95 protein-coding genes and 3 pseudogenes (2 of these 98 cut by a window edge) are annotated in these 114,952 nt (G+C 70.3%); 54 read left to right on the forward strand and 44 right to left on the reverse strand.

The features are described 5' to 3' along the window. Positions 1-226 carry the final stretch of a helix-turn-helix transcriptional regulator gene (locus tag ACFYP5_RS07355; protein WP_389031779.1) on the forward strand. The gene continues 677 nt to the left of window position 1, outside the view, so 226 of the gene's 903 nt are visible here — the last part of the coding sequence; its start codon lies beyond the left edge, outside the window; its stop codon occupies positions 224-226. 681 nt (positions 227-907) lie between these two features. Here ACFYP5_RS07355 and ACFYP5_RS07360 read toward each other — a convergent pair. Continuing rightward, positions 908-1,288 carry a hypothetical protein gene (locus ACFYP5_RS07360; protein ID WP_389031782.1) on the reverse strand — a complete coding sequence of 127 codons (381 nt, stop codon included), beginning with the start codon at positions 1,286-1,288 and terminating at the stop codon, positions 908-910. A 256-nt stretch (positions 1,289-1,544) separates the two neighbouring features. Here ACFYP5_RS07360 and ACFYP5_RS07365 point away from each other — a divergent pair, with 256 nt between their 5' ends. The 5 genes from ACFYP5_RS07365 to ACFYP5_RS07385 all read left to right on the forward strand — a co-directional run bounded on the left by ACFYP5_RS07365 (position 1,545) and on the right by ACFYP5_RS07385 (position 7,968). Further along, entirely contained in the window at positions 1,545-2,147 is a 603-nt protein-coding gene (locus ACFYP5_RS07365) for a TetR/AcrR family transcriptional regulator (RefSeq protein ID WP_389031785.1), read from the forward strand. A gap of 116 nt (positions 2,148-2,263) precedes the next feature. Beyond that, complete coding sequence (locus tag ACFYP5_RS07370) at positions 2,264-3,187, forward strand: TauD/TfdA dioxygenase family protein (RefSeq protein ID WP_389031788.1); 924 nt, start codon at positions 2,264-2,266, stop codon at positions 3,185-3,187. Between the two features lie 125 nt (positions 3,188-3,312). Further along, positions 3,313-4,614, forward strand: coding sequence for an MFS transporter (locus ACFYP5_RS07375; RefSeq protein ID WP_389031790.1), 1,302 nt, complete (start codon positions 3,313-3,315; stop codon positions 4,612-4,614). 49 nt (positions 4,615-4,663) lie between these two features. Further along, positions 4,664-6,373, forward strand: coding sequence for an aldehyde dehydrogenase family protein (locus ACFYP5_RS07380; RefSeq protein WP_389031793.1), 1,710 nt, complete (start codon positions 4,664-4,666; stop codon positions 6,371-6,373). A 116-nt stretch (positions 6,374-6,489) separates the two neighbouring features. After that, complete coding sequence (locus ACFYP5_RS07385; RefSeq protein WP_389031796.1) at positions 6,490-7,968, forward strand: long-chain fatty acid--CoA ligase; 1,479 nt, start codon at positions 6,490-6,492, stop codon at positions 7,966-7,968. A gap of 102 nt (positions 7,969-8,070) precedes the next feature. Here ACFYP5_RS07385 and ACFYP5_RS07390 read toward each other — a convergent pair whose 3' ends face one another. Both ACFYP5_RS07390 and ACFYP5_RS07395 read right to left on the reverse strand, forming a co-directional pair. Then, positions 8,071-8,532, reverse strand: coding sequence for a hypothetical protein (locus tag ACFYP5_RS07390; protein WP_389031798.1), 462 nt, complete (start codon positions 8,530-8,532; stop codon positions 8,071-8,073). 177 nt (positions 8,533-8,709) lie between these two features. Beyond that, positions 8,710-8,979: a hypothetical protein gene (locus ACFYP5_RS07395; RefSeq protein ID WP_389031801.1), complete on the reverse strand. Its 270-nt coding sequence runs from the start codon at positions 8,977-8,979 to the stop codon at positions 8,710-8,712. A 120-nt stretch (positions 8,980-9,099) separates the two neighbouring features. Between ACFYP5_RS07395 and ACFYP5_RS07400 the strand changes: the two genes are divergently transcribed. After that, positions 9,100-9,459: an ArsC/Spx/MgsR family protein gene (locus tag ACFYP5_RS07400; RefSeq protein WP_389031803.1), complete on the forward strand. Its 360-nt coding sequence runs from the start codon at positions 9,100-9,102 to the stop codon at positions 9,457-9,459. Between the two features lie 6 nt (positions 9,460-9,465). Here ACFYP5_RS07400 and ACFYP5_RS07405 read toward each other — a convergent pair whose 3' ends face one another. Continuing rightward, a complete protein-coding gene (locus ACFYP5_RS07405) occupies positions 9,466-10,350 on the reverse strand; it encodes an alpha/beta fold hydrolase (protein WP_389031806.1) in 885 nt (294 codons plus the stop codon). 69 nt (positions 10,351-10,419) lie between these two features. Between ACFYP5_RS07405 and ACFYP5_RS07410 the strand changes: the two genes are divergently transcribed. Both ACFYP5_RS07410 and ACFYP5_RS07415 read left to right on the forward strand, forming a co-directional pair. After that, on the forward strand, positions 10,420-10,869 hold the full coding sequence (locus tag ACFYP5_RS07410) for a MarR family transcriptional regulator (RefSeq protein ID WP_389031808.1): 450 nt from the start codon (positions 10,420-10,422) through the stop codon (positions 10,867-10,869). Between the two features lie 135 nt (positions 10,870-11,004). After that, positions 11,005-11,667, forward strand: a complete 663-nt coding sequence (locus tag ACFYP5_RS07415) for a hypothetical protein (RefSeq protein WP_389031811.1) — start codon at positions 11,005-11,007, stop codon at positions 11,665-11,667. Between the two features lie 63 nt (positions 11,668-11,730). Here the strand turns inward: ACFYP5_RS07415 and ACFYP5_RS07420 are convergent, their stop codons facing one another. Beyond that, complete coding sequence (locus tag ACFYP5_RS07420; RefSeq protein WP_389031814.1) at positions 11,731-12,642, reverse strand: Gfo/Idh/MocA family protein; 912 nt, start codon at positions 12,640-12,642, stop codon at positions 11,731-11,733. Positions 12,643-13,038: 396 nt separating this feature from the next. On the opposite strand from ACFYP5_RS07420, the gene glnII reads away from it, so the two are divergent. Continuing rightward, positions 13,039-14,073 (forward strand): glutamine synthetase, encoded by a 1,035-nt coding sequence (gene glnII, locus ACFYP5_RS07425; protein WP_389031817.1) that lies wholly within the window; start codon positions 13,039-13,041, stop codon positions 14,071-14,073. A gap of 417 nt (positions 14,074-14,490) precedes the next feature. Next, on the forward strand, positions 14,491-15,114 hold the full coding sequence (locus ACFYP5_RS07430; protein WP_389031820.1) for a winged helix-turn-helix domain-containing protein: 624 nt from the start codon (positions 14,491-14,493) through the stop codon (positions 15,112-15,114). Positions 15,115-15,184: 70 nt separating this feature from the next. Here the strand turns inward: ACFYP5_RS07430 and ACFYP5_RS07435 are convergent, their stop codons facing one another. Continuing rightward, positions 15,185-17,332: an MMPL family transporter gene (locus tag ACFYP5_RS07435; RefSeq protein WP_389032941.1), complete on the reverse strand. Its 2,148-nt coding sequence runs from the start codon at positions 17,330-17,332 to the stop codon at positions 15,185-15,187. Between the two features lie 239 nt (positions 17,333-17,571). Here ACFYP5_RS07435 and ACFYP5_RS07440 point away from each other — a divergent pair, with 239 nt between their 5' ends. Together ACFYP5_RS07440 and ACFYP5_RS07445 are read left to right on the forward strand one after the other, a co-directional pair. Further along, on the forward strand, positions 17,572-18,840 hold the full coding sequence (locus tag ACFYP5_RS07440; protein ID WP_389031823.1) for a sensor histidine kinase: 1,269 nt from the start codon (positions 17,572-17,574) through the stop codon (positions 18,838-18,840). After that, positions 18,825-19,472 (forward strand): LuxR C-terminal-related transcriptional regulator, encoded by a 648-nt coding sequence (locus ACFYP5_RS07445; protein ID WP_389031826.1) that lies wholly within the window; start codon positions 18,825-18,827, stop codon positions 19,470-19,472. The genes ACFYP5_RS07440 and ACFYP5_RS07445 overlap by 16 nt, the downstream gene beginning before the upstream one ends. A gap of 22 nt (positions 19,473-19,494) precedes the next feature. Here the strand turns inward: ACFYP5_RS07445 and ACFYP5_RS07450 are convergent, their stop codons facing one another. Next, complete coding sequence (locus ACFYP5_RS07450; RefSeq protein ID WP_389031829.1) at positions 19,495-21,186, reverse strand: alpha-L-fucosidase; 1,692 nt, start codon at positions 21,184-21,186, stop codon at positions 19,495-19,497. A 135-nt stretch (positions 21,187-21,321) separates the two neighbouring features. Next, complete coding sequence (locus tag ACFYP5_RS07455; RefSeq protein ID WP_389031832.1) at positions 21,322-21,825, reverse strand: MarR family winged helix-turn-helix transcriptional regulator; 504 nt, start codon at positions 21,823-21,825, stop codon at positions 21,322-21,324. A gap of 69 nt (positions 21,826-21,894) precedes the next feature. On the opposite strand from ACFYP5_RS07455, the gene ACFYP5_RS07460 reads away from it, so the two are divergent. Continuing rightward, positions 21,895-22,458 carry a carboxymuconolactone decarboxylase family protein gene (locus ACFYP5_RS07460; RefSeq protein WP_389031835.1) on the forward strand — a complete coding sequence of 188 codons (564 nt, stop codon included), beginning with the start codon at positions 21,895-21,897 and terminating at the stop codon, positions 22,456-22,458. 107 nt (positions 22,459-22,565) lie between these two features. Beyond that, positions 22,566-24,137 (forward strand): DUF1996 domain-containing protein, encoded by a 1,572-nt coding sequence (locus ACFYP5_RS07465; protein ID WP_389032944.1) that lies wholly within the window; start codon positions 22,566-22,568, stop codon positions 24,135-24,137. A 41-nt stretch (positions 24,138-24,178) separates the two neighbouring features. Here ACFYP5_RS07465 and ACFYP5_RS07470 read toward each other — a convergent pair whose 3' ends face one another. Next, positions 24,179-24,583, reverse strand: a complete 405-nt coding sequence (locus tag ACFYP5_RS07470; protein WP_389032947.1) for a hypothetical protein — start codon at positions 24,581-24,583, stop codon at positions 24,179-24,181. Positions 24,584-24,808: 225 nt separating this feature from the next. On the opposite strand from ACFYP5_RS07470, the gene ACFYP5_RS07475 reads away from it, so the two are divergent. The 5 genes from ACFYP5_RS07475 (at position 24,809) to ACFYP5_RS07495 (ending at position 30,501) form a co-directional block, all read left to right on the forward strand. After that, positions 24,809-26,779, forward strand: a complete 1,971-nt coding sequence (locus ACFYP5_RS07475) for a hypothetical protein (protein WP_389031838.1) — start codon at positions 24,809-24,811, stop codon at positions 26,777-26,779. 366 nt (positions 26,780-27,145) lie between these two features. Then, positions 27,146-27,478 (forward strand): hypothetical protein, encoded by a 333-nt coding sequence (locus ACFYP5_RS07480; protein ID WP_389031841.1) that lies wholly within the window; start codon positions 27,146-27,148, stop codon positions 27,476-27,478. Positions 27,479-27,720: 242 nt separating this feature from the next. Beyond that, positions 27,721-28,626, forward strand: a complete 906-nt coding sequence (locus tag ACFYP5_RS07485) for a metal-dependent hydrolase (protein ID WP_389031844.1) — start codon at positions 27,721-27,723, stop codon at positions 28,624-28,626. 3 nt (positions 28,627-28,629) lie between these two features. Next, entirely contained in the window at positions 28,630-29,709 is a 1,080-nt protein-coding gene (locus ACFYP5_RS07490; protein WP_389031846.1) for a PDR/VanB family oxidoreductase, read from the forward strand. Positions 29,710-29,778: 69 nt separating this feature from the next. Continuing rightward, positions 29,779-30,501, forward strand: coding sequence for a TetR/AcrR family transcriptional regulator (locus ACFYP5_RS07495; RefSeq protein ID WP_389031849.1), 723 nt, complete (start codon positions 29,779-29,781; stop codon positions 30,499-30,501). Between the two features lie 12 nt (positions 30,502-30,513). Here ACFYP5_RS07495 and ACFYP5_RS07500 read toward each other — a convergent pair whose 3' ends face one another. Continuing rightward, a complete protein-coding gene (locus tag ACFYP5_RS07500; protein WP_389032950.1) occupies positions 30,514-30,864 on the reverse strand; it encodes a 5-carboxymethyl-2-hydroxymuconate Delta-isomerase in 351 nt (116 codons plus the stop codon). A 58-nt stretch (positions 30,865-30,922) separates the two neighbouring features. Here ACFYP5_RS07500 and ACFYP5_RS07505 point away from each other — a divergent pair, with 58 nt between their 5' ends. Continuing rightward, on the forward strand, positions 30,923-31,768 hold the full coding sequence (locus ACFYP5_RS07505) for a DUF4253 domain-containing protein (RefSeq protein ID WP_389031851.1): 846 nt from the start codon (positions 30,923-30,925) through the stop codon (positions 31,766-31,768). Between the two features lie 78 nt (positions 31,769-31,846). On the opposite strand, the pseudogene ACFYP5_RS07510 reads toward ACFYP5_RS07505, so the two are convergent. The 8 genes and pseudogenes from ACFYP5_RS07510 to ACFYP5_RS07545 form a co-directional block, all read right to left on the reverse strand. Then, positions 31,847-32,842: pseudogene (locus ACFYP5_RS07510) on the reverse strand (ATP-binding protein); the annotation flags it as partial. A 264-nt stretch (positions 32,843-33,106) separates the two neighbouring features. Then, the gene (pulA, locus tag ACFYP5_RS07515) at positions 33,107-38,419 is read right to left on the reverse strand and encodes a pullulanase-type alpha-1,6-glucosidase (RefSeq protein WP_389031854.1); all 5,313 of its coding nucleotides are present in this window, start codon (positions 38,417-38,419) and stop codon (positions 33,107-33,109) included. A gap of 405 nt (positions 38,420-38,824) precedes the next feature. Further along, entirely contained in the window at positions 38,825-40,531 is a 1,707-nt protein-coding gene (locus ACFYP5_RS07520; protein ID WP_389031857.1) for a carbohydrate-binding module family 20 domain-containing protein, read from the reverse strand. A 419-nt stretch (positions 40,532-40,950) separates the two neighbouring features. Then, on the reverse strand, positions 40,951-42,009 hold the full coding sequence (locus ACFYP5_RS07525) for a LacI family DNA-binding transcriptional regulator (RefSeq protein ID WP_389031860.1): 1,059 nt from the start codon (positions 42,007-42,009) through the stop codon (positions 40,951-40,953). Then, positions 41,994-43,670 carry a glycoside hydrolase family 13 protein gene (locus ACFYP5_RS07530; protein ID WP_389031862.1) on the reverse strand — a complete coding sequence of 559 codons (1,677 nt, stop codon included), beginning with the start codon at positions 43,668-43,670 and terminating at the stop codon, positions 41,994-41,996. The genes ACFYP5_RS07525 and ACFYP5_RS07530 overlap by 16 nt, the downstream gene beginning before the upstream one ends. A gap of 99 nt (positions 43,671-43,769) precedes the next feature. After that, positions 43,770-44,669 carry a sugar ABC transporter permease gene (locus ACFYP5_RS07535; RefSeq protein WP_030926205.1) on the reverse strand — a complete coding sequence of 300 codons (900 nt, stop codon included), beginning with the start codon at positions 44,667-44,669 and terminating at the stop codon, positions 43,770-43,772. Further along, a complete protein-coding gene (locus tag ACFYP5_RS07540) occupies positions 44,666-45,679 on the reverse strand; it encodes a carbohydrate ABC transporter permease (RefSeq protein ID WP_093774773.1) in 1,014 nt (337 codons plus the stop codon). The genes ACFYP5_RS07535 and ACFYP5_RS07540 overlap by 4 nt, the downstream gene beginning before the upstream one ends. 22 nt (positions 45,680-45,701) lie before the next feature. Continuing rightward, the gene (locus ACFYP5_RS07545) at positions 45,702-46,976 is read right to left on the reverse strand and encodes an extracellular solute-binding protein (RefSeq protein ID WP_389031866.1); all 1,275 of its coding nucleotides are present in this window, start codon (positions 46,974-46,976) and stop codon (positions 45,702-45,704) included. A 404-nt stretch (positions 46,977-47,380) separates the two neighbouring features. Between ACFYP5_RS07545 and ACFYP5_RS07550 the strand changes: the two genes are divergently transcribed. Beyond that, a complete protein-coding gene (locus tag ACFYP5_RS07550; protein ID WP_389031869.1) occupies positions 47,381-48,448 on the forward strand; it encodes a LacI family DNA-binding transcriptional regulator in 1,068 nt (355 codons plus the stop codon). A 72-nt stretch (positions 48,449-48,520) separates the two neighbouring features. Next, positions 48,521-49,453 carry a phosphatase PAP2 family protein gene (locus ACFYP5_RS07555; protein ID WP_389031872.1) on the forward strand — a complete coding sequence of 311 codons (933 nt, stop codon included), beginning with the start codon at positions 48,521-48,523 and terminating at the stop codon, positions 49,451-49,453. An 81-nt stretch (positions 49,454-49,534) separates the two neighbouring features. On the opposite strand, the gene ACFYP5_RS07560 is transcribed toward ACFYP5_RS07555, so the two are convergent. Next, positions 49,535-52,525: a bifunctional [glutamine synthetase] adenylyltransferase/[glutamine synthetase]-adenylyl-L-tyrosine phosphorylase gene (locus ACFYP5_RS07560; RefSeq protein WP_389031874.1), complete on the reverse strand. Its 2,991-nt coding sequence runs from the start codon at positions 52,523-52,525 to the stop codon at positions 49,535-49,537. 137 nt (positions 52,526-52,662) lie between these two features. Here ACFYP5_RS07560 and ACFYP5_RS07565 point away from each other — a divergent pair, with 137 nt between their 5' ends. Next, the gene (locus tag ACFYP5_RS07565; RefSeq protein WP_389031877.1) at positions 52,663-53,178 is read left to right on the forward strand and encodes a pyridoxamine 5'-phosphate oxidase family protein; all 516 of its coding nucleotides are present in this window, start codon (positions 52,663-52,665) and stop codon (positions 53,176-53,178) included. Positions 53,179-53,292: 114 nt separating this feature from the next. Here ACFYP5_RS07565 and ACFYP5_RS07570 read toward each other — a convergent pair whose 3' ends face one another. The 3 genes from ACFYP5_RS07570 to glnA all read right to left on the reverse strand — a co-directional run bounded on the left by ACFYP5_RS07570 (position 53,293) and on the right by glnA (position 56,062). Next, positions 53,293-54,105, reverse strand: a complete 813-nt coding sequence (locus ACFYP5_RS07570; RefSeq protein WP_389031879.1) for a putative protein N(5)-glutamine methyltransferase — start codon at positions 54,103-54,105, stop codon at positions 53,293-53,295. A 201-nt stretch (positions 54,106-54,306) separates the two neighbouring features. Further along, positions 54,307-54,522: a hypothetical protein gene (locus ACFYP5_RS07575; protein ID WP_389031881.1), complete on the reverse strand. Its 216-nt coding sequence runs from the start codon at positions 54,520-54,522 to the stop codon at positions 54,307-54,309. Positions 54,523-54,700: 178 nt separating this feature from the next. Continuing rightward, complete coding sequence (gene glnA / locus ACFYP5_RS07580; protein WP_326603319.1) at positions 54,701-56,062, reverse strand: type I glutamate--ammonia ligase; 1,362 nt, start codon at positions 56,060-56,062, stop codon at positions 54,701-54,703. Between the two features lie 240 nt (positions 56,063-56,302). Here glnA and ACFYP5_RS07585 point away from each other — a divergent pair, with 240 nt between their 5' ends. The 6 genes from ACFYP5_RS07585 (at position 56,303) to ACFYP5_RS07610 (ending at position 62,344) form a co-directional block, all read left to right on the forward strand. Then, on the forward strand, positions 56,303-56,980 hold the full coding sequence (locus tag ACFYP5_RS07585) for a DUF3105 domain-containing protein (protein ID WP_389031884.1): 678 nt from the start codon (positions 56,303-56,305) through the stop codon (positions 56,978-56,980). After that, entirely contained in the window at positions 56,977-57,747 is a 771-nt protein-coding gene (locus ACFYP5_RS07590; RefSeq protein ID WP_389031886.1) for a DUF305 domain-containing protein, read from the forward strand. Before ACFYP5_RS07585 ends, ACFYP5_RS07590 begins: the two co-directional genes overlap by 4 nt. Before the next feature lie 140 nt (positions 57,748-57,887). Beyond that, positions 57,888-58,313 carry a CBS domain-containing protein gene (locus ACFYP5_RS07595; RefSeq protein ID WP_030926181.1) on the forward strand — a complete coding sequence of 142 codons (426 nt, stop codon included), beginning with the start codon at positions 57,888-57,890 and terminating at the stop codon, positions 58,311-58,313. An 85-nt stretch (positions 58,314-58,398) separates the two neighbouring features. Continuing rightward, positions 58,399-58,812: a hypothetical protein gene (locus ACFYP5_RS07600; RefSeq protein ID WP_389031889.1), complete on the forward strand. Its 414-nt coding sequence runs from the start codon at positions 58,399-58,401 to the stop codon at positions 58,810-58,812. Positions 58,813-58,874: 62 nt separating this feature from the next. Further along, entirely contained in the window at positions 58,875-60,512 is a 1,638-nt protein-coding gene (locus ACFYP5_RS07605; protein ID WP_389031892.1) for a multicopper oxidase family protein, read from the forward strand. Between the two features lie 77 nt (positions 60,513-60,589). Continuing rightward, a complete protein-coding gene (locus ACFYP5_RS07610) occupies positions 60,590-62,344 on the forward strand; it encodes an NAD+ synthase (RefSeq protein WP_389031894.1) in 1,755 nt (584 codons plus the stop codon). Between the two features lie 123 nt (positions 62,345-62,467). Here ACFYP5_RS07610 and ACFYP5_RS07615 read toward each other — a convergent pair whose 3' ends face one another. The 4 genes from ACFYP5_RS07615 to ACFYP5_RS07630 all read right to left on the reverse strand — a co-directional run bounded on the left by ACFYP5_RS07615 (position 62,468) and on the right by ACFYP5_RS07630 (position 67,446). Then, the gene (locus ACFYP5_RS07615; protein WP_389031896.1) at positions 62,468-63,685 is read right to left on the reverse strand and encodes an MFS transporter; all 1,218 of its coding nucleotides are present in this window, start codon (positions 63,683-63,685) and stop codon (positions 62,468-62,470) included. 120 nt (positions 63,686-63,805) lie between these two features. After that, entirely contained in the window at positions 63,806-64,723 is a 918-nt protein-coding gene (locus tag ACFYP5_RS07620; protein WP_389032953.1) for an endonuclease/exonuclease/phosphatase family protein, read from the reverse strand. A gap of 295 nt (positions 64,724-65,018) precedes the next feature. Further along, a complete protein-coding gene (locus ACFYP5_RS07625; protein ID WP_389032955.1) occupies positions 65,019-65,681 on the reverse strand; it encodes a TetR/AcrR family transcriptional regulator in 663 nt (220 codons plus the stop codon). 127 nt (positions 65,682-65,808) lie between these two features. After that, positions 65,809-67,446, reverse strand: a complete 1,638-nt coding sequence (locus tag ACFYP5_RS07630; protein ID WP_389031899.1) for an MFS transporter — start codon at positions 67,444-67,446, stop codon at positions 65,809-65,811. 156 nt (positions 67,447-67,602) lie between these two features. Here ACFYP5_RS07630 and panB point away from each other — a divergent pair, with 156 nt between their 5' ends. From panB to ACFYP5_RS07645, 3 genes are all read left to right on the forward strand, one after another. Continuing rightward, a complete protein-coding gene (gene panB, locus ACFYP5_RS07635; protein ID WP_389031902.1) occupies positions 67,603-68,487 on the forward strand; it encodes a 3-methyl-2-oxobutanoate hydroxymethyltransferase in 885 nt (294 codons plus the stop codon). A 157-nt stretch (positions 68,488-68,644) separates the two neighbouring features. Beyond that, a complete protein-coding gene (locus ACFYP5_RS07640; protein WP_389031905.1) occupies positions 68,645-69,667 on the forward strand; it encodes an ATP-binding cassette domain-containing protein in 1,023 nt (340 codons plus the stop codon). After that, entirely contained in the window at positions 69,664-70,521 is an 858-nt protein-coding gene (locus tag ACFYP5_RS07645) for an ABC transporter permease (protein ID WP_389031908.1), read from the forward strand. Before ACFYP5_RS07640 ends, ACFYP5_RS07645 begins: the two co-directional genes overlap by 4 nt. A gap of 13 nt (positions 70,522-70,534) precedes the next feature. Here the strand turns inward: ACFYP5_RS07645 and ACFYP5_RS07650 are convergent, their stop codons facing one another. Beyond that, positions 70,535-74,041, reverse strand: a complete 3,507-nt coding sequence (locus ACFYP5_RS07650; RefSeq protein WP_389031911.1) for a BTAD domain-containing putative transcriptional regulator — start codon at positions 74,039-74,041, stop codon at positions 70,535-70,537. 233 nt (positions 74,042-74,274) lie between these two features. Between ACFYP5_RS07650 and ACFYP5_RS07655 the strand changes: the two genes are divergently transcribed. After that, positions 74,275-75,063 (forward strand): site-2 protease family protein, encoded by a 789-nt coding sequence (locus ACFYP5_RS07655; protein ID WP_389031914.1) that lies wholly within the window; start codon positions 74,275-74,277, stop codon positions 75,061-75,063. A 16-nt stretch (positions 75,064-75,079) separates the two neighbouring features. Here ACFYP5_RS07655 and ACFYP5_RS07660 read toward each other — a convergent pair whose 3' ends face one another. Next, entirely contained in the window at positions 75,080-75,256 is a 177-nt protein-coding gene (locus tag ACFYP5_RS07660; protein ID WP_389031916.1) for a hypothetical protein, read from the reverse strand. 98 nt (positions 75,257-75,354) lie between these two features. Beyond that, positions 75,355-76,065, reverse strand: coding sequence for an NADPH-dependent F420 reductase (npdG, locus tag ACFYP5_RS07665; RefSeq protein ID WP_389031919.1), 711 nt, complete (start codon positions 76,063-76,065; stop codon positions 75,355-75,357). Positions 76,066-76,204: 139 nt separating this feature from the next. On the opposite strand from npdG, the gene ACFYP5_RS07670 reads away from it, so the two are divergent. Both ACFYP5_RS07670 and ACFYP5_RS07675 read left to right on the forward strand, forming a co-directional pair. Then, positions 76,205-76,807, forward strand: a complete 603-nt coding sequence (locus tag ACFYP5_RS07670) for a hypothetical protein (RefSeq protein ID WP_389031921.1) — start codon at positions 76,205-76,207, stop codon at positions 76,805-76,807. A gap of 74 nt (positions 76,808-76,881) precedes the next feature. After that, the gene (locus ACFYP5_RS07675; protein ID WP_389031923.1) at positions 76,882-78,174 is read left to right on the forward strand and encodes an MFS transporter; all 1,293 of its coding nucleotides are present in this window, start codon (positions 76,882-76,884) and stop codon (positions 78,172-78,174) included. 53 nt (positions 78,175-78,227) lie between these two features. On the opposite strand, the gene ACFYP5_RS07680 is transcribed toward ACFYP5_RS07675, so the two are convergent. Continuing rightward, positions 78,228-78,458, reverse strand: a complete 231-nt coding sequence (locus ACFYP5_RS07680) for a hypothetical protein (protein ID WP_389032958.1) — start codon at positions 78,456-78,458, stop codon at positions 78,228-78,230. Positions 78,459-78,516: 58 nt separating this feature from the next. Between ACFYP5_RS07680 and map the strand changes: the two genes are divergently transcribed. Next, positions 78,517-79,374, forward strand: a complete 858-nt coding sequence (gene map / locus ACFYP5_RS07685; protein WP_389031926.1) for a type I methionyl aminopeptidase — start codon at positions 78,517-78,519, stop codon at positions 79,372-79,374. Positions 79,375-79,576: 202 nt separating this feature from the next. Next, the gene (locus tag ACFYP5_RS07690) at positions 79,577-80,242 is read left to right on the forward strand and encodes a heme oxygenase (biliverdin-producing) (protein WP_389031929.1); all 666 of its coding nucleotides are present in this window, start codon (positions 79,577-79,579) and stop codon (positions 80,240-80,242) included. Between the two features lie 121 nt (positions 80,243-80,363). Here the strand turns inward: ACFYP5_RS07690 and ACFYP5_RS07695 are convergent, their stop codons facing one another. After that, entirely contained in the window at positions 80,364-81,050 is a 687-nt protein-coding gene (locus ACFYP5_RS07695) for a PhzF family phenazine biosynthesis protein (RefSeq protein WP_389031931.1), read from the reverse strand. A 314-nt stretch (positions 81,051-81,364) separates the two neighbouring features. On the opposite strand from ACFYP5_RS07695, the gene efeO reads away from it, so the two are divergent. The 4 genes from efeO to ACFYP5_RS07715 are packed head-to-tail and all read left to right on the forward strand — an operon-like array spanning position 81,365 to position 85,700. After that, a complete protein-coding gene (gene efeO, locus ACFYP5_RS07700) occupies positions 81,365-82,501 on the forward strand; it encodes an iron uptake system protein EfeO (protein WP_389031934.1) in 1,137 nt (378 codons plus the stop codon). Positions 82,502-82,521: 20 nt separating this feature from the next. Further along, positions 82,522-83,826 carry an iron uptake transporter deferrochelatase/peroxidase subunit gene (gene efeB, locus ACFYP5_RS07705; RefSeq protein WP_389031936.1) on the forward strand — a complete coding sequence of 435 codons (1,305 nt, stop codon included), beginning with the start codon at positions 82,522-82,524 and terminating at the stop codon, positions 83,824-83,826. A gap of 34 nt (positions 83,827-83,860) precedes the next feature. After that, on the forward strand, positions 83,861-84,832 hold the full coding sequence (gene efeU, locus ACFYP5_RS07710) for an iron uptake transporter permease EfeU (protein ID WP_389031939.1): 972 nt from the start codon (positions 83,861-83,863) through the stop codon (positions 84,830-84,832). Then, on the forward strand, positions 84,765-85,700 hold the full coding sequence (locus ACFYP5_RS07715; protein ID WP_389031942.1) for a hypothetical protein: 936 nt from the start codon (positions 84,765-84,767) through the stop codon (positions 85,698-85,700). Before efeU ends, ACFYP5_RS07715 begins: the two co-directional genes overlap by 68 nt. A gap of 146 nt (positions 85,701-85,846) precedes the next feature. On the opposite strand, the gene ACFYP5_RS07720 is transcribed toward ACFYP5_RS07715, so the two are convergent. Further along, positions 85,847-86,593, reverse strand: coding sequence for a bifunctional DNA primase/polymerase (locus ACFYP5_RS07720; protein ID WP_389031945.1), 747 nt, complete (start codon positions 86,591-86,593; stop codon positions 85,847-85,849). 339 nt (positions 86,594-86,932) lie between these two features. Between ACFYP5_RS07720 and ddaH the strand changes: the two genes are divergently transcribed. Then, on the forward strand, positions 86,933-87,790 hold the full coding sequence (gene ddaH / locus ACFYP5_RS07725; RefSeq protein ID WP_389031946.1) for a dimethylargininase: 858 nt from the start codon (positions 86,933-86,935) through the stop codon (positions 87,788-87,790). A 13-nt stretch (positions 87,791-87,803) separates the two neighbouring features. Here the strand turns inward: ddaH and ACFYP5_RS07730 are convergent, their stop codons facing one another. After that, positions 87,804-88,802 carry a small ribosomal subunit Rsm22 family protein gene (locus tag ACFYP5_RS07730; RefSeq protein WP_389031949.1) on the reverse strand — a complete coding sequence of 333 codons (999 nt, stop codon included), beginning with the start codon at positions 88,800-88,802 and terminating at the stop codon, positions 87,804-87,806. Positions 88,803-88,995: 193 nt separating this feature from the next. Between ACFYP5_RS07730 and ACFYP5_RS07735 the strand changes: the two genes are divergently transcribed. Continuing rightward, on the forward strand, positions 88,996-90,330 hold the full coding sequence (locus ACFYP5_RS07735; RefSeq protein ID WP_389031951.1) for a hypothetical protein: 1,335 nt from the start codon (positions 88,996-88,998) through the stop codon (positions 90,328-90,330). A gap of 67 nt (positions 90,331-90,397) precedes the next feature. Here ACFYP5_RS07735 and ACFYP5_RS07740 read toward each other — a convergent pair whose 3' ends face one another. Beyond that, on the reverse strand, positions 90,398-91,702 hold the full coding sequence (locus ACFYP5_RS07740) for a multidrug effflux MFS transporter (RefSeq protein ID WP_389032960.1): 1,305 nt from the start codon (positions 91,700-91,702) through the stop codon (positions 90,398-90,400). A 78-nt stretch (positions 91,703-91,780) separates the two neighbouring features. Here ACFYP5_RS07740 and ACFYP5_RS07745 point away from each other — a divergent pair, with 78 nt between their 5' ends. Continuing rightward, positions 91,781-92,782 carry a Gfo/Idh/MocA family protein gene (locus ACFYP5_RS07745; RefSeq protein ID WP_389031954.1) on the forward strand — a complete coding sequence of 334 codons (1,002 nt, stop codon included), beginning with the start codon at positions 91,781-91,783 and terminating at the stop codon, positions 92,780-92,782. 19 nt (positions 92,783-92,801) lie between these two features. On the opposite strand, the gene ACFYP5_RS07750 is transcribed toward ACFYP5_RS07745, so the two are convergent. Further along, positions 92,802-94,430: an alkaline phosphatase D family protein gene (locus ACFYP5_RS07750; RefSeq protein ID WP_389031957.1), complete on the reverse strand. Its 1,629-nt coding sequence runs from the start codon at positions 94,428-94,430 to the stop codon at positions 92,802-92,804. A gap of 316 nt (positions 94,431-94,746) precedes the next feature. Here ACFYP5_RS07750 and ACFYP5_RS07755 point away from each other — a divergent pair, with 316 nt between their 5' ends. Together ACFYP5_RS07755 and ACFYP5_RS07760 are read left to right on the forward strand one after the other, a co-directional pair. Further along, positions 94,747-95,520: an SDR family oxidoreductase gene (locus ACFYP5_RS07755; RefSeq protein WP_389031960.1), complete on the forward strand. Its 774-nt coding sequence runs from the start codon at positions 94,747-94,749 to the stop codon at positions 95,518-95,520. A gap of 202 nt (positions 95,521-95,722) precedes the next feature. Next, positions 95,723-96,598: a PhzF family phenazine biosynthesis protein gene (locus tag ACFYP5_RS07760; protein WP_389031964.1), complete on the forward strand. Its 876-nt coding sequence runs from the start codon at positions 95,723-95,725 to the stop codon at positions 96,596-96,598. Positions 96,599-96,613: 15 nt separating this feature from the next. Here ACFYP5_RS07760 and ACFYP5_RS07765 read toward each other — a convergent pair whose 3' ends face one another. Further along, a complete protein-coding gene (locus ACFYP5_RS07765; protein WP_389031967.1) occupies positions 96,614-97,564 on the reverse strand; it encodes an NAD-dependent epimerase/dehydratase family protein in 951 nt (316 codons plus the stop codon). After that, positions 97,561-98,544, reverse strand: a complete 984-nt coding sequence (locus ACFYP5_RS07770; RefSeq protein ID WP_389031970.1) for a ScbA/BarX family gamma-butyrolactone biosynthesis protein — start codon at positions 98,542-98,544, stop codon at positions 97,561-97,563. Before ACFYP5_RS07770 ends, ACFYP5_RS07765 begins: the two co-directional genes overlap by 4 nt. A gap of 131 nt (positions 98,545-98,675) precedes the next feature. Here ACFYP5_RS07770 and ACFYP5_RS07775 point away from each other — a divergent pair, with 131 nt between their 5' ends. The 3 genes from ACFYP5_RS07775 to ACFYP5_RS07785 all read left to right on the forward strand — a co-directional run bounded on the left by ACFYP5_RS07775 (position 98,676) and on the right by ACFYP5_RS07785 (position 101,785). Beyond that, positions 98,676-99,338: a ScbR family autoregulator-binding transcription factor gene (locus tag ACFYP5_RS07775; RefSeq protein ID WP_389031972.1), complete on the forward strand. Its 663-nt coding sequence runs from the start codon at positions 98,676-98,678 to the stop codon at positions 99,336-99,338. Between the two features lie 195 nt (positions 99,339-99,533). After that, positions 99,534-100,682, forward strand: coding sequence for a serine hydrolase domain-containing protein (locus tag ACFYP5_RS07780; RefSeq protein ID WP_389031975.1), 1,149 nt, complete (start codon positions 99,534-99,536; stop codon positions 100,680-100,682). Positions 100,683-100,882: 200 nt separating this feature from the next. Continuing rightward, on the forward strand, positions 100,883-101,785 hold the full coding sequence (locus tag ACFYP5_RS07785) for a glycosyltransferase family 2 protein (protein WP_389031978.1): 903 nt from the start codon (positions 100,883-100,885) through the stop codon (positions 101,783-101,785). Positions 101,786-101,900: 115 nt separating this feature from the next. Here ACFYP5_RS07785 and ACFYP5_RS07790 read toward each other — a convergent pair whose 3' ends face one another. After that, positions 101,901-102,596, reverse strand: a complete 696-nt coding sequence (locus ACFYP5_RS07790) for a hypothetical protein (protein WP_389031980.1) — start codon at positions 102,594-102,596, stop codon at positions 101,901-101,903. A 417-nt stretch (positions 102,597-103,013) separates the two neighbouring features. Between ACFYP5_RS07790 and ACFYP5_RS07795 the strand changes: the two genes are divergently transcribed. After that, positions 103,014-103,223, forward strand: a complete 210-nt coding sequence (locus ACFYP5_RS07795) for a hypothetical protein (RefSeq protein WP_389031983.1) — start codon at positions 103,014-103,016, stop codon at positions 103,221-103,223. Between the two features lie 97 nt (positions 103,224-103,320). Here ACFYP5_RS07795 and ACFYP5_RS07800 read toward each other — a convergent pair whose 3' ends face one another. The 5 genes and pseudogenes from ACFYP5_RS07800 to ACFYP5_RS07820 all read right to left on the reverse strand — a co-directional run bounded on the left by ACFYP5_RS07800 (position 103,321) and on the right by ACFYP5_RS07820 (position 110,574). Continuing rightward, positions 103,321-105,438, reverse strand: coding sequence for a glycoside hydrolase family 6 protein (locus tag ACFYP5_RS07800; RefSeq protein WP_389031986.1), 2,118 nt, complete (start codon positions 105,436-105,438; stop codon positions 103,321-103,323). Between the two features lie 234 nt (positions 105,439-105,672). Next, a pseudogene (locus tag ACFYP5_RS07805) lies at positions 105,673-106,431 on the reverse strand (cellulose binding domain-containing protein); the annotation flags it as partial. Positions 106,432-106,455: 24 nt separating this feature from the next. After that, positions 106,456-107,148 (reverse strand): annotated as a pseudogene (locus tag ACFYP5_RS07810) (hypothetical protein); the annotation flags it as partial. Positions 107,149-107,243: 95 nt separating this feature from the next. Beyond that, positions 107,244-109,988 (reverse strand): glycoside hydrolase family 48 protein, encoded by a 2,745-nt coding sequence (locus tag ACFYP5_RS07815; protein WP_389032963.1) that lies wholly within the window; start codon positions 109,986-109,988, stop codon positions 107,244-107,246. A gap of 250 nt (positions 109,989-110,238) precedes the next feature. After that, positions 110,239-110,574: an endo-1,4-beta-xylanase gene (locus ACFYP5_RS07820; RefSeq protein ID WP_389031990.1), complete on the reverse strand. Its 336-nt coding sequence runs from the start codon at positions 110,572-110,574 to the stop codon at positions 110,239-110,241. A 715-nt stretch (positions 110,575-111,289) separates the two neighbouring features. On the opposite strand from ACFYP5_RS07820, the gene ACFYP5_RS07825 reads away from it, so the two are divergent. Next, positions 111,290-112,438 (forward strand): winged helix DNA-binding domain-containing protein, encoded by a 1,149-nt coding sequence (locus tag ACFYP5_RS07825; RefSeq protein WP_389031993.1) that lies wholly within the window; start codon positions 111,290-111,292, stop codon positions 112,436-112,438. Between the two features lie 187 nt (positions 112,439-112,625). On the opposite strand, the gene ACFYP5_RS07830 is transcribed toward ACFYP5_RS07825, so the two are convergent. After that, a complete protein-coding gene (locus ACFYP5_RS07830) occupies positions 112,626-113,555 on the reverse strand; it encodes a TIGR03619 family F420-dependent LLM class oxidoreductase (protein WP_389031996.1) in 930 nt (309 codons plus the stop codon). A gap of 360 nt (positions 113,556-113,915) precedes the next feature. On the opposite strand from ACFYP5_RS07830, the gene ACFYP5_RS07835 reads away from it, so the two are divergent. Together ACFYP5_RS07835 and ACFYP5_RS07840 are read left to right on the forward strand one after the other, a co-directional pair. Next, positions 113,916-114,323: an archease gene (locus ACFYP5_RS07835; protein WP_389031999.1), complete on the forward strand. Its 408-nt coding sequence runs from the start codon at positions 113,916-113,918 to the stop codon at positions 114,321-114,323. A gap of 26 nt (positions 114,324-114,349) precedes the next feature. Continuing rightward, positions 114,350-114,952: the 5' portion of a CapA family protein gene (locus ACFYP5_RS07840; RefSeq protein ID WP_389032002.1), read on the forward strand. Its footprint extends 381 nt past the window's final position; the window shows 603 of its 984 coding nt (coding positions 1-603); the start codon lies at positions 114,350-114,352; its stop codon lies beyond the right edge, outside the window.

Consider the following 114,952-nt stretch of genomic DNA (forward strand, 5'->3'; position numbering starts at 1 on the left):
TCGAGAAGTGGAGCATCCCTTTGTCGGCCGCATGGTGCTGGAAGAGAGCATGCTCGTTGTCGACGACCGCTCAGGTCGGCGGATCATTCTCGAGATTCCGCAACCCGGCACCGGCACCGAGAAAAAGCTGACAACACTTTCCTGGCAGTCCCACCAAGTGCAAGATCCGTCGTGGCACGTGCTTCGAAAGCCGGGTTCAGGGGACCAACGGAGCAACCACTTCTGAACTTGATGGCTCCTGATTGCCGAACAGCGCGGGGGTGAAGCTATCTGCGATGCGATCAATGTCGCTGCGCCGTACCCACGTCGGATTGACGTCATCCGATGGCGTGCGGTTGCAGGGGGGCAACGACCCGCCGTGGCACGGCCGTTGTGGTCGTGTTCTCCGCGCCCAGTTTGACGCAGTCTCCCAGTGCGAACCCAGTTGACATCCGCGTCTGCAACACACGAGCTGGACCGAGGTGCGGCCCGTGGCGCATGGAAGACGCGTGGCTGGCGGCGGCGCGGGGTTGCTGGACACGCACGTGGTTGGTGCTCAGTGGGCGCATCCGCCACCGTGGCTGACTGTCGGTGGCTCAGGTCAGAACAGCGCTTCCACTGACTTGTACGTCGATGCCGATTTCGACCGTGAAGTGCGCGTGCACGACCTTGTGCACCATCGGGTGTGCACCAGACCACCGAGTGTCTGAGCCGTCTGCGGCTGATGCGAGGGCACCTTTTCGGCGGGCCGGGTGTCGAGGTCGGCACTGCGGAGAACCGGACCTGGTGCACGCGGGCCGCGTGCACGACGGGTGGGTGTTCCCCGCCGACTTCCTGGCCACCGCCCTCGACGAGGCCGGGCCCGGTTGCTCGGTGGCCGGCTTGGCCCGGGCGTCCTCAGAGCTGAGACGCCAAGCCGCCGCATCAGTCAGTGCGTGACGGTGACGGTGGTCTCGACGACCTCGTCCGGGTCCGAGTTGCAGGCGAGGTAGCTGGCTTCCGTGGTTCCACGCTCGGCGTTCTCGATGGTGGCTGTGCCGACGAGCGTCCCGTCGGCGCCGGCCTTGAGCTCCGTGATGCCGATGGGGGATCTCGCGGTGGTCCCGCCCCCGACGAGCGAGCCCTCGGCAAGCCCGCCCTCCCCGGGGTTCTCACAGTTGCGCAAGGTCAGATGCACGGTTTGGCCGGGCTGTACGGTGTTCGGACTGACGGTGGCGGTGGGGTCGGCGCCGGCCGTGGCCATCGCGACCGGGGCCGACAACGACAGCACAACGGCCCCTGCGACGGCGGACATTCCGATGAGGCGCATGACTGCCTCCCGCGGGCCCGGTCTGCCAGGTGTGTCCCGAACGGATGACCGCACCACGTCCCTTCCATCGTAGGAACGCATGGCGTGCGCCGTGATGCTCGCTAGACCGAACAGGTGAACGCCGAGTCCGGTTCCGCCGGCCGCGTCTCCGCCGGTGGTGCCCCCCACCGCTTGTGCACATGCCCGTCCGGCTCCCCCCGGACGCGATCGGGGACCGACCTGGTTGGCGTGCAGGAGGAACTCGTAGGGTCGGTGCATGGTCGAAAAGCAGACTCGGGGCGCGACACGGGGACCGGGGCGCCCCCGGGAGGAGCGGGTCACCCGTGCGGTGCTGGATGCGGTGATCGCACTGGTCGCGGAACAGGGGATGGGCGCGCTCACGATGGACGCCGTGGCCGTGCGGGCGGGGGTGAGCAAGCCGGCCATCTACCGGCGCTGGCCCACCAAGCAGGACCTGATCATCGCGGCCGCGGAGTCGCGCGTCGGCCCCCTGTCCATCCCCGATCTGGGGGACTTCCGTGACGAGCTGCGGGCCGTGCTCTCCGCACGTGTCGAGGTGTACCGGACGCCCGGGATGGACCGCCTGATCGCAGGGGTCTTCGGCGCCGCGTCCGAGGCGGGAGTCGGACGCAGCGCGTACCGGGCGTACATCAATCGGGTCATGGGCCAGACCGGACACATCCTGGAGCGCGGCATCGTACGCGGGGACGTGCGGCCGGACACCGACGTGCGGGCCGCCGCCACCATGGTGGCGGCGCCGCTGGTGTTCCGCTTGGTGGCGGAGCAGGAGCTGCCGGACAGCCACCTGGTGGAGTCGGTGGTCGAGCTCGTCGGCCGCGCCGTGGGGGTGCAGCGCTGACCGGGAGCCGGATCTCTCCGCGGTCATGAAATTGAGAGACGCGAGCCCTTGCCATGGCATGCCCGAATATCGATACTCCCCGTAACGAATTAATCCTCACCGCGGAGGAAGCACTCATGGCCGCAGTCGTCGCCAACCCCCAGCCCACCCTGGACAAGCCCCTGATGCGCTACGGGCACCGCGTGCTCGACCGCACCGCCCCGGGCAGCCCCGAGGCGCAGTACCGGATCCTGGGCGTCCGCCCGCTCACCCCCCACATCGGCGCCGAGATCAGCGGTGTCGACCTCTCGCAGCCGATCGGTGACGACCTCGCCGAGGAACTGCGGCAGGCACTGCTGGAGTGGAAGGTGATCTTCTTCCGCGACCAGCACCGCTTCGCGGCGGATCACCACGTCGCGCTCGCAGCGGTGTGGGGCGAGCCGGAGGTGAACCCGTTCTTCCCCAAGGGGGACACCGTCGGCGTCTCCCGACTGGCCAAGGACGCCATGGCCATCGGCAACGAGAACATCTGGCACAGCGACCACTCCTTCATGGCCGCGCCCGCCCTGGGTTCCGTGCTGCGCGCCGTCGAGGTGCCGCCGGCCGGTGGCGACACGATGTGGGCCGACATGGCGGTCGCCTACGACAACCTCTCCGAGTCGATGAAGGCCCGGATCGACGGCCTCATGGCGGTGCACGACTGGGTGCCCAGCTGGGGTTCGCTGATGACCGAGGAGCAGGTGGCCCGGATGCGGGAGTCCCTGCCACCGGTGGAGCACCCGGTCGTCATCCGCCACCCGCAGTCCGGACGCAAGGTGCTGTACGTCAACGAGCCCTTCACCACTCGGATCGTCGGCCTGTCGGACGCCGAGAGCCGTGAACTGCTCGACGAACTCGTCCTGCAGGCCCGTATCCCCGAGTTCCAGGTGCGTTTCCGCTGGCAGCCGGACTCCGTCGCGATCTGGGACAACATCGCGGTCCAGCACTACGCGATCAACGACTACTACCCGCTGCGCCGCGTCATGGAGCGCATCGCGATCGCGGGAGTTCCGCTCTCCTGAGCCCCCCTGTCCCCGCGGGTCCGCCCCGGCGGGCCCGCGCACGGGCCGCGGCGCCACTCCGCCTCCTTGCGTGCCCACCTCCTCGCGTGCCACCCCTTGTCAGCGCCCCATTTCCGGAGGACCCCGTGACCGCCGCCGACACCGCCCCCAGACAGACCGAGTCCCCGACGGCAGGCCGCAGTTCCGGCGCCGGCGCCCGCGCCTGGATCGTCACCGGCCTGCTCGTGGCCTTCATGATGGTCAACTTCGCGGACAAGTCCGTACTCGGCCTCGCGGCCGACGAGATCCGCGCGGACATGGGCCTGTCCGCCACCGACTTCGGGCTCGCCAACAGCGCCTTCTTCCTGCTGTTCTCCGTCGCCGCCGGCGCGGTGGGTCTGCTCGCCGACCGCGTGCGGCCGAAATGGCTTCTCCTGGCCATGGCCCTGCTCTGGTCGATCGCACAGACTCCGGCAGCCCTGGGCGGCGGCCTGGCGGTACTGATCGGCTCACGGGTCCTGCTGGGCGCCGCGGAGGGCCCCGCCTTCCCCGTCGCCCAGCAGGCCGCGCTGTCCTGGTTCCCCAACCACCGGCGCAACCTTCCCGGGGCGCTGGTCACCCTCGGAGTCACCCTTGGCGTGATCACCGCCGCGCCCGGCCTGACCTGGGTCATTCACCACCACGGCTGGCGTGCCGCCCTCTGGGTGGTCGCGGCCGCCGGTGCGCTGTGGGCCGTGCTGTGGGCCGTGCTCGGCGCCGACGGAAAGTACCGGACCGACGCCCCGGAGAGACTCTCCTCCTCCGAGCCTGCGGTGAAGCCCGCCTACCGACAGATCTTCGGCACCCGTACCTGGATCGGCACCACCGCCGCCTTCTTCACCAGCTACTGGTCCGTGGCACTGATGCTCGTCTGGCTCCCCTCCTACCTGCACAACGGCCTCGGCCACTCCTCCGACGCCACCGGCAGGCTGATCGTTCTCCCCTGGGCGGTCGGCGCTCTCGCACTGCTCGGACAGGCAGCGCTCACCGGATGGCTCATGCGCCGCGGAGTCGGCAGCCGCTGGGCGCGCGGCCGGGTCGGCGGCAGCCTGCTGCTGCTCGGCGCGGTCTCCTGCCTGGCCGTACCCCTCGTGGACGGCGTGCCTGCGAAGACCGCGCTGCTGGCCGTCGGCTTCGGCCTGGGAGGATCCTTCGCCACCGTCGCGGCGACCACCGTCGCCGAACTGGCCCCGCCCGCACGGCGCGGCGGCGCCCTCGGCACGATGAACGCCGTCGTGACCACTGCGGGCCTCATCGCCCCCGCCGTCGTCGGTCACCTGGTCGACAGCCAGGGCCCGCGGGGATACCAGACCGCCGTCGTGCTCTCGGGCGGCTTGCTGCTGCTGGGCACGCTCGCCGCCTTCACCCTGATCGACCCGGCGCGCGACGCTCCCCGGCCGAGCGCCTGACACACCGCCCCGCCACCGTCCACCCACCCGCCGCACCCTGGAGCGAACCGTGACCTTCTCCGCTGTCGACACCGAACGGCTGGACCACACCGTCGCCGAACTGCGCGAAGGCGCCGCGTCGTGGACCGCCACCCCGATCGCCGAACGGATCGCGCTGCTGGAGCGGTTGATGCCGCGAATCGTCGGGAACGCCGCGGACATGGCCGCGGCCGGCGCCCACGCCAAGGGATACGGACCCGACTCCCCCTGGGCGGCCGAGGACTGGATCGGCGCCCCGTGGGCACTCGTCCAGAACGTCAGCGCCTACCTGCGTGTGCTGCGCCGGATCGCCGCAGGCCACGACCCGCTCGACGCCGCAGCCGTGCACGAGTCGGACGGCCGCACCCTGGTCGATGTCTTCCCCGCCACCGGCTGGGACACCCTGCTGCTCAACGGATTCACCGCCCAGGTGTGGATGCGTGCCGGCGCCACCGCACAGCAGGTACGGGACCGGGCCGCCGGCGAGTACCGCGGGCGGCCGGGCCGTCCGGCCGTGGCCCTGGTCCTGGGCGCGGGCAACGTCGCGGCCATCACCGCGCTCGACATCCTCCACAAGCTCTACGTCGAGGGCCAGGTCGTCATCGCCAAGATGAACCCGGTCAACGCCTACCTCCGCCCGCACTTCGCGCATGTCTTCGCCGAGTTCGTCGAACGCGGCTGGGTGCGCTTCATCGACGGCGGCGCGGCCGAGGGCGGCCACCTCGCCGCGCACGAGGGCGTCGACGCCATCCATGTCACCGGCAGCGACCGTACCCACGACGCCATCGTGTGGGGCACCGACGAGCTGGCGGGCGAGCGCCGCCGCAACGACACTCCGCTGATCGGCAAGCCGTTCACCAGTGAGCTCGGCGGGGTCAGCCCCTGCATCGTGACCCCCGGCCCGTGGAGCGCGGCGGACTTCCGCTTCCAGGCAGAGCACATCGTCACCAGCAAGATGAACAACTCCGGCCACAACTGCATCGCAAGCCAGATCCTGGTGGTGCCCCGCTCCTGGGACGGCACCGAGCGGCTGCTGGCGGAGATCCGGCGGGTGCTGGGCGAACTGCCGCCGCGCACCGACTACTACCCCGGCGCCGAGCAGCGCCTCGGTGCCGTGCTCAAGGCCCACCCGCAGGCCGAGGTCCACGGCGAAGGGGACAGCCGCATCGTCGTCCCCGACATCATCGACCACGACGACATGCTGATCACCGGCGAAGTCTTCGGCAGCGCTCTCGGCGTCGTACGGCTCCCGGGCGACACACCGGCCGAATTCCTGCGCCACGCCGTCGACTTCGCCAACGACACGCTGCCAGGCACACTCGGCGCGACCCTCGTCGTCCACCCCAGGACGGAGAAGGCCCACCACGCCGCGGTGCGGGCAGCCGTCGCGGAGCTGCGCTACGGGACCCTCGGCATCAACTGCTGGTCCGGTATCGGCTTCCTGCTCGGCTACACCCCCTGGGGCGCCCACCCCGGCCACACCCGGCAGGACATCGGCAGCGGCATCGGCTTCGTCCACAACGCCTTCATGCTCGAGGACATCGAGAAGACCGTACTGCGTGCGCCGTTCGCCCCCACTCCGCGCGGTCTGTTCACCGGCTCCCCGTCGCTGTCCCCGCGGCCGCCGTACTTCGTCACCAACCGCACCTCCCGTACGACGATCGAACGCGTCACCCGCTTCACCGCCGCGCCCGGCATCGCCAAGCTGCCGGCCGTCTTCGCCTCCGCGCTCCGCGGCTGACGGCCTCACACCTTCCGCATCCGAGCCGAACACGGCCCGGCCTCCGCCCGGCCCCGAAACGCCACCGTCCGCGGCGGGCGGCCGGGGTGCCCGGCACCAGAAACGAAAGGCCCCAGGTGAACCTCGCCGACCGCCTCAGCCGCACCGCCGCCGCGTACGGCCCCCGCACCGCCGTCGAACTCGGCGACCGGTCGCTGACCTACGCCGAACTCGACACCCTCGCCGGCCGTGTGGCAGCGCTGCTCACCGCACGCGGCATCGCCCCGGGCGACCGGGTCGGCCTGATGCTGCCCAATCTGCTGGAGTTCCCGGCCCTCTACTACGGCACGCTGCGCGCCGGAGCCGTCGTCGTACCGATGAACCCGCTCCTCAAGTCGCGCGAGATCGCCCACTACCTCCGCGACTCGGGTGCGGTGCTGCTGTTCGCCCACGAGTCGTCCGCAGGCGAGGTGGCCGCAGGTGCCGCGGGCACCGCGGCCGAGGTGGTCGCGATCGGCCCGGGCTCGGTCACCGCCCTGCTCGCCGCCCACCCGGACCCCGTCCTCGACGCGGTCGGTGACGGCCAGGACACCGCGGTCATCCTCTACACCTCCGGGACCACCGGAGTCCCCAAGGGGGCCGAGCTCACCCACGCCGGTCTCACGCGCAACGCCGACATCACCGCGCGGTCGCTGCTCCGGCTCGGCCCGCAGGACACCGTCCTGGGCTGCCTGCCGCTCTTCCACGCCTTCGGTCAGAGCTGCGCCATGAACACCGCGGTCGGCGTCGGCGCCCGGCTGACCCTGCTGCCCCGTTTCGACCCCCTGCTGGCGCTGCAGACCGTCCAGCAGCGGCAGGTGACGGTCTTCGAGGGCGTGCCCACCATGTACGCGGCCATGCTCGCCGTGCACGCACAACAGCCCGGCGCGCACGACACCGCCACCCTGCGGCTGGGCGTGTCCGGCGGCGCCGCACTGCCTGTCGAGGTCCTGCACGGCTTCGAGAGCGCCTTCGACTGCCCCGTCCTGGAGGGTTTCGGCATGTCGGAGACCTCCCCGGTCGCCTCCTTCAACCATCCGGACCGTCCCCGCAAGCCCGGGTCCGTCGGCACCCCGATCGAAGGCGTCGAGATGCGTCTGGTCCATGTGCAGAACGGCATCGGAGAGCTGTGCGTACGCGGCCACAACGTCATGAAGGGCTACTGGGGCCGCCCCGAGGCCACCGCCGAGACCGTCCAGGGCGGCTGGCTGCACACCGGTGACCTCGCACGGGTCGACGAGGACGGCTACTACTACATAGTCGACCGCCAGAAGGACCTGATCATCCGCGGCGGTTACAACGTCTACCCCCGTGAGATCGAGGAAGTCCTCTACGAGCACCCGGCCGTCGCCGAGGCCGCGGTGATCGGCATCCCCCACCCGGCCCTCGGCGAGGAGGTCGCCGCCGCCGTGGCCCTGCTCCCCGGCGCCGAGGCCACGCCCGACGACCTTCGGGAGTTCGTGCGGGCACAGGTCGCCCCGTACAAGTACCCGCGCGAGGTCTGGCTGGTGGACGCCCTCCCCAAGGGCGCGACCGGAAAGATCCTCAAGCGCGAGATCGCAGCCCCGAGCGCCTGAGGCCCCTTTCCCCGACTCGACTCCCGGTACGCGGACAAGGGGAAGTTCCAGCTGACGGACAACGGGAGCGGCGGTACTCAGGTGCCGCCGCTCCCGCCGTCGTCAGTGGCGCAGGGCTCTGCCCACCTCGGCGGTGACGTCGCCGGCGAGCGTGCGGTTGCTGCGGGCCGTCGCGTCCTTGGGGGTGCCCGGCCGTACGTCGTCGACCGTGACCACGGTCGAGTCCAGCAGATTGCCGCCGGGGTCACGGAAGTTGATCTGGACGATGTACGACTTGGCCGAGTCGGTGCTGTTCGTCACGGTGATCTTCGTACTGGCACGGCCGCCCTGCTCGGCCACCGCGCCCACGCTGACGTCCTTGCCCGCGTCCACTCCGTTCTTGAATCCTTGGAGCTTCTCCTGCGCGGCAGCTGATGCCGAGGCCGCCACGGACGCGACGGCGGACGCTGCCTTGGACACCGTGCCGGACGGGTTGCTGCCGTCGTCCGTGCAGGCCGCAGCAGCCGATGCCACGACCGCTGTCAGCAGTACGGCCCATGCGCCCCGTACGGATCTCCTCGTCATCGCGCCTCCCAGCACTCACGGATCCGTCCCAGTCAAGGCTGAGACGTGCCGCCCCGCATGCCCCGCACGTCGATCGGGTGACATCCCGGTACCCACCGGACGGCCGTACGTGCGTGTGCCCCCGGGCAGGGACCGGGGGCACAGGATGCTGGTCCGGTGGCTGTCAGCCGTGGGCCGTCAGCGGCCGTAGCGGATCAGGGCGCGGACCATGCGGCAGGTCGTGTCGGACGGCGGATGGATGCCGATGCGCTCGGCAGTCGTGCGTATCGAATCGTTGTCTGCGCTCGACGGGTGGTAGACGCCCGTGTCGAGCAGGGCGATCGCCAGGCGCATGGCCTTCAGACGGCGGTTGTGCGAGACGTACCACTCGCGGGGCCGGCCCGCGGGGAGCGGCTTCTTCTGCAGGGGCTTGTGGAGCGGCTTGGTCGTGACTGCGGCAACGGCCATGGGCAACCTCCTGGCACGGTCGTGAAACCCTCACGAACTACCTCTATTTTACGGCCCACCACTGACAATCGCCCCTGGCCAGAGGGGCTTTCGTGGCCCCCGTCCCGTATCGTTGGACCCATGGAGATCTGGATCAACCCCGCGTGTTCGAAGTGCCGCAGCGCGGTGCAGTTGCTCGACGCGGAGGGGGCCGATTACACCGTCCGTCGCTATCTGGAGGATGCGCCGTCGCCGGACGAGATCCGGGCCGTGCTCGACCGGCTCGGGCTGGAGCCGTGGGACATCACGCGGACGCAGGAGGCGGACGCGACGGAGCTCGGGCTCACGGAGTGGCCGCGCGAGGACGGTTCGCGGGAGCGGTGGATCACGGCGCTCGCCGAGCACCCGAAGCTGATCCAGCGGCCGATCATCACGGCGGAGGACGGCACGGCCGTCGTGGCGCGTACCGAGGATGCCGTGCGCGACGCGTTGGGGCGCTAGCCGGAACTACCGGTCCGACAGGAAGTCCTCGATCCTGCGGTTGAGTTCGGCCGCGTCCGGGGCGTGCAGCGGCAGCGTGTGGTGCGTGGCGCCGGGGATGGCCGCCGTCCGCGCGTGTGGGAGCAGCCGGGCCGCGTTGGCGGCCACCGCTGCGATGCGGTGCGCCCGGCTGTTCTCGGCCAGCAGGATGAGGGTCGGTACGTCCAGGGAGCCCAGCGCCTCAGGGGTGGGGCGGGGGCCGGTGACCGGCCTGGCGGACGGGAAGCCGGCGGCCTCGTCGCGCAGGTGCAGCCAGGCCGGGTCGAGCGGCGCGCCGGCCGTCTCCCAGTTCATGAAGGTGCGCGTGCGCCGTGCGTCGGGGCGGAGCAGCATCGGTAGTGCGTGCAGCAGATAGCCGGGGCGGTAACCGGCGAAGCACTGGGTCGGGTCCACAAGGATCAGCTTCCGGACCCGGTCGGGTGCGTGCAGGGCGTGGTGGAGCGCGATCCAGGCTCCGTAGGAATGGCCGCAGAGTGCCGGCGATGCGATGTTCAGGGCGTCCAGCACTGCGTCCAGCCAGGCCGTCAGGTCCGGCACCGTACGGATCGGACGCTCCCCCACCACGCTGCGGCCCGGGTCGCCCATGAGGTCGACTGCGTGGACGCGGTGACTGCGGCCCAGGTGGGCGGCCTGGGCGTACCAGACGGTGGAGGTGGAGCCGCCGCCGGCCAGCAGCATCAGGGGCGGGGCGTCCTCGGGTCCGTAACTGTTGACACGGGTGGTGCCGTACGGGGTGACGGCCTCGGAGTGGGTCGTTCCGGCGGGCCACTTGACCGCTAGGACCTCGTCGTACGCGGCGAGGAACGATTCGGTGGCCGCCTTTGCGGATGATCCGGATGACGCAGGGGTCATGGGGTGCCTCCCAGACGGGTGCCCTTGGATATTATCTCGCTCAACGAGGTAATAAAGGGAGGCGGACCGATGAGCGAGCAGAGTCCCGAAATGGAGATCGTCCATCTGCTGCGTAAGGTGACTGTCGAATTCGGGCTCCGCCAGGCCGAGTTCGCGAGCCGCCACGGCATGCACCCCACCGACGTACGCGCCCTGATCTGCCTGCTCGACGCCGAACGGGCGGGCACCGACGCGACCGCCGGATGGCTCGGTGCGCAGCTCGGGCTCAACTCCGCGGGCACCACCGCCGTCATCGACCGCCTGGAACGGCTCGGTCACCTCACCCGCACCCGCGACCCGCGCGACCGGCGGCGGGTGCTGATGACGGTGGACCCGCGGGCGGTCGAGCTGGGCCGGTCCTTCTTCGGGCCGCTGATCGACAACACGGTCGCGGTGCTGCACGACTTCGACGAGAGCGAGACGGCTGCGGTGCGGCGCTTCCTGTCCGCCGCGCACCGGGCGGTCACCGTCATTCCCTGACCGGCAGGGCGGCGACGGAAGTGGTACGTCCGCACGACGGTTGAAACGAACGCGCCTGTTACTCGTACGTAGGGACACACGCACCACATCCGGCCCGAGCGCATCAGGTGTTCCGGCCGGGGACAGGAGCCCTACGTGTCACGCAAGAAAACCCTCAGCCGCAAGAAGAAGCTCGCCCTGCTGGCCGGGGCCGCCGCGCTCGCCGGCGGGACAGCCGCCGTGCTGGCAGGAACCAGCCAGGCCGCGCAGTCGCCACCGGCCGACCGGGCCTCGTCGGTCGTCTGCACCGGACTCGCCACGGCGCTCGGCAACAACGAGCAGTTCATCGCCGGTCAGCGGGCTGATCCGGATGCCCAGTCGGCCGCGCGGATCGCCAACCGGGAAGCCGTGATCGCGGAGATCCGGCGCCAACAAGCCGCCTCGGGGTGCGGTGGGGAGGCATCGGCGGTCGTGAATCCCGCCACGTCCGCAGCCGCTTCCGCACCGGCATCCCCACCCGCGTCCGGGACCGCGGCCCCGGCGCCGCCCGGCGGAGGGGGGCAGACCGCCGGTGAGGTCGTCTGTGCCGGATCCACCGTGACGCTGTCCGGCGAGGGGGGCGCCCCCGCCGCGTCCAGCAATCAGTTCCCGGTCGGCACCCGGCTCAAGGTGACGAATCTCGACAACAACAAGTCCACCACGGTGCAGGTCACTTCACCGTCAGGAAGCTGCGCCCTGCTGAACGACGCCGCGTTCGAGCAGGTGCGCGAACCGGGCAAGTTCCTGATCCGTCGCGCCCGCATCGAGCGCGTGGGCTGACGAGCCCGGGCCGGGCGGTGCCGTGCGGTACGAGACACGGCACCGCCCGGCACCCTCCGGGGTTCAGGAACTCACCGCGGCCTCCGCCTCGGCCAGCAGCTCGGTCAGCCGCAGCCCGAACCGTACGTCGCAGGGGTGGGGCACCCCCGTACGCGCCGCATCGAGCAGCGCATCCACCGCCACGCGGAACGCGTCCACCGCGTCGCCCCCGCCCGGCAGCGTGGCAACCCCTGCCTCGCCCCTGAACTCGACCTCCGTACCCGCCGCTCCGAGTGGTGCGTCCAGCGCGAGCGTCACCGTGCTGGACGCACCGGAGGCGTGCCGGAGGATCAGATGGGTGGCGTCGGCGGGTCCGGGGGCGGCGGTCAGTTCCGTCACATCGCCGAGCACCGGGAGCAGCATCGACAGCGCGTGCGGGCCGACGTCCCACAGGCCGCCCTTCTCGCGACGCCACGGCGACTCCGCGAACGCGCTCTCCGCCCCGGGGGCGTACAGTGCGCCGATCCACTGGGCTCGGGCGGTGAACCAGCCGCCCCGCGCGGCCTGCTCGGCGACCCACGACGCGGTCGGCTCGGCGAACCGCATCGTGCAGAAGACGACGGACGCGACCTGCGCCCGGTCGGCTGCCTCGGCGACCTCGCGGGCCCCGGCCACCGTCGTCGCGACCGGCTTGTCCATCAGCAGGTGGCATCCGGCGGCCGCGGCGCGGGCGGCGAGCGGGGCCTGGACGTCCGGAGGCAGGGCGAACGCGATGGCGTCGCTCGCGGCGAAGAGTTCGTCGACGCCCGCGTCACCGGTGTAGGCCTTGGTGCCGTGGGCAGCGGCGAGCGTGTTCGCCGCCTCGGGCCGGCGGCCCCAGACACCGCTGAGTACGACACCGGGGTGGGCGGCGAGGGCGGGTGCCTGGGTGATCCGGGCCCAGGGGCCCGTACCGAGAAGGCCGATACGCATGGGAGCTGCGGGTGATGTCGTCATGCGGTCAGTCTGCCCGGTCCGCGCATCGGGTCGCGGGGTGCGCCGGTCCGCGGACGGGGCCTCGCGTGCTCGGCACCCGGATGCCCTCGGCACGGGCCACGGGCCGAGCGGCCGGTCGTCGTCCCGGGCGGGACAACGCACCGTCAGGACCCACGGGGGTGGAGTGATGGATGTGGCGGAGGAGGATCGATCCGGACCGGCACATGGCTGTGCTGCATCGAACCCCGTATACGAAGAGGGTGGTTCCGGTGTGCGGCGGCCCATGCATACGAAGGAAACCTCGGTAACACGTGGTTCACATTCGGGCAACGGACGGGAAATCGCGTCTTGCGAAGCTGCGCTGCAGAGACCGGACCGCAGACCGCAGCATCGCAGCACCCGCAAAGGATGGCTTCCGTGACGTTCAAGGCTGAGTACATCTGGATCGATGGCACCGAGCCGACCGCCAAGCTTCGTTCGAAGACGAAGATCATGGCCGGGGATGCCTCCCAGGGTGTCGCGGAGCTGCCCATCTGGGGCTTCGACGGATCCAGCACCAACCAGGCCGAGGGTCACGCCTCCGACCGCGTGCTGAAGCCGGTCTTCTCCTGTCCGGACCCGATCCGCGGCGGCAACGACGTGCTCGTGCTGTGCGAGGTCTTCAACATCGACATGACGCCGCACGAGTCCAACACGCGTGCGGCCCTGCGGCCGGTCGCCGAACAGTTCGCCGGCCAGGAGCCGATCTTCGGCATCGAGCAGGAGTACACCTTCTTCGACGGCCACCGGCCGCTCGGCTTCCCCGTGGGCGGCTTCCCCGCCGCGCAGGGCGGCTACTACTGCGGTGTCGGCGCCGATGAGATCTTCGGCCGCGAGATCGTCGAGAAGCACCTCGACAACTGCCTGGAGGCAGGTCTGGGCATCTCCGGCATCAACGCCGAGGTCATGCCCGGCCAGTGGGAGTTCCAGGTGGGCCCGCTCTCCCCGCTGGAGGTCTCCGACCAGCTGTGGGTCGCCCGCTGGCTGCTCTACCGCACCGCCGAGGACTTCAACGTCTCCGCGACTCTGGACCCGAAGCCGGTCAAGGGCGACTGGAACGGCGCGGGCGCGCACACCAACTTCTCGACCAAGGCGATGCGCGAGGGTTACGACGCCATCATCACCGCGTGCGAGTCGCTGGGCGAGGGCTCGAAGCCGATGGACCACGTCAAGAACTACGGCGCCGGCATCGACGACCGCCTCACCGGTCTGCACGAGACCGCCCCGTGGAACGAGTACAGCTACGGCGTCTCCAACCGCGGCGCCTCGGTCCGTATCCCGTGGCAGGTCGAGCAGGACCAGAAGGGTTACATCGAGGACCGTCGCCCGAACGCCAACGTCGACCCGTACGTCGTCACGCGGCTGGTCGTCGACACCTGCTGCACGGCGCTGGAGAAGGCCGACCAGGTCTGATCCGCATCTGATTCCGTACGAAGGGGCACCCGCCGGAAACGGTGGGTGCCCCTTCGGCGCATCCGGCCCCCACCGGGAGCATCTCACCTGCTGCCGAGGCGGTTGGGACAGCACGAGGCGTCGGCCCACGAGGTGAGGAACGCAATGCGAAGGGTCCGTATCGACGGGTGAGAGAGACCTGCAGCGGCGCCGCCTTGTCTGGTCTAATAGGGGCATGGCCAGCTTCCAGTACACCGCGCCGGGTCGCAGCGACCTCGAGCCGTTCTGGCCTTCTCGTCAGCATCACGACTTCGACCGGGTGTGTTGTCGCGCGTGGAACGCGCAGGCCCTCTAAAGCCGCTCACCCCGGTCTTCGGTCCGCGCGCACGACGCAAGTCCGTCCCTCGACGACTCCTTCGCGCGAAAGAGCTGACCCTCATGGCGAACACTCGCACCTTCTCCGCCGCCACCGCTGTCACCACAGCACCGTCGGCGACCGCTGCGGCCCCACCCTCCGCCCGCTCCGTCTCCCCCAACCGCCACCGGCTGCGGGCCGTCGACCCCGACGAGTTCGTCCAGCCGGCCGATGTGGCCGGCTTCCTCCCACCGGGTGCCACCTGGCTGCCCGCGCCCCAGCACACCCTTCCGGCGCTGCCGGGCCAACCGCCGATGATCGGCTACCTGGTGCTCGTACCGGCCGATCAGCAGCCCGCCGTCGCGGCCGCTGCCACGGCCGCCGCCCAGCGGATCGTGCCGCAGCCGGTGGCCAGCGCGGCCTCGGCCGGTCCGGTGCACATCGACACGGTGCAGCGCACCGCGGTGGTGGACGGGAACCCGCTCGACCTCACGTTCCTCGAGTTCGAGCTGCTCGCGCATCTCGTGGCGCACCCGCACCGGGTGCACACCCGCGACCAGTTGGTGACGACCGTCTGGGGCTACGGGCATGTGGGCGACGGGCGCACCGTCGACGTCCACATCGCCCGGCTGCGCCGCAAGCTGGGCATCGAGCACCGCCGGTCGATCCAGACGGTGCGACGCGTCGGTTACAAGTACGCCCCCTGACCGGGGCCGCACGCGACAAGCCCTGGCCGACCGGTGGTACCCGGTGGACCAGGGCTTCTTCGTACGGGTGTCAGCCGTGCAGCCCCGGTCCGGCCGGAACCGGTTCGGCCGTCGCGCCCGCCGCTTCCCCCTCGCCGTGGTCCGGACTCGGCAGCCGGGAGAGTCCGCGCGGCGTCCGCCAGTTCCGCTCGCCGAGCAGCGCCATGACGGAGGGCAACAGGACCATCCGTACGATCGTGGCGTCCAGCAGCACCGCAACGGCGAGGCCGACGCCCATCTGCTGCATGTCCTGCATGGACAGCGTCCCGAAGACCGCGAACACCGCCACCATGATCACGGCCGCGCCGGTCACCGCGCCCGCCGTCCGCCGGATGCCTGTGTCGATGGCCGCCCGGGTGTCCAGACCGCTCTGCCGGGCCTCGCGGATCCGGGAGACCACGAACACGTGGTAGTCCATCGAGAGGCCGAAGAGCACCACCAGGACGAACAACGGCATCCATGCCTCGATCGCCCCCACCCCCTCCGAGCCGATCAGTGAAGCGCCCCAGCCGTGCTGGAAGACGGCGACCATCACTCCGTACGCGGCGCCCACGGAGAGCAGGTTGAGGAGGATGGACGTCACCGCGATGACGTACGAGCGGAAGCAGAACAGCATCAGCAGGAAGGTCACCGCGGTGATGAACGCGAAGACGGGGACGATGCCGCGCTTCAGCTGATCGTTGAAGTCGACGGACCCGGCCAGCTCTCCGGTGACGTAGGCCTGCGCACCCGTCCCGTCGAAGGCGGCGGGCACCCGCTCGTCGCGCAGCTCGGCCAGGTCTGCCTTGCCGTCCGGCAGCGGCACCTCGATCTCCGCGATGTTCTGCGCCCGGTGCACAGTCACCTTGTCGGGGCCGAACTCGGCCAGCGCCTTGTGCAGTTCGGGCGAGCCGATGTCGTCCGCCTCGACCACGAGGAGGGCGGGGGCGGGGCCGCCCGGGAACGTCTCCTCGATGTTCCGGTACGCCACGGAGAGCTCCGAGTCGGAACCGAACTGCTTCTCCAGGCCGAGCGACTCGGTCTTCATGCCGAGGGCGGGCGCGGCCAGGGCCAGCAGGACGACGACCGAGGAGACAGCAAAGATCTTGGGCCGGGCCAGGACGGGACCGACGATCTTGCCTGCAAAGGAGCCACTGGCCCGCACGCCCCGCCGGGAGCGCCGGTTCAGCAGTGGCACCCGCCCGGCGTCGATCCGGTCCCCGAGCCAGGACAGCAGTGCGGGAAGCACTGTCACCGAGCCGAGCACGGCGATGAGGACGACGGTGATCGTGGCCAGGGCAAAACCCTTGAACAGCATCAGTCCGGACAGGAACATGCCGGCCATCGCGACCATGACGGTGAGCCCGGATACCAGCACGGCCCGGCCGCTGGTCGCCGCCGCGATCTCCAGCGCCGTCCCGGCGTCGCGCCCCGCGGCCCGCTCGTCGCGCTCGCGCCGCAGGTAGAAGAGGCAGTAGTCGACGCCGACGGCGAAGCCCATCAGGAACATCACGGAGTACGTGGTCTGGAAGAGGTGCAGTTGGTGGCTGGCCAGCGACAGCAGACCGAAGGCGGCCATACAGGCGGTGAGTGCGAGCCCGACCGGCAGCAGGGCCGCGACCATGGCGCCGAAGGCGACCAACAGGATGCCCAGGGCCAGGGGGACGGCGGTGAACTCGGCCTTCTTGAAGTCCTCGGAGAGCAGGTCGCCGAGCCACTTCCCGGCGCTGGCCTCGCCGAACTGATGGATCGTGATGTCCGGCCGCTTCTCCCGGACCCCGGACACCGCGTCGAGCACGGGCTGCACCCGGTCGGCGGACGTCGCCGCGTCTCCCTTCATGTCAAAGGTGATCAGGGCGTCCTTGCCGTCCTTGGAGGGGATGGGCTCCGCAAGGTTCCGGACCTCGCCGGTCCGCTCCACGGCGGCGGACACCTCACGGGCCGCGTCCCGCCAGTCGCCCGCCTTCGCGACGGACACCATGACCAGCTCACCCGCGGGATGGGCGAGACCGGCGTCATGGAGGATCTGCTCGGCCCGCGCCGAGTCGCCCGTGGCGTTCTCGGCGTCCGTCATCTCGACCATGCCGGATGCCCCGCCGATGCCCGTGGCGAGCACGACGAAGAGCAGCCAGCCGAGGATGGCCGTCCTGCGATGGTGTGCGCTCCACACGCCGATGCGTGCCGCGAGATTGCGCCTCATGGCGTTTCGCCCCCAGAAATTGACGTCGAATGAGTCGCTCATCAACCTAGGAACGGCGCGCCTGCCGCCCCAGCCGCCGGAACCCCCTCTCCCCCGAGGCGTAGGGCGAGGGCGCGATGGTGGTGCTGGGTACACCCCTCCCGGGTGGCGGAACGGCTGACGTCACGCCTGACCGCCGGGTGAGACTGTCCTCGGACCGCGGCCTGTCACGAGGGGCCCGGCGAGGGAGAGGGACCATCATGAACACGATGCAGAGCCGGATACGGTCCGCGCTGCTGGCCGCCGGGCGCGGGATCGTACTGTCGATCGCCGGCCTCGCCGGTTCGATCACCCTGTTCGTCCTGGCGGTGCTCTCGATCGCCTTCATTCCGCTGGGTCTGGGCCTGGTCACCACCCCACTGGTGCTGGACGCCGTCCGCAGGCACGCCAACCAGCGCCGACTGCTGGCGGCGACCTGGTCGGACATCCGCATCCCGGTCCCCTATCGGCCCTTCCCGAAGGATCTGCGCGGCGGGTTCACGGGGCAGGTGGAGCGGACGACGCTGATGCTGAAGGATCCGGCGACCTGGCGGGACATCCAGTGGCTGCTGGTCGACATGACGGCCGGCTACTGCGTGTCGGTCTTCGCCTCGGCTCTGCTGCTCTATCCGGTGGAGGGGTTCGTCCTGGCGGCGGGCCTGTGGCGGGTCTTCACCGACGACCGGTACTGGTACGCGTTCGTGCCGGTCGACAGCCAGGCGACGGCGCTGGCCGCCGCCGGGCTCGGTGTGGTGTTCTTCCTGGTGGGTCTGAAGGTGAGCAATCCGCTGTTGCGGCTGCACTTCGTGATCGCCCGCTCGCTGCTGGCGCCCACCCATGAGCAGGAACTGGCCCGGCGGATCGACCGGCTCACCGAGACCCGGCACGAGGCCGTGGACACCGCCGCGTCCGAACTGCGCCGTATCGAGCGCGATCTGCACGACGGCGCGCAGGCCCGGCTGGTCGCCATGGGCATGAACCTGGGCACGATCGAGGCGCTGATCGAGAAGGACCCGGCACAGGCCAAGAAGCTTCTCGCGATGGCCCGCGAGTCGTCGGCGGAAGCCCTCACCGAACTGCGTGATCTCGTACGGGGCATCCACCCGCCGGTCCTGGCCGAACGCGGACTCGGGGACGCCGTCAAGGCGTTGGCGTTGCGGCTCCCCATCGCGGCCGAGGTCGAGGTGGAGCTGGCCGGCCGCGCCGAGGCGCCGGTCGAGTCTGCCGCGTACTTCGCGGTCAGCGAGACCCTGACGAACGCTGCCAAGCACTCGGGGGCGGACCGTCTCTGGGTGGACATCCACCACGCCGACTCGATGCTGCGGATCTCCGTCACGGACAACGGGAAGGGCGGCGCGACCATCGGACCGGGCTCAGGACTGAGCGGAATCGAACGCCGACTCGGTACATTCGACGGCATCATGGCCGTCAGCAGCCCCGCGGGCGGTCCCACCATGGTGACCATGGAGATCCCTTGCGAGTTGTCCTAGCCGAAGATCTGTTCCTGCTGCGCGACGGTCTGGTCCGGATGCTGCAGGCGTACGACTTCGAGATCGCGGCAGCCGTCGAGACCGGGCCCGAACTGACCAGGGCACTCACCGAGTTGGAGCCGGACGTCGCCGTGGTCGACGTCCGGCTCCCGCCGTCCCACACGGACGAGGGCCTGCAGTGCGCACTGGCCGCCCGAAAGGCCCGGCCGGGGCTGCCGGTGCTCGTGCTCTCGCAGCACGTGGAGCAGTTGTACGCACGCGAGCTGCTGGCGGACGGCAACGGGGCCATCGGATATCTGCTCAAGGACCGGGTCTTCGACGCCGACCAGTTCATCGACGCGGTACGCAGGGTCGCGGCCGGCGGCACGGCGATGGATCCGCAGGTGATCTCGCAGCTGCTGTCGCGGCGGGCGCAGGACAAGCCGATGGGCGGACTGACGCCGCGCGAGCTGGAGGTCATGGAGCTGATGGCTCAGGGCCGTTCGAACGCGGCGATCGCCTCGAAGATGGTGATCACGGAGCGGGCGGTGGCCAAGCACACCTCGAATATCTTCGGGAAGCTCGGCCTGCCGCCGTCCGACGACGACAACCGCCGCGTTCTTGCGGTGCTGGCCTATCTCGACCGGGGGTGACCCGCTACCTCCGGCCGGCGGTTCATCCGGCCGAGCTCAGGTGCAGCGTGGTCGCCCCGAGGTGAGGTGTGGCCCGGGACTCCAGGACCTTGACCCGTACCGCCGTCGCCGTGACGGGCGAGGCGAGCGGCAGGATGCGCCGGTTGCCGATCGTGGTGCCCTCGGCGATCCGCTGCCAGTTGCCGTCGATCCTGGCCTCCACGGCGAACTTCTCGACCCGCTGCCCGTGCCGGATCTCCTCGCGGACGGCGACCCGGTCGAAGGTGTACGGACCCGGAGCCTGGGTGCGTCGCACATCGGTGCCGTAGGTGTTGCGCACCGCCTTGCCGAAGGCAGTCAGTGACGCGACGTCCGCATCGGCGATCCGGCCGTCCTGGCCGGGCGGCACGTTCAGCAGCAGTGCGGCGTTCCGGCCGACGCTCTTCTCGTACAGATTCATCAACTGCGCTGCAGTCTTGGGCTGTTGTTCCGGATGGTAGAACCAGCCGGGCCGGATGGAAACGTCCGCCTCGGCCGGGTACCACTGCAGGTACTTGGTCGTCGGGTCGAGAATCCTGGCGCGGGAGCCGATGTCGGCGTCGGTCGAGTCGTTGGGCAGGCTGCCGAGCCCGGTCCACGGGTCCGTGGCGTGCGGGGTGACGCTCCACTCGGTCTCACGGGCGGTGCCGCCCTCGTTGCCGACCCAGCGCACGCCCTGCGGGCCCTGGAAGATCACGGTGTTCGGCGACAGCGCCTTGACCATGTCGAACCACTGCTTGACGTCGTACTTCTGGGTGATGCCGGAGCCGGACCAGGGGTTGGCGCCGTCCAGCCAGAGCTCCTCGATCGGCCCGTACTGGGTGAAGATTTCGTACAGCTGGTTGAGGTAGTACGCGTCGTAGTCGTCGGCCATCACCGTGAAGGTGGGGAGCTTGTGACGCTTGACCGCGGTGGCGCGGTCGTCGCCGGGCACGAGGGTGGGGATGGTGCGCTCGGTGACGGCACTGCCGTTGCCGAACCTGCCTTCGCCCGCGGGCGCCCGGTCACCGTCCTCCAGCGCCATCTGTTCGGGCAGGCTCAGCGGCCTGCCCTCCGCCTGCTTCTTGCGGATCGACTCGACCCACTGGGCATGCCAGGCGTGCGGCAGTTCGGCCCCGTCGGAGGGCGAGAGATAGAGGCCGACCTTCAGGCCCGCCTTACGGGCGGCCTTCACGTAGGCGCCGACGACATCGGGACTGCCGGGGCTGAGCTCGACGGAGTGGTCGGTGTAACGGGAGGGGTACAGGACGAACCCGTCGTGGTGCTTGGCGGTGAGCATGACCTGCTCGACACCGGCCGCCTTGTAGGCACGCATCCACTGGTCGACGTCGATGCTCTTCGGGGCGAAGAGCTTTTCGTCCTCGGTACCCGATCCCCATTCGCGGCCCGTGAAGGTGTTCATGCCGAAGTGGGTGAAGGCGGTGACTTCCCGTTGCTGCCAGGCGAGTTGGCCGGGGGTGGGGACGATGTTCGCAGCCTTCTCGATGATCCGCTCGGGGCTGTCACAGGCCTCGACGGCGATCTGCGAAGCGGGCTTCACAGGCGCGGCGCACGGGGTGCCCTGTGGTGCGGCGGCCTGGCGCCCGGGCTGCTGCCCGGCCGCCGGCGCGGCTTGCTGAGCGGTGGCCTGCACGGGAACGAGCGCGGCCGCGGCAGCCAGTGCGAGCGCACTGAGCACACGGGTGCGTCGTGCCATGGTTCCCTCTCATTCTCGACCTCATTGGTCGGATCTCTTGGGTGTCGACCTGGGCATGTTGTCGCACAATGAGACCCACGGGAAGGGCGCCTGCGAAATACGTCCCATCTATTGCCACGACACCCGAGGAGCACCTCAGCCGTTGAACCACGCCGCAGCGTCGAGCCGGAACCCGTCCGCGGGCGCCATCGTGCGCAGATCGGACTCCAGGGCCCGCAGCCGCTCGGCACCGAGCGCCCGAGCCCATTCGACGCGCAGCCGGTCGAATCCTTCGGCGGAGCGGACCAGCACGTCGACACCGCGCGGGGTGACCCGGACCAGCTTGCGGCGCCCGTCCTGCGGATCGTCGATCCGCTCGACGTAGCCGAGGCTCTCCAGCCTGTCGACAGTCTTGCCCGCCGCCTGTTTGGAGACGCCCAGCCGTCGGCCGATCTCGCTTGCGGTGGCGCCGTCGCGACCGACGGCCTGGAGCGCGAAGCCGTAGGCGGGCCGCACGTCGGGGTGGCCGTGTTCGGCCAGTTCGCGATGGAGCGCGTCGATGATCGAGCGGAAGCCGGCGAACAGGAGCAGGGGCAGTTCGAAGCCCGCGCCGTCACCGCCGGGCGCCACACCTTCAACTCGCCCTGTCCGCTCAGTCATTGCAAAACTCGACAACCTGGTTTACGTTTTCGTCAATCATGTTGTCGAGTTTATCGCGAGAGGTCCACCATGCCCGCGCCCGCGTTTCCCGACCACACCCTCGAATCCGCCCCCGCCCCCGCCCGTCGCTCCATGGCGGCCGTGGTGAACAAGCAGGGCTATCTGCCCGTCGCCGTCGGCCGGCTGGCCACGTCGCCACAACTGCTCGACGGCTTCCTGAAGATCAGCGCGCTCTTCGAGTCGACCACCCTGGACCCGCTCTCCCGCGAGGTCCTGATCATGACGGTCGCCGCCCGCAACGACTGCCACATCTGCGTGGCCATGCACACCGCGAAACTCACCGCACTCGGTGCGGAAGCCGACCTGATCGCCGCACTGCGCGAGGCGAAGCGGCTACCGCTCCCGGACGAACGACTCGAAGCGGTACGCCAGTTCACCCTTGCCGTCCTGGCGACGGCGGGCGCGGTCGACGAAGGCGCGCTGCAGGGCTTCCTGGCACACGGCTACACCCCGCGGAACGCCCTCGAAGTGGTCCTCGGCATCGGCGCCTACACGATGTCGACGCTGGCCAACCGGATGGTCGATGCACCCATGGACCGACAGCTCGCCGAGTTCGCTCCCGCCCCCATGTGACCGGTTTTGAGAATGGAGATTTCTACGAACTTCCCCTTTCGCTGAACGCCTCCCGAACCACAACCGTATGGAACGTCACGCTTCTCCCTCGAAGCATGAGGAGTTCCATGGGACGCACATCACGCAAACGTTCGACGCTGGCCAACCGGGCGATTGTCGCCTCGGCCGCATTGATTCTGGGCGGAGGTGGCTTGATCGCGGTCAATGTCTACGCTTCGGCGGGAGAAGGAGCGTCCGGCTCGCCTCCCGGCCGCACGTGGAATACGGGCACCCAGATGTCCACCATCGACTGCCCCGACGTGGCCAACGAACTTCCCGATGTGCCCGACCAGGCACGCTGGGAGGTCGACCGCGAACTGGCCGCCATGGATACCCAGATCACCGATGCCTACCAGCAATTCGCAGATCGGAAGGACGAGATCTCCCGTGATCCCGGCCTTGCCGAAAATGCCGTACTCGGTCCGTTGAAGGCCAAGCGGACGGCGAGTATCGACCGTATCGCCACCGCCGTCGAGCGCAACGCGGACCGCCCGCAAGGACTGGACGGGCTGGCTCCGTGCAGTCTGCGCGCCGACGACGACAGCCATGGCGGTGGCGGGTACGGGGCCGGTGACAGTCAGGGGCAGGACGCCGGCCAGGACGCCGGCCAGGGCGATGATCAGGGTGCCGACCAGGGCCAAGGCGATGATCAGGGTGCCGACCAGGGCCAAGGCGGAGATCAGGGTGCCGACCAGGGGCAGGACGGCGGCCAGGACGGCGGCCAGGACGGTGACAACGGTCAGGGGCAGCAGGGCAACGGCCCCGAGGCGTCCGACTTCGTCGACATCCAGTCTGTGCAGCCCAATGTCGACAGGCCACGCCAACGCCGCGGCGCCTCACGCGGTACGTTCACCACCGACTGCGGGCGTAACGAGAACGGCAAATTCAACCCGGACAATGTCATCGTCGCGCCCGGCGTGAGCAACGGCGCCCACCATATGCACGATTACGTCGGTAACCAGGCCAATGACGCCTTTGCCAGCGATGACGATCTGGCCAATGGCGATACCAGTTGCCGGAACCAGGGTGACAGGTCCACGTACTACTGGCCTGTCCTGCGTCTGCAGAACGGGACGGCGGAGAACGACGTGGACGCGGACGGCGGTGGCAAGGACCAGAACGTCGGAGAGATCCAGACTCCGTCCCAGGTCACGCTGAAATTCGTCGGCAATCCCACCGGCAAGGTCACGGCGATGCCGCGCTTCCTGCGGATCATCACCGGAGATGCCAAGGCATTCACCAACGGCGACGCCAACGCCAATGCCTCATGGAGCTGCACCGGATTCGAGAACCGGCAGCTCAAGGACAAATACCCGATCTGCCCGGACGGCAGCCAGGTGGTCCGCTCGTTCGCATTCCAGAGCTGCTGGGACGGGCAGAACACCGACTCCGCCAATCACCGCACCCATGTCGCCTTCGCCCAGGACAACGGGCGGTGCCCGAACGGCTTCAGAGCCATTCCGCAGCTGGTCCAGCGCATTGTGTACGACGTGCCGCCTGGCCCCGGCTTCGCCGTCGACTCCTTCCCGGAGCAGCTGCACAAGCCCGTCACCGATCACGGTGACTTCATCAACGTCTTCGACGACAACCTGATGAAGAAGGTGGTGAGCTGCATCAACGGCGGGCGCAAGTGCCGCTGACTTCCCCCTCTGCAGCACCCCACCCCCTCCTACCTGCGCGGTCAGCTCCCGTGGTGACCGGAGTGCCCTCCCTCGCTCCCCCCACTGCCACTACTCCCCGAGTGGTGCGGCGAGGCGGTCTCCACTGTCCCCCCGAGCCGGCCGCGCAGCGCTGCGACCACCTTCGGCTCGCCGACGGCCACCCACTTACGGCCGACGAGGTACGAGCCGCCGTAGTCGTTGGCCTCGTTGATCCACTCGCGCTGCCCGCGGTCGGTCTCGAAGGTGGCCAGCACGTAACGGCCGTCGTCGGTGGTGCAGTTGGCCTGGCGCAGTTCCTGCGCGTCGGTCTGGATGTTCGGCTTGCACTGCGCCTTCGTGGCCAGCTGCTCCAGGCTGCCGGTCGCGGTCGGCGGGACGTCCGGCTTGCCGTCGCCGCCGGCTGAACAGGCCGCGAGAAGGGCCATTCCTGCCAGGGCAACCGCGGCTGCCCTGACCCCGAACCTGCCGGCCCCGAACTCGCCGGCCTTGAACCCACCGGCCCCGGAACTACGTCCTCGTCGCATCTCCAACTGCGTCACCATCCGGCCATCGTGCCCCTTCGCTCCCATCGGCGCGGCCGAACGGCAGGATCGGGGAGCGGCGGCCGTACGCCGGAGTGACCATCGCACGATTCGCTCGTTCTGCTGAACGTGCGCCCACTGCCAGAAGTACCTTCCGCCGCCGCCCCGGTGGATGGGGAGCAGGTCGATGTGGAGCAGGCCGAAGCGGCGCTCGTCGAGCATTATCCGCGGCTGGTCCGGCTCGGCTATCTCGTCCTGCCGCCCTCCCTCGGCCGCAACCGCCGCGTGCTGACCGCCCACTCCCTCGCCCAGCGGTCCCTGCCGCCGGGACGCCGGACGACGTTCGCCGCCGGGGACGGCATCCCCCTCCCCCGCCGGCCCGTCGGTACGACCGGGGTCGACCCGGGCTATGCGCTCATCCGGCAACGGGTGCTGCGTACCGCACTGCAGGCCGGCCTTCCCCTGCGCCGGCCGGCCTGGCCGCGACGGGCCCAACTGCCGCCGTTGCTTCCGCTGGTCTGGGGTCTGCGACTCTTCCCGCACTCCGGCGGCGCGGACGAACTCGCCCTGGACCAGGCCCTGTCGGCGCTGTCCGGTCCGGCCCGCGCGGCACACGTCCTGCGCGGCCTGGAGGGTCTCGCGGACGGCGAGGTACGGCGGGTGCTCGCCGCCGCCGGAGTCGCGGACCCGCATGCGGCGCTGATGGAGGCCGACGCGGTGGCGGCGCCGTACGCGCTTCTGGCCTCCACGGAGTTCGACCCCTGTTCCCTTCAGGCCCGCCCGCCGGATCTGCTCCGCCGCCGCCGGCGCGCGAAGGCCGCGCTGGCGGCGGTCGCCGCACTGCTGGTGTGCGGGGCGCTGCTGGGTCTGCCCGGCAACGGCTGGGGCCGGGACCCGGCGGCCGCGCCCCTGTACTCCCGTAACCCTGCGGCCGAACGGGCCCTGGAACCAGCGGCGTTACGACGCGTGAGGCCGGCTTTCTGGCAGCGCTCGCCCCGTACCGACTTCACCGCCTGGCCCACCCGCGGGGACCGCACCGACGACGCCCGGCTGCTGCGCCGCGCACTCGCCGTCTGGGCGCGCCCCGGCGCAGCGGTGCGGTCGTCGACGACGCCGGGGACGCCGGTCGGGCCGCCGATGGGCTCCCCGCAGCTGCTGTACGCGGGCGAGGTGGGGACGGCCTCGGTCGTGCTGTTCTACGACGGGTTGCGCGTCGTGCGCTACGCGGAGGCGCGCAACGCCGATCCGACGCAGGGCGCGGCGCTCGACTTCGCGCGGGTCGACAACGCGGACGCGACTTCCGCCGACGCCCTGATCGTGAGTCGTGGGCCGCGCACGGTCCGCTATCTGACGGCGCCCTGGGTCCGCGGGGTATCCGTACGGAATCTGCTCGCCCCTGGCCGGGCCGCCCGGGCCCTGCACCGCGACCGCAACGGCGTCACCGATGCACTGCCGAGCCCGGCGACGGCCGCGCGCTGCCACTCCTGGTCCGCCGTCGAGATGCACGCCGGCACCTCGACCCGGCTGCTGACGGACCTCGGCGAACTCGCCCCGGCGCGGCTGACCTCGGGGTCGCCCTCGGCGCCGCACGACGTGTCCGGGCGGGCGGATCGGGAGAGCTGGGCGCGGACCGCCTGTCTGCTGACGGCGGTCCGGTCGCGCGGCGTGCGGTCGGTGAACTCCTGGCCGTACGCCCGGCAGTGGCTGCCTGAGGGCAACGGCTACGCGCAGTGGTTGTGCACCCGGGCGGAGACCTGGCGGGGCACGGGGAGCAGGGTTTTCGCCCAGTTCCAGGTGCCGTCCACGCCCCCCGCCGCAGGCGGTGTGGTGTCGCCGGGAGCCGTCGCGGCGCGCGCCGAGGATTCACCGGCCTGCGGGGTGCGGGATCCGCGGGTGCTGGCGGGTGTGCTGTGGAAGTCGCGGGGCGGCCGGTGGTACGTACTGGCGGCGGGCAGCGAGGAGTTCGCGTCGCTGACGACGTCCGGCGGGGTGGGGGGCCGGGCGCGGGGGCATCTGCTCGCGGTCCCGGCGCGGGCGGGCGACCGGGCGCAGCTGAGCGGGCTGCTGGCGGACGGTCGGCGGGTGGGCGCCCTGCGCTGACCCCGTTCTGCCGCGCCCTTTTGTGCTGCACGCCCCGATCCTCTGCTCCGAATGGCGCGCGGCGGCGGACCGGCCGGCGTGCCCCCGGAGTGGGACGCGCAGTCCCCGCCGGACAGGCCCGCCCCCACTGCCTCGGTGAGAACCAGCAGGTGGGGCGGGGTGCCGAAGAGCGGGTGGCGATGGAGACGGGGGAGGCAGACGGAGGTACACGGATTGCCTACAGGACTCGGTTCCACGATCAGCGGCATTGCAGCAGATCGGGTGTCTTGGAGCGCGTGGCGCGGTCGTCAACGGTCGTCGGGGGGCGACGGTTGCGAGGTCAAATCCGAGCAGGCGGTTCGCCGCCTGCTGCGACAGGAGATTTCTATGCATGTTCCACGCTTCGCTGCCGCCGTCTGTGTGGCCGCCGTCGTCGTGCTCGGCGGTGCCGGCGCAGCTCAGGCCGCCGCCCCCAGCGCTGTCGGCGTCGCCCACTCCGTGCAGGTCAAGGACGGTCGGCACGGGGATGGCGACCGTTGGGACGACGGACGCTGGGGCCACGACCGCCACGACCGCCGCGACCACGGACGCTGGGGCCACCACCGCAACAATGGACGCTGGGGCCACGACCACCGCAACCACGGGCGCTGGGGCCACAACCGCCATGACCGCGGACGCTGGGGCTACCAGGACTGGTTCCGGGACTACCGCTCCCGCTGATCCGATCCGAACCGCAATTTGAACTGGGCCCGTGGCGCCCTCCGCCGAGGAGGGCCGCCACGGGCCCGACGCGTGCCCCCGGCCCGGGCCGCGCCGCCGACCGGGCACCGTCCGGGGCGAACTACCGGCAGTCGCCGGGACGAACGCAACGGACAGCGCCCTTTGCCACCCTCTGGTCAGCGACTGCAGGAATTCGCTGCACGCCCCTGTTCCCCCTGCGTACCCGTCAGTACATTGACAACATGTCTAACACGCAGCCAGCGGCGGTCGCGTCGGAGCGAACCGAGCTGAAGGCCCGCAAGGTCTCGTTCGCCTGGGAGAGGACTCCCCTCCACTGGGTGCCGGGCGACCCCTTCAGCACGCACACGATGAATGTGCTCCATCTGCTGCTCCCGGCCGGGGAGCGGTGGTTCATCCATGTGTACCGGCAGGTGCTTCCGTACATCCAAGACGAGCAGCTGCGACGCGACGTGATCGGGTTCATCGGCCAGGAGGCCGTGCACTCCCAGGCCCACGACGACGTGCTCCCCCACCTCAAGAAGCTCGGGCTCGACCCGACCCCGTACACCGCACAGGTCGACTGGTTCTTCGAGAAGCTGCTCGGCGACCGGACGCTGCCGCCGGGGCGCGCCCGCAAGTGGTGGCTGATGGAGCGGGTGGCGATCATCGCGGCGATCGAGCACTACACGGCGTTTCTCGGCCACTGGATCCTGAACTCCGAGGCCCTGGACCGCAAGGGGGCCGACCCCACCATGCTGGACCTGCTGCGCTGGCACGGCGCGGAGGAGGTCGAACACCGTTCGGTGGCCTTCGAGGTCTTCATGCATGTCGACGGCGGCTACCGGCGCCGGGTGCGCACCTGGGGACTGGCCTTCTCCGCCCTGGTCTTCCTCTGGCAGCGCGGTGTCCGCTTCTTCATGGAGAACGACCCCAGCCTGCTGGACGGCAAGGCGTCGTTCAAGGCGTTCTACGACAGCGGCAAGCGCGGCACCCTGCCCTCCACGCCCGCCCTGCTGCGCTCCATCCCGCGCTATCTGAGCCACTCCTACCACCCCTCCCAGGAGGGCAGTACGGCGCAGGCCATCGACTATCTCGCCCACTCGCCCGCGGCCCTGGCCGCCGAGGCCCGTACGACGGGAACCCACTGACCCATGGCACTGCCCCGCCTGCGCACCGTCCTCCTCGTGACCGGCGCCGCGCTGCTCGCCAAGCGCGCCCTGCACCGCCGCATCGAGAAGTCCCCGCTGTGGCCGCTGCCGGCCCTGGAGGAACCGGTCTCGGGCCACTCCGGCCGCCGCTCCACCACGACCCGCCACCTGCTGATCACCAAGCGGACCATGCCCGCGGACGGCGTGGTCCAACTCCGCCTGGAGGGCACGGACCTCCCCGCCTGGCAGCCCGGCGCCCACCTGGACCTCGTCCTCCCCTCGGGCCTGGTGCGTCAGTACTCGCTCTGTGGCGACCCGGCCGCGCCGGACACGTACACGGTCGCGACCCGGCTGGCCGAGGACGGCCGCGGCGGTTCACGCGAGGTCCACGCCCAGCTGCACGAGGGCGTGGAGATCGAGATCCGCGGTCCCCGCAACCGCTTCCCGCTCATCACCGAAGCCTCCGCGTACGTCTTCGTCGCGGGCGGCATCGGCATCACCCCGATCCTCCCGATGCTGCGGACGGTTGCCGCCTCCGGCGCCGACTGGCGACTGCTCTACGGAGGCCGTACGCGCGCCTCGATGCCGTTCCTGGACGAGATCGAGAAACTCGGCGCGGAAGGCGACCGCGTCACGGTCGTACCGGAGGACGAATCCGGCCGCCCGGACGTGGCGGCAGCCCTCACGGACCTCGCGCCCGGCACGGCGGTCTACTGCTGCGGCCCGGAACCCCTGATGGACGCGGTCACGGCCGCAGTTCCGGCGGACTGCACCGTCCACCTGGAACGCTTCACGGCGGCGGCCACATCACCGGCCGGTTCCGGCGCCTTCGATGTGGAGCTGCACCGCACCGGCCGTACGGTCCGGGTCGCGGCCGGCCAGTCGGTCCTGGCCGCGGTCCGCGAGGAACTCCCGTACGTCTCGTACTCCTGCGAACAGGGCTTCTGCGGAACGTGCCAACAGCGCGTGCTGGAGGGCGAGATAGACCACCGCGACGAACTCCTGACGGACACGGAACGCGACGACTCGATGCTGATCTGCGTGTCGCGGTGCCTGGGTGAGCGGCTGGTGCTCGATCTGTAGGGAGGTGTGGGCGCGGGCCGCCCGGACACCACCGGGCCGCCTACTCGGCCCGGTCGGTACGCTGGTGGCATGACGACCGGGGTGCGGCGCAGGATGGGCGTCGATGAGCGCAGGCAGCAGCTGATCGGTGTCGCGCTGGAGTTGTTCAGCCACCGCGCCCCCGACGAGGTGTCCATCGATGAGATCGCCGCGGCCGCCGGGATCTCCCGGCCGCTCGTCTACCACTACTTCCCGGGGAAGCAGAGCCTGTACGAGGCGGCGTTGCGACGGGCGGCCGATGAGTTGGCGGGGCGGTTCCTGGAGCCGCGTGAAGGGCCCCTGGGGGCCCGGCTGTTGCGGGTCATGGGGCGGTTCTTCGACTTCGTGGACGAGCACGGGCCCGGGTTCTCCGCGCTGATGCGGGGCGGGCCCGCGGTCGGGTCGTCGACGGCGAACGCGATGATCGACGGGGTGCGGCAGGCGGCGTACGAGCAGATCCTCGCCCACCTGGGGGTGGAGGAGCCTCCTGCACGGTTGGAGTTGGTCGTGCGGTCGTGGGTGTCGCTCGCCGAGTCGACGGCGTTGATCTGGCTGGACGGGCGGCGGATTCCCCGCGCGGAGCTGGAGATGCAGCTGGTGCACGACTTCGCGGCGCTGGCCGCGGTGAGTGCGGCGTACGACACGGAGATGGCGGGCATCGTGCTGCGGGTCCTCGCCGAGGAGCCGGTCGACGGGCCGTTCGGAGATCTGCTGACGCGGCTCTCCGCCTTGTCGCCCGCCGTGCCGGCTGTGCCCTCGCAACGGTTGTCCTGACGACGGCAGGGGTCAGCGCTTGCGGTAGGACGCGTCCAGGTCGCGGGTCTCGGCCGAGGCGTGGACCGTGAGGCCGTCGGTGGGCTTGATGTGTGCGCTCGCCAGCTCCAGCACGGACTCGGTGAGCTGTGCCTTGATCTCGTCGGAGCGGCCGGGCAGCAGGCCGATCGAGACGTGCAGGATGGCGTCGCCGGTGACGGCGTCGGCCACGACGGACTCGTCGACCCGGCGGAAGCGGGTCTTGCAGGCGGCGATCTTCGTGGTGACCGTCTTGGCGACCAGCGGGTGCAGGGCTTGTGCGAAGCCGCGGCGGTCGAAGGCGTCGTCGAGTTCGGCGGAGTAGTCGACGGTGATCTGCGGCATCAAGTGCTCCAGGGTGCGGTACGGACCGTTGTCAGACTTCACCTTTACGGTGATCAGCATGACCGCACAAGGGAATTCGCTGCTCACCCTGGACTCCTCGGGGCTCGCACTGCCGCCTGGCGGCCTCCTGCACGGGACACTCGACGGCACCTGGCCCGAGCCACTGCTGTGGGTGTCCTCGCAGGCGGTGGACGAGGACACCTGGAGTCGGGTGTCCTCGGCGTCCGGGGCCGTCGGGCTGCGGGCTGTCGTCATCCGCTCGCGGAAGGGGCAGCGGGTCGAGGAAAGCTGGGACGGGGCACTGTGGCCTCAGGGCGTCACGGACCCGGGTGCCATCGACGCCGGCGAGCAGCTCGCGGGGTGGTGGACCAGGTACGCGGCGCCGGAGCCGGGCGAGGACGCCGCGGAGGACGCGGAGCGGGTGGCGCAGCTCGCGCCGTTCGGACGCAGTTGGCCGGGGCTCTGTTCGGCCCTCGCACCGGAGGCGGACCCGGAGATGCGCGCGGCCGAACTGGCGGCGGAACTGCTCGACTTCGAGGACGACGACCCGGAGGGTGAGGACGGCGGCAGGCTCGCGCTGATACCCGCCCGCCGCAGCGCGGACGTGCCGGCCGCCATCGGCTGGACGGGCCCGCTGAACTACGACAACGACGCGGCGCCCTTCTCCGCCGTACTGCGCTCGTGGGAGGACCGCTTCGGGATACGGGTGGCGGGCCTGGAGCCGGACATGCTGTACGTCTCCGTGGCGGCCCCGCCGACGACGATGACCGAGGCACTCGCCGTGGCGGCGCAGCACTTCGCGTTCTGCCCGGACACCGTGTGGCAGGGCTACGAGGAGTCCCTCACCGAGTACGCCGCGGTGCGGGTGCTCGGCAAGCGCGCCTGGTCGTTCTGGTGGGACTGACCGACGTCACCTGGGGCCGCGCCGGGTCCGGAGGGTCCGTTACGGCGCACGGTGAGGCGCGTCGCGAGGCGTCGAAGGTTCCTCGCCGAGCTCGGCGAGCCACATCCGGCCGTACTCACGGATGGTGTCGAGCATCCGGTGCCGCCCCCCGTCCCGTTTGACGACGGACTTGGCGACCAGTCCTCTCAGTGCGGTGACCACGCCGTCCTCGGTGAGCGGCCCCTCGGCGCAGACCTCACGGGCGGCCGCTTCGTCGAAGTCGCCGCGCAGGACGGTCAGCCGGGCCCAGAGCAGCCGTTCCAGCGGGGTGCAGAGTTCGTGGCTCCAGCCGATCGTGGTGCGCAGGGTGCGGTGGCGCGGCGGCCACAGCGAGGAGTCGGTGAGTACGTCGAAGCGGGAGCCGATCCGTGCGGCGACCTGCTCGACGGTGTGCCGGCCGATGCCTCCGGCGGCCAGTTCGATGGCGAGCGGGATGCCTTCGAGGCGGCGGCAGATCTCGGTGGCGGCCTCGGCGTCCCCCGGTGCGTCGAAGGTGACGTCGGGGTCCGCGGCGCGGGCCCGGTCCTGGAACAGGGTGAGTGCGTCGGCCGCCCCTTCGACCGGCAGCGGCGCCACCTCGATGAGCTGCTCGCCCTTGATGTCGAGGGGCTGTCTGCTGGTGGCGAGCACGGTGAGGCCGGGCGACGTGGTGAGGATCTCGCCGAGCAGATGGCCGCAGGAGGGGCGCAGATGTTCGCAGGAGTCGAGGATGAGCAACAGCTGTTTGTCGGTGAGCCATTCACACAGGGCGTCGACGGGCATGCACAGGGTCTGGCCGGAGAGGCCGACGGCGTCGGACACGGTCGCGACGAGCGGCCCGTCGCCCTGGAGCGGGGAGAGATCCACCCACCGGACTCCGTCGCGATGGGCGGGTGCGGCCTGCCGGGCGGCGCGGACCGCGAGTCTGGTCTTGCCGACGCCGCCGGCTCCGACGAGTGTGGTCAGCCGGCAGGCACCAAGCGTGTTGTCGAGCCGGGCGAGTTCCGCCGTGCGTCCGACGAAGCTCGTCGTCTCCTCGGGAATGTTCCCCACCATGGTCACCGTCACTGTCACTGTCCGGCACGCGGCACGCTCGAAACCTGCACCGCCGGTGGAGCGCCGGGGGCACCCTGCTCCTTCCGCCGGACGGCCGGGGCGGGCTGAACCGGCCCGCCGGCCCGTACGGCGTGGGTACACACCCATCGCCTGTGCGTACGGGACAGCGGGCCGTGACCGGTCCATGTGGTGGGAGGGGCGCGCCCGGGAGTCTGGGATCCGGCTCACTCCCCGGCGGCTGCCCTCAACGTAGTCCTGTCCAGGTCACCTCAGGGAGAACACGGCCACCGTGCGTCCCGGGATGGTGAAGCTTCCCGAACTCCTCTCGTACGAGGCCTCCTTGACAGTAGAATCCGCCCCCGCGGCCTGGACGGGGTGCAGGGCGTAGTCCTTCCCGGCCAGCTCCGCGATCTGCTGGTGCTCGGTGCCGGGGGTCGCGTTGAGGACGATCACCAGTTTTCCGAGCCGCATCGTGATCACACCGGGCGTCTCGTCCTTCCCCGAGAGCGGGAACGACAGGGCGGACTGCACCTGCTCCGTGGTGGAGAGGTCGAACTCCTTCTCCGTCGTACGGATGGTGAGCAGGTCCTGATACGCGGCGGACGCACCGTTGATCTGCGCGCAGCCGGGGCTGAGCGCGGCGGCGGTCAGCAGCGGCTTGGCATACGACCACTTGGACTCGTTGTCGGCTGCCGGGGGAAGTCCGCGGCCGAAGCCGTTGCCGTCCCGGCAGTCCCAGTGCAGTGCGTTGAACCAGTCGCCACTGTCGAACGAGTTGCGGTCCAGGGACTTGGAGCGCAGCAGGTCCGAGCCTGCCTGGGAGAGCGACGGGCCCTGCGAAAGGGTGGCGGTCGCCATCGCCAGAACCTGCATCCTGGCCCGGTCGGCGGCCGAGGTGTCCGCCGGCAGTTTGAAGGCGAGCGCGTCGTACAGCGACTCGTTGTCGTGCGCGTCGGCGTAGGCGAGGGCGTCGCCGGGGGCCGCGGCGTATCCGGCGGGGGCCCCGTTGTAGTCGACACCCGAGCCCTTGACCGTGCGGCCCGAGGAGTCGGTGAAGGTGTAGTCGGCGAGGTTGCCGGTCAGACCCACCTTGATCAGGTCCTGGTAGTGGAGCAGCCGGGCTTTCTGTTCGGCGCGGCTGCCGTTGGCGGTCGAGGTGTTGGGGTCGGTGTACAGGCCGCTGGCGAAGCCCTGGACGCCCGGGTCCTCGTCGAACGGGCCGCCGCCGCGGACGGCGTCGCGGGCCCGGTCGGAGAAGGTGGCGATGCCGGTGCCGGCCATGTTCTTCTGGGTGGCCTGGACGAACCGGGCGTCGTCGGCGATCTCACCGAAGTTCCAGCCCTCCCCGTACAGGATGATCTTCTTGCCGTCGACGCCGTCCTTGGCCACCGTCAGCGCGTCGAGCGCCTTGCGCACGGCGAGGATGTTGGCCTTCGGGTGGTGGCCCATCAGGTCGAAGCGGAAGCCGTCGACCTTGTACTCCTTGGCCCAGGTGACGATCGAGTCCACGACGAGCTTGCCCATCATGGTGTTCTCGGGCGCGGTGTTGGCGCAGCAGGTGGACGTGGCGACGGTGCCGTCGTCCAGGAGCCGCTGGTAGTAGCCGGGCACGATCCGGTCGAGTACGGACTTGTCGTCCTGGCCGGCGGCAACGGTGTGGTTGTAGACGACGTCCATGACGGTCCGCAGTCCGGCACCGTTCAGCCCCTGCACCATCTGCCGGAACTCGACGGTACGCCGGGTGCCGTCGGGGTCGGAGGCGTACGAGCCCTCGGGGACCGTGTAGTGCAGCGGGTCGTATCCCCAGTTGAACCCGTCGTTCGCGGCGGCCTTCGCCACGCACGCCTGCTGCTCCTCGGAGTCGGGGGCGTACACGGACAGGTCGCAAGCCGGCTTCTGCTGGGCCGACTTCTTCTCGGGGATGGTGCCGATGTCGAAGGCGGGCAGCAGATGGACGTAGCTCGTGCCGGAGTCGGCGAGCTCCTTGAGGTGCTTCATCCCGTCCGAGCGGGTGTCGGTGAAGGCGAGATACTCGCCCGGGTGCTTGGACGTGGGGTCCGCGATCGAGAAGTCGCGGATCTGCAGCTCCTGGATCTGGGCGTCCCGCAGCGGGACCGCGGCGGGCTTCTTCAGTCCGGTCCAGCCCTTCGGCGCGAGTGCCGGGGCGTCGAGGTCCACGACGAGGCTGCGGGCGGAGTCGGTGGTCAGGGCGGTGGAGTACGGGTCGGTGACCTTGTTGGTGACGATCTTCTGGACGGTGGGCGCCCACACCTTCACCACGTAGCGGTACGGCTTGCCGGTCCACTGCGCGGTGCCGGTGACGGACCAGACACCGGTGCGGGCGTCGCGCCGCATCGGGATGTTCTTCCCGTCGAGTTCCAGGGCGACGGTCTGCGCGGTGGGAGCCCAGACGGAGAGCGTGGGGCGGCCGTGGCCGAAGACCGGACCGAGCGCCGCGGCGCTCGCGCTCTTCCCGTACAGGTCGTCGAGCACACCAGCACTCTGTACGCCGGTGGCGGCGAGCAGAGCGCCGTTGGCCGCGCGCTGCGTGACGATCAGCTGGCCGCGCAGCGCCTCGCGGACCCTGTCCCGGTCACGCGGGTCGACGGTGAATGCCGGATAGTCCTTGAGGTGCGGGTACTTCGCCTTCTGGGCGTCGGTCAGTGTGGACGGGGTGAGCCGCAGCCACCGGCCCTCGTCGGAGAGCGCCCCGTCCACGACGGAGATCGCGCCGTCCTTCGCGTAGACGAGCTGCTGGCTGGTGGCGTCGCCGGCCTTCACCTTCCACACGACGGTGTCGGAGTCGATCCACTGTGCCTCGGCCTTGGTGAGGTCGGGGGTGGGCACACCGCCGGTCTGCGGCAGCAGATAGCCGGGCTGTCCGGCGATCATCCACACCTCGTGGTCGTACGTGCCGATGTCGAGCGACTGGTCGCTGGGGAGGTCCTTCTCGTCACCCTTGTGAAGGATGTAGCTGAGCGAGGTGGCGCCGTCGGTGAGCGGCACCTCGAAGGTGACGCCGTAGGCGTCCTTCTTCACCGGCTGGAGCGGCTTGGACCAGTCCGTGGGTTCCTTGGCACCGGTCCAGGTGTGCAGTCCCCAGCCGTCGTAGTCGCCGTCGGCCCGGTGGTAGTGCAGGACGGCCTTCGTCGTGTCCTGCGCCGGATAGGCGCCCTCGGGGGCCTCGTCGGCCTGGCCGTCCTTGCCCTGCTCGATCCAGACCTGCCCGGTCCTCGCGAGGTCGACGGTGCGCAGCGGCCCGTCGGCGGTGCCGTCCTTCTCGACGGTGTACGGGACGGAGGACACACCTTCGTCGAGCTTGATCCAGGCGAACGCACCGTAGGCGTCACGCCCGGTGAACTCGACGGACGTGTCGCCCGACTCGATGTGCCAGCCGTCGTAGTCGCCGTCCGCGCGCCTGTAGTGGACGACGGCGTAGTCGCGCTCGACGGCGACGGGCTTCCCTTCCGCCGGGGCCTGTCCCGCGGTCGTCGAGGCGAGGGCGCTCGCGGTCCGCCCGGCGCGGTCGACGACGACGGCCTTGTAGCGCAGCGGCGTTCCCGCCGTCACCTTGCTGTCCAGGTGCTGGGTGACCTTGTACGGGGCGTGGTCGGCGGAGCCGAGGGTGACCCATGTGCCGTTGCCGGTCTGGGCGGCGAAGACGACCCGGTCGAGGGATCCGCCGTCGACGTCCGCGGAGATCTCCACGGTGCCGGTGGCTCCGGCGGCGGGTGCCGTCAGCGTGATCGAGGGCTTGGCGGCCGGGGCGCCCAGGGGCTTCTCGGCGCGCAGCACGACGCCGGCGAGTGCGGGCACGGTGACGGTGATCTTCTTGTCGGAGCCGCTGCGGACCGTACCGGAACCGCCGTACAACGTACGGAAGTTCATGGCGGCCGAGGCGGTGGGCAGCTCGACCGTCTTCGCAGCGGTGCCGTTGTTGACGGCGACGACGTACTCGTTCGACCGCTCGGGGTCCGTACGGGAGAAGGCGTAGACGGACCCTTCCGCGTACCGCTCGGTCTGGACGCCGTCGCGCAGGGCCGGGTTCTTCCTGGTCAGTTCGGAGAGCTCGGCGATGTTCCGGTACAGCGGGTGGCCGGTGTCGTACGCGTCGGAGGCGTGCGTACGGTCGGTGCCCAGCTGGTCGTCGTCGAGGTAGTCGGCGGTCTTCGAGGCGAACATCGTCTGGCGGGCGTCCTTGTCGCCACCCGCGCCGGTGAAACCCTGCTCGTCGCCGTAGTAGACGACGGGGTTGCCGCGGCTGAGGAACATCACCTCGTTGGCGAGGCGGGCCCGGTCGACCAGCTCGGCGTCGTCGGCCTTCGGGTTGTCCTGCTTCAGGAACGTGCCGATGCGGCCCATGTCGTGGTTGCCGAGGAAGGTCACCTGCTCATAGGCGTTGGCCTTGTCGGTGGTGTACCGGTAGTCGTCGCCGAAGACGGCGGCGAGCTTCGAGGCCGGGGCGCCCTGCGAGGCGTACTGCCGGGCCGCCTCCTGGAACGGGAAGTCGAGCGTCGCGTCGAGCCGGCCCCGTGTGACGTACGGCGAGGTGAGGGCGGTGTCGGCGGAGTAGACCTCGCCGAACATGAAGAAGTCGTCGCGGCCGTGCCGGGCGGCGTAGGTGTCGAGGGCGGTCGCCCACTGGGTCCAGAAGTCCAGGTCGACGTGTTTGACCGTGTCGATCCGGAACCCGTCGATATCGAAGTCGCGGACCCACTTCTCGTAGATCTTCTCCATGCCGGAGACGACCTCGGGGCGCTCGGTCCACAGGTCGTCGAGGCCGGAGAAGTCGCCGTACGTGGTGGACTCGCCGGCGTAGGTCGAGTCACCGCGGTTGTGGTACATCGTCGGGTCGTCGAGCCAGGCCGGGACCTTCTCCCCGGTGTTCTTCGGCGTGTACGGGAAGGAGTCCGCGTCGACCTTCGCCAGGCCCTTGCTGTCGTCGAAGGGGCGGCCGTCCCGGTCGAGGTACGGGTAGGCGCCCTTCGGCTTGTACCCGTACTTCTTCTCGGCGTAGTCGACGGTGTCCGCGGTGTGGTTGGTGATGACGTCGAAGAAGACCTTCATGCCCTTGCCGTGGGCCTTGTCGATCAGTTTCGACAGGTCGGCGTTGGTGCCGAAGTGCGGGTCGACCTGGGTGAAGTCGGTGATCCAGTAGCCGTGGTAACCGGCTGATGCGTCCTTGCCGGTGCCCTGCACTGGGCGGTTCTTGAAGATCGGGGCGAGCCAGATGGCGGTGGTGCCGAGACCTTTGATGTAGTCGAGCCTGTCCGTCAGGCCCTTGAGATCGCCGCCCTGGTAGAACCCCTTGTCCGTGGGGTCGTAGCCGGTCTCCAGCCGTGAACCGGTGAGCCCGCCGCGGTCGTTGGAGATGTCTCCGTTCGCGAACCGGTCGGGCATGACGAAGTAGAACTGCTCGCGGGTCAGATCGTGCCGGGCGGGCTGAGCGGCGAGCGCCGCGTCCGACGGCGGGCCCGGGGGCCTCGGCGCAGCGGAGGTGGCTGCCGCCGGAACGACGGGTATGAGCGCCGCGCACAGAGCGGCGACGGCTCCCCGTCTGAGGGAGGTACGGGACACGGGGCAGGGTCTCCTTGGTTGCGAGGGTTATGGGTTCTCGGGGTGGACGGTCTTGTGGGGTGCACCGGAGGTCGGTGCCGCATCGGGACGTCTCCTCGGGTGCCGCAGACTCCCCGACACCGTGGCGAAACCGTCCTCCTACGGCGTCACCCTGCGGGGATCGCCCGATACGTCCCCTCCCGACGCGCCGTCCGACAGGACGCTGTCGCCCCGGTACGGAGGCCTACGGGAACCCTGGGGCGGGGGTGCACCAGGGTGATCCCCCGCAGGACGACGCAGTGACTGCACAGTTGCCCTACGGTCGGGAGTCTGCGGCGTCCGGGAAGACGCCCTGGTGGACCCCCGACCCCGGTTCAGCCCCCGGACCGGGACAACGTGGTCCGCCGCCCCGGTCCGGGAAGGACCTCAGCTTCGCCAGACGTCGCTCGTCAGCGACACCTTGCCCGACGACGGCACCGTCGCCGTGCGGTTGGCACCGCTTTCCCACGTGACGGCGCCGCTCGCGTCCTTGCGGACGTACTTGTACTCGAACGACGTACCGGCGGGCATGCTCACGTCCAGCTTCCAGATTGGGTACGTGGCCGGGTCGAGCTTGAGCGCGCTGTCGGTGTTCCAGTTGCCGAGCGCGGACTGGTTCCCGGTGACGTAGATGTTCTGGCCGAGCTGGGTGGTCGCGTTGACACCGAAGGAGGCGCCGGAGGTACCCGCACCGGGGTCGGTGGTGCCACCGCCGCCGCAGGTACGCGCGTTCACCTGCAGTGCGACAGCGGTGTTCGCGCCGAGCGTCGCGGTGAACTGTCCGGAGCCGTTGACGGTCACCCCGTTGCCGGACTGGATGTCGCAGTAGTCGCCGGCGGGCAGCGAGGTCTGGAACGTACGGGTCAGCGACGAGCCCTCGTGGTTGATGGCGGCGTACGCCTTCGACCCGCGGCCGAACGCGATCTGGTCAGCGCCGTTGTCCCACCAGTTCGTGACGGCCTCGCCGCGCGCGGCGTTGCGGAAGCCGACCATGGAGGAGATCTGCGGCCAGGCGTGCTGGCACTTCCAGCCGTCGCTGTAACAGGCGTTCACCGTGCCGCCGTTGGGCGGCCCCGCGTCCTTGTCGGACCACTCGTAGCCGGAGTGGACGTCGGGCGAGCCGTACGGCCAGGCCAGCATGAAGACATTCGCGAGGGTGTAGTTGGCCCCGTCCTTGTAGTTCAGGGTGTCGCCGCCGCGCTCGGTGTCGTGGTTGTCGACGAAGACCCCGGCCTTCGAGGATGGCATGAATCCCCAGCCCTCGCCGAAGTTCTTCAGTTCGGCGAGGTTCTCGTTGTTGAAGACCTGTTTGAGGCTGCGGGCGTAGCGGAACTCCTGGACGTCCCCGGTGCCGGTGTACTCGTCGGGCGAGACGGCTTCGCCGGCCCCGTAGATCGCCTCCTGCTTCCAGTAGACGCCGGGGTCGGTCAGCCGGGACTTGATGTTGGCGAGGTCGCTCGCGGGCATGTGCTTGGCGGCGTCGATGCGGAAGCCGTCGACGCCGAGCGAGCGCAGGTCGTCGAGGTATCCGGCGATCTTGCCGCGGACGTAGTCCTCACCGGTGTCGAGGTCGGCGAGCCCGACGAGTTCGCAGTTCTGGACGTTGGCCCGGTCCTGGTAGTTGCTGATCTGTGCGGTGCAGTCGTCCATGTCGGACGAGGAGTACAGGCCGGGGTAGTTGTACTTCGTGTACGAGGAGCCGCCGGTGCCGGTTCCCGAGCCGGCCGACATGTGGTTGATGACGGAGTCGGCGACGACCTTGACGCCCGCGCTGTGGCACGTGCCGACCATGGCGGCGAAGGCCGCGCGGTCGCCGAGCCGACCGGCGATCTTGTAGCTGACCGGCTGGTACGAGGTCCACCACTGGCTTCCCTGGATGTGCTCCTGGGGCGGCGAGACCTGGACGTAGCCGTAACCGGCCGGGCCGAGCGTGTCCGTGCAGGCCTTGGCGACGGAGTCGAATTTCCACTCGAACATCACGGCGGTGACGTCCTTGGTGCCGGGTGCGGACGCCTGGGCGGGGGCGGCGGTGGGGACGAGGGCGGCGGCGCCGGCTATCAGGGCGAGCGCTGCAGACAGCGGTCTGCGTGCCATGTCTTTCCTCCTGCGGTGGGGGAAATGCGGGGATGACGGTGCAGCCTCACGTGGCAACGCGTCCTGCCCTCAAGGCTTCTGAAGGTTCTTGCTGCAAGAATGCAAAGCTTGCCGCGGAGCTGACCGTACGAGCCCGCCCCATCTGGGTCAACCCCCTGGACACGACCCGCTCACATCCACGAAATCTCGCATTTTTCTTCCTGCAAGGACTTACGCAAGATATTGCGACACTGTTAAGTTCATCCCGACTCCGGCCCGGTCGGCCGGGGGCCCCGGCACCCCAGGGGCCCCACGCGCCCGGCCGGCCGGGCCGGTCACGGCAAGAGAGGCACCCGGAGTCGCTCACTCCCCGCCGGCCCTGTCCAGGGCCGACTCCTGGTGCCTCTCCTGTGCGTGCCGCCGTCTGCTCGGCCAGGCCGTCAGGCGGGCCGGACCGCGGCGGTGGACCCCCGAACCACCAGCTCCGGCTGGAACACGTACTCCGTGCGCTGCACGGGGCTGCCGCCGATCTCCTCCAGCAGCGCGCCGACCGCGGCCGCCGCCATCGCCTGTACGGGCTGCCGCACCGTCGTCAGCGGCGGATCGGTGAACGCGATGAGCTGCGAGTCGTCGAAGCCGACCACCGACACGTCGCGCGGCACGTCGAGTCCGCGGTCCCGGGCGGCACGCACCACGCCCAGGGCCATCAGGTCGCTTCCGCAGACGATGCCCGTGCACCCCTGGTCGAGCAGCGCCCCGGCCGCGACCTGGCCGCCCTCGACGCTGAACAACGTGGAGCAGACGAGGAGTTCCGCCTCGGCGCGGGTCAGGCCCAGCAGCTTGGCGGCGGCGTCGACGAAGCCGTCCCGCTTGCGACGGGACGGCACATAGCGCTGCGGCCCGATGGCCAGGCCGACCTTGCGGTGCCCGAGTTCGGCGAGATGTCCGACGGCCATCCGCACGGCGGCGGAGTCGTCGGGCGAGACGAAGGGGGCGCTGATCCGCTCGTTGTAGCCGTTGATCAGGACGAACGGCACGCCGCGGTCGGTGAGCGCGGCGTACCGGGAGGGGTCGGCCGACAGGTCGGCGTGCAGCCCGGAAAGGAAGACGATGCCCCCGACGCCGCGTTCGACGAGCTGCTCTACGAGCTCGTCCTCGGTGGCGCCGCCGGGCAGTTGGGTGCAGAGCACCGGGGTGTACCCGTGCCCGGCCAGGACCTGCTCGACGGACTGCGCGAACGCCGGGAAGATCGGGTTGGTGAGCTCGGGGGTCACCAGTCCGATCAGCCCGGCGCTGCGCTGCCGCAGCCGTACCGGACGCTCGTAGCCCAGGATGTCGAGCGCCGCGAGCACCCGCTGACGCGTGGTGTCGGCGACGCCCGGCTTGCCGTTGAGGACCCGGCTGACGGTCGCCTCGCTGACCGAGGCCTGACCGGCGATGTCCGAGAGCCTCAGCGCACCGCCGGTCCTGGGCAGTGGGACGGTCACCCCGTCCACCACACCGTGGTGTCCGCGGGCAGCTCGATCTCGGCGCCGTCGGTGACGACGGGGCTGCTGGACAGCAGCACCTGGCCGCGGACCGGGATGCGAACCGGCCGGCCGGTCGTGTTGACGGTGCAGACGAAGCCGGGGCGGGCGAAGGCCAGCAGCCCTTCGGGGGCGTCCAGCCACTCCACGGCGGTCCCGGCGCCGAGCCCCGGGTGCACCCGGCGGGCGGCGAGCGCGGCCCGGTACAGCTCCAGTGTCGAGCCCGCCCTGCCGGTCTGGGCCTCGATGCTCAGCTCACCCCAGCTGTCGGGCTGGGGCAGCCAGCTGCCGCCGTCGCCGAAACCGTAGGAGCTGCCCTCGCGGGTCCACGGGATCGGTACCCGGCAGCCGTCGCGGAAGCCGTCCTGCCCGTCGGCGCGGAAGAACGACGGGTCCTGGCGGGCCTCGTCGGGCAGGTCGGTGACGTCGGGCAGGCCGAGTTCCTCGCCCTGGTAGACGTACGCGGAGCCGGGCAGCGCCAGCATCAGCAGGCTGGCGGCACGGGCCCGGCGCAGGCCCATCTCGCGGTCGCCCGCGGTGCGGATCTGGGTGCCGAGGCCGGGCGGGTTGGCGAACCGGGTGGCGTGCCGGGTGACGTCGTGGTTGGACAGCACCCAGGTGGTGGGGGCGCCGACCGGGCGCATCGCGTCGAGCGAGACGTCGATGACCTTGCGCAGCTCGGCCGCGTCCCAGTCGGTCGACAGGTACTGGAAGTTGAACGCCTGGTGCATCTCGTCGTGGCGCACGTAGTTGGCGGTGCGCTCGACGGTCGGGGTCCAGGCCTCGGCGACGGCGATGCGGTCGCCGGGGTACTCGTCGAGGATGGTGCGCCAGGAGCGGTAGATCTCGTGCACACCGTCCTGGTCGAAGAACGGCATGACATCGTTTCCGAGCAGCTTGAGCTGGTCGTGGGCGCCGAGGTCGGGCAGGCCCTCGGCCTTGACCAGACCGTGGGCGACATCGACGCGGAAGCCGTCGACGCCCATGTCGAGCCAGAACCGCAGGATCGAGCGGAACTCGTCGGCGACGGCCGGGTGTTCCCAGTTGAAGTCGGGCTGCTCGGGCGCGAACAGGTGGAGGTACCAGTCGCCGGGGGTGCCGTCCGGGTCGGTGGTCCGGGTCCAGGCGGGGCCGCCGAAGATGGACTCCCAGTCGTTGGGCGGCAGTTCGCCGTCCGCGCCCTTGCCCGGGCGGAAATGGTAGCGCTCGCGCAGTGCGGAGCCGGGGCCCTCGGCGAGGGCGCGCTTGAACCACTCGTGCTGGTCGGAGGAGTGGTTGGGCACCAGGTCGACGATGATCCGCAGGCCGAGGTCGTGGGCGTCCCGGATCAGCGCGTCGGCGTCCAGCAGCGTGCCGAACATCGGGTCGATGGCGCGGTAGTCGGAGACGTCGTAGCCCGCGTCGGCCTGCGGCGACGCGTAGAACGGGCTGAGCCAGACCGCGTCGACGCCGAGGTTCTTGAGGTACGGAAGTCTGTCCCGTACGCCTGCGAGATCGCCCATGCCGTCACCGTTGCCGTCGGCGAAGCTCCGCGGATAGACCTGGTAGATCACCGCGTCCTGCCACCAGCCGGTGCGGTGGCCCGGAGCAGCGTCGGACGTGCCGGTGGAGGGGGCAGCGAGGTGCTGGGTCATGTCGTCCCTGAGGTGTCTGGGTGGGGAGCGGCGCCGGGACCGGGTCGGGGATCCGGCGCCGCCGTTCCTTGGTGCGTGCGGGTCGTGCTGCTGGGTGCGTCAGCCCTTGACGGCCCCGGCGGACATGCCGGTCACCAGGTGGCGCTGGGCGAAGAGGAAGACCAGGGCCGCGGGTATCGCGATGAGCACGGACGCGGCGGTCATCGGCCCCCACTGGGCTCCGTACTGGTTGACGAACTTCTGCAGCCCGCCGGCGAGCGTGAGGTTCTCGTCACCGACCATGAAGGCGGAGGCGTAGGCGACCTCGCCCCAGGCGGTGATGAAGGAGTAGAACGCGGTGACGGCGAGGCCGGGCTTGGCGAGCGGCAGGATCAGCCGCCAGAACGTGCCGAACGGGGTGAGGCCGTCGACCTGCCCCGACTCGTCGATCTCGCGCGGGATGGTGTCGAAGAAGCCCTTCATCATCCAGGCGCAGAACGGCACCGCGATGGTGAGGTACGTGATGACGAGGCCGGCGGGCTGGTTGAGCAGGCCCAGGCTCGACATGATGTTGTAGATCGGCACGATGAGGACGGCGACCGGGAACATCTGGGTGATCAGCAGCGTCCACATCAGCCCGCGCTTGCCGGGGAACCGGAAGCGGCTGACGGCGTAGCCGGTGGTGGCGGAGACGAAGACGCCGAGGACGGTGGTGAGCCCGGCGATGACCAGCGAGTTGCCGAACCAGGTCAGGAACTCGGTGTCCTTGATCAGGTCGGTGTAGTTCTCGAAGGTCGTGTCCTTGAAGAAGTCCGTCGTCGTCGCGTACGCGGCGGGCTTCAGCGAGGTCAGCAGGACCCACAGCACGGGGAACACGGCGATCACGGAGGCCACGATCAGCGTGAGGTGCAGTCCGACGGAGGCCAGCGGCGAACGCTCGCCGCGCAGCCGGACCTTGCGGGCCGAGTGGCGCGCGGTGGGGGCGGCGCGCCGTGCGGTGGGTGCGGGGGCGGTGGTCACCAGTTATCTCCCTGCGTGCGGAGGACTCGCCGGTAGACCGCGGCGAAGAGCATCAGGAGGACGAGGATCAGCACGCCCCAGGTGGAGGACTGCGCGAAGTCGCGCGGGCTGATCTCGAAGGAGAACTTGTACGCCTGGGTGACCAGGATCTGGGTGGCCTCGCCCGGTCCGCCGCGGGTCAGCAGGAAGATCACCGGGAACATGTTGAACGTCCAGATGGTCGACAGCAGGATCACGGTGGTGGAGACCGGCCGGAGCCCCGGCAGCGTGATGTGGCGGAACCGCTGCCAGGCGGTGGCACCGTCCATCTCGGCGGCCTCGTACTGCTCGCTGGGGATGGACTGCAGACCGCCGAGCAGGGCGACCATCATGAACGGCACACCGAGCCACACATTCACGGCGATGACGGAGAGCTTCGCCCAGGTGGGGTCGTTGAGCCACGGGATGCCGTCGATGCCGGCACCGGAGAGGATCTTGTTGAGCAGCCCGCGGTCCTCGTTGTAGAGGAAGCGCCAGGCGAAGACGGAGACGAAGCCGGGGATGGCCCAGGGCAGGATCAGCGCCATCCGGTAGGCGGAGCGGCCGGCGATCCGGCGGTTGAGGATGTTCGCCAGGGCCATGCCGAGGACGAACGTGACGCTCACGCAGGAGACCGTCCACACCAGGGTCCACCCGAGCGTGCCGAGGAACTGGTTGCCCGTGAGCGCGTCGGCGTAGTTGTCCAGGCCGACGAACTTGTACGTCGCGGGCATGTGGTTGACGCCGATGGACCGTTCGACGTTGCGCTCATTGGCGTCGGTCAGCGACAGGTAGATGCCGCGGACCAGCGGGTAGCCGATGATCACGCCGATCACGACGACCACCGGGGCGACCATCGTCCAGGCGTACCAGTGGGTCGACAGAGTCCGCCGGAACCTGCTCGGAGGTGGGGTACCAGTACCGCGGCTCCGGCCGCGGGCGACATCGTCGCCCGCGGCCGTTGCCACCGACTGGCTGGTGTGGACAGCCATCAGTCGGCCTGCCTTTCTCTGGCTACTTCCAGCCCTTGAGGAGCTTGCGGTAGGAGTCACCGGTGGCCTTGGCGGCCTTCTCCGGCGTGGTCTGGCCGGTCAGGACCTTGGTGTACTCGGTGACCAGCGGGGCGAAGAGGCTGCCGGTCTCCGGGATCCAGGGGCGCTCGACGGCGGTCTCGACGACCGGCTTGAAGAAGCCGACGATCTCGTTGTCGACGACGGCTTCCTCCGAGTAGGCGGAGGTACGGGTCGGCAGGAGGTTCAGCTCCTTGGTGACCTGGGCCTGGGTCTTCGTGGACGTCATGTAGTCGACGAAGGCGTAGGAGGCGTCGAGGTTCTTGGAGCCCGCGTAGACGGCCAGGTTGTGACCGCCCTGCGGGGCGCCCTGCGCGGCGGAGCCGGCCGGGACCGGGGCGACGCCCAGGTTGGCCTTGTCCTCGAACTCCTTGCCGGCGTAGGTGTCGGCGACGGCCCACGGGCCGTTGATGATCATGGCGACCTTGCCGTCCTTGAAGGACGACTGCATGTTCTCCCAGCCGTCCGTCGCGTCGGTCTTGGCCGCACCGGAGTCGACGAGGTCCTTGACGACCTTCATCGCCTTGACACCCTCGGGGTTGTCGACGGTGACGGACTTGGTGGACGCGTCGACGAGGTCGCCGCCCTCGCCGTAGAGGAAGGACAGGAACCAGTACGCGTCGTCGCCGCGCAGGTACAGGCCGGTCTTGCCGGTCTTTTCCTTGATCTTCTTGGAGACGGTCTTCAGCTGGTCGACGGTGGTGGGAACCTCGACGCCGGCCTCCTTGAAGATCTTCTTGTTGTAGAAGATGCCCATGGAGTCGATGACCTGCGGCACCGCGTACGTCTTGCCGTTGTACTTGGTGGAGGCGGCGGCCTGCTTGAGGAAGTCGTCCGCCTTCTGCAGGGCGGGGGTGCCGTCCAGCGGGGCGAGGTAGCCGAGGTCCGCGAACTCGGGGGTCCAGGCGACCTCGGAGCGGATCACGTCGGGAGCGCCGGAGCCCGACTGGGCAGCGTTCTTGAACTTGTTCTGTGCCTCACCGAAGGGCACGTTGACGTACTTGACGTCGACCTTCGGGTGCTGCTTCTCGAAGTCTTCGGCAATCTTCTTGAAGACCTTGTCCTCGCTGCCCACGGTGGAGGTGTCCCACCAGGTAACGGTCCCGGAGAGCTCGCCGGAGCTCTTGCTCGAGCCGTCGGACTTGTCATCGCTGCCGCAGGCGGTCGCCGCAAGCGCCAGGGCCGCGACCAGGGCGGTGGCCGTTATGCCACGTCGCATCTGAACTCCTTCAACTGCCGTACCGCTCCATCGCGGCGCCGGGTCGACGAGGAACGTAACAAGGATGAAAGATGGCCGAAAGAGTTTGCGGAAGATTTCTGCAAGCTTCGACGATCGTTACATTCGCGTGTCCTCACGGTTGCCGTCAAGCCTCTTGACGGAAGTGCCTCGCCCCTGGCAGCAGAAGGGGCCGGTCGTGATTTCGCAGTGCGACGATCCGACCGCAGCCCGCAGCTCAGCTTCGCAAGACCTTGCAAGATGTTGCGGCGGCAGTGCCGATCGGCCCGCGGCGATGCGTACCGCCGCGGGTACCGTCGGTCACCACCCGCCCTCCGGACAGCACCGCAGTCGCCCGATTCCCGTGCATGGTGGGCAATCCGACACGCGCCCGGTACAGTCCACCCATGACCGCACGGCTTGCCGATATCGCAACTCAGGCGGGGGTCAGCGAGGCTACGGTCAGCCGTGTACTGAACGGCAAGCCAGGTGTTGCTGCAGCCACCCGCGAATCAGTCCTCGCCGCGCTCGACGTCCTCGGCTACGAGCGGCCGGTACGGCTGCGCCGGCGCAGCGCGGGACTGGTCGGGCTGATCACGCCCGAGCTGGAGAACCCCATCTTCCCGGCGCTCGCCCAGGTCATCGGCCAGGCACTGACGCGACAGGGCTACACGCCGGTGCTGGCGACGCAGACCCCCGGCGGTTCCACCGAGGACGAACTCACCGAGATGCTCGTCGACCGTGGCGTGTCCGGCATCATCTTCGTCTCCGGGCTGCATGCCGACACGTCGGCCGACATGCAGCGGTATGAGCAACTGCGCGCCCAGGGTGTGCCCTTCGTACTGGTCAACGGCTTCTCGTCGAAAGTGCAGGCGCCCTTCATCTCGCCCGACGACCGGGCGGCTATGCGGCTCGCGGTGACGCATCTGGTCTCGCTCGGCCATCAGCGCATCGGCCTTGCGGTCGGCCCCAAGCGTTTCGTTCCGGTGCTCCGCAAGATCGAGGGGTTCCGCTCCACCGTGCAGGAGCAGTTGAACCTCACCCCGGACGAGGTGGAGTCCCTGATCCAGCACTCGCTGTTCACGCTGGAGGGCGGCCAGGCGGCCGCCTCGGCGCTGATAGAGCGCGGCTGCACGGCGGTGGTGTGCGCGAGCGACATGATGGCCCTGGGTGCGATCCGGGCCGCGCGCCGGCTGTCGATGGAGGTGCCGCGCGACCTGTCGGTCGTCGGCTACGACGATTCGCCGCTCATAGCGTTCACCGATCCGCCGCTGACCACGATCCGTCAGCCGGTGACGGCGATGGGCCAGGCCGCCGTGCGCACCCTGCTCGAGGAGATCGGCGGCACACCGGCCCCGCACAGCGAGTTCGTCTTCATGCCGGAACTGGTCGTCCGCGGTTCGACGGCCGCAGGCCCCGGCCCCGATCCGGCCTCCGTCTCCGGGACGGAATCAGGGTCGCACGCCCGCCTGTAGGGGCATGATGTGCAACCGGAACCCGACCGGAGGATGATCGGGAAGAGGACGCAACTGAAAGAATCGACGCCTATGGGTGAAGTGAGCGTGCAGTCACAGGACGGCCGACCGGCCGCCACCCCGTCACCCATCGCGGACGAGACGGCTCCCGAGACACAGCGGGACGACAGGCCGGCAAGGCTGCGTGCGCTGCGGTCCCCCCGCCGGCCGCGCATCTATTTCGAGGTCCTGCTGATCGCGGTGAGTTACTGGGTCTACTCCCTGGTGCGCAACGCCGTCCCCGAGCAGAAGGCCGCCGCACTCAGCAACGCCGACTGGCTCTGGTCTTTGGAGAAGTACCTCGGCATCGCCGTCGAGCAGTCGGTCAACCACGCGGTGAACTCCGTGACATGGCTGATCGTCTCGATGAACTACTACTACGCGACACTGCACTTCGTCGTCACCATCGGTGTGCTGATGTGGCTGTTCCGTCGCCATCCCGGACGTTACGCGGCAGCGCGCCTGGCGCTGTTCGCGACCACGGGCGTCGCGCTGCTCGGGTACTACCTGTATCCGCTGGCGCCGCCGCGCCTGATGAACGGCGGCCACTTCATCGACACCGTGCTGGTGCACCACACCTGGGGTTCGATGGCCTCGGGCAACTTCAAGAACATGTCCAACCAGTACGCGGCGATGCCGTCGATGCATATCGGCTGGTCGCTGTGGTGCGGCTTGACCATCTACGCGCTGGCGTCGGCGCCCTGGGCACGCATCGCGGGCCTGCTGTACCCGGCGACCACACTGATCGTGATCGTGTCGACCGCCAACCACTTCTGGCTCGACGCGGTGGGCGGCATGACCTGCCTGGCGTTCGGCTACGCGGTGTCGTTCGCCTGGTACGGGGCGCTGCCGCACCACCTCCAGAAGCGGGTCACGCGCCCTGCCGGGGCCAGACTCTCGGCGCTCGGCCCGGGCGCGCCGATCAGGGTCGGGCACCCGGCCGCGGAGGCACCGGTGCGCCGGTGACCGGCTTCTTCCTCGACCGCCGGACCGGCGCCGACACGACCGCCCTCGGAAATTGCCGCCGGACGTGGTTCGTCGACGCCCTCACGCCCCGTAGAAGCGCTCCTCCACCACCGCCCGCGCCCGCCGGGTGATCCGCCGGTAGTCGTCGAGCATGTCGCCGACATGACCCGGTTCGTATCCGAGATAGCGCCCCACGGCCGTCAGCTCGCGCGGGCCGGACGGGAAGGTGTCCCCGGGGCGGCCGCGCACCAGCATCACCGCGTTGCGGACCCTGGTCGCCAGCACCCAGGCCTCGTCCAAGGTCTGCGCGTCCTCAGCCGGGATCAGTCCGGCCGCACACGCGGCTGCCAGCGCCTCGCGGGTGCGGGTCGTGCGCAGACCCGGTTCCACCCAGCCGTGCTGCATCTGCATCAGCTGGACCGTCCACTCGACGTCGCTCAGCCCGCCGCGCCCCAGTTTCGTGTGGAGCGTCGGGTCGGCGCCGCGCGGCATCCGTTCGGACTCCATCCGGGCCTTGAGGCGGCGGATCTCGCGGACCGCGTCCTCCCCCAGCCCTTCCATCGGGTAGCGCAGCGGGCCGATCAGCTCGATGAATTCGCGGCCGAGGTCGGCGTCGCCCGCCATCGGTTCGGCGCGCAGCAAGGCCTGGCTCTCCCAGACCAGCGACCACCGCCGGTAGTACGCCTCGTACGACTTCAGCGTCCGTACCAGCGGCCCGCTCTTGCCCTCCGGCCGCAGGTCCGCGTCGATCATCAGCGGTGGATCGGCGGTGGGCAGCTGCAGCAGCCTGCGCATCTCGCCGACGACGGTGTTGGCGGCCCGGGCGGCCTCCTGCTCGTCGACGCCCTCGCGCGGCGAGTGCACGAACAGGACGTCGGCGTCGGAGCCGTAACCGAGCTCGTGTCCGCCGAACCGGCCCATGCCGATGACCGCGAACCGGGTCGGGAGCGTGTCGCCCCACTGCTCGCGTACGGCGGCACGCAGCGCGCCCGCGAGCGTGACGGCGTTCAGATCGGTGACCGCGTTGCCGACGCGGTCGACGAGTGCGCCGGGGTCGGATTCGGCGGGGTTCTCCTCCGTGCCGTACGAGCCGATGAGGTCTGCTGCCGTCGTACGGAACAGTTCGCGTCGTCGCACCCCGCGGACCACCGCGACAGCGGACTCCGCGCCGTCCGCCCGCCCCACCGCGGCGATCACCTCCTGCTCCAGATGGGCATGGCTGCGCGGCTTCAGCCCCTGCGGGTCGCCGAGGATCGCCACCGCCTCGGGGGCCCGCAGCAGCAGGTCGGGGGCGAGCCGGCCGGCCGACAGGACGCGCGCGAGATTCTCCGCGGCCGCGCCCTCGTCGCGCAGCAGCCGCAGGTACCAGGGGGTCTTGCCGAGCGCGTCGGACACCTTGCGGAAGCCGAGGAGCCCGGCGTCCGGGTCGGCGGAGTCCGCGAACCAGCCGAGCAGCACCGGCAGCAGGGTCCGCTGGATGGCCGCCTTGCGGGAGACCCCGGACGACAGAGCCTCCAGGTGCCGGAGCGCGGCGGCCGGATCGGCGTACCCGAGCGCTTCGAGCCGGTGCCCGGCGGCCTTCGCGCTGAGCCGGGTCTCGCCGGGCGCGAGCTGGGCGACGGCGTCCAGGAGCGGCCGGTAGAACAGCTTCTCGTGCAGCCGTCGCACCACGGACGCGTGCCGCTTCCACTCCTGGTTGAGCTCTGTGAGGGGGTCCGTACGCATCCCCAGGGAGCGACCGAGCCTGCGCAGATCCGCCTCGTCCTCGGGGACGAGGTGGGTGCGGCGCAGCCGGTACAGCTGGATGCGGTGCTCCATGGCGCGCAGGAAGCGGTACGCGTCGTCGAGCTGCGCGGCGTCCACCCGTCCGACGTAACCGCCCTCGGCGAGCGCCCGCAGGGCCTCCAGGGTCGAGCCGCTGTGCAGGGAGGCGTCGCTGCGGCCGTGCACGAGCTGGAGCAGCTGTACGGCGAACTCGACGTCCCGCAGCCCACCTGGTCCCAGCTTGATCTCCCGGTCGACACGGTCGGCAGGGATGTTGTCGACGACGCGACGGCGCATCTTCTGTACGTCGGCGACGAAGTTCTCCCGGTCCGCGGCCTGCCACACCAGCGGCGAGACGGCGTCGACGTACTCCGCGCCCAGCTCGGGGTCGCCGGCCACCGGCCGGGCCTTGAGCAGCGCCTGGAACTCCCACGTCTTGGCCCAGCGCTGGTAGTACGCGAGATGCGAGGACAGTGTCCGTACGAGCGGCCCGTTGCGGCCCTCCGGACGCAGGTTGGCGTCGACCGGCCAGATGGTGCCCTCGACGGTCGTGTCGGAACAGATCCGCATCATGTGCGCCGCCAGTCGGGTGGCGCTCTGCACCGCCTTGCTCTCCTCGGCGCCGTCGAGCGGTTCCGCCACGAAGATCACGTCGACGTCGGAGACGTAGTTCAGTTCGTGGCCGCCGCACTTGCCCATCGCGATGACCGCGAGGCGGCACATGGCGGCGTCCTCGGGGGCCGCCGTACGGGCGATGGCGAGCGCCGCGCGCAGCGTCGCCGTCGCCAGGTCGGCGAGTTCGGCGGCGGTCTGAGCGACATCCGTCGTACCGCACACATCGCGGGCCGCTATGGCCAGCAGGCACCGGCGGTAGGCGACGCGCAGCGAGTCCGGATCGCCGGCCTGGGCGAGCTCGTGCTCGAACTCGGCCACCCCGGGGTGCAGATCGGTGGCCTCGTACGTGACGAGCGCGTGCCAGTCGCGGGAGTGGCGCGCCAGATGGTCGCCGAGCGCCTCGGACGCCCCGAGGACCCCGAGCAACCGGTCCCGCAGCGGCTTGGCGGTGATGAGGGTGTCCAGCAGGACCCGCCGCTCGTCGGCGTCCACGGCCTCCACCAGCCGGACGAGCCCCTTCAGCGCCAGATCGGGATCGGCAGTGGCCCCGAGCGCGTCGAGCAGGACCGAGTCGGTGCGTACGGTCGACAGAGCCGGCAGGTCCAGCAGCCGCTCGGCGGCGGACGGGTCGGTGAAACCGTGCCGCAGCAGTCTGGTGAACGTACTGCTCCTGCGCCCCGGCACCGTCGTCATTCCGTGCTCTCCTGCTCGCCGCCCGATCATTTTCCAGCTTTCCGAGCCTAGCCCCGCACCGATGAATTCGGAGCGGGTGCGCGGTCCACACTTCGCAGGCACGATCGCTTTCAGGACCCGTTCAGGAGGAGGTCACCGTGTCCGGACACCAGCCCGTCGCCGAGCTGCACCCCTGCTACAGCGACAGGGACGCGACAGCCCGTCCGTGGTCGGAGGCGGTCGCCGTGCTGACGCGGGCGGAGGTGTTCTGGCTGTCCACGGTCCGGCCGGAAGGCCGCCCGCATGTCACGCCGCTGATCGGGCTCTGGTCGGACGACGCGCTGCACTTCTGCACGGGCCCGGCCGAGCGCAAGACCCGGAATCTGGCGACGAACCCGGAGGTCGTGGTGACCACCGGCACCAACACGCTGCACCAGGGCCTCGACGTGGTGGTCGAGGGCCGGGCGGACCAGGTGACGGACGAGGCGCGGCTGACCCGGCTGGCCGAACTCTGGGAGGCGAAGTACGGCGCGGACTGGCACTTCGAGGTCCGCGCGGGCGCGTTCGTCAACGCTGCGGGGGGCCGCGCGGAGGTGTTCGGGGTGGTTCCGCGCACGGTCTTCGGTTTCGGCAAGGGTGAACCGTACAGCCAGACGTGCTGGCGCTTCGGCTGAACGGTGCCCGGCGCGGTGTGTGCCGGGACCGTCCCACCGCCGTCCCCCGCGATGCCTGTCGACGCGGCTGCGCACCGCGGCTGAGCGGGGGCCGCTCAGCCGCCACGGGGCGGGCTACCTGCCGTGCCCGGTACCGGGCCTGGTGCCGATGACGACTGTCGCGTACAGCTCGTCGGACGTGACCACCCGCGCCATCAGTCCGCTCCGGGCGACGGTCTCCTCGGCCCCCGCCGCCTGCCGTTCGCTCGTCTCGACCAGCAGATGTCCGCCCGGCGCCAGCCACCGAGGTGCCTCGGCGGTCACTCTGCGCAGCACGTCGAGCCCGTCGCCTCCACCGTCGAGCGCCACCCTCGGTTCGTGGACCCGGGCCTCCGCGGGCAGGAGTTCGACGTCCCCGCTGGGGACGTACGGCACATTGGCGAGCAGAATCCCGACGCGGCCGCGCAGCGAGGCGGGCAGCGGTTCGAAGAGGTCGCCCTCGTACACCTCACCCGCACCGGCGATATTGCGTCGCGCGCACCGCACCGCGGCGGGTTCGACATCGCTGGAGTGCAGCTCGACCCGGTCCAGGGCTGCGGCGAGCGCGGCGCCCAGCGCCCCCGAACCGCAGCACAGATCGACGACGACGGCGGGTCCGTCCGCCGGACGGGGGAGGCCGACGGCCTGGTCGACGAGGAATTCGGTACGGCGCCGGGGGACGAAGACACCGGGGTCCACCGCGATCCGCAGACCGCGGAACTCGGCCCAGCCGAGGACGTGTTCGAGGGGCAGACCGGCTGCCCGCCGGTCCACCATGGCGGCGAGTTCGGCCGGGTCCGCGGCCGTGGAGAGGATCAACTCCGCCTCGTCCTCGGCGAATACACAGCCGGCGGCGCGAAGTCTGGTGACGATGACGGAGTAAGGGAGCGGTGTCGAGGAATGCGACATGGAGCGGAGCCTTTCGGAAAGCCGATGGGTGCTCCGCGGTCCGCCTATACCGGTCCGACCACGCAATCGCGAGAGGTGAGCACCCAGCCTGATACAGCGGTAATGGGTCTCACCTCCTCGGTACGTCCCCGTGCTGGGGTCGGCAACACTACCGGAACCGAGTCCTGACGCCCGCCACGGGCCGGACGCGTGGACGGCCGGTCACGAGCGGCGGCCGCCGCCGCCGTCGAGGAACCGGTTGTGGACCGACGCCGAGGTGTTGTTCGCGCGGGTGTGCCGGATCGCCTCGCGGGCCTGCCGCTCGATCTCCTGCCCGTCGAAGTTCTCGGTCCTGCGCCGCGCCTTCAGCTGCAGCCTGACGACGAGCGCGACGATCAGCGCCAACAGCCCACCGAGCAGCACCAACACGCTTGCCATGAAACCCCCCGTGTCCGGGCCCACCCCCTGCCCTGCCCGCATTGTCGCCCGCAGGACACACCTCGTCCAGAGTCCGGGGCCCATCGCCGGCCCAGGGCGAGCGAGACGGCTTCGGGCCGACGGTACGAAGACCGCCGGCCCGAAGCCACATGCGTTTTCGACCGATGCCGGCCTGGTCCTACAGCACCGGCAGCAGCGCCTTCAGCTCGAAGGCCGTGACCTCGCTGCGGTACTCCTCCCACTCCTGCTTCTTGTTGCGCAGGAAGAAGTCGAAGACGTGCTCACCGAGCGTCTCGGCGACCAGTTCGCTCTTCTCCATCAGCGCGATCGCCTCGCCCAGGTTCTGCGGCAGCGGCTCGATGCCCATCGCGCGGCGCTCGGCGTCGGACAGCGCCCAGACGTCGTCGTCGGCGCCGGCCGGGAGTTCGTACCCCTCCTCGATGCCCTTGAGGCCGGCGGCGAGCAGCACCGCGTAGGTCAGGTAGGGGTTGGCGCCGGAGTCGATGGAGCGGACCTCGACGCGGGCCGAACCGGTCTTGCCGGGCTTGTACATCGGGACGCGGATCAGGGCGGAGCGGTTGTTGTGGCCCCAGCAGATGTACGAGGGGGCCTCGCCGCCGGCGCCCGCGGCACGGGCCGAACCGCCCCAGATGCGCTTGTACGAGTTGACCCACTGGTTCGTCACGGCGGAGATCTCCGCGGCGTGCTTGAGCAGGCCCGCGATGAAGGAGCGGCCGACCTTGGACAGCTGGTACTCGGCGCCCGACTCGTAGAACGCGTTGCGGTCGCCCTCGAAGAGGGAGAGGTGGGTGTGCATACCGGAGCCGGGAAACTCCGAGAACGGCTTCGGCATGAAGGTCGCCTGCACGCCCTGCTCCAGCGCGACCTGCTTCATGACCAGACGGAAAGTCATGATGTTGTCGGCCGTGGAGAGCGCGTCCGCGTACCGCAGGTCGATCTCCTGCTGGCCGGGAGCGCCCTCGTGGTGGCTGAACTCGACCGAAATGCCCATGGATTCGAGCATGGTGATCGCCTGGCGGCGGAAGTCCATGCCGACGTTCTGCGGGGTGTGGTCGAAGTAGCCGGAGCTGTCGGCGGGGGTGGGCCGGCTGCCGTCGACCGGCTTGTTCTTGAGCAGGAAGAACTCGATCTCCGGGTGGGTGTAGAAGGTGAAGCCCAGGTCGGAGGTCTTGGCGAGGATGCGCTTGAGGACATAGCGCGGGTCGGCGAAGGACGGCGAGCCGTCGGGCATCAGGATGTCGCAGAACATCCGCGCGGTGCCGGGGGCCTCAGCACGCCAGGGCAGGATCTGGAAGGTGCCGGGGTCCGGCTTGGCGATCATGTCGGACTCGTAGACCCGGGCGAAGCCCTCGATGGCCGATCCGTCGAAGCCGATGCCCTCGTCGAACGCCTGCTCCAGCTCGGCGGGAGCCACGGCAACGGACTTGAGGTAGCCGAGCACATCGGTGAACCACAGGCGCACGAAGCGGATGTCGCGCTCCTCGAGTGTCCTGAGGACGAATTCCTGCTGCTTGTCCATAGCCACATCCTTGCAGTTCAGACGGTCTGTGCACCACCGCCCGGGGTAGGGGACAGACTCCAGTATCACGACCCGGGATTTCACCCAGATTACGCACTCGACGTGACATGGAGCACTCGGCCACCTACTACGATCTGCGCCCATGGAGTCCAAGGAGCGGAGCGGCTTCGCGACTGCCCCGTGTGTACCGGTTTCCTGACCTGTTCCTGCCCCCTCCCCTTCGCAGAAGGACCTGACGACATGAGCTTCGACCGCAGGACCCGCATAGAGCAGATGCGCAACGCCGACCGGGCGCGCGACCGCCGCAACCGTGTCCTCGTCATAGGGCTGAGCGTGGTCGTCGTCGCAGGTCTGGTGGGCTTCGGTACGTCCGTGCTGCTGGACAAGTCCGAGGCCGCGGAGAAGAAGCAGGAGGCCGCCGCCCAGGACGCGAAGGCGGCCGCGACGGACAAGGAGAAGCTGGCCTCCGAGCCGATCAAGGGGCTGAAGACGTGGGACGCGAAGAAGCTGACCCGCAACCACGTCACCACGACGGTGACGTACCCGATGAAGCCTCCGGTCGGGGGTGACCACAGCCCCGTTTGGATGAACTGCGACGGCGAGGTATACAAAAAGGCGATCCCCGACATGAGCGCCGTGCACTCGCTGGAGCACGGTTCGGTGTGGGTGACCTACACGGACAAGGCGTCGGACGCCGACGTCGCCGTGCTCGCCAAGCGGGTCGGGAAGACGCCGTACTCGCTGATGAGTCCGTACCAGGACCAGGCCGGCCCGATCACACTGAGCGCCTGGGGCAACCAGGTCACCGTGGACAGTGCCGCCGACCGGCGGGTGGACCAGTTCTTCGCCAAGTTCGTGCAGGGTGCACAGACACCTGAGCCGGGTGCCGCGTGCACGGGCGGGCTGGGGGCCCAGTGACCGCTGCGCAGGGTACCCGCCGCACCCAGTGGGCGGCGGGTGCCGCCGTCGCGCTCGCGCTGCTCTTCGCGGGCGTGGCGACGGTCGCCGCGGCACGGGGCGGCACGGCGGACGGGAAGCAGCCGCAAGCCGCCTCGGCGGCGGTCCGGGCGCCTGCCACCGATTCGGCCGACGCCGGGTTCGCGCGCGACATGGCGGTCCACCATCAGCAGGCCGTGGAGATGTCCTTCATCGTGCGTGACCGTACGCAGGACGAGGAGGTACGCCGGTTCGCGTACGACATCGCCAACACGCAGGCCAACCAGCGAGGCATGCTGCTCGGCTGGCTGGATCTGTGGGAGCTGCCGAAGGTGGCGGTCGCCGGGCAGGAGCCGATGGCGTGGATGGCGGCCCACGGTGGTCACGACGAGCACGGTGGGCGCAGCGGAGAAGACGGCCACGACATGGCCGGTATGGACGGCATGGGTGACATGACGGCCGGGCCGGGCAGTGGGTTCACGGCGCACGACGGGGCTCTGATGCCCGGTATGGCCACCCGGACCGAGCTCGACCGGCTGAGGAAGGCCGACGGCAAGCAGGCCGAGATCCTCTACCTCCAGCTGATGACCGACCACCACAGGGGCGGCGTCACCATGGCGCGCGGCTGCGCCGAGCTCTGCACGGTGAAGGCGGAGAGTCGGCTCGCCCAGGGCATGGTCGAGGCCCAGCAGTCCGAGCTGGACGCGATGGCGCAGATGCTGGCGGCGCGCGGGGCCGGGCCCAGGTAGTCACAGGTGCATCCCCCGGCGCGGTACCACCGGGGGATGCACCCGAATGGGTGACAGCGGTCGCGTAACCCGAACAGCCCTATGACGATGGTTGTCTCGGGGTCGCAACGGTATGCCCACCGGCACCAGGAGGAATCCCCATGACCACCGCCAAGGACATCATGCACACCGGGGCCCAGTGGATCCCGGCGCATGAAACGCTCGACCGGGCCGCCCAGCTGATGCGCGAGCACCACGTCGGTGCCCTGCCCATCTCGGCCAGCGGCGAACAGGACCGGATGATCGGCATACTCACGGACCGTGACATCGTGCTCGACTGCGTGGCAGTGGGCCACGATCCGTCGAAGGTGACGGCCGGCGATCTCGCTCAGGGCACGCCCCGCTGGATCGACGCCGACGCCGGCGTGGACCAGGTCCTGGAGGAGATGCAGAGCAATCGAATCCGCCGGCTTCCGGTGGTCGAGAACAAGAAGCTGATCGGCATGATCAGCGAGGCGGATCTGGCACAGCACCTCTCGGAGGACCAGATCGCGCTCTGGGTCGAGAAGGTCTACGCCCCCAGCTGACCGACCGGCGGCCCGGCGTCCGGGACGACGGGGGGGGTGTCGGGCCGCCGTGCGGGGTATACCCGGCGGGGGTAGTGTGCTCGACATGGGCCCGAAGTGGAGTGCGACGTGCGGACAGTTGTCGCTGTTCGCTGCGCTTCTCTTCGGGATTTTCGCGATGCATACGGTCGGCCATCCGACGGAACATCACGGCCGGAACGCCGTGGTGACGATGGACAGCGGGCCTCACGGGGTCCACGGGGCAGGCTCCGAGGCTGAACCCTCGCCCGGGCACGCCTCCGTCCTGCCCGCGACGACGGGCGAGGGCATGACCCCCATGGGGGTCTGTCTCGCGGTACTGGGCACCTGGAGTGTCACCCTGCTGGCCGTCTGGCAGATAGCGCTGCGGCCCGCGGATCGTCTCCTCCGGGCCGCCGGGACGCCGCAGTTGCGCTTCCTGTGGTCCCCTTTCCCACCCGCAATGACTGCGCACGGCAGGCCGTCGGTGCTGCGGATATAGGGAGCGGCGCGCTCCGCATCCCTCCCCCAGCACCCCGACGACCCCATGAGGTGTAGCCAGTCATGCGCACTCAGCACACTCGACGCGCCGTGCTCGGCGCCGGATTCGCCCTGGCCGGAACGGGAGTCCTGGCCGCCTGCTCCGGCGGCAAGGACGTCGACAAGCCCGTCGCACACCCCGGCGGTCCGAACCACGACGACATGACCCGGAAGCCGTCGTCCCCGGTGAAGAGCCACGGTGAGTACGTTTCGCCCAACGGCGAGGAGGTCGCGGCCGTCGAGGCCAAGCGGGGCTCCGGTCCCGTACGGAAGTTCCACCTCACCGCCACCCCGGCCCGCCTCGATCTGGGCGGCGGTCTCACCGTCCCCTCCTGGGCGTACGGGGACCGGTTGCCCGGCAAGGAGCTCCGGATCACCGCGGGCGACACTCTGGCAGTCACTCTCGCCAACCACCTGCCGACGCCGACCACGCTGCACTGGCACGGACTCCATGTGCGCAACGACATGGACGGCGTCCCCGGCCTGACACAGCCGGGCATCAAGGCGGGTGCGGAGTTCGCGTACCGCTTCGCGGTGCGACAGACGGGGACGTACTGGTTCCATCCGCACGTGGGCGTGCAGCAGGACCGCGGCCTGTACGCCCCGCTGATCGTCGAGGACCCGAAGGAGCCCCTGTCGTACGACAAGGAGTGGGTCGTCATGATCGACGACTGGGTCGACGGGGTGGAGGGGTCCACGCCGGACGCCGTGCTCAACGAGCTCTCCCACGGCATGGCCAGTATGGAGGGGATGGATCACGGGTCCTCCGGGTCCGATGACAAGCCCCGCTCGGGGTCCGGCCCCTCGCGGGTGCTGATGGGCGCCAGGAGCGAACTGCTCCGCGGCCCGGCGAGCGATGTCGCCTACCCGCACTACCTGATCAACGGCCGCGTCCCGAAGGACCCGACCACGTTCACCGCGAAGCCCGGCGACCGGATCCGGGTGCGCATCATCAACGCGGGCGGCGACACCCCCTTCCGCGTGGCGCTCGGCGGCCACCGGATGACCGTCACCCACGCGGACGGCTTCCCGGTCCGGCACACCACGACGGACTCACTGCTGCTGGGGATGGGCGAGCGGTACGACGTGCTGGTCACCGCCGGGGACGGGGTGTTCCCGCTGACGGCGGCCGCCGAAGGGAGGAACATGTCGGCGCTGGCCCTGCTCCGTACCGGCGGTGGCGCGGCGCCGAAGGCCACCGTATGGCCGAAGGAGCTGGGCGGGCAGCTGGTGTCGGCCCCCGAGCTGAAGGCGGACCCGTCCGTGGCACTGGCCGCCCGGGCGCCCGACCGGACGATCCGGATCAAGCTGACCGGCAACATGAGGTCGTTCGACTGGGGCTTCGACCACAGGAAGTACGACCCCGACTGGCGCCATCCGGTCACGGCGGGCGAGCGGGTCCGGCTGGAGTTCTACAACATCACGGAGATGTGGCATCCGATCCACCTGCACGGGCACACGTTCGCGCTCGCGGGATCTGCGGGACCGCGTTCGGTCTTCGACAGGGCTCCCGGGGCGCGCAAGGACACGGCGGTCGTACTGCCCAACAGCTCGGTGGCCGTGGAGTTCGACGCGGACAACCCGGGACTGTGGATGCTGCACTGCCACAACGTCTACCACTCGAACGCGAACATGATGACGGTCCTCGGCTACCGCCGCTGACCCGTATCCGGCGGGCCGCGGCAGCGGTGGGCGGCCCGCCAGGACATCGCGTCAGAAAGACGATTAGACTGTGCCGCGTGCCTCAACTACGCCTCGCACTGAACCAGATCGACTCGACCGTCGGTGACCTCGCCGGCAACGCCGAGGCGATCGTCCACTGGACCCGGCACTCCGCCGAACAGGGCGCCCATCTGGTGGCATTCCCCGAGATGGTGCTGACCGGCTACCCCGTCGAGGACCTGGCCCTGCGGCCGTCCTTCGTGGAGGCGTCGCGGGACGCGCTGCGTGCGCTCGCCGCCCGGCTCGACGCGGAGGGCTTCGGGGAGCTGCCGGTCGTGGTCGGATATCTCGACCGTTCCGAGAAGGCCCAGCCGCGCTACGGCCAGCCCGCCGGGGCGCCGCAGAACGCCGCCGCGGTGCTGCACCGCGGGAAGGTCGCCCTGAGCTTCGCCAAGCACCACCTGCCCAACTACGGCGTCTTCGACGAGTTCCGGTACTTCGTGCCGGGCGACTCGATGCCCGTCGTGCGGGTCCACGGTGTCGACGTGGCGCTCGCGATCTGCGAGGACCTCTGGCAGGACGGCGGCCGCGTGCCGGCCGCCCGGGCCGCCGGGGCCGGGCTGCTGCTGTCGATCAATGCCTCGCCGTACGAGCGGGACAAGGACGACACCCGGCTCGCCCTGGTCCGCCAGCGGGCCCAGGAGGCCGGCTGCACCACCGCCTACCTGGCGATGATCGGCGGCCAGGACGAGCTGGTCTTCGACGGCGACTCGATCGTCGTCGACAAGGACGGCGAGGTGATCGCCCGGGCCCCGCAGTTCGCCGAGGGCAGCGTCGTTCTCGACCTGGACCTGCCGGCCGCCGCGCCCGAGGCGCCGTCCGGGGTCGTCAACGACGGTCTACGCATCGACCATGCGGTCCTCTCCGACAAGCCCGTCCCGGCTTACGAGGCGGAGCTGACCGGTGGCTGTGCGGAGCGGCTCGACGACGACGAGGAGCTGTACTCGGCACTCGTCGTGGGGTTGCGTGCGTACGCCGCGAAGAACGGTTTCAGCAGTGTGCTGATCGGGCTCTCCGGCGGGATCGACTCGGCGCTCGTCGCCGCCATCGCGTGCGATGCGCTGGGTGCGCAGAACGTGTACGGGATCTCGATGCCGTCGAAGTACTCCTCGGACCATTCCAAGGGCGACGCGGTGGAACTGGCGCGGCGCACCGGGCTGAACTTCCGCACCGTACCGATCGAGCCGATGTTCGACGCCTACATGGAGTCGCTGGGGCTCACCGGTCTGGCCGAGGAGAACCTGCAGTCGCGGCTGCGCGGCACGATGCTGATGGCCGTCTCCAACCAGGAGGGTCAGATCGTCCTGGCGCCGGGCAACAAGTCGGAGCTGGCGGTCGGCTACTCGACTCTGTACGGGGACTCCGTCGGCGCGTACGGGCCGATCAAGGACGTCTACAAGACGTCGATCTTCCGCCTGGCGAAGTGGCGCAACCGGGCCGCGGAGGAACGCGGCCGGACGCCGCCGATCCCGGAAGCCTCCATCACCAAGCCACCCAGCGCCGAGCTGCGGCCGGACCAGGTCGACACGGACTCGCTGCCCGACTACGACGTACTGGACCGGATCCTGGAGATGTACGTCGACCGGGACCTGGGGCTGGACGCGATCGTGGCAGCCGGGTTCGACGAAGCGCTGGTGACGAAGACGCTGCGGCTGGTGGACACGGCGGAGTACAAGCGGCGGCAGTACCCACCGGGTACGAAGATCTCGGCCAAGGGGTTCGGCAAGGACCGGCGGCTGCCGATCACGAATCGGTGGCGCGAGTCGGCGTGAACGGGGCGGGGCGGGCCGGTTTTCGACGAGAGCCGGGCCGCCCCGGCAGGCGTTTCGTCCTCAAGCCCCATGGCCCGGAGGCATGGGCGACTCGACGGGCTCGATCCGGGCCGAGCGCCGCACTCAGGCCACGTCCGCGTGGCTTCCTTCCCGCGCACCCCGCGTACCCGCGCCCGCCACCACCCGGGACTCGCGCCGTCCGCCACGGTCCAGCACGCCCGCCGTGACCGCCACCGCCAGGCCCGCCACCGTCAGGACCGCGCCCACCAGCGCCGGGGACGTCCAGCCCCAGCCCGCCGCGATCGCCGCACCGCCCAGCCAGGCGCCGCCCGCGTTGGCGAGGTTGAACGCCGAGTGGTTGGAGGCGGAGGCCAGCGTCGGGGCGTCCTTCGCCTTGTTCATGACGAGCATCTGCAACGGCGTCGTGGTCATGAACCCGACCCCGCCGAGCAGGACGACCATCACCAGCGCCGCCCACTTCACCTGCACGGCGAACGGGAAGACCACCAGGACCACCGCCAGTGCGGTCAGGGAGCAGTACAGCGTGGGCCTCAGTGCACGGTCCGTCAGCGGTCCGGCGGTGAGTGCGCCGAGTGTCATGCCGATGCCGAACAGCGCGAGCACCAGCGTCACCGATGACTCGCCGAAGCCCATCGCCTCGGTCGTCATGGCCGACAGGTACGAGTAGACGGCGAAGACCCCGGCGAAGCCGAGGACGGCGGTGAGCAGGCCGAGCAGCACCTGCCGGTTGCCGAGGGCGCGCAGTTCGCGGCCGAGGCCCTGCTGCGCGTCGACCGGAATGTGCGGAACGAGCCGCGCGAGCGCGGCCATCGAGCCGAGCCCGATCACCCCGACGACCAGGAAGGTCGCGCGCCAGCCGAGGTGCTGGCCGAGCAGTGTGGCCGCCGGTACGCCGACGATGTTGGCGACGGTGAGGCCGAGAAACATCGTCGCGACGGCCCTCGCCTGCCGCCCCTCGCCGACCAGCCGGGCGGCGACGACCGCGCCGACTCCGAAGAACGCGCCGTGCGGCAGCCCGGCGAGGAACCGGCCGGCGACCAGCCAGCCGAAGCCGGGGGCGAACGCGGAGGCGAGGTTGCCGAGGGTGAACAGCGCCATCAGCAGCAGGAGCATCCGCTTGCGCGGGACCCGGGAGCCGACCGCGGTGAGCAGGGGGGCGCCGAGGACGACGCCGAGCGCGTACGCCGATACGAGATAGCCCGCGGTGGGCACGGATGTGCCCAGGTCGTCCGCGACATCGGGCAGCAGGCCCATCATCACGAACTCCGTGGTACCGATGCCAAAGGCGCTTATGGCCAGCGCTAGAAGAGCCAGTGGCATGAAGAGAGACCTTTCCGCAGGGGATCCCGGCCCACCGGCTCTCTCGCCGGCAGATCCTTGTTCCCGATTGGAACAAATACTCTCAGACGCTTTGTGCCACGAGGTGAACGGACCGTTTCGTCAAAGTGCGACGCGGGCGGCGATCGGCAGGTGGTCACTGTCCGTCGCCGGAAGCGTCCATGACGACATCGGCTCGACGCCCTTGACCATGATCTGGTCGATCCGGGCCATCGGGAACGACGCCGGCCAGCTGAAACCGAAGCCGTCGCCTGCGGCGCCCTGGGTGGACCGCATCTGGGAGGTGACCGCGTTCAGCGAGCGGTCGTTCATCGTGCCGTTGAGGTCGCCGAGCAGGATCACCCTGTCGAGCCGTTCGTCGGCGATGGCCTCACCGAGCGCATCCGCGCTCTCGTCCCGCTGGCTGGCGGTGAATCCGGCGTTCAGCTTGACCCGTACGGACGGCATATGGGCCACATAGACCGCGACCTCACCCTTCGGCGTCGTCACCGTGGAACGCATCGCCCGGGTCCAGCCCATCCTGATGTCGACGGGCCTGGTGCCGCTCATCGGGTACTTGCTCCACAGGCCGACCGTCCCCTCGACCGAGTGGTACGGATAGCGGGCGGCGAGGGCCGACTCGTACGCCGGAACCTCACCGGGCGGCAGCTCCTGCAGGGCGATGACGTCCGCGCCGGAGCCCGCGACCTGCCGGGCGGTGCCCGCCGGGTCGGGGTTGCCCGCGTTGACGTTGTGGGTGGCGACGGTGAGGTCGCCACCACTGCCCGACTTGTCGGTGAGCAGCCCGCCGAAGATGTTGAGCCAGACCACGACCGGCAGCAGCAGGGCGATCAGCGCGGTCGCGGAGCGGCGCACCAGCCCCAGGACCAGCAGCAGGGGAACGAACAGGCCGAACCACGGCAGGAACGTCTCGGAGAGGCTGCCCAGGTTGCCGATGGTGTTCGGGATCTCCGCGTGGAAGATCATCACGAGGGTCAGCAGGACCGCGCAGACGGCGAGGACGATGCCGCGCCGCCACATGCCCTTGCCGTCGGTCCATCTGTCGCGCAGGCCCTGGAACCGGGATCCGGTGCGCTGCGGTTCCGCGCCGCCGTTCTCCGTGTCCGCCCTGTACGCCTGCACCATCGCGCTGTCCTCACTGCCTTGCCGTACACATCGCCGCGCCCCTGACCCTAGGGGATGAGCGATGTCTTTCCTGCCGTCGACGACGGCTGTACTGCCACGAGGACGAAGGACGTGGACCGGTGGGTTCCGGCCGGAAGGGCTCCGCGGGGCCTTGTGACAGAACGCGCACACTCGGACGGATCCGGGCGAGTCAGCCGTGGCCTGCGCTTTTGCCGGCTGTGGCGGGGGTCAGTGCGGGTTCGGGGGCAGCGGCGGGCCGTGGCGCCAGGCCCTCCACCAGGGCGCCGATGATGCGGTCGGCGAGATCCTCCGGCAGTGCCGCATCGGGCCGGTGAATGGTCCGTACCAGCATGGGGCCGACGAACAGATCGTCCATCAGATCCACATCCAGGTCCGCCCGGAGCTCCCCCGCGTCGACCGCCCGCTGCACGGCGGCCCGCATCGCGGCGCGGCGGGGTTCGATCACCGTGGAGTGGTACTCGGTCCACAACTTGGGATGGCTCTTCATCTGCACGAAGACGTTGTGGAGGAAGACCGAGGAGCGCTGGGCGAGTCCGCGCCTGCGCAGCGACTCCAGCATCAGCCGCAGATCGGTGAGCCCGGCGGTGCCGGAGACGGTCGGTTCCGGGGGTTCGATGTCGCGCAGTACGTCGACGAAGAGCTCTTCCTTACCGCTCCAGCGCCGGTAGATGGTGGCCTTGCCGACCTTCGCGGTCCGGGCGATGCGCTCGATGGACAGGCCGGCCAGCGGTTCACCGGCCTCCAGCAGTTCGACGACGGCGTCCAGGATGGCCCGTTCGGCAGCCACGCTGCGCGGTCGGCCGCGCCGCGGTTCCAGCTCCTCGTCCTGCATCTGCACGTGTTTCCACCTCTCGCCGCACCCGTCCACCTCCCCCACCCCGATTCTCGCCGACGTGGGCGGTGTCCCGCTCGACGCCCCGGGCGCCCGGGAGTGTCCCGGGCGCCCGGGGCGGCCGTTCTCAGTTGTCGGCGGCCGTGGTCGTCATCGGCCCGGCCGCGGGCACAGTGCGCTCGCTCTCATCCTCGCCCTCACCGGCCGGCCGCTCGGCGGGCGGCCTGCCCGGCAGGAACAGGCCGACCACCAGCGCGCCGATCAGGGCGACGGAGGCCGAGCCGACGGCGGTGACGTGCATGGCACCGAGGAACGCGTCGTTCGCCGCGGCGACCAGCGGGCGGCCCGCCGGGCCGAGCTTCTCCGCGATGCCGAGCGTCGCCTCGATCGATTCCCCCGCCGCGTCCCTGGCCGGGGCCGGCAGCGCACCGAGGTGACCCTCGATGTCACCGCGGTAGACGGTGGACAGCACCGAGCCCAGGACGGCGATCCCGAGCGCCCCGCCGACCTGCCGGAAGGTGTTGTTGATGGCCGAACCGGAGCCGGCCTTCTCGCGCGGCAGCGCCTGCATCACGGCGACGGTGACGGGCGGCATGACGTGCGCCATGCCGGTGCCCTGGACGAAGAAGACCACGCACAGCACCCAGACGGGGGTATCGGCGTCGAACATCGTGAAGGCCAGCAGTCCGGCCGCGACGAGCAGCATCCCGGCCGCACACACCGCACGGGCGCCGAACCGCTGGACGACCAGCCGGGCGCGCGGCGCGAAGATCATCTGTGCGGCGGCCAGTGGCACGATCAGCAGCCCGGACTGCAGGGCGCTGTAGCCGCGGACGCTCTGCAGGTAGAACGCCGAGAAGAAGGTCACCCCCATCAGCGCGAAGAAGACCAGCGCCACGGCGGCCACAGCGGCGGAGAACGCCCCGTTCCTGAAGTACGAGACGTCGATGGCCGGGTGGCTGCTGCGCTTCTCGTGCCAGACGAAGCCGGCCAGGACGACCAGGCCGCCGATGATCGACAGAAGCACGAGGGGGTCGGCGAAGTCGGCGAGTTCGCCGCCGCGGATGATCCCGAACACCAGCAGGACCAGGCCGACGATGGAGAGTACGACACCGAGCGGGTCGATCCGGCCCGGCTTCGGGTCCCGGGAGTCCGGCACCAGGATCACCATCGCGATCAGCGCGACGATCACCACAGGCACGTTGACCAGGAAGATGGAGCCCCACCAGAAGTGCTCGAGCAGCAGTCCGCCGGTGATCGGGCCGATCGCGATGGCCAGACCGACGCTGCCCGCCCAGATGCCGATCGCCTTGGGCTGCTCGTCGCGTTCGAAGACGTTCATCAGGATGGCGAGGGTGGCGGGCATCACGAACGCGGCGCCGAAGCCCATCACGGCGCGCCAGGTGATGAGTTCGCCGGGCGAGCCCGACATCGCGGCGAGGGCCGAGCCGATACCGAACAGCAGGATGCCGAAGAGCAGGACCTTCTTGCGTCCGATGCGGTCACCGAGCAGACCTGCGGTGAAGAGCAGTCCGGCGAAGACGAGCGTGTAGGAGTTGATCGCCCACTCCAGCTCGCTCTGGGTGGCTCCGAGTCCGGTGGGCGCCGGGGACGCGATGGTCTTGACCGCGACATTCAGGATCGAGTTGTCCAGCACCACGATGAGCAGGCTGAACATCAGAACGACGAGGATCGCCCAGCGGCGACGGTGGATCGCTTCGGGAACTTGGGACGCGGCCGCGGGAGGGCCGGACGGTATCGACATGACACGGAGCCTAGCCCCTTTTCGATACGAGACCGTCTCGTATTGGAAAGTCTTTGCCGAGAGGGCCCACTTCCCGAGGAGGGCCCGGGATGCCACCATGGAACCGGTCCGGGGACGCCGTCAGGGCGCCTCGAGATGACGAAGGAGCCGTTGGCAATGACGCTTCAGGCTGCGCACAACCAGCCCGCAACCCCCGCGGAGGCCCCCACCGACAGCAGCAAGGCGCTGTACGGAGGCAAGAGCACCCGCCGCATCACCGTCCATGACATCGCCGCCGCCACCGAGCGGGGCGAGAAGTGGCCCATGCTGACCGCCTACGACGCGATGACCGCGTCCGTCTTCGACGAGGCCGGCATCCCGGTCATGCTCGTCGGCGACTCCATGGGCAACTGCCACCTCGGCTACGAGACCACCGTGCCCGTCACGATGGACGAGATCGCCATCCTCTCCGCCGCGGTCGTACGGGGCACCAAGCGCGCCCTCATCGTCGGCGACCTGCCCTTCGGGGCGTACCAGGAAGGGCCCGTCCAGGCCCTGCGCAACGCCACCCGGCTGGTCAAGGAGGCCGGCGTGGGTGCGGTGAAGCTGGAGGGCGGCGAGCGTTCGCTCGCGCAGACCGAGCTGCTGGTGTCGGCCGGCATCCCGGTCATGTCGCACCTCGGGCTGACCCCGCAGTCCGTGAACACCATGGGCTACCGGGTGCAGGGCCGCAGCGACGAGGCCGCGCACCGGCTGATCCGGGACGCCAAGGCGGCACAGGACGCGGGGGCGTTCGCCGTCGTCCTGGAGCTCGTACCGGCCGAGGTGGCCGCCGAGATCACCCGCAGCCTGCAGATCCCGACCATCGGCATCGGCGCCGGTCCGGACACCGACGCCCAGGTGCTGGTCTACACCGACATGGTCGGACTGACCGGCGGCAAGGTGCCGCGCTTCACCAAGCAGTACGCGAACATGCGCAAGGTGCTCGGCGACGCGGCGAAGGAGTTCGCGGACGAGGTCGTCGGCGGCACGTTCCCGGCCCCGGAACACACCTTCCACTAGGCCCTGTCCCTCAGGGGATCACTGACCACTGCCCGCACGACGACAGCCCGCCGACTTCCCCCATCGGCGGGCTGTCGGTGCGTGTCGGTGCCTGCAGGTGCCGCCGCAGGCCCCCTGTCGGCAGGATGTCGGTGGACTGTCGGTGGCGGATGTTCCCATGGTGGGCATGACGCGAATCGACAAGAACCCCAGGACCGGCGGCAACGCCGTCGAGGTGCGGGGGCTGGTCAAGCACTACGGCGAGACCAAGGCACTGGACGGCGTGGACCTCGACGTGCGCGAGGGCACCGTCCTCGGCGTGCTCGGCCCCAACGGAGCCGGCAAGACCACCCTCGTACGCTGCCTCTCCACCCTCATCGTGCCGGACGCCGGCCACGCCGTCGTCGCGGGCTGCGACGTGGTGAAGCAGCCCCGGCAGCTGCGCCGGGTCATCGGCCTGACCGGCCAGTACGCCTCGGTCGACGAGAAGCTCTCCGGCTGGGAGAACCTCTACATGATCGGGCGGCTGCTCGATCTCCCGCGCAAGCAGGCGCGGTCCCGAGCCGACGAGCTCCTGGAGCGGTTCTCGCTCACCGACGCGGCCAGGAAGGCCGCGATGGACTACTCCGGCGGCATGCGGCGCCGTCTCGACCTGGCCGCCTCGATGATCGGCAGCCCGGCCGTGCTGTACCTCGACGAGCCGACGACCGGACTCGACCCCCGTACCCGCAACGAGGTCTGGGACGAGGTGCAGCGGATGGTCGCGGAGGGGGCGACCGTGCTGCTCACCACCCAGTACATGGAAGAGGCGGAGCAGCTCGCCAACGAGCTCACCGTCATCGACAAGGGCAAGATCATCGCCCGTGGCGGGGTCGACGAACTCAAGGCGAAGGTCGGCGGCCGCACCCTGCAGATCCGGCCCACGGACCCGGCCCAGCTGCCCGCCATGGTCCAGGCGCTCGCGGAGGCCGGTCTCGACGGGATCGCCGGTTCGCAGGCCGTCCCGGACGAGGGAATGCTGTACGTGCCGATCCTCAGCGACGACCAACTGACCGCTGTCATCGGCCTGTTCGCCGGCCGAGGTCTCTCCGTCGCGCACATCGCCACCGCACTGCCCAGCCTGGACGAGGTGTTCCTGGCCATCACCGGCGGCAAGTCCACGTCCGCCACCGACACGATCCCCCAGGAGGTCGCCGCATGAGCACGACGACTCTGACGCCCACCCCCGCCGACGCGGCCGAGGCCGCCCCGGCGAAGAAGCTCCACGACGAGGGCCGGATCGGGCTGCGGGGCAATCTGCGCCACATCGGCGCTCTGGTGCGGCGCAACCTGCTCCAGATCAAGAAGGATCCGGAGTCGATGTTCGACGCGCTCCTGATGCCGGTCATCTTCACGCTGCTGTTCGTGTACGTCTTCGGCGGCTCGGTCGGCGGCAGCATGGGCGGCGGCCGGCAGGAGTATCTCAACTACCTGATCCCCGGTCTGATGGCGATGATGGGCATGAACATCGCCATGGCGGTCGGCACCGGCGTCAACGACGACTTCCGCAAGGGAGTCATGGACCGGTTCCGCACGATGCCGATCGCCCGCTCCTCGGTGCTCATCGCGAAGATCGTGGTCGAGCTGGGCCGGATGATGGTCGCCACGTTCATCCTGCTGGGCATGGGCTTCGCGCTCGGCATGGAGCTGCAGGCCTCGTGGTTCGGGCTGATCGAGGCAATCGCACTGTCGGCGGTGTTCGGCGCCGCCATCATGTGGATCTTCATCCTGCTCGGACTGGCCATGAAGACGGCCCAGGCGGTTCAGGGAATGGGGATGCTCGTGCTGATGCCGCTCCAGTTCGGTTCGTCGATCTTCGCCCCGACCAGGACGATGCCCGGCTGGCTCCAGACGTTCACGGACTACAACCCGCTGTCCAACCTGGCCGACGCCGCCCGCGGCCTGATGATGGGCGGTCCGCTCGCCCACTCGGTGTGGGTGACGCTCGGCTGGACCGTGGTCATCACCGCGGTGATGGCGCCGCTCGCGGTCGCCAAGTTCCGCAAGAAGACCTGACGGCCGCTCCGGTTCAGTCCCGGAACGCCTCCGTCAAGGCGATGGCCTCGTCCAGTGCGAGGCCGTCGCCTTCGGCGTACGCGGCCTCGTAGCCGGCTTCGCCGAGAACGGCGCGGGCCGCCGTCTCCGCCTCGGCGTAGTTCCGCCGCTCCATCGTCGTCGGCACATGGCCGTTCGGCAGCAGACCGCCGACCGCTCCCAGCAGCCGGGCGCCGACGGCCGCCCGGCGCGCGCCGCCGAGCCCCGCCAGGGCCCGCGCGACGCTGACGAGGTTGATGACGGACATCTGAGGCGCCACCATCTGCGACAGCGGGTCCCCGGACCGCTCCAGCGCCTGCAGGCTCCGGGCCAGGGCGTCGGCGTACAACCCCTCCTGGTTGTCCAGCCAGGCCTGCCCGCCCAGCACGAACCCCTCGAAGATCGCCAGGGTCTCGGACCTGAACTCCTCGCGCAGCACGACGTACTGTTCCCGGGCCTCGGCGACGCGGCCGGTGCTGCCCAGAAGCATGGCGAGGAAGAGACGTGCGAAGGGCATCGCCTCGTGTCCCGCCGCCCGTCCCTCGGCGAGCACCTCGCGCAGGATCGCCTCGCCCTCCGCGCTGCGACCCAGTTCGGCGAGCACAGAGGCGTACCGGGTACGGAGCACCGCCACCTGGGCCTGGGCACCCAGCCGCTCGGCGTAGCCGATGGCGGCCTGGTAGTCGTCGGCCGCGCGGGTGTAGTCGCCCCGCCGCTCGTTGGCCTCCCCGCGGGAGGAGAGCGACTCGGCGGCGCCCCAGTCGTCACCGAGCCGGCTGAAGATCTCCAGGCTCTCGTCGGCATCCACGCGGGCCTCGCCCGACCAGTCGGGGCGGTTGGCCAGCACATTGGCGCGCATCTGGAGCGCTGCTGCCAGCTCCCACTCGTAGCCGAACTCGCGGGCGGCACGGACCGTTTCGTCCACCAGTTCGCGCAGGTCCGCGACGCCTCCGGTGAGCATGACCGCGAAGAACCAGAGCGACGCGGGGGCACGGCAGGTCTGCGGCTGACCCACCCGGTAGGTGGCGGCGATGACGCGTAGCCGCTCCATGCTCTTCTCGTTGGTCCACTCGTCCAACGCATGGTCCATGCTGACCAGTTGGATCAGGCCGACACCGCGCCGCGCCTCCTGTAGCAGCTCCGGGCCCATCGGCGGCGGCGCGTCGGTGCACCGTTCCCGGATGGACGGGGCGGGCCGGGCAGGCGGGGCGAAGGGATCCGGGCCCAACGCGGCGGCCGCGTCGGCCCAGTGCAGGGCGTCGGCGCGCAGATCGCGCATCTGCCAGTACCAGGAGAGCGAGAGCACCAGGCAGACCGCCTCCTGCTCGTCGCCGGCGGCGACGGCGTGGCGCAGGGCGGTGCGCAGATTCTCGTACTCCCGCTGGAGGAGGGCGATGGCGGCCCGCTGCCCGGCGCCGCGCAGCAGGGGGTCGGTGGTACGGGCCAGCTCCCGGAAGTAAACCAGGTGGCGCTGCTCGACGGTGGCCCGTTCCCCGGCCTCGTCGAGCCGCCCGGCGGCGTACTCGCCGACCGTCTCCAGCAGCCGGTAGCGCATTTCTCCGTCGTCGGCGGGTGCGGCGACGACGAGGGACTTGTCGACGAGCGAACCGAGCACCCCGGCGACCTCGCGCGCGTCCTGCGGCCGGTCCGCGCCGACGGCCTCGGCCGCGGCCAGCGTGCAGCCGCCGGCGAACACGGACAGGCGGCGCAGGACGGTGCGTTCGGACGTGTCTAGGAGGTCCCAGGACCAGTCGACGACGGCACGCAGGGTCTGCTGGCGCGGCAGAACGGTACGGCTGCCGCTGGTCAGCAGGCGGAACCGGTCGTCGAGCCGGTCCGCGATCTGGCGCGGGCTGAGCATCCGCAGCCGGGCGGCAGCGAGTTCGATGGCGAGCGGCAGTCCGTCGAGCCGGCGGCAGATCTCGGCGGCGGCGGCCGCGGTCTCGTCGTCCCTGTCGATCCGGAAGCCCGGCTTCGCGGCGGCACCGCGGTCGGCGAGCAGGCGCAGCGCCATCGGGTCGGGCAGCGGGTCGACGGGGCGGACGAACTCGCCCGGCACGCCGAGGGGTTCACGGCTGGTCGCCAGGACGGTGAGGTCCGGGCAGTGGACGAGCAGATGGTCGGCGAGCGCCGCGGCGGCCTCGATGACGTGCTCGCAGTTGTCGAGGAGGAGCAGCATCCGGCGCCGGGAGCAGTGCTCGGTGAGCCGGACGAGCGGATCGCCGGCGCCCCGCTCGGCGGCCCGCAACTCCTCGGCGCCGGCGCCCCGCAGCACGGTCTCGCGCGCGCCGAGCGCGGTCAGTACCGCTTCGGGCACGGCCTCGGGGTCGTCCACGGGGGCGAGCTCGGCAAGCCAGACGCCGTCCGGCCAGGCGAGCCCGGCGGACTCGGCGGCCTCCTGGGAGAGCCGGGTCTTGCCCGCTCCCCCGGGCCCCAGGAGGGTGACGAGCCGGGCCTGCGCGAGGTCGTCCCGGAGCGCCTCGATATCGGCCTCGCGCCCGACGAAGCTGGTGAGCCTGGCGCGCAGGTTGCCGTGGGGGGCGGGGGCGTACGGGGCCGGGGCGCCGTCGTGGGCGAGGGCAGGGGCGGCGGGGAACCGGGCCGGCCGGGGGGCGCGGTCCGGCACGGCGGTCGGGTCCGCCAGTGGTGGCCGGCTCGGCGCGGGCGCGTGGTGCGGCGCGGCGGCCGGACGCCGCCCGGGCGTCCGATCGAGCCCGGGCGCGCGCCCCGGCGCGGACACCCGGCCTTGTCCGGCCCCTCGGTCCGACGGTGCCCACGCCGGTTCCTGGCGAAGCAACTCCGCGTGCAGAGAACGCAGTTCGGGTCCCGGGTCGGTGCCGAGGCGGTCAGCGAGTACGGTGCGTACCTCCTCGTACGCGGCCAATGCCTGCGCCGTGCGTCCGGCGTCCCGCAGCGCCCGCAGGCGCAGCGCCTGGAGCGGTTCGTCTATCGGGTGGTCGGCGCAGAGCGCGACCAGTTCCGGCAGGACCTCGTCGGCGCGGCCCAGCGCCAGCGCCGCGGCGAGCCGGGTGCGCCGGGCGTCCAGCCGGCGGGCCGTCCAGCGGGCGGCGACGGCGCCGCGGTCGGGCAGGTCGGCGAGGACCGGGCCCCGCCACAGGGCGAGCGCATCGTCGAGGACGGCGACGGCCTTGGCCGGATCGCCCGACTCCAGGGCCCGCACCCCCTCCCCGGTGAGCCGGTCGAAGCGGTGCAGGTCGACCGCGTCGGGCGCGGCGGCAAGCCGGTAGCCGCTCTCGGCGGAGGTGATGGCCTCATGGCCGAGAACCCGCCGGAGCCGGCCGACGAGCGCCTGCAGGGCACCCACCGCGTCGGCGGGCGGCTCGCCGTCCCACACCTCGTCGACGAGCACCGCGGCCGGGACCGCACGGCCGGGGCTCAGCGCGAGAACGGTCAGCAGGGCGCGCAACCGCGCCCCACCGATGGCGACGGCCGTGCCGTCGTCGTGGAGTGCCTGCGTGGTGCCGAGGATGCTGTAGCGCACGCGCCTATTCTCCGTGACCGGAATCAGGAATCGGACATGCGCCCGGCAGCGGCGATCCGTTCCGTCCCTCGGCGTCGCCCGACGGTTCCCCCGTGTCGCTCGTCATGTGTCCACCCTGGCCGGAACCACCACCCGGATGCGAGTCGTTTCCGCCGTGTCGACTGTACGGTCGGGAGTCGTCCTGCACGTGAACGCGCTCCACCTTTTGCTGCCGAGCCACTTGGAGTCCGCCGATGACCACCGCAGTTGCCCGCAGCGACCGGCGGATCAGTCCCATCTTCCTCGGGATCGCCGCCGTCATGGCGGTCTCCGGCTGGGCGGTGTGGACGGACTTCGCCGAGCAGCCGGGGCTTGCGATCTTCCTCTTCGTCACGGCGGCCTGGGTCGTCTCGCTCTGTCTGCACGAGTACGCGCACGCGCGGACCGCACTGCACAGCGGGGACATCTCGATCGGGGCGAAGGGCTATCTGACGCTGAACCCCCTCAAGTACACCCATGCGCTGCTGAGCATCGTGCTGCCGGTGCTGTTCGTGATCCTGGGCGGGATCGGGCTGCCCGGTGGCGCGGTCTTCATCGAGCGGGGCCGGATCAGCGGCCGCTGGAAGCACAGCCTGATCTCGGCAGCGGGTCCCCTGACGAACGTACTGTTCGCGGTCGTCTGCACGGCGCCGTTCTGGCTGCACGCGCTGGACGGTGTCCCGTTGGGGTTCCGGTACGCGCTGGCGTTCCTGGCGCTGCTCCAGGTCACCGCGTCGATCCTGAACTTCCTGCCCGTCCCCGGGCTGGACGGGTACGGGGTGATCGAGCCGTGGCTGTCGTACAGGATCCGCCGCCAGGTGGAGCCGTTCGCGGTGTTCGGCCTGTTCGCGGTCTTCGGGCTGCTGTGGATCCCCGAGGTGAACATCGTCTTCTTCGACGCGATCCACGGCCTGTTGCAGTCGCTGGGCGTGAGCGAGACCGACACGTACTGCGGCTTCGACGCCTACCGGTTCTGGCAGCAGTCGTCCTGCATCGTCGGTTAGGGGTGTCCGGCCGCGGTCAGCCGGCGGCGTTCTCCGCGCGGTGCTTGCGCAGGTAGTACCACGCCATGTTGGAGGAGAGTCCGGCCAGCAGCACCCAGATGATCCCGAGCCAGGTGCCCTGGACGAAGGAGATCACGGCCGCACCGACGGCCAGGACGCAGACGGCGAGGGCGTAGAGAGCGAGGCGGGGCATGGGGGGCAGCTCCTGTCCGGGATGGCGCATGGTCCCGTCCAGTGTCCCTCATGCCCCATTCCGCTCTCCGCAGGGTGCGGCCGGGGGCGCCCCTGGGCTCAGACGTCCGTGGTGCGCAGCCCGGCGTGCGCCTTGTAGCGGCGGTTGACCGAGATCAGGTTGGCGACCAGCGACTCGACCTGGTGGGCGTTGCGCAGCCGGCCCGCGAAGATGCCGCGCATGCCGGGGATCCGGCCGGCGAGCGCCTGCACGAGATCGGTGTCGGCGCGGGTGTCGCCCAGCACCAGCACATCGGTGTCGATCTCCTCGATCGCCTCGTCCTGGAGCAGCACTGCCGAAAGGTGGTGGAAGGCGGCGGTGACCCGGGACTCGGGCAGCAGGGCGGCGGCCTGCTCGGCGGCGCTGCCCTCCTCGGGCTTCAGGGCGTACGCGCCCTGCTTGTCGAAGCCGAGCGGGTTGACACAGTCGATGACGAGCTTCCCGGCGAGCTCGTCACGCAGCGACTCCAGGGTCTTGGCGTGGCCGTCCCACGGCACGGCGACGATCACGACGTCGCTGCGGCGGGCGCACTCGGCATTGTCGGCGCCCTCGACGTCGAGGCCCAGCCCGTCGGCGGCGGTCCGGGCGCGATCGGCGGCACGGGAGCCGATGATCACCTTCTGCCCGGCGCGGGCGAGCCGGTAGGCGAGACCGCGGCCCTGCGGGCCGGTCCCGCCGAGCACGCCGACGGTCAGCCCGGATACGTCGGGAAGGTCCCAGGGGTCCTTGGCGGGGGGCTTGGGCGCGCTGCCGCTGTCATTCGTAGTCATGGGCCCGACACTACTGCGCGCCATGGAGGGGAACGCAGCGCGTCACCCCTGCGACATCCTCACTGCGCCTGCCCTCGTTCGGCTGATTCGGTGCCGTTCGCCGGTGCGGGGGGCGGGGCCTGCGGCATGATGCCGGGCCATGGATGCCGTACGCGTCGCCCTGCTCCGTGAAGTGCTCGCCGGGACCGAGTGGCCCGCGGCGGCCCGCCGGTTCGCGGGGGCCCTCCGGTCGTCCGTCGTTCCGCACGGCGGCGGTCTGCTGCTGGTGGGTACGGAGGCGTACGAACCGTGGCACCTGGCGGCTCATCTGGTCGACGAGTCCACCTGGTCCGGCCTGCCGGAGCTGACGCCCACGCTCGTACGGCACCGGGCGGAGCCGGGCGATCCGGCGCATCTGGCCGTCGGTCTGGGCCGGATCGAGGCGGCCGGGCGGGGCGAGACGCTGTTCCTGGTGGCTCCGGAGCGGCCCGGGGACGGGCTGCTGGAGCGGGTGCACGACGCGCGCCGGGCGGGGGCGACGGTGCTGTCGCTGGACGACGGCGATCCGGAGGTGCGGGGGCTCGCCCATGAGACCCTCGCGGTGACCTGCCGCGACGATGTGGACCTGGACACCGTTCAGCATCTGGTGAGCGCGGCGGCCGGGGAGAACAGTGTCCCCGCACCGCGCGGCCGCCATCGCTTCCGGGACCGGCTGTCCCGGCTCGCCGACCAGCTGACCGCGCCGCCGCCCGCGCGCTGGTGACGAGGACGAGTCCGCCGCAGGCCCCGGCAAAACCGGTTGCAGAGGGCATGTACGGCGCCGGACCATGACCCCTCGTGACCTCTGCCACCGCCCTGCCCGCCAGGCTCTCCGCACTCCTGCCCGATCTCTCGCCCTGGCGTTCCTCGGCCGACTTCCGGCTGCTGTGGGTCCAGGGCCTGGTCACCTACTTCGGCAGTTTCATGGCGCTGATCGCGCTGCCGCTCCAGATCAAGGAGCTCACCGGTTCGCCGCTCGCCGTCGGTGCGATGGGTGCGGTGGAGCTGGTGCCGCTGGTCGTCTTCGGACTGTACGGCGGGGCGCTCGCCGACTCCGCGGACCGCCGCAAGGTGATCCTGGGCACCGAGGCGGGGCTGGGGATGCTCGCGCTCGTCCTTCTGGTGAATGCCGCGCTGCCCGACCCGATGCTCTGGCCGCTCTATCTCGTCGCGGGCGGCGTCTCCGCGCTCGCCGGGCTCCAGCGGCCCGCGCTGGACTCTCTGATCGCCCGGATCGTGCCGCACGACCAGCTCACCGCGGCCGCCGCGCTGAACTCGCTGCGCTGGCAGTTCGGCGCGATCACCGGCCCTGCGGTGGCGGGCCTGGTGGTGGCCTATGCGGGGCACGCCACGGCGTACGCGGTCACGGTGGTCACGTTCACCGTCTCCGTGCTCCTCTGTCTGCGGCTGGCGCCCGCACCGGCCGCCGAGCACGCACGGAAGCCGTCGCTGCGCGGCATCGCCGAGGGGGCGCGGTACGCCTGGAGCCGGCCGGTACTGCTGGGGACGTACGCGATCGACCTGGCGGCGATGTTCTTCGCCTTCCCGAACACGATCTTCCCGTTCCTGGCGGACGAGCTGGACGCCGAGTGGTCACTGGGATTGATGTACGCGGCGGGGTCGGTCGGCTCGCTGGTGCTGGGCCTGACCAGCGGCTGGACGTCACGGGTGCGGCGGCACGGGCTGTTCGTGGTGTTCGGGGCGGCGGTCTGGGGGCTGGCGATCGCGGCGGCCGGGTGGTTCAGCAATGTGTGGCTGGTGCTGGTCTGCCTCACGGTGGCGGGCGCGGGCGACATGCTCAGCGGTCTGGGCCGCTCCACGATCTGGAACCAGACCATCCCGGAGGAGCTGCGCGGCCGGCTGGCGGGCATCGAGGTGCTTTCGTACAGCGTGGGGCCGCAGCTCGGCCAGGTGCGGGCGGGAGCGATGGCGGGCTGGACGGGCACACGGGCCGCGATCTGGACGGGCGGGGTGGCGTGCGTGGCCTCGGTCGCGCTGCTGGCTGCGGCGCTGCCGAAGCTCCTCACGTACGACTCCCGGACAGACGCCGACGCGGTGCGGCACCGGCAGTCCAGCCCCTCCGGCGTGTGAGGAGCAGGGTCCGGGGCCGGAGCCCCGGGGCAGCTGCCGGACGGATCGGAACCCTACGCGTCGGTCTCCGGAGGCGTGGCGTTGTCATGCCACCTGGGGTCGTTCTCCCACTCCAGATTCCGCTCCTTCGCCGTGTCCATCGCGTGCTGCGCCTCCTCACGGGAGGCGTAGGGGCCGAACCGGTCCTTGGCGGGGCATTCGGGGCCTTCCTCGACTTTCTGGTGCACCAGGCAGTAGTACCACTCGCCCGGCTTACCGACCGTGCGCTTCTTGAACAGGGCCATCATCGGCTCCTTTCCTCGGAGCCATGCTGCCCCAAGCTCGCTGGTTAGACTCGCTGACATGTCTGGCCAGTCGCTGCTCGTACCAGGGGAGATCACTCCCATCCGTTCCGTACCGGGAAATATCCGGCGCCCCGAGTACGTGGGCAAGCCGGCTCCTGCGCCGTACACCGGCCCGGAAATCCAGGACGCCGACACCGTCGAGCGCATGCGCATCGCCGGCCGGATCGCCGCACAGGCGATGGCCGAGGCCGCGAAGCACATCGCTCCGGGCGTGACGACGGACGAACTCGACCGCGTCGCCCACGAGTTCATGTGCGATCACGGCGCCTATCCGTCGACGCTCGGCTACCGCGGCTTCCCCAAGTCGCTCTGCTCGTCGCTCAACGAGGTCATCTGCCACGGCATCCCGGACTCCACGGTGCTGCGCGACGGCGACATCGTGAACCTCGACGTCACCGCGTACATCAACGGTGTGCACGGCGACAACAACGCCACGTACCTCTGCGGCGATGTGGACGAGGAGTCCCGGTTGCTCGTGGAGCGCACCGAGGAGTCGCTGAACCGCGCCGTCAAGGCGGTCCGCCCCGGGCGCCAGATCAATGTGATCGGGCGGGTCATCGAGTCGTACGCCAAGCGCTTCGGGTACGGCGTGGTCCGGGACTTCACCGGGCACGGGATCAATTCGTCGTTCCACTCCGGCCTGATCATTCCGCACTACGACAGCCCGCACGCGACCACCGTGATGCAGCCCGGCATGACGTTCACCATCGAGCCGATGCTGACGCTCGGGACGCACCAGTACGACATGTGGGACGACGGCTGGACCGTGGTGACGAAGGATCGCAAGCGCACCGCCCAGTTCGAGCACACGCTGGTGGTCACGGAGACGGGCGCCGAGATCCTGACCCTCCCCTGACCCTCCGTACGCGATCCGCAACCCCGGCGAACGGGCGGAACCGGGCGTACCGTTTTACCGACGGACTGTCGGGAAGCTGTTGACTTAGGTAAGCCTAAGTTGGAGGATCGGAGATGTCGACAGTGGCTGCCGAGCGCAGTTGCTGTCGGCTTTTCCGTCTTTCTCCGGACTTCCCTCCCTCCTCGGTCCCCGGAGGCCCGCCTTGGACGCAACAGCCGCCACCACGCCCTTCTCGACGCTGATCCGCACGGCGTCGCACGAACAGCACACCGAGGCGGAGACCTCGACCTTCATGAGCGACCTGCTGGGCGGGCGGCTCGGAGTGGTCGCGTACACGCGCTACACCGAGCAGCTGTGGTTCGTCTACCGGGCACTGGAGGAAGGCTCGGAAGCGCTGCGCACCGATCCGGTCGCCGGTCCGTTCATACAGCCGGAGCTGATGCGCACCGCGGAGCTCGAACGCGACCTGGCACATCTTCGCGGTGCGGACTGGCGCAGGGGCCTGGAGCCACTGCCCGCGACGGCCGCGTACGCCGACCGGGTCACCGAGTGTGCGCGCACCTGGTCCGCCGGATACGTCGCGCACCACTACACCCGCTACCTCGGGGATCTCTCCGGCGGCCAGATCATCCGCGACCGGGCGGAGAAGACCTGGGGCTTCGCCCGCAAGGGCGACGGCGTCCGGTTCTACGTCTTCGAGGAGATAGCCAACCCCGCCTCGTTCAAACGGGGTTACCGCGAGCTGCTGGACGCGGTGGAGGCGGACGAGCTGGAGAAGAAGCGGATCATCGACGAGTGCAGGCACGCGTTCGCGCTGAACACGGCGGTGTTCCGGGAGCTGGGCGAGGTTTTCCCCCGCAGCGCTTAGGCCACACGGGGTGCGGAGCACGGGGCGAGCAGGTCCTGACGGTGGAACCGGTCACCCGTGCCGCTTCGCCCTCGATCACCGGAAAGCCTGGATTCGCCCGTCCGACGTCACGGCGCCGACGTCACAGCACCGCCGACAGGCTCGACTGCGCCAGCAGGACGCGGCCCCCGATTTCCAACGTGCCGTCCGGCGCGGGTGCGGTGAGGATCTGGGAGCCGCGCCCTTGTGTGATGTTCAGGGCCCGCCCCAGTTGCGCGCTGAGCAGCAGCGCCGCCGCGCCCGTCGCCTCGTCCTCGACGATCCCGTCGTCCCGCCGCGGGAAGGCCCGCGCCCTCACCCGTCCCGCCGCCTCATCCTCCCAGGCCCATACGTAAAGCCAGCCCTCCCCCGGAGGCGGCCCGGTCAGCGCCTCGACCTCGGCCACGGACGCGTACTGCTCCAGCGTGCGTGCCGGCACCCACTCGGGGCGGGCCGCGATCCAGCTGAACTCGCCGTCCTGGCGGGCGTAGACGTCACCGACCGGCAGCTCCAGGATCTCCAGGTCGAGGAGCCAGGCGGCACCCACGAGCGGATGCCCGGCGAACGGCAGCCGGAGTCCAGGCGTGTAGATGTCGACGTGCCCGCGCTCGGGATCGTCGACGAACACGGTCTCACTGAAACCGAGTTGCCCGGCGAGCGCCTGCCGGGACGCCTCGTCGGGGAACGTACGCCCGTCGCGTACGACCCCGAGGGCGTTGCCGTGCCGGCCGTCCGGGCCGCAGAACACGTGCAGTACGTCGATGCCTGCGGGTACGTCGTAGTCACTCACGTGCGCATTCAAGCATCGTGCGGCCCGGTGGTGCCGCAAGGAGCGGATCGGACGGTACGGCGACGGGGTCCCGGCGAGGACAGCGGCGCCCAAGCGCCCCTCGCCCGTACCACCAAGGACCGGTTGACCATCCCTTGACTCTCCCATGGGCTGTTCATGAACCCTCTGTGATCGCCCCGTTCTCCGGCACCCCGGGTGAGAGCTGAATCACTGCACGGGTGGGTACCGGTGAGGTAAGCCTCGGTTAAGTTAGGTCCGCCTCACCCGCCCCTTTTCCGGCCTTGTTCATCCTCTTCAGCCTTTGTGGAGCCCGTATGCGAGCCGTTCGTTTCTCCGTCGTCACCGCTGTCGCCACCGCGGCGGCTCTGACCGCCGTCTCGGGCTGCGCCGAGAAGAGCGACGGCAAGGGTGACGGCGCGGTGAAGGTCACCGCGAAGGACGACTCCTGCGCGGTGTCGAAGAAGAAGCTCCCGGCCGGTCACGTCGCGCTCGCCGTGGAGAACAAGGGATCCAAGGTCACCGAGGTCTACGTCCTCTTCCCGGACGACCGCATCGTCGCCGAGCGCGAGAACATCGGCCCCGGCACCAAGGCCACCATCACCGCCGAGGTCAAGGCCGGTTCGTACGACGTCGTCTGCAAGCCCGGCATGAAGGGCGCCGGCTTCCGGCAGAAGATCGACGTCACCGGCGGCACCGCGGTCAAGCGCAGCCCAGAGATGGACAAGGCCGTCGCCGGCTACCGCACCTATGTGCAGGCGCAGGCCGACGAGACGCTTCCGAAGGTCAAGGTCTTCACGGACGCCGTCGCCGCGGGTGACATCGAGGCCGCGAAGAAGGCGTACGCCGACTCCCGCATCGGCTGGGAGCGCACCGAGCCCGTCGCCGAGTCGTTCGGTGACATCGACCCGAAGGTCGACGTCCGCGAGGACGGCCTGGAGGACGGCCAGCAGTGGACCGGCTGGCACCGCCTGGAGAAGGCGCTGTGGCAGGACAAGAAGCTCGGCGCCGAGGAGAAGGCCCTCGCCCCGGTCCTCTACAAGGACCTCGTCGACTGGCAGCAGCGGGTCGGCAAGGCGGAGATCACCCCGACCTCGATGGCCAACGGCGCCAAGGAGCTCCTCGACGAGGTCGCCACCGGCAAGGTCACCGGTGAGGAGGAGCGCTACAGCCACACCGACCTGATCGACTTCAAGGCCAATGTCGAGGGCGCGCAGAAGTCGTACGAGCTCCTGAAGCCGATCGCCTCGAAGAACGACGCGGCGCTGACCACCACCCTTGACAAGCAGTTCGCGGCGCTGAACACGCTGCTGGACAAGTACCGCGAGGACAAGACCTCCTACGAGTTCACCTCGTACGACAAGGTCGCCAAGGCGGACCGCAAGGAGCTGTCGGACGCCGTCAACGCGCTGGCCGAGCCGCTGTCGCAGCTCGCAGCCGCAGTGGCGAAGTGACGGACGGGGAGGCACCGGTCATGTCCGAGGAGAGCCAGAACACCGCCGGGACGGACGTCGCCGACACGGACGCCACCGAGCCGGACGCCACCGGCGGCCGCGCTCCGTCGCGCCGTGCGCTGCTCGGCTGGGGCGGTGCCGGGCTGGCGCTCGGCGCGGTCGCGGCCGGTGGCGCGGTCGCCGCGGTGCGTACGGAGGACGACGCCGTGCCGGCCGCGGACAGCGGCGCCGCGGTGCCGTTCCACGGTGTGCACCAGGCCGGTATCGCCACCGCCGTCCAGGACCGGCTGCATTTCGCCGCGTTCGACGTGACGACGAAGGACCGGGCCGAGCTGATCGCTCTGCTCAAGGAGTGGACGCGGGCGGCCGAGCGGATGACGGCCGGTCACGCGGTCGGCGACGGGGCGTACGGCGGTCTCGCCGAAGCACCGCCGGACGACACCGGCGAGGCACTGGGGCTCAAGCCGTCCCGGCTCACCCTGACCATCGGCTTCGGTCCCTCCCTGTTCGCCAAGGGGAGGTTCGGCCTCGAGGACCGGCGCCCGGAGGCGCTCGTCGATCTGCCGAAGTTCCCCGGTGACAACCTCGACGCGGCCCGCGGCGGCGGCGACCTGTGCGTCCAGGCGTGCGCGGACGACCCGCAGGTCGCGGTGCACGCGATCCGCAACCTCGCCAGGATCGGCATGGGCCGCACCGCGATCCGCTGGTCGCAACTGGGCTTCGGCAAGACGTCGTCGACGACGCCCGACGCCCAGACCCCGCGCAACATGATGGGCTTCAAGGACGGCACCCGGAACATCTCCGGCACCGACACCGCGGCCCTCGACAAGCATGTGTGGGTCGGCGAGAAGGACAAGGCCGGCTGGATGACCGGGGGTTCGTACCTGGTGGCCCGGCGCATCCGCATGCACATCGAGACCTGGGACCGGACCGGACTCCAGGAGCAGGAGGACGTCTTCGGCCGGGACAAGGGCGAGGGCGCCCCGGTCGGCAAGGCGAAGGAGCGCGACGAGCCGTTCCTGAAGGCGATGCTGCCGACCGCCCACGTGCGGCTCGCCCACCCGGACAGCAACGACGGTGCGAAGATCCTGCGCCGTGGCTACTCCTTCACGGACGGCACGGACGGCCTGGGCCGGCTCGACGCCGGGCTGTTCTTCCTGGCCTACCAGCGTGATGTCCGCAAGGCGTTCATTCCGCTGCAGCGCCGCCTCGCGGCACACGACGCACTCAACGAGTACATCCAGCACGTGGGTTCGGCGCACTTCGCCGTCCCGCCGGGCGTCCGCTCCAAGGGCGACTGGTGGGGCCGGGCGCTGTTCTCGTAACGGGACTCGGAAGCGGAAAAAGGAGAACCGAAACGTGTTCAGCAACTTCCTGATCGGCCTGCGCGAAGGCCTTGAGGCCAGCCTGGTCGTCTGCATCCTCGTCGCCTACCTGGTGAAGACCGGCAACCGGAGCAAGCTGCTGCCGATCTGGCTCGGGGTCTCCATCGCGGTCGTCGTCAGCCTGGCGTTCGGCGCGGGTCTCGAATTCGGCTCCCAGGAGATGACGTTCAAGGCGCAGGAGGCGCTCGGCGGTTCGCTGTCGATCATCTCGGTCGGCCTGGTCACCTGGATGGTGTTCTGGATGCGACGCACCGCGCGGCATCTGAAGGCGGAGCTGCACGGCAAGCTCGACGCGGCGCTCGCGATGGGCACCGGCGCGCTGGTCGCCACGGCACTGCTCGCCGTCGGCCGGGAGGGGCTCGAGACCTCGCTGTTCGTCTGGCGTGCGGTGCATGCCGCGGACGACGGCTGGCACCCGATGATCGGCGCGCTGCTCGGGATCGCCACGGCCGTGGTGCTGGGCTGGCTGTTCTACCGCGGTGCGCTGAGGATCAACCTGGCGAAGTTCTTCTCCTGGACCGGCGGCATGCTGGTGGTCGTCGCGGCGGGCCTGCTCGCGTACGGGGTCCACGATCTGCAGGAGGCCGAGTTCCTCGGCGGTCTGCAGAACCGCGCGTTCGACATCAGCGCCACGATCCCGCCGGACAGCTGGTACGGCACGCTGCTGAAGGGCACCTTCAACTTCCAGCCCGATCCGACGGTTCTTCAGGTCACGGTGTGGGCGCTGTATCTGATCCCCACTCTCGCACTGTTCCTCGCCCCGGTAGGGTTCGGACGGTCAGTGGGGGCGACGGATCAGAAGGCGCAGAAAGCAACGGATGAGAAGCCTGAGGCCGATTCGGCTGGCGACGGGGCTCGCGACAGCGATGGTGCTGAGCATGACGGCGAGCGGGTGCGTGACGGTGCACGGCGAGCTGGAAGTCGTACCGGCGGCGACGAAGTCTGAGGCCGCGAAGGCCCTTACGGACTTCACCACCGCGTACAACGCGGCGGACAAGGCCTACGACCCGGCGTTGGACGCGGACCGGGTCACCGGTCCGCTCGGGGCGATCAACCAGGCCGGTCTGCGGGCGCGGCAGAAGAACAACCCCGACGGCAACGCGAACCACCGGCCGCTGGAGCTGACCGACGCCACGTATCTCATCCCGAAGAAGGCCGGCTGGCCGCGCTGGTTCCTCGCGAACACCGACTCCAACCGCGACCAGGACAGCGGGAAGCAGGACACCAGCTGGCTGATCGTCTTCGTCCGGACCGGTCCCGACGCGGTCTGGAAGGCGTCGTACCTCGCGGTCGTGACGCCGTCCGAGCTGCCGGCGTTCGCGAAGGACGGCGACGGACGGGCCCGGCCGGTCACCGCGGACAGCGCGGAACTGACCGTGGCACCCGAGGACTTGAGCACGTCGTACACGCAGTACCTGCAGAAGGGCACGCCGGACGTGTTCGCCCCCGGGGCCGCCACCTCGGCCTGGCGGGTCGAGCGCAGAAACAGCCGGCGGGCGGGCTTCTCCTTCCAGTTCATCGACCAGCCGCTGGACGGCGGTACGTTCGGTCCGCTCGGCCTGGAGACGGAGGACGGCGGGGCGCTGGTCTTCTTCAGCAGCAAGCACTTCGAGCAGCAGACCGCGGCGAAGGGACTGCGCCCGCCGGTCAACGCGGACGTACAGGCGCTGCTGACCGGCGAGGTGAAGACCACCCTCACCAAGGAGCGGGTCTCCAGCCAGCTGGTGTACGTCCCGAAGAAGGGCGCCGGGAACCGCGCCAAGGTGATCGTGCTGAACCGGCTGCCGGGGCTCACGGCGGCGAAGGGCTCGTAGGCGCGGTCCCGCGCCGCCGTGGGCGACGTCCCGTTCTGCCGGGAGCCGTCCCCTGCCGCCCGTGGTGCGGGGTTCGCACTGCTCGTGGCGCAGGGCTCGTGAGGCCCCGCGTCCCGGGCCGGCCCGTTCTTCCTCCGCGGGAGATCTCAGCGGCTGAGCGGCCAGGCCACCGAGTCGTGGTCGAGATCGCCCTGGTCCGCCGTGTCGGCGTACTGCGCGCAGGCGTCGGTGAGCGTCTCCAGCAGCGTCAGCGGGTCCGGCAGCGGGTTCTCCGGGCCGCGGACCCAGTGCACGTCCAGCTCACCGGGGAGCATGGCGGGCGGCAGGAGTACGTAGCTTCCACGGCAGTGCCAGCGCATCCCCGGATGCTCGTCCATGGTCTCGGGATGGCAGTCCAGCTCGCAGGGCCACCACTCGTCCTCGTCCTCGGGGGTGCCGCGGGTCGCGGTGAAGAACAGCATCCGGTCGTCGCCGGAGACGGCCACCGGGCCGACGTCGATGTCCGCGGCGAGGAGCCGCTCCAGAGCCTGCTTGCCCGCGGTCAACGGCACGTCGAGAACGTCATGGATCATGCCGGTCGCGGTGATGAAGTTGGCCTGCGGCTGACTGCGGGCCCAGCGCTCGATCTGGGCACTGTCGGTGGTGGACTGCGTCTGCCAGGCGAACGAGATGGGGTGCCGGGCGGGGGTGGGACAGCCGATGCGTTCGCACGAACATCGGTAGCCGACCGGGTGGGCGGCGGGCGAGATGGGCATTCCGGCTTCGGCGACAGCCAGGAGCAGCGCCTCCCGGGCGGTGTCGTCGACCTCGTTGTGCTGCGATTTGGGTCGTCGGCGAAGCCATTGGGAAAACTTGCTCTCTGTGCCGCGAGAACGGCCGAAATCGGCGCCCATCAATCCCCTTACCTCAGCGTTGCCCCTGCCTATGGTCCCACCATCCTGCGCCTCGGGTGGCCAGAGTTCTCAAGCGGGGTGCGGGGACCGGCGCACCGAGCTGGGCACTATGCCAATAATTGCCCGGAAATGGCAGGTGTGGCTCAGGAGGCCCACCGGCGGATCGGGACGGGACGTAGCACTTCGACGCCTCTGCGTAGTCGTTACCGAGCCGCCCGTACAACCACCCGATCGGTTCACTGCGCGGTCGCCCCGGACGGCGCACCATGGGCTCACGCACAGACCCGTGCGAGCCCCGACTGTCCGCAGGCCACCCCTGCTGTCCGTGAGGAGCCCTCATTGCCTCGTGAAGCCACACCCTCATCGCTTCGTGAAGCGACCCCGCGCCGCTATCTGATGTGCGCGCCGACCCATTTCGAGGTCACCTACTCCATCAACCCGTGGATGGACCCGAGCAAGCCGGTCGATCTGGAGCTGGCCCAGGCCCAGTGGGAGGACCTGCGCGACCGCTACCGGGCGCTCGGTCACACCGTCGAGCTGCTCACCCCGGGTCCCGACCTGCCCGACATGGTCTTCGCCGCCAATGGCGCCACCGTCGTGGACGGCCGGGTGCTGGGTGCCCGGTTCGCCTACCAGGAGCGGTACCCCGAGGCCGAGGCGCACCGGGACTGGTTCCGGGACCACGGTTTCACCGAGATCCACGAGCCGGCCCACGTCAACGAGGGCGAGGGCGATTTCGCGGTCACCTCGACGTACCTGCTGGCCGGGCGCGGCTTCCGGTCCAGTCCGCTCTCGCACGACGAGGCACAGGAGTTCTTCGGACGGCCGGTGATCGGGCTCGACCTCGTGGACCCGCGCTACTACCACCTGGACACGGCGCTGTGCGTGCTCGACGAGGCGGGCGACGAGATCATGTACTACCCGGGCGCCTTCTCGCCGGGCAGCCGCTCCGTGCTGAGGCGGCTCTTCCCCGACGCGTTGACAGCCGAGGAGGCGGACGCCGCCGCGCTCGGGCTGAACGCGGTCAGCGACGGCCTCCACGTGCTGGTGCCCCAGGGTGCCGCGGGCCTCTTCGATCCGCTGCGGGCGCGCGGTTTCGAACCGGTCCCGATGGACCTGAGCGAGCTGCTCAAGGGCGGCGGCAGCGTGAAGTGCTGCACCCAGGAGCTGCGCGGCCCGGTCTCTCGTCCGGCCTGATCCGGCAGAGGCTCTAGGCGTCGTCACCGGGGGGCGGCCATGCGTCGCCCCACGCGGTGTCCCGGGCGGCCCGGTACAGCTCGCCGTGCCGCTTGGTGACCGTGGAGCGCTTCAGCGCCTCGTCACGGGTGCAGAGGTCCAGCAGCACCTGCCCCTTGCGGATCTGCGGCTTGCGGGTGACCCGGGCGAGTACCGGCTCGGTGGCGAAGCGGGTCGCCACGACATAGCTGAACTTCTCGTCCTCGTACGGCAGTGATCCGCCCTTCACCTGCCGGTGCAGCGAGGAGCGGCTGACCCGGGCGGAGAAGTGGCACCAGTCGGTGCCCGGCTCGATGGGGCACGCCTCGCTGTGCGGGCACGGCGCGGCGACCGTCAGCCCGGCGGCGATCAGCCGGTCGCGGGCCTCGATGATGCGGGCGTATCCGTCGGGGGTGCCGGGTTCGACGATCACGACGGCCTGCGCGGCGGCCGCGGCCGTGTCGACGACGGCGGTGCGGGCGGCAGCCGTCAGCTCCCCCAGCACATAGCTGACGGTCACCAGGTCGGTGGGGTCGAGCTCCAGACCCGCAGCGATCCGGGCCCGCCGCCAGTCGGCGGTGCGCAGGGCATCGATTCCCGAGGCCCCGGCCAGTTCCCGGCCGAGGACGAGGGCGGGGTCGGCCCAGTCGAGGACGGTCGTCCGGTGCCCCTCCCAGGCCCCGGCGACGGCCCAGCTCGCCGCTCCGGTGCCGCCGCCGATGTCGGTGTGGGTGGCGGGTGTCCACTCCGGGGCGGCCTCGCGCAGGGCGGCGAGGGCGGACCGTACCGCTTCGAAGGTCGCGGGCATCCGGTACGCGGCGTACGCGGCGACGTCCGAGCGGTCGCGGAGCACCGGGGCATCGGTCGGGGTGGTCCCCCGGTAGTTGGCGATGAGCCGGTCGACGGCCTGGGTGGCCTGCTTGGGCGGCAGTCCGTCGAGGAGTCCGGCCAGCGCCGCGCGCAGGGCTTCCGCGGTGGAGAGGGTGGCGTTCACCGAAAAATTGTAGGCGGACACGACCGGCCGTTCTCCGGCCGGTCGTGTCCCGTCCGGCGCACCGTCGCCCGCGGACGATCCCCGCACCACAGCCGCCGAGCTGAACTGCCGGGGCACCTGGGCCAGTTGCTACGCTGATCGGCGCGAGGTCAGGAATGCTCACGTGAGGTCGGGAATGCTCATCGAGGGGACCATGCGACAGAAGATCGTGCGCCTGACTCTGGTCGCCGGGGTGCTGGTGCTGGCCCTGCTGCTTCTGCTGGCCACCTGCGGTGCCGGGGGGAACGGAAAGAAGGGCGACGGGGGCAAGGGCGGCAGCGGGCCGAAGAAGCCGGTTCAGACGGGTGCGGGCCCTGCGACGCAGCTCACCGTTCCCCCCGCGTACACGACCCGGCGCGGCTGGGAGCTCATCAACACCTCGCCCGACTACGCGATCTCCCGGACGACGGGACGCCTCGCCTATCTGCTGCGGGTCTCCGACAACCAGTACCGGCTGGAGACCATCGACTCGGCGACCGGGAAGGCCGGCTGGAAGGGCGAGAACTGGCGGCCGCCGGCCTCGAAGCACTTCCCGAAGCTCCTCCTGGTCACCAAGGACGACGTGGAGTACTTCGTCACGTGGGCGTACGGGAAGGTCGGTGTGAACGCGCTGACCCCGGCCGACACGATCGTCTCCCTCGATGTGTACAACGCGACGGACGGCTCCCGGCAGCGCATCGAGGTGCCGTGGAACTCCGCACCGACCGTCGACACCAGTGGACCCGGCATCCTGATCACCGACGGCCGCACCGACAGTGTGCTGGTCGACCCGGCGAGCGGCCGGATCACGAAGATCGCCCCCACGGCGCTGAAGTACCCGAAGGGCTGCCCGTCCTGCAAGCAGCTCACCGAGGTGTTCGGACTGACCACGAAGGGCCTGCTGATCGGCGGGGCACGGGAGTTCTGGGTGCAGGGCGGCTGGTTCAGCCGGAACGTCGCCCCGAAGGGCACCGACCGTTCCAGCGGGATCCCGACCTCGGTGGCCCCCGGCTGGGTGCTGGCGAAGTGGCAGCTCGCGAAGGGCCAGAAGCGCGCGACGACCCATGACCTGTGGGCGGTGCACGACGCGGAGACGGGGAAGCCGGTGGCCACGGTGGAGTGCCACAAGGTGGCGATCAAGCCGGGTCAGTACCCGCAGGCCGTCATGTCGCCCTCGCGGACGTACCTGGTGGCCGGCAACCTCGCCTTCGACCTGGAGACGAAGAAGGGGTTCTGTCTCGAGGCGACGGACGGCTCGAAGCCGCTGACCCTGGTCTCCGTGACCGACGAGGGCATCGCCTACGGCGCGACGCCCGGACGCAACGCGGCGGACGTGCTGGCCGGCCGCGGCCGTCCGGTCCAGGTCGAGGTCACCAGTGGGGTCCCGGAGGCGCTGCCCACCAATGTGCGGCTGCCGGCCACGGAGGCCGCGGCGGGGGTCGGCGTGTTCCGGTGGACGGACGAGCTGGACCGGCTGCATCTGCTCGGCTACCCGCGCGCCGACCGCTAGGGGACTAGAGGGCTACGCCCGGATCCTGGCCGGACACCCCTGGGCGAGTGGCCCGAGGGCCCCTTGCTCAGGCCCTTGCGTCACCGCGCTGCCAGGGCCGGCACAGGCCCAGGAAGCACGCCATGGCGCCGACCGCGCACACCAGCTGGACGACCGCCATGGGTACGGCCGTCGCGTCCCCCGCGATCCCGACGAGCGGTGAGGCGATCGCCCCGATCAGGAACGCCGACGTACCGAGCAGCGCCGAGGCCGAACCCGCGGCGTGCTTGGTACGCATCAGGGCCAGGGCGTTGGTGTTCGGCATCGCCAGCCCCATCGCCGACATCAGCACGAAGAGCCCGGCGGCGACCGGCACCAGACCGACGTCGCCGAAGGCCCCGGACGTCATCAGCAGAAGCGCGGTCGCGGCCAGCACGATGACCCCGAGCCCGAAGCCGAGCGCCTTGTCCAGGCTGATCCGGCCCACCAGTACCTTGCCGTTGATCTGGCCGACGGTGATCAGGCCGATCGAGTTGATGCCGAAGAGCAGGCTGAAGGTCTGCGGCGAGGCACCGTAGATCTCCTGCACGACGAACGGCGAGGCGCTCACGTACGCGAAGAGGGCCGCGAAGGCGAGGCTGCCCGCGACCATGTAGCCGGTGAACGTGCGGTCGCCGAGGAGGCCGCGCATGGTGCGCAGCGCGTCGCCGACCCCGCCGGTGTGCCGTTCCTCGGGCGGCAGCGTCTCGTGCAGCCACTTCCAGACGACCAGGGTGAGCAGCACGCCGACGACCGTGAGGACGGCGAAGATGCCCCGCCAGTCGGTGAACCGCAGCACCTGTCCGCCGATCAGCGGCGCGACGACCGGTGCCACGCCGGAGATCAGCATCAGGGTGGAGAAGAACCGGGCCATCTCCACGCCGTCGTACATGTCCCGGACTACGGCCCGGGCGATGACGATGCCGGCCGCACCGGCCAGTCCCTGCAGGAGGCGGAAGCCGATGAGGAGTTCCGTGGTGGGCGCGAAGACGCAGAGCGCGGTGGCGAGCACGTACACGACCATGCCGAGCAGGAGCGGCCGTCGGCGGCCCCAGCGGTCGCTCATCGGTCCGACGACGACCTGGCCGAGCGCCATGCCGCCGAGGCAGGCGGTGAGGGTGAGCTGGACGGTGGCGGCGGGGGCGTGCAGGGCGTCGGTGACCGCGGGGAGCGCCGGGAGGTACATGTCCATGGAGAGCGGCGGAAGTGCGGTGAGTCCGCCGAGGACAAGGGTGACGAGGAGTCCGGTGCGCCGGGCCGCGGCGGTGGCGGTCGGATCGGTCACGGCAGGGATGCCGGTCCGGTCGGTCGGTATGTGGGTGTGCTGGGCTCGGCTCACGCCGCTCTCCGGCATTCTCATCTCCAAATAGTTGAATCCGCCCTCTATGCTCTCAGCTCAGCCGGAGTGGTCGAGACCTTTTTGGGAGCAGGCATGAGCAGGACCGTGCGTTGGGGCGTACTGGCTACGGGTGGCATCGCCGCGACCTTCACCGCTGACCTGCAGGGGGTGCCCGGCGCGGAAGTGGTGGCCGTGGCGTCGCGTACGGACACGTCGGCCAAGGCCTTCGCCGAGCGGTTCGGGATACCCAGGGCGTACGGCAGCTGGGCCGAGCTCGCCGCGGACGACGAGGTCGACGTGGTGTACGTGGCCACCCCGCACTCCGCGCACCGGGAAGCCACGGCGCTCTGCCTGAAGGCCGGAAAGCATGTGCTGTGCGAGAAGGCGTTCACGCTCAATTCCCGGGAGGCGGAGGAGCTCGTGGCCCTCGCCCGGGAGGGCGGCCTCTTCCTGATGGAGGCGATGTGGACGTACTGCAACCCGCTCATCAGGCGCATGACCGCGCTGATCGCCGACGGTGCCATCGGCGACATCCGCACCGTACAGGCCGACTTCGGGCTCGCGGGCCCGTTCGGTCCCGACCACCGGCTGCGGGACCCGGCGCTGGGCGGCGGTGCACTGCTGGACCTGGGCGTGTACCCGGTGTCGTTCGCACAGCTGCTGCTGGGTGAGCCGGACCGGATCCAGGCCGATGCGCTGCTCTCCCCGGAGGGCGTCGACCTGAACACCGGCATGCTGCTGGGCTGGGAGTCGGGCGCCACGGCGCTGCTCAGCTGCTCGCTGGTCGCGGACACCCCGCAGACCGCCTCGGTCACGGGCACCCGGGGACGGATCGACTTCCCGCGCGGCTTCTTCTACCCGGAGCGGTTCGTGCTGCACCGGCCGGACCACGACCCCGAGGAGTTCACCGCGGAGTCGTCGGGCGAGGGGCTCAGCGGGATGCAGTTCGAGCAGGCCGAGGTGGTACGGGCACTGCGGGCCGGGGAGACGGAGTCCCCGCTGGTGCCGCTGGACGGTTCGCTGGCGGTGATGCGGACGCTCGATGCGGTACGGGACCGCATCGGCGTCCGCTACCCCGTGGACGGCATCGGCTGACCGGGGCGGAGGCGGGGCATCACGCAGGCGTGAGGCCCTGGTTGCCCACCTCCGTGACGAACGATCCGGCCGTCGCGACGGGCGCACCGGGCGTGGTGACGGCCGACACCGTGCGGAAGTCGGCGCGTGCCTGGTCCTGGCCCAGCGTGACAACCGCGTACCCGCGCCGTCCGTTGAAGAACTTCATGTGCGGGTTGGCCTGCATCTGGTTGTTCCAGCTGCCCGGCTTGTCGGATCCGTCCTTGCCGCTGGTGATGGACGTGGCGACGATCTCCGTGCCGAGCGTGCGGGACGACGGGTCGTCGAAGTCCTTCTTCAGGTCGAAGCCGTAGCCGACGTGCACATCGCCGGTCAGCACCATCAGGTTGTCGATCCCGGCGGCCTCCGCGCCCTGCAGGATCCGGTCCCGGGAGGCCGGGTAGCCGTCCCACGCGTCCATGGACAGCTTGAAGGAGTCGGTCGGCACATCGCGCCGCTGGGCGAAGGTGACCTGCTGGGGCACGACGTTCCAGGTGGCCCGCGAGGCGTGCCAGCCGTCGAGCAGCCAGCGCTCCTGGGTGGCGCCGGTCAGGGTGCGTGCCGGGTCCTCGGACTCCGGCCCGGGCTTCTGCCAGCCGTCCCCGTACGCCTGGTCGCTGCGGTACTGACGGGTGTCGAGGATGTCGAACTGGGCGAGCCGGCCGAACTGCAGGCGCCGGTAGAGCTTCATGTCGGGGCCGGTCGGCCGCTGCGGGGTGCGCAGTGGCTGGTTCTCCCAGTACGCGCGGTACGCGGCGGCGCGGCGCAGCAGGAACTCCTCCGGCGGGACGTCGTTCTCCGGGGTGCTGCCCGCGTAGTTGTTCTCGGTCTCGTGGTCGTCCCACGTGACGACGAAGGGGTGTGCGGCGTGTGCGGCGCGCAGATCCGGGTCGGACTTGTAGAGGGCGTACCGCAGGCGGTAGTCCTCCAGGGTGACCGTCTCCCGGTTGAAGTGGGCGGGGAGTGTGCGGTCCGTGTAGTTACGGGCTCCACCGGTCGCGGTCACGGCGTACTCGTAGAGGTAGTCGCCGAGGTGGAAGACGACGTCGACGTCCTCCTGCGCGAGGTGGCGGTACGCGGTGAAGTAGCCGTCGTGGTAGGCCTGGCAGGAGACGGCGGCGAGGGACAGCGCACTGTTGCGGGCGTGCCGGGCGGGGGCGGTGCGGGTCCGGCCGACCTGGCTCACCCACTTCCCGGCGCGGAAGCGGTAGTAGAGGACGCGGTCGGCATCAAGGCCCTTGATCTCGACGTGGACGCTGTGGTCGAACTCCGGGTGGGCGGTGGCGGTGCCGCGCCGGACGATCCGGGTGAAGTTCTCGTCGCGGGCGAGTTCCCAGCGCACCTGGACGCGGGCGTTCGGCAGTCCGCTGTCCGGCTCGTACGGGCGGGGTGCGAGTCTCGTCCACAGCAGGACCGAGTCGGGCAGCGGGTCACCGGAGGCGACGCCGAGGGTGAACGGGTCCTCGCTGATCCTCCTGGCGTCCAGCTCGGCGGCGCTCGCGGCGCCCGCGGCCGGCAGGTTGACCGAGAAGGCGAGCGCGGCGGCGGCACCGGTGACGGTGAGGAAGCGGCGGCGGCCGACGTGGCGTGCGGCGTCGCGCATCTCCTGCTGGTGCGATGAGTACGTCATCTGTCCCTCCCGTGACTGGCGGTGTACGCGTGGAAGTCCACCGGTCCCGCACATCGAGTGGCTGTCGTGGTGGCGTCGCGCAGGCGTCGCGTTGATGAGGAGTGCGGCGGGATCCCCCCTCGGGGGACGAATTGCGCCGGGGTACCGCGGACACAGAGGTACGGACGGAGAGGTACGCAGTCGCGGGAACATGATCATCGTCAAGCGGCCCCGGCGGCGCTGGAATCGCCGAAGAATGATCAAGAAATCATTCCGTCGAACCCGAACCGGCCACCCCCCGGGGACCTTTGACCCGGGAGGCGTACGCTGCGGCATCATGAGCAACAAACTGTTGAACTCCGATGCGAAAACGGCCGTCGTCACGGGCGCGGGCTCCGGGATCGGCCGTGCGGTGGCTCTTGCCCTGACCGGCGCCGGCTGGTCGGTGGCGCTCGCGGGCCGTCGCCCCGGACCCCTCGCCGAGACCGCGGAACTGGCCGGGGAGAAGGCCAGGGTGATCACCGTTCCCGCCGACGTCTCCCGCCCCGAGGACGTGACCGCGCTGTTCTCCTCCGTACGGGAGTGGATCGGCCGGGTCGACCTGCTGTTCAACAACGCGGGCACGTTCGGCCCGCGCTCCGTCCCGGTGGAGGACCTGTCGTACGACGACTGGCGCACCGTGGTCGAGGTGAACCTGACGGGGGCGTTCCTGTGTGCGCAGGCGGCGTACCGGCAGATGAAGGAGCAGGACCCGCAGGGCGGCCGGATCATCAACAACGGCTCGATCTCCGCCCATGCGCCGCGCCCTCACTCGGTGGCGTACACGGCGACCAAGCACGCCATGACGGGGCTGACGAAGTCGCTGTCGCTGGACGGGCGCCCGTACCGGATCGCCTGCGGCCAGATCGACATCGGCAACGCGGCGACCGAGATGACCGAGCGGATGCAGAGGGGCATCCGGCAGGCCAACGGCGAACTGGCCGTGGAGCCGGTGATGGCGGCGGACGACGTGGCCCGGACGGTGCTGCACATGGCGGAGCTGCCGTTGGAGGCGAATGTGCAGTTCGCGACGGTCCTGGCGACGGCGATGCCGTACGTGGGCCGCGGCTGACACCCGGCGCGTGTCGGACCCTGCGCCGCACCCGACCGCTTACGGCCGCACCCGGACGGGCTGGTGTGCGGCTGTCCGGCTCCTGCTGGGACGAAGGCGATGGCATCGCGAACTGCCACCGGGCCGGCGCCCCGGCCGCAGTTCGCGATGCCGGCCGTCCCGGTCGGGAATGCCCTGAACCGCAGGGTGGTTGACCTGCGTCATGACTCAGATTTCAGGCACCGAGGTCCTGCGCTACACCGCGTTCTCCGCCGACCCGGAGGGCGGCAACCCGGCGGGTGTCGTCCTCGACGCGTCCGGTCTCGACGAAGCGGCGATGCTCGCCGTCGCGGCCGAGCTCGGCTACAGCGAGTCGGCGTTCCTGACCGGGCCGGGCGAGTCGGGCGGATCGACCGGGACCGGTTACAGGATCCGCTACTTCAGCCCGAAGGCGGAGGTTCCGTTCTGCGGCCACGCGACTGTGGCGACGGCCATCGCCCTCGCCGAGCGCAACGGCCCCGGCGATCTGGTCTTCACCACGCTGGCGGGCACGGTCCCGGTCACCGTCGCCCAGGAGGGCGCCGAGCTCCGGGCCACTCTCACGAGCGTGGAACCCCACGTGACGGATGTCGCTGGGGACGACCTGGCCGAGGCGCTGGCCGCCCTGGACTGGCCGGCCGCCGACCTGGACCCGGCCCTGCCGCCCCGTATCGCCTATGCGGGCGCCCGCCACCTGGTGCTGGCCGCAGCGAGCCGCGAGCGGCTCGCCGATCTGGACTACGACTTCGCGCGCCTCGAAGCACTGATGCGCCGACTCGACCTGACGACGGTTCAGCTGGTGTGGCGTGAGTCGCCGGCCGTCTTTCACGTCCGCGACCCGTTCCCGGTCGGCGGTGTGGTCGAGGACCCGGCGACGGGCGCGGCGGCGGCCGCCTTCGGAGCGTACCTTCGCGAGCAGGCCCTCGTCCCGGATGCCGCGGTCCTCACCCTCCACCAGGGCGAGGACATGGGCCGTCCCGGCACGCTCACCGTCGAACTGCGTGCGGGCGACGCACGGGTGCGGGTGAGCGGTACGGGGAGGCGGATCCCGGCGGCGTAGTGACACTGCGGGCGGTCACCGCCCCAGGAACTGCCGGTACCAAGGGGCGTGCCGGGCGAAGGTGGCGTCGAAGCCCGCGCCCGGCTCACAGTCGACGTCCTGCCAGACCCGCTCGTCGGCGAACCAGTGGTCCACCGCGAGCATGTCCAGATGGTGCAGTGCGTAGGGGACTTCGGCCAGCCGGGCACGGGCGGCGTCGACGCCGACGTCCGTACCCGCCCAGGGCAGCCCGAGTTCGTCGATGACCGTCGAGAGCAGTTCCGAACAGGACACCGGCTCGGGGTGGTTGACGTGGCGGACGCCTGTCGGATCCTTCGGGGAGAGCGCCGCGCCGAGCAGCGCTCCGCCCAGCGTCTCGACGTCGATGAGCGAGTGCCGCGCCTCGCACCCGGTCAGTCCTGCCCTCAACTGGCCCAGCAGAGCGACGAGTCCGGGCACCGCCCAGCGGTCCCCGGCGCCGTACACGATGTGCGGACGCAGTACGGCACCACCCGCGGCGAGGACGTGCTGCTCCGCGGCGGCCCGGGTCAGGCTGGTGGCCGAGGCGGGGGCGGGCTCCACCCGGCCCGGTGTCAATTCCGTGAACGGGCCGCGCCCGTATACGGATGCCGTGCTCAGGTGGACGATCCGGGCGACGCCGCTGCGGGCGGCCTCATCGACCAGGGCGCGGGTGCCGTGGTCGTTGACGGTCGTGGCCGTCGCCGCGTCGCCGCCGATCTGCGACGCGCAGTGGATCACTGCGTCGATGCCGTCGCAACTGCCCTGCAGCGAGGCGGGATCGGCGAGATCCCCGTACACGGCCTCGACGCGGGTCCCGATGCCGGTGACGAGGTCGCCACCGCTGTCGAGCGCGGTCCGGTGCGTCATCAGGCGCAGGCGGGCCCCGGGGATCCGGCGCGCGGCGGCCACGACGTGGCTGCCGATGAATCCGGTCGCTCCGGTGATGAGGACGCGCGGCCCCGTCACGGCCGGATGCCCTCTGCCTCTTCGGTGCGGTCCGGCGAGTCGAGCGTGCTGGTGAAGACCGGTTCGCCGTCCTGGGTGGCCCGGACGTGCACCCTGGTCGTCGACCGGGTGTCCGCCGGAACGATCCAGGCCTCGATCCAGCAGGGGCGGTCGAGCTCGACATAGCGGAGGAAGGCGGCCTCCAGCGACACCGGCAGGAAGGCGCGCCCGGGCCGGACGGCATTGGCGGCCTGACGGGCCGCCTCCAGCAACAGGATTCCCGGCACATGGTCGTTGGGACGGCCGAAGAGGGTCGGATGTCCGGTGTCGAGCCGCAGCCGCCAGAGACCCTGACTCGGAGTCGGTGCCAGCACCACGTCACGCTCCGAGGCCCGGCCCGCATCGCGCGGTGCGACGGACGGAAGGAGGGGGACGGGTGCGCCCATCCCGGCGCGGTGGTTCCCCCGCAGTCGCTCGTACGCCTTGGCCGACGTGCAGCTGATCCGGCCGCCGCCGGTTGCGATCCGGTTGCCGCTGCGATGCAGGAGCAGTTCCAGGCTCATGGAACCGAGGCCCCGGCCCCGCCGCTTGATCCGGGAGCACGAGACGTCCACGGTGACGTCCCAGGATCCGTCGGGGTGGTCGAGGTGCTCGGGGCGCGCGCCCAGGGCGAGGCGTTCGGGCGAGGAGATGTATCCCAGTTCCCACATCACGAACTGGTCCCCGACCGGAACGTCGAATTCGGCGTGAGCGAGGAGCATCGTCGTCTGCCGCATGGTCTCCGCGATCAGCAGTGGATCCTGGTAGCGGCCCGCCACGGGGGCGAAGAAGCGGTGCGCACGCGGCCAGCGGGCCGACACCGAGAACTGGGTGTCGGTCTGTCTGGTCCAGCCGGTGGGGAAGACGTCCTCGGGATCGGACCGGTGGACCAACTGCCGTGGAAATTCGGCCTGTCTGCCTTTGGGTGGCACCGAAACGGTGCGTGAGACGAGCTGAACCATGAAGTTCCCCCCCAGAGGATCCATGCAGGAGGCCGATCACCCCCCGCAGTAAGATACTGACAGCCCGGTTTTCCTTTCCAGCCAGAACCCTGTGGCGCTGACCACGCCACGACTAGAGAGACACGTAGCTGATGGCACAGCAGGCGCGCGCGATCCAGACTCGACGGTCGATCCTGGTGGCGGCCGCCGCCGTTTTCGACGAGCGCGGCTACAGCAGCGCCACCATCAGCGAGATCCTCGCCCGGGCGGGGGTGACCAAGGGCGCGCTGTACTTCCACTTCAATTCGAAGGAAGAGCTGGCGCTCGGCGTGATGGACCTCCAGCTGGACACCGTTCCGCTGCCGCCTCAGCTGACAAAACTCCAGGAACTGGTCGACCAGGGCATGCTGCTCGCCCACCAGCTCCGAAATGAACCACTGGTGCGGGCCAGTGTCGGACTGGCGATGGACCAGGCGGTCGAGGGCCTCGACCGGGGTACCCCGTTCCGGGCCTGGATAGATCGGCTCGAACATCTGCTGAGCGCGGCGAGGAACCAGGGCGAGCTCCTGCCGCACGTCCAGCCGGGTGAGACCGCGGAGCTGCTGGCGGGCGCCTTCTCCGGCGTACAGGTGATGTCCCAGGTCCTGTGCAACCGCGAGGACCTGGGGCGCCGGATCTCCGTACTGCTCCACTACATCCTGCCGAGCATTTCGACGCCCGCCGTGCTGGCCACCCTCGACATGGCCGAGGACCGCGGCGAACGGCTGTACGCCTCTCTCGAGTCCGTACCGGGCCAGGCCGCCGCCACCGGCTGACCATCCGGAACCGTCCGGTCCGGCCGGTGACCGTACCGGACGGTCTTCGATGACGGCCGACGGCAGAGGCCGGTGGAACGCCCCCGGCACCGACCTCGGCAGAGCCGATCGGGCGTAATCGACGTGAACGGTCCGATGATTCGCGGCGGCGGCGGAAGTCTTGGTTCCGACCGCACGAATCAAGAGGGTGGACCGATGACGACCGACCTGCACGAGATCCTGGATGCGCACGTCAGCAAGGGGCCGGTGCCGGGCGCGGTGGGCCTCGTGGCCCGGGGCGACCGGACCGAGGTGCGGGCGACCGGTTCGGCCGACATCGAAGGCACGGCACCGATGGCGCGGGACTCGATCTTCCGCATCGCCTCGATGACCAAGCCGATCGTCGCCGCCGCGGTCATGATGCTGGTCGAGGAGGGCCGGATCGCGCCGGACGAACCGGTCGGCCGATGGCTGCCGGAGCTCGCTTCGCCGAAGGTGCTCCGCACCCCGTCCGGTCCGCTCGACGACGTGGTCCCGGCGATCCGGCCCATCACCGTGTTCGACCTGCTCACCTTCCGTGCCGGGTACGGCTTCCCGTCCGACTTCACGCTGCCGGGAGTCGCCCCGCTGTTCAGCGAGTTGAAGCAGGGGCCGGAACCGGCGGACGTCCCGCCGCCGGACGAATGGATGGCGACGCTGTCCCGTATCCCGCTGCTGAACCAACCGGGCGAGGCCTGGCTGTACAACACCTGCTCGGACATCCAGGGTGTGCTGATCGCCCGGGTCTCGGGCCGTTCGCTGCCGGAGTTCCTGGACGAGCGGCTGTTCGCGCCGCTGGGCATGGTGGACACCGGTTTCGCGGTACCGGCCGCGCAACTCGACCGGTTCACCAGCCTCTACCGCATCGATCCGCACGGCGATCCCCAGCTGGTGGACGCCCCCGGCGGGCAGTGGAGCAGCATGCCCGCGTTCCCGTCCGGCGCGGGCGGCCTGGTCTCGACCCTCGACGACTGGCTGGCCTTCGCCCGCATGATGCTCGCCGACGGCACGTTCGCCGGCCGCCGGCTGCTGTCACCCGCATCGGTGCGCCTGATGACCACCGACCATCTGACCCGGCCCCAGCGCGAGGCCAGTGGACTGTTCATCGAGGGCCAGGGGTGGGGCTTCGGAGGCTCGGTGGATGTCCGGACGGCCCAGCCGTGGAACGTACCGGGCCGCTACGGCTGGATCGGCGGCACCGGCACGACGGGGCACTTCGTCCCGTCCACCGGAGCGGTCACGATCATGCTCAGCCAGCTGGAGATGACGGGGCCCACGCCGCCCGCGCTGATGCGGGACTTCTGGCGGTATGCGGCGGACGCCTGAGGCCGCCGTCCGCGTGCGTCGCCCGGACGGACCTCTCGCCGGCACTTCGCGGCGACGAGTGCCCGACGCCACCCCCGGCTCCGACGGCCCGACGTCGAATACCGGAGCGCGGTCAACCCGCCGTGACAGGGCGGCAGCCGGAACCTGAACAGCAAACGACTACGATCACGGGCACCGCAGCGAGCCCAGGAGTGCTGACCTTGTCCGAACCGCGCATCGGCGTATCCATCGTGACCATGGGCGACCGCCCGCAGCAGGTCGAAGCCCTGTTGGCCTCGATCGCCATACAGGACGTCCTGCCGACCCGGCTCGTCGTCGTGGGCAACGGCACCTCGCTGCCGGACTTCGCGACCGTCCCCGGCATGTCCGGCCTGGCCGGCGGTGTGACCACGATCGAGCTCGACGAGAACCTCGGCTGCCCCGGCGGCCGTAACGTCGCCATCCGCCGGCTCACGGAACTCGGTGACGTGGACGTCGTCGTCGAACTGGACGACGACGGACTCCTCGTCGACAGCGGTGTGCTGCGCAAGGTCCAGGAGATGTACTCCGCCGATCCGAAGCTCGGCATCGTCGGCTTCCGCATCGCCGACGAGCACGGCGAGACGCAGCGCCGCCATGTCCCCCGGCTGCGCGCCACCGACCCGATGCGCCGCGGCCCGGTCACGGCGTTCCTCGGCGGCGGCCACGCACTCTCCATGAAGATGCTCGCCGAAACCGGCCCGTGGCCCGCGGAGTTCTTCTTCACGCACGAGGAGACGGACCTGTCCTGGCGGGCGCTCGATGCGGGCTGGAAGATCCTTTACGAACCCGACCTGCTGCTCCAGCACCCCAGGACGTCCCCGGCCAGGCACTCGGTCTACTACCGGATGACGGCCCGCAACCGGGTCTGGCTGGCCCGCCGTAACCTGCCGCTCCCCCTGGTCCCGGCCTACCTGGGCATCTGGACCCTCCTCACCGTGGCCCGCACCCACTCTGCCGCGGGTCTGCGCGCCTGGGCCGGCGGCTTCGCCGAGGGCGTCCGCACCCCGTGCGGCCGACGGCAGCCGATGCGGTGGCGCACGGTGTGGCGCATGACGATGCTGGGGAGGCCGCCGGTCATCTGAGGGCGCCGCCACCCCGTGGGGCGGAGCCTTACGGGGTGGCGGCGCGTGCGCCGGACCGACCACGAGTTGCCCGTCGGGATCCCCACGCCGGTGGCGGACTCGCCGCCGGGCACGCTCATGCGAATCCCTGCCAGGAGGCCGTGGGGGCGGTCGAAACCTGCCACTGGTCGAGGATGCCGTCCCAGTCATGCATCGGTGCGGAGCCGAAAGTGGAGGATGAGGACTGCTGGTCCCATACCGCCTCGTGGTGCGGCGGCCGAGGCTGGCTGGGGTAGTACCACTGCCGGGGCTGGGGCATGGCGGGCGCTTCCGCGCCGTCGACGCGACGATGCCGGCCGGAACGGTCCAGCGACGGCGAGGCGTGTGTGAGGCGGCCCTGTGCCTCCAGGTACCGGGTGCGTGCGACGAGGCGGGGGAGATCGAGACCGAGCTCGCTTGCCAGCACGGCGAGGTCGGTCCCGGTGCTCCACGCTCCGACCAGGACCGCGTCCACGGCTGTCGACGACGCCGTCACGTGGGCCGGTTCGTCAATGGTCGCAGTGTGAGGGGGAGTTGGAGGTGCGGCCGGAGTCTCGTGGGGCACATGCCTTTCCTCCGGTTCCGGGTACGGCGGGCATCCATCCGTGTCTTCGGCAGGGGGTTTGTAGGCATCGGCAGCGTGATGGTCCAGGAGCGTCTTGGCGATCGCCCGGGCGTCGTCCTTGCCCACGGTGCGGCGGGCCAGGCGTACTTCGCGTTCATGGAGCCCGAGGAGTTCCGCGACGGTCCCGTCGCTGCCCAGCGTCACCGCGAACGCGGCCAGGGTCCGCATGCGGTCCGCATTTCGTTCGTCAAGGTCCCCCTGCGCACGGCGTACATCCTCGTCATTCCCGAAATAGGCCCGCGCCAGTACGGCATGGCGCTCCCACATCTCCCTCGGTTCCATGCCCGGTGCAACGTCTCTGTTACGGATTTGAAGCGATATTCGATCTAAAGGCATCAAGAAAGGTGAAACGCCATCTAATCATTCTGTGCCGCACTCTAGTTACTCATATGGGTGCTGATCGTTACCACCGTCATGAACGCACCCACATCTGCCACCGCTACCGCTACCGGCAGAGGCGCCGCGACATCCGTTCCGCACCCCTCGCAGGCCCCCCGGGCATCGCATGCCCGGCCGCATCCGCGGCCCCAGCTGGACGCGCCGCACGGAGCACGCACATCACGGGGGCAGTTCACCAGCGCGTTCGTGGCAGGTCAGACGTACGCCGAGGCGGCGAGCGAGACACCGCTGTACGCCGAACTGGTCGCAAGCTGGACTGCGAGCGCCGCTACGGTGCCCGGGATCCCCGACACCGAATGGCAACGCCTGACCTCCTACCAGTCCTTCCTCCGTGAGGTCGAGTCGGTCCTCAGAGACCTTCGCCCCCACCGAGCCCCCGACATGCTGCGCAGATGAGGTGTCGCGGCAACGGGACGCCCGCCGCTCCCGCCGCCGCGACACTGAAGCGGCAACGGGAGCGACGGAACCGGTGGTGCAAGGGGTGACGGGCAGGTCAGGGGGCGGTGCCCCAGGTGAGAGTGGAGCCCACGTAGACACCGATCTTCGACGCGTCGGCGTAGGCCGTGTTGGTGGTGCGGCTGTAGTCGTCGGCCTCGTCGAAGTTCGACCAGTCGCTCTTGTTGAAGCGCAGCTGGATCTCCCCGGTGGAGGCCCCCGCCGCCAGGCTGCCGCTGCCGAAGCCGACCTCCAGGTAATGGCTGGCCCCGGCAGCCGAACTGCCGGAGGCCGTCACACCGGTGGTCACGCTGCCGCAGCCCAGCACCGCGTAGTCGCAAGCGGTGCCGAAGGTGCTCGCACCGGCCTCGGGAGTGAACCAGTAACGCACCTTCACCGTGGACAGGTTGACCGCGGTGCTCCCGGTGTTGACCAGTTGCAGGCCCATCCGGATCTGGTTGTCGGTGGCCGAGGAGTCGTTGTTCTTGTACTGGACCTTGAGGGTGCCGGTGCCGGTTCCGCCGCCCGCGGACGTGGTCGCCGAGACGGCGGCGGAGGCCGCCGAGACGTTCCCGGCCGCGTCCCGGGCCTTGACCGTGTAGCTGTACGCCGTCGAGGCGGTGAGCCCCGTGTCGGTGAACGAGGTCGTGGCCGAGGAGCCCACCTGCACCCCTGCGCGGTACACGTCGTAGGCGGTCACGCCGGTGTTGTCGGTCGAGGCCGACCAGGACAGCGAGACGCTGCCGCTCGTCTTCCCCGTGACCGTCAGGCCGGTCGGCACGGAAGGCGCCTGGGTGTCGTCGTCATTGCCGCCGCCGTCGAGGGGCGGGTACGCGTTGCGCACCAGCTCCTGGAACTGGGCGGAGAACCAGTGGCCCGCCAGCGGCGAGTCGGACAGCGCGCCGGTCAGGTTGTTGCCGTTGCGCCCGTTGCCCGTGTATGTCGGGTCGCACATCCGGTCGAAGCCCTTGCCCTCGTCGTTCTCGATGGGCCGGCTGTTGCCGTCCGACTCGCCCGGGGGCTTGGCCCAGACGTAGGCGTCGATGCCGGCCGCGGGGGCCGACTTGGGCCGCTCGCCGATGCCCGCGCCCTTCTGGTTGCACCAGTTCCCCGGGTGGATGCGCCGGTCGACGCGGCCACCGTTGACATAGTCGTCCACATTGGTCGTCGGTCCCGCGCCCGCGGGCCGGGCGCTGCCGCCCCAGCCGTTACGGGCGGTGTCGATGAGCATGCCGATGCCGGAATCGAAGCCGCCGCGGCTGACCAGGAGCGAGCGCAGTCCCTGGGCGTAGGTCAGCTCGTCCACGTACTGATTCCAGTCGACCCACTTCGACTGACGCACGGTCGTACCGTTCACCGAGTCGGTGACCTTGAAGTACGGCTCCTGGAGGGCGGAGTAGTTGGCCGTGTTCACGATGAAGCCGTGCACATCGGCGACGGTGGCGCCCTCACTGGTGGCGGCCTTCTTGAACTCGTCGACCGCCGGGGCGAGGTTGGTGTCCCAGCCGAGCCACCCGTGGTGCGCCGCGTCGATGTAGTTGTAGACGTTGGGAATGGCCGCCAGGGTGTGCAGGGCGTAGCCGACGCCCTTCTCGTAGTTGCCGTTCGCCTTCATCACCGCGCACGCCTCGGTGGCACCGGCCTCGCCGCCGGCGTTGGTGACGATGTTGGGCAGCGAGTCCGGTTCGATGACGGTGACGATCCGCAGGCTCGCGTAGGCGGGGTCGTCCAGGACGTCGGCGATGGGGTTGATGTACTCGGTCTTGTACCGGTCGAGCTCGGTGGGACCGAGCTCACCGTTGGAGGCCAGCGCGGCGCAGTCACGTCCAGGCAGGTCGTAGATGACGACCTGGAAGAGGTTCGCGCCCTGGTCGAGTGCCTCGTCGAGGTGCTCGCGCAGGCTCATCGCCTCGCCCGCGCCCTCGATGGCCGCGATGCGGTCCATCCAGACGAACGAGGGCTCGTCGGCGATGACGCTGCCACCCGGCTCCGCGGCGGCCTTGGCGGACCACTGCGGGTTCACATACGCCTTGGCGCCGACGTACGGGTTGTCGACGCGGGCCGCGGCGGAGGCCGGGGTGGGAACGGTCACGGCCAGGGCGGCTCCGATCGCCAGCGCGAAGAGCGCGGCGAACTTCCTGCGTATCCCGTGCAGCGTGGAACTTCGTGATCTCATTGCGGCTCCGTATTCCTTTCGTACGTACGCCTCCGGGCAATCCCCGAGGGCGGGTTCAGGGGTCGTTCTGGGACTCCGCGGTGCCTGCGGCTCGATACCTCTTGCTCGTCGGGGAGCTCGGGAGGACTGTCCTGGGCGGGTGCGTGGCCGGGGCGGTGTCCCGATGGCGGGAGGAGCGGGGTGGGCATCCCGCCATCGGGAGTGCGCAGTTGTGCCGTGCGGACCGGTGGGGTCTCAGGGGGCGGTGCCCCGGGCGAGCGTTCCGTCGACGTACACGGCCACCTTCGAGGCGTCGACATAGGAGGTGTTCGTCGCCCTGCTGTAGTCGTCGGCCTCGTCGAAGTTGGACCAGTCGGTCTTGTTGAGCCGGAGCTGGATCCCACCGGTCGAGGCGCCCGCGGCCAGGCTGCCGCTGCCGAAGCCGGCCTCCAGGTAGTGGTCGGCGCCCGGTCCGGTGCCGGCGGCGGACACCACGCGATGCGTCACACTGCCAAAGCCGATCGCGGCCCAGTCGCAGTTGGTGCTGTACGTGGTGGCGCCGGACTCGCCGCTGAACCAGTAGCGGACCGTGACGTCCGACAGATCCACGGGTTGCGTGCCGGTGTTCACCAGCTGCAGGCCGGGCCTGATCTGGTTGTCCCCGGGAGACGAGTCGTTGTTCTTGTACTGCGCCTTCAGCGTGCCGTTCCCGGTGCCGTCGCCCGCCGCGGTCGTCGCCGTGACCGCGGCGGAGGCCGCCGAAGTGTTCCCGGCGGCGTCCCGGGCCCTGACCGTGTAGCCGTACGCCGTCGAGGCGGTGAGGCCGGTGTCGGAGAACGACGTGGTGACCGTGGTGCCGGCCTTCACGCCGTCCCGGTAGACGTCGTACGCCGTGACGCCGGTGTCATCCGTCGACGGTGTCCAGGACAGGGCGGCGGTGGTGCTGGTCGTCCCGGTGACCCGGAGGTTCGCCGGCGTCGACGGTGCGACGGTGTCGCCCCCGCCACCGCCGTCCGCGCTCGCCGTGAAGGAGAAGCTCTTGGTGCCGAGGCCCTGGCCGCCCTGCCAGATCTCGAACCCGGCCTCGGCGTCGATCAGATAGTGCGCGGGATCGATCTGGCCGCGCGTGACGGCGTCGTCGATCAGGCTCTTCACATCGAGATCGGCGAACTCGGTGGCACCCTGCTGCAGTACGTACGAGATGACCTTCCAGCCGGAGGCGCCGGGACCCGTCCAGACGTCCCACGCCTTGCCGTCGAGCTGCACCGTGCCGGTGCGGGATCCGATCGGCTGGGCTCCGCCGCGGTGGTTCATCCAGATCATCACCTCGGTCCCGTCCGGCTGGTCGTCGGTGACGGGAGCCGAGTTGAACCAGAGGTCCATCGAGACGTTGTACGCACCCGAGCCGACCTGGGTCGTGGACCAGGAGGTGCGGGTACTGGCGAGTTCGTCGACGCGCAGCGGCAGTCCGCTGTCCGTCGTACACGCGCCCCAGTGGCAGCCCTTGTAGCTGGACGGGTACGTGGCCGGGGCGCCGTTGGTCGGCAGGGCGAAGGACGACTCCGTGACGCTCCAGGCCCCGGTTTCCGGGTCGACGCCCACACACTGGCGGGCCGTGGAGTTCCACTCGTTCTGCTGGTAGATGTACTCGCCGCCCTGGAGCTCGGTGGTCCCCCAGGGGGTGCAGTCGGTCACCGGCGCAGCAGCGGCCGGAGCGGCGCCGGTGAGCATGGATGCGGCGGCGAGCAGCAGCGCCGCGGCGGTGGCGGCAAGGGGCGGGAACCAGCGGCCGCGGTGGCGGCCCGCCGTGTTCGTGAGTAGTCCGCTCACGGTTCCACTCCCCAGGCGAGAGCCGAGCCCACATAGGCGGCGAGGCGGGGCGCGTCGGCGTAGCCGGTGTTGGTGGCGCGGCTGTAGTCGTCGGCCTCGCTGAAGTTCGACCAGTCGGACTTGTTGAGTCGCAACTGCACCTCGCCGGTCGATGCGCCCGCGGCGAGGCTGCCCGCGCCGCCGGTGAAGCCGACCTCCAGGTAGTGGTCGGCGCCGGTCTTCGGGCTGCTGACCGTGACCACCGTGTGGTTGATGTTCGACGACCCGAGCGCGGCGTAGTCGCAGTACGTGGAGAAGGTGCTCGCACCGGCCTCGGAGCTGAACCAGTACCGGACCTTGACCGTGGACAGATCGACCGGGGCGCTGCCCGTGTTGACGATCTGCAGCCCGAGCCTGATCTGGTTGTCGGTCGCCGACGAGTCGGTGTTCTTGTACTGGACCTTCACCGAGCCTGTTCCGCCACCGCCTGATTTCGTGGTGGCGGACACGGTCGTGGAGAGCGCCGAGGTGTTGCCGCCCGCGTCCCGCGCCGCCACCGCGTAGCTGTACGCGGTCACGGCGGCGAGGCCCTGGTCCGTGAACGTCCGCGTCGTCGCGCTGCCCGCGAGCACCCCGTTGCGGTACACGTCGTAGCCGGTGACGGCCACATTGTCGGTCGAGGCGGACCACGACAGCGACACGCTGTCGTTCGTGGTCGCGGTGACCGTCAGCCCGGCGGGCACCGTCGGTGGTTCGGTGTCGCCGCCGACGTCGCCCTCCACCAGCAGTTCGGCGTAGATCGAGAAGGCGAGCGCGAGCGCCGCCTGAGCCCAGAACCGGTGGTACGTAAAGGTGGGTGCCGCTCCGCCGTCCAGGTAGGCCTGGACCTTGGGCCAGTCCGGGTCGTCCCGGTACCAGGACCGCATGCCGATGAAGGTGACGCCCGGCTCCACCGTGTCGCCGCCCGGCATCTCGCCCGACCACCCGTCGGGCACGAACACCTCGTCGTCGAACCGGTTGTAGTCGGCCCTGGTCTCCGGTACCGCGATGCCCTTGTCGTCGGCGTTCAGTGCCATCGCGTCGAGCAGGGCCTTGGCCAGCGCCCCGGCGGCCGCGTCGCCCGATTTGGCGGCGTAGTAGGTCAGCGTCTTGACGTAGGCGGCGCCCACCCCGACGTCGTTGGAGTAGTCCACGACCGAGACGTGCAGTCCCGCGTTGTTCCCGGGGGACGTCGGGTTCCAGGTGTCCGGCTTGCCCGTCCAGTTGAGGGTGGAGGGGAAGCGGTAGCTGCCGTCGGCCCCGACGGTGGTCCGGCCGGAGGCCCAGGCGACCCATTTCGACAGCACGGCCTTGGCGGTCGCGTTGCCGGTGACGTGGTAGTACGCGGCGACGCGCTCCATGCCCCACACCTGGAAGCCGAACCAGTTGTTGCTCGGCGGGTCGTGGTAGACCGGCTGCCAGTCGTACGCCATGCCGTAGAACGTCGGCGTGCCGGCCGGCGGAGTTCCGTACTTCCCGTCCCAGCTGTTGGTGCAGCCCCCGGCGAACGCGCCTTCCGCGGACTGCAGCCACTGCAGGAACTCCAGCTGCCTGGTCAGACTCTTCGCCCAGTCGGTGCGCGCCGTGGCCGACTTGGGCGTCAGCGCCGGGACATTGGACAGAGCCCATGCGGCGAGCGGGTTCTGGTAGCCCTGGTGGGAGGCGCCGTCACCGATGCGCCAGGCCCACCCGCCGCCGCCCCCCGCGGCAGCGCCGCCCCAGGCGTAGTACCACGACAGCAGGTAGTGCTGGGAGTCACGGCCTGACGCGGCCGGGCAGGAGTTGGGATCCGTACAACTGCCGATCCGCTTGAAGTACTTGTCGAACATGGCATAGCGCAGGTAGTCACCCATCTTGGCGGCCTTGGCCACCGACGCCGCGATCTCACCCTCCTTGCCCTGGGCGGAGGCCCAGCGGTACGCCCAGTAGGCGGCCTGCACCGCGCGGGCGTCGGCGTCCGGCGCGTTGGTGTACTTCCACTGCTTGGCATAGCTCGCGTCGTCGACGAACAGGTCGAGAAAGCCGTTGGGCCCGCCGTAGTTGAAGAGATCGGTGGTCGGCTGCGGGATGGTCTCCCACACCGACTCCTGTGCGCCGCGCTGGTAGGTGTTGATGAACGAGGGTCCGGCCCCCGGCCCCGACTCGCCACCGGTGCCGGGTTTGTTGCCGTAGCCGTAGGTGTTGTCCAGGTCCATCAGCCAGTGCATGCCGTAGACGTCCATCGTGCCGTAGGACGAGGCCAGTTCCGTGGCGATGGGGTCGGAGCCGACCGGGACCGAACTGTTCAGGGCTGACGGGTAGTTGTCGGGCAACGGCCATTCGGGCGCGTAGGTCGCCGGGGAGCTCGGGTTGTACGCGTCGGCGGTGGACTGATCGGCGTGCTGCGGGATGATCGTTCGTTCCGCGATCACCCAGGCTTGATTGAAGGGGCCCCAGTCACCTGTCACCCGGCCGTACGCGGCCTCCAGCCACATCCAGAAACTGACGGCCTCGGAGGTCGTCTCGTGACCGTGGTCCGGCGCCTCGACCATCAGCGTCTCGGCCGAGTGGTACGGAAGGCCGTCCGGGCTGAAGTAGCCGTTTCCCGCCGCCTTGATCTTGCCGTACTGGGTGAGGAACGCCTGCGTGTACGGGTCGTCGGCAGCCGCGGCACGGGCGCCCTCGCCAGTAGGGGTGGCGGGCTTGGCCACGGCGGTGCCCTGGGTCAGGCCCATCGCGATCAGGCTGCCGGTCAAGGCGGCACTGAATGTTCTACGTGATATCGACACAAATCCTCCGTTGGCGGGTGTCGTAGGGGGAGGGGAGGGCTGTGCAGGTGGTACGGGCTGTCAGGGCTCGATGCCCCAGGCGAGTTCGCCGCCGATGCGGACCGCGACCTTCAGGGCATCCGCGTAGGGGGGCCCGGTGCTGCGGCTGCAGTCGTCGGTCTCGTCGAAGTTCGACCAGTCGGTCTTGCTCAGCCGCAGCTGGATCTCACCTGTGGAGGCTCCCGCCGCCAGGCTGCCGCTGCCGACCCCGACTGAACTGCCCCTGCTGCGGCTCGGTGGTGTCCCACTCCATGGAGTTGCCCGGAGCGATCTGACCGAATTCGGAACCCAGGGTCGCGGCGTAGGCGGTGTCGGGCAGTTCGGGGTTGTCGGTGGCGGAGCCGAAGTATTTCCCGTGGGCGGCGGCCAGGCCGTGCAGAGTGCTCTGCTCGGCTGCCGCGGCCGGCACTCCCGCCAGGGATGCGGCGACTGCACATGCGGTGAGTAACGGGACCGGCAGCCCGCCGGGGCAGCCGTGCGTGAAGCGCTTTACCAGACTCATGACATTCGCTTTCCTCGGCCGAGAACAGCCGGGGACATGGGTGCGCGACAGCACCCATGCCTCCGGTTCACGTCTCGAAGGTGTGGGGAGCGGAGGGTAAGGAAGCGTGCAAGTCTTGATGGTGGGAGCGCTCCCAAGGTGGCGTGGTGATAGGCACCTGTCAAGTGTTGAATCACAACTGCCTTACGCATTCGTTAACTTGGGCGCACACCGTCTGACCCTTCGCCGCGCACAACAGCAGGTCCGAGCCGGGGCGGCGATGCTGGATCACATGCGTCCCCGCCGCGCGGCCGGCGACCGCCGCCCTGCACCGCATACCGACCGGCCGACTCCCCTCTCCGGCGACCACCCACCCGGCCCCGTGCGCTCCGCCCCGGCACACCGCTACCGGAACGGCTCCTTCCGGAGGTCACCACCCGGCCCGTTACCGCGACAACCCGCTGGCCGGAAATCGCCCGACGAAGACCACCGCGCACGCCATCCGCACACCGGCCGGAATGCGCCTGCGGTCATCGGCCGCGTTCGAGCCCGATCGACGCCGGACTGCTGCGGACGGTTCCGCAACGGACCGCCCACGCACGGAAGTCCGCGTGGAAGAATCCCGCTGCGGTCAGCTCTCGATCGGGTGCCGGCGTACAGGTCAAGGTGCTCGGCCGAGCACTCCGCCGGCGTCTTCGTGCCGGGTTCACGACATGGGGAATGAGACGGTCACGGCATGAGAATCACGGCGCGAGAGCTCAACCGCTCCACGCTCGCCCGGCAGTTGCTGTTGCAGCGTGAGACGCTCGGCGTCGCGGATGCGGTACGGCGCGTGGTCGCACTGCAGGCTCAGCAGGCGGCGTCGCCCTACCTCGCGCTGTGGAACCGGCTCACCGGCTTCGACGCGGCCGACCTCGATACCGCCTTCGCCGGCCATGAGGTCGTCAAGTCGACCCTCATGCGGATCACGTTGCACGCCGTCCACGTCGACGACTTCCGGGCCTTTCATGAGGCCGTGCAGCCGTCGCTGCGTGCCGCCAGGCTGGGCGACCGCTTCACGGTGTCCGGGCTGACCGCCGAGGACGCCGACGCCCTGGTTCCGGAGCTGCTGGCGTTCGCCGACCGGCCGCGCACGGCTGCGGAGTTCATGGATTGGCTCACACGGCGGCTGGGCGCACCGCCGGATCCCGGCGCGTGGTGGGGGCTGCGGCAGTACACGCCACTGCTGCACGCACCCACCACGCCACCGTGGTCGTTCGACACCCGCCCGTCGTACGTCGCGCCCCCGACCCGGCCTGCACCGGCGGACCCGGAGATTGCCGCCGCGTCGCTGCAGACTCTGGTCCTGCGGTATCTCGAGGGGTTCGGGCCGGCATCGGTGGCGGACGTGGCACAGTTCACGCTGGTCCAGCGGGCCAGAGCCCGAACGGCTTTGCAGGCTCTTGCCGATGACGGTGGCATCGAGCGGCTGGAAGGGCCGAACGGCGAGGAGCTGTTCGACACCCCGGGCACATCGCGTCCGGACGGGGACACGCCGGCACCGCCCCGGCTGATGGCCATGTGGGACAGCATCCTGCTGGCCTACTCCGACCGCAGCCGTGTCATCCCACCGGACTACCGCACGCTCGTCATCCGCAGGAACGGCGACGTACTGCCGACCCTGCTGGTCGACGGGTACGTCGCCGGCACATGGCGTCCGGCCGAGGGAGGGATCGAGGCGACCGCCTTCCACCACCTGCCGGACGACGTCTGGGAGCAGCTCGCCGCCGAGGCACGGTCACTGACGGCCTTCCTCGCCGACCGCGAACCGGATGTCTATCGCCGTTACGACCACTGGTGGAGCAAGCTGCCGAGCGCGGGCGCCCGACTGCTCCCCGGAAAATGAGGCGGCGCCCCGAAGAGTCGCCGGGATCGCTCGGCGCGAACCATGGTGCGCGAGTTCCCCACGGTCCGCGGCGGACACGGGCGGACCGGGCGAAGCTGACCGGCACCCGATGAGGGGATGCAGTGGCGTGTCGGCCGCCGCGGTCCGTCCCGCCGGACGGCGGACCGCCACTCCCCCGGTGCGGCCGTCAGACGCCCGCAGCTCGGGCCGCCTGATACACCTCGGCCGCCACGTCGACGAGTTCGGCGGCGTCACGCGTCGTTGCCTGGAAGTCCAGCAGGATCTCGGATACGCCCGTTGCGGCGTGTGCGGCCAGGTCCTCGACGATCTGGGCCACGCTGCCCCGGAAGGGCTGCCGGTCCGCGCCCTCGTACGACTTGGCGCTGTACCTCGCGTTGGCGCGGACGCACACGCCGATCGGCCGGTCCCTGCCGTGCTCGGCAGCCAGGTCCTGCATCTTCCGCCACTGTTCGGCCAGTGTCTCGGCGCCCACGGCGACGGGCATCCAGCCGTCCGCCCGGTCCACCAGGCGGCGTGTGGCCCGCGGGCTGTGGGCCGGCAGATAGACCGGGATGGGGCGAACGGGCTTGGGACCGACCTCGGCCGGTGCGATGGTGGTCAGCTCGCCCCGGTAGGAGACGGGGTCCGGCCCCCAGACGGCCGCGCAGACGTCCAGCAGTTCGTCCAGGACTGCGCCGCGCTTCTCGAAGGGGGCGACCGAGGCGGCCGCGTACTCGTCGAGTGACCAGCCGGTTCCGAGGCCCGCGACCACCCGGCCGCCGCTCGCGACGTCGAGCGAGGCGAGCGAACGGGCCAGCTGGAACGGTACGTGGAGCGGGGCGATCAGGACGCTGGTGCCGAGCCGGGCCCGGCCGGTGGCCGCGGCGGCCAGTGCGAGGGTGACCAGCGGGTCGGCGACGCTGCGGTACTCATCGGGCCATGGCAGCCCCGGTACGCCGTACAGCCCCTGGGTGGCCGGCTCGGGAAAGAGCACGCGCTCGAAGACCCACAGACTCTCGTACCCGGCGTCCTCCGCCGCGCGTGCCACCGTGGCCACGTCGCTGCCGATGTCGTACTGCTTCATCTGGGGAAGACCGAGACCGAGCGAGACCGGCATGGGTGCACCCCTTCACGAGGACGACGAACAACTACCGTAGGTCACCTCTCGATTGCCCTTCGTCAACGAGGCGGATACCGGCGCGTGAACGTATCCGACGCCGCCGTGTGGTCGACGCGTGGCCTCAAGGCATCGATGGCCGAAACCCGCCCACTGCCGACGGCCTGCGACCTGTGCCGGCGTGCGCCGCCCTCGCGCAGGTTGCCCCCGAGCGGTGTACGGGACGACTCTGGAGGAGGCATCGCCTGCGGCTCGGGGATCCCGGCATCAGGCTGTGCATCCGGAGACGACGGAGAGGCGCCGACCGTGGACGGTCGGGAACCCGTGGGGAAGCAGCCCGGCGCGAGTGGACACGGCGCTGTGCCCCACACCGCGGACATGCGGGTGGAGGCGTGGTCGCCCACGGCCGAGGGGTGCATCGGCGAGGCGGTGCGCGCCATGGTGGAGGGCTTCGCCGACACGTCCGCGGCCGCGGTCGTCGGTGAACGCGCATCCGTGGTCACGGCGGAGTCCGACGTGGATCTGCTGGTGTCCGTCCTGGAGGAGGTCGTCTACCGGATGGATGCCGACGGTGAGATCCCGCTCGATGTGGAGGTGGGGTCCATCCGGCCGGCGGGAGCCGGCCGGAGCCTGTCGGTCCGCTTCCGGATGGCCGATGCCGACGCCGTCGTGCCGGTCGGCGCGGTACCGAAGGCCGTTTCGCTGCACGACCTGAACCTGTGCGGCGGGCCTGGCGGCTGGACCTGCCGGGTGACCCTCGACGTCTGAGTGCAGGACGGGAAAGGGACGGGATCATGGCGCTCACGGTGGCACTGGCCGGCGACACCATGCTCGGGCGCAGCGTCGCCGATGAGCTGCAGCGCTCGCCGACGCCGGGCACGCTGGTCTCCGCAGGGGTCCGGGAGGCGATCGCGGAGGCGGACCTGTTCGTGCTCAACCTGGAGTGCTGTGTCTCCGACCGCGGGCACCGCTGGCCCGACCCGCAGAAGGCCTTCTTCTTCCGCGCTCCCTCCGCCGCCGCGAAGGTGCTGGCCGAACTGGGCGTGAACTGTGTGACGCTTGCCAACAACCACGCTCTGGACTACGGGTTCGACGCCATGGCCGACACCCGCACCCTGCTGGCCGGGGCGGGCGTGCACGCGGTCGGCGCCGGGGCGGACGCACGCACGGCCCGGGAGTTCGCGGTGCTGGAGGCAGGCGGTGTGCGGCTTGCGGTGGTGGGCGTCACGGACCACCCGCAGGAGTACGCGGCCGGGGCGGACAGTCCCGGTGCTGCCTGGGCCGATCTTTACGCGGGGGTGCCCGACTGGCTGACGGAGTCGGTGGGCCGGGCCGCCGCGGCGGCGGACGTCGTGCTGGTCACCCCGCACTGGGGGCCCAACATGACCTCGCGGCCG

The sequence above is a fragment of the Streptomyces sp. NPDC005262 genome (genome assembly GCF_042872425.1).
Taxonomy (GTDB): Bacteria; Actinomycetota; Actinomycetes; order Streptomycetales; family Streptomycetaceae; genus Streptomyces.

Excerpts from the sequence above, each read along its gene's own strand:
- ACFYP5_RS07770 (WP_389031970.1), bottom strand. The coding sequence starts at position 98,544 with ATGGTTCAGCTCGTCTCACGCACCGTTTCGGTGCCACCCAAAGGCAGA.
- ACFYP5_RS07575 (WP_389031881.1), bottom strand. The coding sequence starts at position 54,522 with ATGGCAAGCGTGTTGGTGCTGCTCGGTGGGCTGTTGGCGCTGATCGTC.
- ACFYP5_RS07390 (WP_389031798.1), bottom strand. The coding sequence starts at position 8,532 with ATGACGAGGAGATCCGTACGGGGCGCATGGGCCGTACTGCTGACAGCG.
- ACFYP5_RS07660 (WP_389031916.1), bottom strand. The coding sequence starts at position 75,256 with ATGCCCCGCCTCGCTCTCTACGCCCTCGCCGTCTGCGTCCTGGCCGTC.
- ACFYP5_RS07480 (WP_389031841.1), top strand. The coding sequence starts at position 27,146 with ATGCATGTTCCACGCTTCGCTGCCGCCGTCTGTGTGGCCGCCGTCGTC.
- ACFYP5_RS07370 (WP_389031788.1), top strand. The coding sequence starts at position 2,264 with ATGGCCGCAGTCGTCGCCAACCCCCAGCCCACCCTGGACAAGCCCCTG.
- ACFYP5_RS07450 (WP_389031829.1), bottom strand. The coding sequence starts at position 21,186 with ATGGCACGACGCACCCGTGTGCTCAGTGCGCTCGCACTGGCTGCCGCG.
- ACFYP5_RS07605 (WP_389031892.1), top strand. The coding sequence starts at position 58,875 with ATGCGCACTCAGCACACTCGACGCGCCGTGCTCGGCGCCGGATTCGCC.
- ACFYP5_RS07720 (WP_389031945.1), bottom strand. The coding sequence starts at position 86,593 with ATGGGCGCCGATTTCGGCCGTTCTCGCGGCACAGAGAGCAAGTTTTCC.
- ACFYP5_RS07420 (WP_389031814.1), bottom strand. The coding sequence starts at position 12,642 with ATGACGACATCACCCGCAGCTCCCATGCGTATCGGCCTTCTCGGTACG.
- ACFYP5_RS07630 (WP_389031899.1), bottom strand. The coding sequence starts at position 67,446 with ATGTCGATACCGTCCGGCCCTCCCGCGGCCGCGTCCCAAGTTCCCGAA.
- npdG (WP_389031919.1), bottom strand. The coding sequence starts at position 76,065 with ATGACTACGAATGACAGCGGCAGCGCGCCCAAGCCCCCCGCCAAGGAC.
- ACFYP5_RS07735 (WP_389031951.1), top strand. The coding sequence starts at position 88,996 with ATGCGACAGAAGATCGTGCGCCTGACTCTGGTCGCCGGGGTGCTGGTG.
- ACFYP5_RS07550 (WP_389031869.1), top strand. The coding sequence starts at position 47,381 with ATGACCGCACGGCTTGCCGATATCGCAACTCAGGCGGGGGTCAGCGAG.
- panB (WP_389031902.1), top strand. The coding sequence starts at position 67,603 with ATGACGCTTCAGGCTGCGCACAACCAGCCCGCAACCCCCGCGGAGGCC.
- ACFYP5_RS07400 (WP_389031803.1), top strand. The coding sequence starts at position 9,100 with ATGGAGATCTGGATCAACCCCGCGTGTTCGAAGTGCCGCAGCGCGGTG.
- ACFYP5_RS07640 (WP_389031905.1), top strand. The coding sequence starts at position 68,645 with ATGGTGGGCATGACGCGAATCGACAAGAACCCCAGGACCGGCGGCAAC.
- ACFYP5_RS07485 (WP_389031844.1), top strand. The coding sequence starts at position 27,721 with ATGTCTAACACGCAGCCAGCGGCGGTCGCGTCGGAGCGAACCGAGCTG.
- ACFYP5_RS07740 (WP_389032960.1), bottom strand. The coding sequence starts at position 91,702 with ATGCCGGAGAGCGGCGTGAGCCGAGCCCAGCACACCCACATACCGACC.
- ACFYP5_RS07600 (WP_389031889.1), top strand. The coding sequence starts at position 58,399 with ATGGGCCCGAAGTGGAGTGCGACGTGCGGACAGTTGTCGCTGTTCGCT.
- ACFYP5_RS07560 (WP_389031874.1), bottom strand. The coding sequence starts at position 52,525 with ATGACGACGGTGCCGGGGCGCAGGAGCAGTACGTTCACCAGACTGCTG.
- ACFYP5_RS07750 (WP_389031957.1), bottom strand. The coding sequence starts at position 94,430 with ATGACGTACTCATCGCACCAGCAGGAGATGCGCGACGCCGCACGCCAC.
- ACFYP5_RS07435 (WP_389032941.1), bottom strand. The coding sequence starts at position 17,332 with ATGAGGCGCAATCTCGCGGCACGCATCGGCGTGTGGAGCGCACACCAT.
- ACFYP5_RS07825 (WP_389031993.1), top strand. The coding sequence starts at position 111,290 with ATGAGAATCACGGCGCGAGAGCTCAACCGCTCCACGCTCGCCCGGCAG.
- glnA (WP_326603319.1), bottom strand. The coding sequence starts at position 56,062 with ATGGACAAGCAGCAGGAATTCGTCCTCAGGACACTCGAGGAGCGCGAC.
- ACFYP5_RS07405 (WP_389031806.1), bottom strand. The coding sequence starts at position 10,350 with ATGACCCCTGCGTCATCCGGATCATCCGCAAAGGCGGCCACCGAATCG.
- ACFYP5_RS07655 (WP_389031914.1), top strand. The coding sequence starts at position 74,275 with ATGACCACCGCAGTTGCCCGCAGCGACCGGCGGATCAGTCCCATCTTC.
- ACFYP5_RS07360 (WP_389031782.1), bottom strand. The coding sequence starts at position 1,288 with ATGCGCCTCATCGGAATGTCCGCCGTCGCAGGGGCCGTTGTGCTGTCG.
- ACFYP5_RS07395 (WP_389031801.1), bottom strand. The coding sequence starts at position 8,979 with ATGGCCGTTGCCGCAGTCACGACCAAGCCGCTCCACAAGCCCCTGCAG.
- efeB (WP_389031936.1), top strand. The coding sequence starts at position 82,522 with ATGTCCGAGGAGAGCCAGAACACCGCCGGGACGGACGTCGCCGACACG.
- ACFYP5_RS07540 (WP_093774773.1), bottom strand. The coding sequence starts at position 45,679 with ATGGCTGTCCACACCAGCCAGTCGGTGGCAACGGCCGCGGGCGACGAT.
- ACFYP5_RS07460 (WP_389031835.1), top strand. The coding sequence starts at position 21,895 with ATGCCCGCGCCCGCGTTTCCCGACCACACCCTCGAATCCGCCCCCGCC.
- ACFYP5_RS07680 (WP_389032958.1), bottom strand. The coding sequence starts at position 78,458 with ATGGCCCTGTTCAAGAAGCGCACGGTCGGTAAGCCGGGCGAGTGGTAC.
- ACFYP5_RS07470 (WP_389032947.1), bottom strand. The coding sequence starts at position 24,583 with ATGGCCCTTCTCGCGGCCTGTTCAGCCGGCGGCGACGGCAAGCCGGAC.
- map (WP_389031926.1), top strand. The coding sequence starts at position 78,517 with ATGTCTGGCCAGTCGCTGCTCGTACCAGGGGAGATCACTCCCATCCGT.
- ACFYP5_RS07830 (WP_389031996.1), bottom strand. The coding sequence starts at position 113,555 with ATGCCGGTCTCGCTCGGTCTCGGTCTTCCCCAGATGAAGCAGTACGAC.
- ACFYP5_RS07465 (WP_389032944.1), top strand. The coding sequence starts at position 22,566 with ATGGGACGCACATCACGCAAACGTTCGACGCTGGCCAACCGGGCGATT.
- ACFYP5_RS07490 (WP_389031846.1), top strand. The coding sequence starts at position 28,630 with ATGGCACTGCCCCGCCTGCGCACCGTCCTCCTCGTGACCGGCGCCGCG.
- ACFYP5_RS07410 (WP_389031808.1), top strand. The coding sequence starts at position 10,420 with ATGAGCGAGCAGAGTCCCGAAATGGAGATCGTCCATCTGCTGCGTAAG.
- ACFYP5_RS07455 (WP_389031832.1), bottom strand. The coding sequence starts at position 21,825 with ATGACTGAGCGGACAGGGCGAGTTGAAGGTGTGGCGCCCGGCGGTGAC.
- ACFYP5_RS07645 (WP_389031908.1), top strand. The coding sequence starts at position 69,664 with ATGAGCACGACGACTCTGACGCCCACCCCCGCCGACGCGGCCGAGGCC.
- ACFYP5_RS07745 (WP_389031954.1), top strand. The coding sequence starts at position 91,781 with ATGAGCAGGACCGTGCGTTGGGGCGTACTGGCTACGGGTGGCATCGCC.
- ACFYP5_RS07760 (WP_389031964.1), top strand. The coding sequence starts at position 95,723 with ATGACTCAGATTTCAGGCACCGAGGTCCTGCGCTACACCGCGTTCTCC.
- ACFYP5_RS07570 (WP_389031879.1), bottom strand. The coding sequence starts at position 54,105 with ATGTCGCATTCCTCGACACCGCTCCCTTACTCCGTCATCGTCACCAGA.
- ACFYP5_RS07595 (WP_030926181.1), top strand. The coding sequence starts at position 57,888 with ATGACCACCGCCAAGGACATCATGCACACCGGGGCCCAGTGGATCCCG.
- ACFYP5_RS07585 (WP_389031884.1), top strand. The coding sequence starts at position 56,303 with ATGAGCTTCGACCGCAGGACCCGCATAGAGCAGATGCGCAACGCCGAC.
- efeO (WP_389031934.1), top strand. The coding sequence starts at position 81,365 with ATGCGAGCCGTTCGTTTCTCCGTCGTCACCGCTGTCGCCACCGCGGCG.
- ACFYP5_RS07715 (WP_389031942.1), top strand. The coding sequence starts at position 84,765 with ATGACGGCGAGCGGGTGCGTGACGGTGCACGGCGAGCTGGAAGTCGTA.
- ACFYP5_RS07500 (WP_389032950.1), bottom strand. The coding sequence starts at position 30,864 with ATGCCGCAGATCACCGTCGACTACTCCGCCGAACTCGACGACGCCTTC.
- ACFYP5_RS07430 (WP_389031820.1), top strand. The coding sequence starts at position 14,491 with ATGGCGAACACTCGCACCTTCTCCGCCGCCACCGCTGTCACCACAGCA.
- ACFYP5_RS07555 (WP_389031872.1), top strand. The coding sequence starts at position 48,521 with ATGGGTGAAGTGAGCGTGCAGTCACAGGACGGCCGACCGGCCGCCACC.
- ACFYP5_RS07780 (WP_389031975.1), top strand. The coding sequence starts at position 99,534 with ATGACGACCGACCTGCACGAGATCCTGGATGCGCACGTCAGCAAGGGG.
- ACFYP5_RS07820 (WP_389031990.1), bottom strand. The coding sequence starts at position 110,574 with ATGAGTCTGGTAAAGCGCTTCACGCACGGCTGCCCCGGCGGGCTGCCG.
- ACFYP5_RS07545 (WP_389031866.1), bottom strand. The coding sequence starts at position 46,976 with ATGCGACGTGGCATAACGGCCACCGCCCTGGTCGCGGCCCTGGCGCTT.
- ACFYP5_RS07530 (WP_389031862.1), bottom strand. The coding sequence starts at position 43,670 with ATGACCCAGCACCTCGCTGCCCCCTCCACCGGCACGTCCGACGCTGCT.
- ACFYP5_RS07625 (WP_389032955.1), bottom strand. The coding sequence starts at position 65,681 with ATGCAGGACGAGGAGCTGGAACCGCGGCGCGGCCGACCGCGCAGCGTG.
- ACFYP5_RS07440 (WP_389031823.1), top strand. The coding sequence starts at position 17,572 with ATGAACACGATGCAGAGCCGGATACGGTCCGCGCTGCTGGCCGCCGGG.
- ACFYP5_RS07520 (WP_389031857.1), bottom strand. The coding sequence starts at position 40,531 with ATGGCACGCAGACCGCTGTCTGCAGCGCTCGCCCTGATAGCCGGCGCC.
- ACFYP5_RS07755 (WP_389031960.1), top strand. The coding sequence starts at position 94,747 with ATGAGCAACAAACTGTTGAACTCCGATGCGAAAACGGCCGTCGTCACG.
- ACFYP5_RS07790 (WP_389031980.1), bottom strand. The coding sequence starts at position 102,596 with ATGCGGACCCTGGCCGCGTTCGCGGTGACGCTGGGCAGCGACGGGACC.
- ACFYP5_RS07495 (WP_389031849.1), top strand. The coding sequence starts at position 29,779 with ATGACGACCGGGGTGCGGCGCAGGATGGGCGTCGATGAGCGCAGGCAG.
- ACFYP5_RS07620 (WP_389032953.1), bottom strand. The coding sequence starts at position 64,723 with ATGTGGCGGCGCGGCATCGTCCTCGCCGTCTGCGCGGTCCTGCTGACC.
- ACFYP5_RS07800 (WP_389031986.1), bottom strand. The coding sequence starts at position 105,438 with ATGAGATCACGAAGTTCCACGCTGCACGGGATACGCAGGAAGTTCGCC.
- ACFYP5_RS07670 (WP_389031921.1), top strand. The coding sequence starts at position 76,205 with ATGGATGCCGTACGCGTCGCCCTGCTCCGTGAAGTGCTCGCCGGGACC.
- ACFYP5_RS07365 (WP_389031785.1), top strand. The coding sequence starts at position 1,545 with ATGGTCGAAAAGCAGACTCGGGGCGCGACACGGGGACCGGGGCGCCCC.
- ACFYP5_RS07505 (WP_389031851.1), top strand. The coding sequence starts at position 30,923 with ATGACCGCACAAGGGAATTCGCTGCTCACCCTGGACTCCTCGGGGCTC.
- ACFYP5_RS07775 (WP_389031972.1), top strand. The coding sequence starts at position 98,676 with ATGGCACAGCAGGCGCGCGCGATCCAGACTCGACGGTCGATCCTGGTG.
- ACFYP5_RS07615 (WP_389031896.1), bottom strand. The coding sequence starts at position 63,685 with ATGCCACTGGCTCTTCTAGCGCTGGCCATAAGCGCCTTTGGCATCGGT.